The sequence below is a fragment of the Mucilaginibacter rivuli genome, assembly GCF_019391655.1.
Lineage (GTDB): Bacteria > Bacteroidota > Bacteroidia > Sphingobacteriales > Sphingobacteriaceae > Mucilaginibacter > Mucilaginibacter rivuli.
The window spans coordinates 288,358-385,101 of the sequence record NZ_JAHXPQ010000005.1 but is presented as its reverse complement, the minus strand read 5'-3'; the positions used below and the strand labels follow the sequence as shown (position 1 = coordinate 385,101).

General features: G+C 41.8%; 79 protein-coding genes and 5 tRNA genes (1 of these 84 only partly in view). 62 read left to right on the top strand and 22 right to left on the bottom strand.

From position 1 onward, the window contains the following. Nucleotides 1-76: 76 nt before the first annotated feature. Nucleotides 77-1,147: an aminotransferase-like domain-containing protein gene (locus KXQ82_RS14325; RefSeq protein WP_219489076.1), complete on the top strand. Its 1,071-nt coding sequence runs from the start codon at nt 77-79 to the stop codon at nt 1,145-1,147. On the opposite strand, the gene KXQ82_RS14320 is transcribed toward KXQ82_RS14325, so the two are convergent. The 4 genes from KXQ82_RS14320 to KXQ82_RS14305 form a co-directional block, all read right to left on the bottom strand. After that, nucleotides 1,144-2,733, bottom strand: coding sequence for a hypothetical protein (locus tag KXQ82_RS14320; protein WP_219489075.1), 1,590 nt, complete (start codon nt 2,731-2,733; stop codon nt 1,144-1,146). The genes KXQ82_RS14325 and KXQ82_RS14320 overlap by 4 nt on opposite strands. An 8-nt stretch (nt 2,734-2,741) precedes the next feature. After that, the gene (locus KXQ82_RS14315; RefSeq protein ID WP_219489074.1) at nt 2,742-4,625 is read right to left on the bottom strand and encodes a glycosyltransferase family 2 protein; all 1,884 of its coding nucleotides are present in this window, start codon (nt 4,623-4,625) and stop codon (nt 2,742-2,744) included. Between the two features lie 83 nt (nt 4,626-4,708). Further along, nucleotides 4,709-6,790, bottom strand: coding sequence for a cellulose biosynthesis cyclic di-GMP-binding regulatory protein BcsB (locus KXQ82_RS14310; protein WP_219489073.1), 2,082 nt, complete (start codon nt 6,788-6,790; stop codon nt 4,709-4,711). 20 nt (nt 6,791-6,810) lie between these two features. Next, a complete protein-coding gene (locus KXQ82_RS14305) occupies nt 6,811-8,157 on the bottom strand; it encodes a sensor histidine kinase (protein WP_219489072.1) in 1,347 nt (448 codons plus the stop codon). Nucleotides 8,158-8,228: 71 nt separating this feature from the next. Between KXQ82_RS14305 and KXQ82_RS14300 the strand changes: the two genes are divergently transcribed. From KXQ82_RS14300 to KXQ82_RS14290, 3 genes are all read left to right on the top strand, one after another. Next, entirely contained in the window at nt 8,229-9,359 is a 1,131-nt protein-coding gene (locus KXQ82_RS14300; protein WP_219489071.1) for a glycoside hydrolase family 5 protein, read from the top strand. 50 nt (nt 9,360-9,409) lie between these two features. Further along, on the top strand, nt 9,410-10,390 hold the full coding sequence (locus KXQ82_RS14295) for an acyl-ACP desaturase (RefSeq protein ID WP_219489070.1): 981 nt from the start codon (nt 9,410-9,412) through the stop codon (nt 10,388-10,390). A 205-nt stretch (nt 10,391-10,595) separates the two neighbouring features. Beyond that, on the top strand, nt 10,596-13,004 hold the full coding sequence (locus KXQ82_RS14290; protein WP_219489069.1) for a TonB-dependent receptor domain-containing protein: 2,409 nt from the start codon (nt 10,596-10,598) through the stop codon (nt 13,002-13,004). Nucleotides 13,005-13,138: 134 nt separating this feature from the next. Here the strand turns inward: KXQ82_RS14290 and KXQ82_RS14285 are convergent, their stop codons facing one another. Continuing rightward, nucleotides 13,139-16,528 (bottom strand): methylmalonyl-CoA mutase family protein, encoded by a 3,390-nt coding sequence (locus tag KXQ82_RS14285; RefSeq protein ID WP_219489068.1) that lies wholly within the window; start codon nt 16,526-16,528, stop codon nt 13,139-13,141. A gap of 179 nt (nt 16,529-16,707) precedes the next feature. Between KXQ82_RS14285 and mnmL the strand changes: the two genes are divergently transcribed. From mnmL to KXQ82_RS14245, 8 genes are all read left to right on the top strand, one after another. Next, on the top strand, nt 16,708-17,664 hold the full coding sequence (gene mnmL, locus KXQ82_RS14280) for a tRNA modification radical SAM protein MnmL/YtqA (protein WP_219489067.1): 957 nt from the start codon (nt 16,708-16,710) through the stop codon (nt 17,662-17,664). 72 nt (nt 17,665-17,736) lie between these two features. Beyond that, complete coding sequence (locus KXQ82_RS14275; protein WP_219489066.1) at nt 17,737-18,972, top strand: acyltransferase family protein; 1,236 nt, start codon at nt 17,737-17,739, stop codon at nt 18,970-18,972. A gap of 2 nt (nt 18,973-18,974) precedes the next feature. Beyond that, entirely contained in the window at nt 18,975-19,982 is a 1,008-nt protein-coding gene (locus tag KXQ82_RS14270) for a 3-oxoacyl-ACP synthase III family protein (protein ID WP_219489065.1), read from the top strand. Between the two features lie 4 nt (nt 19,983-19,986). Next, the gene (locus KXQ82_RS14265) at nt 19,987-20,676 is read left to right on the top strand and encodes an SDR family NAD(P)-dependent oxidoreductase (RefSeq protein ID WP_219489064.1); all 690 of its coding nucleotides are present in this window, start codon (nt 19,987-19,989) and stop codon (nt 20,674-20,676) included. 20 nt (nt 20,677-20,696) lie between these two features. Beyond that, the gene (locus KXQ82_RS14260; RefSeq protein WP_219489063.1) at nt 20,697-21,953 is read left to right on the top strand and encodes an acyltransferase family protein; all 1,257 of its coding nucleotides are present in this window, start codon (nt 20,697-20,699) and stop codon (nt 21,951-21,953) included. Next, nucleotides 21,943-25,878, top strand: a complete 3,936-nt coding sequence (locus KXQ82_RS14255) for an acetylxylan esterase (RefSeq protein ID WP_219489062.1) — start codon at nt 21,943-21,945, stop codon at nt 25,876-25,878. Before KXQ82_RS14260 ends, KXQ82_RS14255 begins: the two co-directional genes overlap by 11 nt. 16 nt (nt 25,879-25,894) lie before the next feature. Further along, nucleotides 25,895-26,770, top strand: coding sequence for a hypothetical protein (locus KXQ82_RS14250; RefSeq protein WP_219489061.1), 876 nt, complete (start codon nt 25,895-25,897; stop codon nt 26,768-26,770). A 22-nt stretch (nt 26,771-26,792) separates the two neighbouring features. Beyond that, on the top strand, nt 26,793-28,169 hold the full coding sequence (locus tag KXQ82_RS14245) for an acetylxylan esterase (RefSeq protein WP_219489060.1): 1,377 nt from the start codon (nt 26,793-26,795) through the stop codon (nt 28,167-28,169). A gap of 4 nt (nt 28,170-28,173) precedes the next feature. Here KXQ82_RS14245 and KXQ82_RS14240 read toward each other — a convergent pair whose 3' ends face one another. Together KXQ82_RS14240 and KXQ82_RS14235 are read right to left on the bottom strand one after the other, a co-directional pair. Next, nucleotides 28,174-28,650, bottom strand: coding sequence for an SRPBCC family protein (locus tag KXQ82_RS14240; protein ID WP_219489059.1), 477 nt, complete (start codon nt 28,648-28,650; stop codon nt 28,174-28,176). Between the two features lie 162 nt (nt 28,651-28,812). Further along, nucleotides 28,813-29,286 (bottom strand): ribonuclease H-like YkuK family protein, encoded by a 474-nt coding sequence (locus KXQ82_RS14235; protein ID WP_219489058.1) that lies wholly within the window; start codon nt 29,284-29,286, stop codon nt 28,813-28,815. 254 nt (nt 29,287-29,540) lie between these two features. Here KXQ82_RS14235 and KXQ82_RS14230 point away from each other — a divergent pair, with 254 nt between their 5' ends. Genes KXQ82_RS14230 through KXQ82_RS14220 form a run of 3 tightly spaced genes read left to right on the top strand, consistent with a single transcriptional unit; the run spans nt 29,541 to nt 31,679 of the window. Continuing rightward, complete coding sequence (locus tag KXQ82_RS14230; RefSeq protein ID WP_219489057.1) at nt 29,541-30,224, top strand: DUF4397 domain-containing protein; 684 nt, start codon at nt 29,541-29,543, stop codon at nt 30,222-30,224. Nucleotides 30,225-30,234: 10 nt separating this feature from the next. Beyond that, entirely contained in the window at nt 30,235-30,969 is a 735-nt protein-coding gene (locus tag KXQ82_RS14225; RefSeq protein WP_219489056.1) for a DUF4397 domain-containing protein, read from the top strand. A gap of 56 nt (nt 30,970-31,025) precedes the next feature. Further along, nucleotides 31,026-31,679 carry a DedA family protein gene (locus tag KXQ82_RS14220; protein WP_219489055.1) on the top strand — a complete coding sequence of 218 codons (654 nt, stop codon included), beginning with the start codon at nt 31,026-31,028 and terminating at the stop codon, nt 31,677-31,679. On the opposite strand, the gene KXQ82_RS14215 is transcribed toward KXQ82_RS14220, so the two are convergent. Then, entirely contained in the window at nt 31,680-32,402 is a 723-nt protein-coding gene (locus KXQ82_RS14215) for a TMEM175 family protein (RefSeq protein ID WP_219489054.1), read from the bottom strand. Then, nucleotides 32,402-33,358, bottom strand: coding sequence for a zinc dependent phospholipase C family protein (locus tag KXQ82_RS14210; RefSeq protein WP_255563661.1), 957 nt, complete (start codon nt 33,356-33,358; stop codon nt 32,402-32,404). Before KXQ82_RS14210 ends, KXQ82_RS14215 begins: the two co-directional genes overlap by 1 nt. Before the next feature lie 292 nt (nt 33,359-33,650). Between KXQ82_RS14210 and KXQ82_RS14205 the strand changes: the two genes are divergently transcribed. The 8 genes from KXQ82_RS14205 (at nt 33,651) to KXQ82_RS14170 (ending at nt 41,516) form a co-directional block, all read left to right on the top strand. Beyond that, nucleotides 33,651-34,415, top strand: coding sequence for a DUF4397 domain-containing protein (locus KXQ82_RS14205; protein WP_219489053.1), 765 nt, complete (start codon nt 33,651-33,653; stop codon nt 34,413-34,415). A 246-nt stretch (nt 34,416-34,661) separates the two neighbouring features. Next, a complete protein-coding gene (rpsT, locus tag KXQ82_RS14200; protein WP_219489052.1) occupies nt 34,662-34,916 on the top strand; it encodes a 30S ribosomal protein S20 in 255 nt (84 codons plus the stop codon). Nucleotides 34,917-35,134: 218 nt separating this feature from the next. After that, nucleotides 35,135-35,833, top strand: a complete 699-nt coding sequence (gene radC / locus KXQ82_RS14195; RefSeq protein ID WP_219489051.1) for a RadC family protein — start codon at nt 35,135-35,137, stop codon at nt 35,831-35,833. Between the two features lie 123 nt (nt 35,834-35,956). Further along, the gene (gene pheT, locus KXQ82_RS14190; protein WP_219489050.1) at nt 35,957-38,356 is read left to right on the top strand and encodes a phenylalanine--tRNA ligase subunit beta; all 2,400 of its coding nucleotides are present in this window, start codon (nt 35,957-35,959) and stop codon (nt 38,354-38,356) included. Between the two features lie 155 nt (nt 38,357-38,511). Continuing rightward, on the top strand, nt 38,512-38,802 hold the full coding sequence (locus tag KXQ82_RS14185; RefSeq protein WP_219489049.1) for a hypothetical protein: 291 nt from the start codon (nt 38,512-38,514) through the stop codon (nt 38,800-38,802). A 22-nt stretch (nt 38,803-38,824) separates the two neighbouring features. Next, nucleotides 38,825-39,115 carry a cell division protein ZapA gene (locus KXQ82_RS14180; RefSeq protein WP_219489048.1) on the top strand — a complete coding sequence of 97 codons (291 nt, stop codon included), beginning with the start codon at nt 38,825-38,827 and terminating at the stop codon, nt 39,113-39,115. A 231-nt stretch (nt 39,116-39,346) separates the two neighbouring features. Continuing rightward, nucleotides 39,347-40,912, top strand: coding sequence for a ribonuclease Y (gene rny, locus KXQ82_RS14175; protein ID WP_219489047.1), 1,566 nt, complete (start codon nt 39,347-39,349; stop codon nt 40,910-40,912). Nucleotides 40,913-40,979: 67 nt separating this feature from the next. Further along, on the top strand, nt 40,980-41,516 hold the full coding sequence (locus tag KXQ82_RS14170; RefSeq protein WP_219489046.1) for an Mpo1 family 2-hydroxy fatty acid dioxygenase: 537 nt from the start codon (nt 40,980-40,982) through the stop codon (nt 41,514-41,516). A 123-nt stretch (nt 41,517-41,639) separates the two neighbouring features. On the opposite strand, the gene KXQ82_RS14165 is transcribed toward KXQ82_RS14170, so the two are convergent. Next, nucleotides 41,640-43,397, bottom strand: coding sequence for a bifunctional lysophospholipid acyltransferase family protein/GNAT family N-acetyltransferase (locus KXQ82_RS14165; protein ID WP_219489045.1), 1,758 nt, complete (start codon nt 43,395-43,397; stop codon nt 41,640-41,642). 54 nt (nt 43,398-43,451) lie between these two features. Between KXQ82_RS14165 and KXQ82_RS14160 the strand changes: the two genes are divergently transcribed. From KXQ82_RS14160 to KXQ82_RS14150, 3 genes are all read left to right on the top strand, one after another. Continuing rightward, nucleotides 43,452-44,330, top strand: a complete 879-nt coding sequence (locus KXQ82_RS14160) for a helix-hairpin-helix domain-containing protein (RefSeq protein WP_219489044.1) — start codon at nt 43,452-43,454, stop codon at nt 44,328-44,330. After that, the gene (locus KXQ82_RS14155; RefSeq protein WP_219489043.1) at nt 44,327-44,854 is read left to right on the top strand and encodes an adenine phosphoribosyltransferase; all 528 of its coding nucleotides are present in this window, start codon (nt 44,327-44,329) and stop codon (nt 44,852-44,854) included. Before KXQ82_RS14160 ends, KXQ82_RS14155 begins: the two co-directional genes overlap by 4 nt. Nucleotides 44,855-45,025: 171 nt before the next feature. Further along, nucleotides 45,026-46,198 carry an acyl-CoA dehydrogenase family protein gene (locus KXQ82_RS14150; RefSeq protein WP_219489042.1) on the top strand — a complete coding sequence of 391 codons (1,173 nt, stop codon included), beginning with the start codon at nt 45,026-45,028 and terminating at the stop codon, nt 46,196-46,198. Nucleotides 46,199-46,201: 3 nt separating this feature from the next. Here the strand turns inward: KXQ82_RS14150 and KXQ82_RS14145 are convergent, their stop codons facing one another. After that, the gene (locus tag KXQ82_RS14145; protein WP_219489041.1) at nt 46,202-46,684 is read right to left on the bottom strand and encodes a DUF4304 domain-containing protein; all 483 of its coding nucleotides are present in this window, start codon (nt 46,682-46,684) and stop codon (nt 46,202-46,204) included. Nucleotides 46,685-46,813: 129 nt separating this feature from the next. On the opposite strand from KXQ82_RS14145, the gene rpsU reads away from it, so the two are divergent. The 25 genes from rpsU (at nt 46,814) to rfaE2 (ending at nt 68,676) form a co-directional block, all read left to right on the top strand. Next, the gene (rpsU, locus tag KXQ82_RS14140) at nt 46,814-47,008 is read left to right on the top strand and encodes a 30S ribosomal protein S21 (RefSeq protein WP_219489040.1); all 195 of its coding nucleotides are present in this window, start codon (nt 46,814-46,816) and stop codon (nt 47,006-47,008) included. An 89-nt stretch (nt 47,009-47,097) separates the two neighbouring features. Beyond that, on the top strand, nt 47,098-48,033 hold the full coding sequence (locus KXQ82_RS14135; protein WP_219489039.1) for a phage lytic cycle repressor MrpR family protein: 936 nt from the start codon (nt 47,098-47,100) through the stop codon (nt 48,031-48,033). 15 nt (nt 48,034-48,048) lie between these two features. After that, nucleotides 48,049-48,396, top strand: a complete 348-nt coding sequence (locus KXQ82_RS14130; RefSeq protein WP_219489038.1) for an HPF/RaiA family ribosome-associated protein — start codon at nt 48,049-48,051, stop codon at nt 48,394-48,396. Nucleotides 48,397-48,566: 170 nt separating this feature from the next. Beyond that, nucleotides 48,567-48,639 (top strand) — tRNA-Thr (locus KXQ82_RS14125). 93 nt (nt 48,640-48,732) lie between these two features. Further along, nucleotides 48,733-48,813: transfer RNA gene (locus KXQ82_RS14120), tRNA-Tyr, on the top strand. A 136-nt stretch (nt 48,814-48,949) separates the two neighbouring features. Further along, nucleotides 48,950-49,022: transfer RNA gene (locus KXQ82_RS14115), tRNA-Gly, on the top strand. 44 nt (nt 49,023-49,066) lie between these two features. Then, nucleotides 49,067-49,138 (top strand) — tRNA-Thr (locus KXQ82_RS14110). A gap of 61 nt (nt 49,139-49,199) precedes the next feature. Then, nucleotides 49,200-50,387 (top strand): elongation factor Tu, encoded by a 1,188-nt coding sequence (gene tuf, locus KXQ82_RS14105; RefSeq protein ID WP_219489037.1) that lies wholly within the window; start codon nt 49,200-49,202, stop codon nt 50,385-50,387. A 123-nt stretch (nt 50,388-50,510) separates the two neighbouring features. Further along, nucleotides 50,511-50,581, top strand: a tRNA-Trp gene (locus tag KXQ82_RS14100). A 16-nt stretch (nt 50,582-50,597) separates the two neighbouring features. Continuing rightward, nucleotides 50,598-50,792: a preprotein translocase subunit SecE gene (gene secE / locus KXQ82_RS14095; protein WP_219489036.1), complete on the top strand. Its 195-nt coding sequence runs from the start codon at nt 50,598-50,600 to the stop codon at nt 50,790-50,792. Between the two features lie 12 nt (nt 50,793-50,804). Beyond that, nucleotides 50,805-51,347, top strand: coding sequence for a transcription termination/antitermination protein NusG (nusG, locus tag KXQ82_RS14090; RefSeq protein WP_219489035.1), 543 nt, complete (start codon nt 50,805-50,807; stop codon nt 51,345-51,347). Nucleotides 51,348-51,514: 167 nt separating this feature from the next. Further along, entirely contained in the window at nt 51,515-51,958 is a 444-nt protein-coding gene (rplK, locus tag KXQ82_RS14085; protein WP_219489034.1) for a 50S ribosomal protein L11, read from the top strand. 24 nt (nt 51,959-51,982) lie between these two features. Beyond that, nucleotides 51,983-52,681 (top strand): 50S ribosomal protein L1, encoded by a 699-nt coding sequence (rplA, locus tag KXQ82_RS14080; protein WP_219489033.1) that lies wholly within the window; start codon nt 51,983-51,985, stop codon nt 52,679-52,681. Nucleotides 52,682-52,683: 2 nt separating this feature from the next. Next, nucleotides 52,684-53,202 (top strand): 50S ribosomal protein L10, encoded by a 519-nt coding sequence (gene rplJ, locus KXQ82_RS14075; RefSeq protein WP_219489032.1) that lies wholly within the window; start codon nt 52,684-52,686, stop codon nt 53,200-53,202. A 59-nt stretch (nt 53,203-53,261) separates the two neighbouring features. Further along, nucleotides 53,262-53,645, top strand: a complete 384-nt coding sequence (gene rplL, locus KXQ82_RS14070) for a 50S ribosomal protein L7/L12 (RefSeq protein ID WP_219489031.1) — start codon at nt 53,262-53,264, stop codon at nt 53,643-53,645. A gap of 186 nt (nt 53,646-53,831) precedes the next feature. Further along, nucleotides 53,832-57,635: a DNA-directed RNA polymerase subunit beta gene (rpoB, locus tag KXQ82_RS14065; protein WP_219489030.1), complete on the top strand. Its 3,804-nt coding sequence runs from the start codon at nt 53,832-53,834 to the stop codon at nt 57,633-57,635. Nucleotides 57,636-57,717: 82 nt separating this feature from the next. Next, the gene (rpoC, locus tag KXQ82_RS14060; protein WP_219489029.1) at nt 57,718-62,001 is read left to right on the top strand and encodes a DNA-directed RNA polymerase subunit beta'; all 4,284 of its coding nucleotides are present in this window, start codon (nt 57,718-57,720) and stop codon (nt 61,999-62,001) included. 71 nt (nt 62,002-62,072) lie between these two features. Beyond that, nucleotides 62,073-62,387: a DUF3467 domain-containing protein gene (locus KXQ82_RS14055; RefSeq protein ID WP_219489028.1), complete on the top strand. Its 315-nt coding sequence runs from the start codon at nt 62,073-62,075 to the stop codon at nt 62,385-62,387. Nucleotides 62,388-62,508: 121 nt separating this feature from the next. Next, nucleotides 62,509-63,324, top strand: a complete 816-nt coding sequence (locus KXQ82_RS14050; RefSeq protein ID WP_219489027.1) for a 2,3,4,5-tetrahydropyridine-2,6-dicarboxylate N-succinyltransferase — start codon at nt 62,509-62,511, stop codon at nt 63,322-63,324. A gap of 87 nt (nt 63,325-63,411) precedes the next feature. After that, entirely contained in the window at nt 63,412-64,536 is a 1,125-nt protein-coding gene (locus KXQ82_RS14045) for a glycosyltransferase family 4 protein (RefSeq protein WP_219489026.1), read from the top strand. Next, entirely contained in the window at nt 64,529-65,095 is a 567-nt protein-coding gene (locus KXQ82_RS14040; protein WP_219489025.1) for an L-threonylcarbamoyladenylate synthase, read from the top strand. The genes KXQ82_RS14045 and KXQ82_RS14040 overlap by 8 nt, the downstream gene beginning before the upstream one ends. A 61-nt stretch (nt 65,096-65,156) precedes the next feature. Continuing rightward, nucleotides 65,157-66,575 (top strand): CCA tRNA nucleotidyltransferase, encoded by a 1,419-nt coding sequence (locus KXQ82_RS14035; RefSeq protein ID WP_219489024.1) that lies wholly within the window; start codon nt 65,157-65,159, stop codon nt 66,573-66,575. A gap of 36 nt (nt 66,576-66,611) precedes the next feature. Then, the gene (locus KXQ82_RS14030; protein ID WP_219489023.1) at nt 66,612-67,253 is read left to right on the top strand and encodes an IS1096 element passenger TnpR family protein; all 642 of its coding nucleotides are present in this window, start codon (nt 66,612-66,614) and stop codon (nt 67,251-67,253) included. Between the two features lie 15 nt (nt 67,254-67,268). Further along, nucleotides 67,269-68,213 (top strand): tRNA (adenosine(37)-N6)-dimethylallyltransferase MiaA, encoded by a 945-nt coding sequence (miaA, locus tag KXQ82_RS14025; RefSeq protein ID WP_219489022.1) that lies wholly within the window; start codon nt 67,269-67,271, stop codon nt 68,211-68,213. Beyond that, the gene (gene rfaE2 / locus KXQ82_RS14020) at nt 68,182-68,676 is read left to right on the top strand and encodes a D-glycero-beta-D-manno-heptose 1-phosphate adenylyltransferase (protein ID WP_219489021.1); all 495 of its coding nucleotides are present in this window, start codon (nt 68,182-68,184) and stop codon (nt 68,674-68,676) included. Before miaA ends, rfaE2 begins: the two co-directional genes overlap by 32 nt. Nucleotides 68,677-68,722: 46 nt before the next feature. Here rfaE2 and KXQ82_RS14015 read toward each other — a convergent pair whose 3' ends face one another. The 4 genes from KXQ82_RS14015 to KXQ82_RS14000 form a co-directional block, all read right to left on the bottom strand. Further along, a complete protein-coding gene (locus KXQ82_RS14015; protein ID WP_219489020.1) occupies nt 68,723-69,130 on the bottom strand; it encodes a VOC family protein in 408 nt (135 codons plus the stop codon). Nucleotides 69,131-69,245: 115 nt separating this feature from the next. After that, complete coding sequence (rfbD, locus tag KXQ82_RS14010; protein WP_219489019.1) at nt 69,246-70,106, bottom strand: dTDP-4-dehydrorhamnose reductase; 861 nt, start codon at nt 70,104-70,106, stop codon at nt 69,246-69,248. A gap of 18 nt (nt 70,107-70,124) precedes the next feature. Continuing rightward, nucleotides 70,125-70,604 carry a nucleoside deaminase gene (locus KXQ82_RS14005; protein ID WP_219489018.1) on the bottom strand — a complete coding sequence of 160 codons (480 nt, stop codon included), beginning with the start codon at nt 70,602-70,604 and terminating at the stop codon, nt 70,125-70,127. A gap of 65 nt (nt 70,605-70,669) precedes the next feature. Beyond that, a complete protein-coding gene (locus KXQ82_RS14000) occupies nt 70,670-71,260 on the bottom strand; it encodes an OmpH/Skp family outer membrane protein (RefSeq protein WP_219489017.1) in 591 nt (196 codons plus the stop codon). 154 nt (nt 71,261-71,414) lie between these two features. Here KXQ82_RS14000 and gyrB point away from each other — a divergent pair, with 154 nt between their 5' ends. Then, nucleotides 71,415-73,373, top strand: coding sequence for a DNA topoisomerase (ATP-hydrolyzing) subunit B (gyrB, locus tag KXQ82_RS13995; RefSeq protein ID WP_255563660.1), 1,959 nt, complete (start codon nt 71,415-71,417; stop codon nt 73,371-73,373). Between the two features lie 516 nt (nt 73,374-73,889). Here the strand turns inward: gyrB and KXQ82_RS13990 are convergent. Further along, a complete protein-coding gene (locus tag KXQ82_RS13990; protein WP_219489016.1) occupies nt 73,890-75,665 on the bottom strand; it encodes a DUF885 domain-containing protein in 1,776 nt (591 codons plus the stop codon). Nucleotides 75,666-75,780: 115 nt separating this feature from the next. On the opposite strand from KXQ82_RS13990, the gene KXQ82_RS13985 reads away from it, so the two are divergent. Genes KXQ82_RS13985 through KXQ82_RS13960 form a run of 6 tightly spaced genes read left to right on the top strand, consistent with a single transcriptional unit; the run spans nt 75,781 to nt 79,686 of the window. Then, nucleotides 75,781-76,119 carry a PadR family transcriptional regulator gene (locus KXQ82_RS13985; protein WP_219489015.1) on the top strand — a complete coding sequence of 113 codons (339 nt, stop codon included), beginning with the start codon at nt 75,781-75,783 and terminating at the stop codon, nt 76,117-76,119. After that, entirely contained in the window at nt 76,116-76,820 is a 705-nt protein-coding gene (locus KXQ82_RS13980) for a hypothetical protein (RefSeq protein WP_219489014.1), read from the top strand. The genes KXQ82_RS13985 and KXQ82_RS13980 overlap by 4 nt, the downstream gene beginning before the upstream one ends. Beyond that, nucleotides 76,817-77,470: a hypothetical protein gene (locus KXQ82_RS13975; protein WP_219489013.1), complete on the top strand. Its 654-nt coding sequence runs from the start codon at nt 76,817-76,819 to the stop codon at nt 77,468-77,470. The genes KXQ82_RS13980 and KXQ82_RS13975 overlap by 4 nt, the downstream gene beginning before the upstream one ends. Next, a complete protein-coding gene (locus KXQ82_RS13970; RefSeq protein WP_219489012.1) occupies nt 77,467-78,153 on the top strand; it encodes a hypothetical protein in 687 nt (228 codons plus the stop codon). The genes KXQ82_RS13975 and KXQ82_RS13970 overlap by 4 nt, the downstream gene beginning before the upstream one ends. Next, entirely contained in the window at nt 78,131-78,844 is a 714-nt protein-coding gene (locus tag KXQ82_RS13965) for a hypothetical protein (protein WP_219489011.1), read from the top strand. Before KXQ82_RS13970 ends, KXQ82_RS13965 begins: the two co-directional genes overlap by 23 nt. Continuing rightward, nucleotides 78,841-79,686: a hypothetical protein gene (locus KXQ82_RS13960; RefSeq protein ID WP_219489010.1), complete on the top strand. Its 846-nt coding sequence runs from the start codon at nt 78,841-78,843 to the stop codon at nt 79,684-79,686. Before KXQ82_RS13965 ends, KXQ82_RS13960 begins: the two co-directional genes overlap by 4 nt. Here KXQ82_RS13960 and KXQ82_RS13955 read toward each other — a convergent pair. From KXQ82_RS13955 to KXQ82_RS13935, 5 genes are all read right to left on the bottom strand, one after another. Then, on the bottom strand, nt 79,683-80,108 hold the full coding sequence (locus KXQ82_RS13955; protein ID WP_219489009.1) for an aspartyl protease family protein: 426 nt from the start codon (nt 80,106-80,108) through the stop codon (nt 79,683-79,685). The two genes, KXQ82_RS13960 and KXQ82_RS13955, sit on opposite strands and share 4 nt — an antisense overlap. Continuing rightward, a complete protein-coding gene (mdh, locus tag KXQ82_RS13950; RefSeq protein ID WP_219489008.1) occupies nt 80,109-81,047 on the bottom strand; it encodes a malate dehydrogenase in 939 nt (312 codons plus the stop codon). A 118-nt stretch (nt 81,048-81,165) separates the two neighbouring features. Next, nucleotides 81,166-83,454 (bottom strand): translocation and assembly module lipoprotein TamL, encoded by a 2,289-nt coding sequence (gene tamL / locus KXQ82_RS13945; RefSeq protein ID WP_219489007.1) that lies wholly within the window; start codon nt 83,452-83,454, stop codon nt 81,166-81,168. A gap of 3 nt (nt 83,455-83,457) precedes the next feature. Continuing rightward, the gene (locus KXQ82_RS13940; RefSeq protein WP_219489006.1) at nt 83,458-88,530 is read right to left on the bottom strand and encodes a translocation/assembly module TamB domain-containing protein; all 5,073 of its coding nucleotides are present in this window, start codon (nt 88,528-88,530) and stop codon (nt 83,458-83,460) included. Between the two features lie 126 nt (nt 88,531-88,656). Further along, nucleotides 88,657-89,250, bottom strand: a complete 594-nt coding sequence (locus KXQ82_RS13935) for an archaemetzincin (RefSeq protein ID WP_219489005.1) — start codon at nt 89,248-89,250, stop codon at nt 88,657-88,659. A gap of 117 nt (nt 89,251-89,367) precedes the next feature. Between KXQ82_RS13935 and dnaE the strand changes: the two genes are divergently transcribed. The 4 genes from dnaE to KXQ82_RS13915 all read left to right on the top strand — a co-directional run bounded on the left by dnaE (nt 89,368) and on the right by KXQ82_RS13915 (nt 95,237). Further along, nucleotides 89,368-92,955 (top strand): DNA polymerase III subunit alpha, encoded by a 3,588-nt coding sequence (gene dnaE, locus KXQ82_RS13930; protein WP_219489004.1) that lies wholly within the window; start codon nt 89,368-89,370, stop codon nt 92,953-92,955. A gap of 201 nt (nt 92,956-93,156) precedes the next feature. Continuing rightward, nucleotides 93,157-93,639, top strand: a complete 483-nt coding sequence (locus KXQ82_RS13925) for a hypothetical protein (protein WP_219489003.1) — start codon at nt 93,157-93,159, stop codon at nt 93,637-93,639. Between the two features lie 138 nt (nt 93,640-93,777). Next, nucleotides 93,778-94,107 (top strand): thioredoxin, encoded by a 330-nt coding sequence (trxA, locus tag KXQ82_RS13920; protein ID WP_219489002.1) that lies wholly within the window; start codon nt 93,778-93,780, stop codon nt 94,105-94,107. A 209-nt stretch (nt 94,108-94,316) separates the two neighbouring features. After that, nucleotides 94,317-95,237: a DUF58 domain-containing protein gene (locus KXQ82_RS13915; RefSeq protein ID WP_219489001.1), complete on the top strand. Its 921-nt coding sequence runs from the start codon at nt 94,317-94,319 to the stop codon at nt 95,235-95,237. Nucleotides 95,238-95,763: 526 nt separating this feature from the next. On the opposite strand, the gene KXQ82_RS13910 is transcribed toward KXQ82_RS13915, so the two are convergent. Further along, nucleotides 95,764-96,744 carry the 3' portion of an aspartate aminotransferase family protein gene (locus tag KXQ82_RS13910; protein ID WP_219489000.1) on the bottom strand. The gene runs 213 nt beyond the window's last position, so the window shows 981 of its 1,194 coding nt (coding positions 214-1,194); the start codon falls outside the window, past its right edge; its stop codon occupies nt 95,764-95,766.

The following is a 96,744-nucleotide window of genomic DNA, read 5'->3' as shown; positions in this document are numbered from 1 at the left end:
ACCAAATTTTTACCTTCCCTGGTTTATTCAATAATTATTTGGCTGTATCTTGACGCCTTCATCAGATAAATCTATTATGGAGCAATCTATTGACTTACAGCTTAATTATCCGCTAATCAGTAATCAGTCTGATATATTTAAGAATCTATTATTATCAGCTATAGATAAGGCCGATTCCCTGCTAACAGTAATTCCAACAGGTGGCAGATTAAAAGATAAAGAAATTGCCGGGCAGTGGTTATCGCAGGCCGGCTTTACAGTTGATCCGGTTGATGTATATATCGGTTCGGGAGGGCATCATTCAATAATAGTAGCATTATTGGCTGCAAAGCTGCAAAATAAAGCAGTAGTGGTTGAAGAGTTAACCTATTCTAACTTTAAATCAATTGCAAAGCTGTTTAATATTAAGCTTATAGCCTGTAATATTGATGAGCGCGGAATTATACCTTCACATTTGGCAGAGATATGCACGCTGCAAAAACCGGATGCTTTGTTTGTCGCGCCAACGGTTAATAACCCTATGGGCTATGTAATGCCGGTTGATCGCCGTAAGGAGATAGTAAATATTGCCCGGGCTCATAATTTGATCATTATTGAAGATGATGCCTATGGATTTTTGGAAGAAGCTATTTTGCCAAATTTCTTTCACCTGGCTCCCGAACGGAGCTTTTATATCTATAGTTTTTCCAAGCCGCTATCGCAAAGTATTAAGGCGAGTTACTTATTAGCACCAAAGCCATTTTCGAAAGGAGTAATTGATGCATTGAGATCAACAACTTCTAATAATTCGCCCATGCTGATGGAGGTACTGAACGATTATATAACATCGGGAGAGTTGATCAAACTTATTGATGAAAAACGGAGAGAAGGTTTTAAAAGGCAACAAAAGGTAAGGGAGTTATTAGCCGGGTACCAGGTTACGGGCCATAAAAATGGCTGGCATTTATGGCTTAATTTGCCTGATGGAATGTCTTCGGCCGGGTTTAACCAGCAATTGATAGCAGCTGGTGTGAAAATTGTGCCTTCTGTTGCTTATTCATCTATAGATGGGCTACATCAACAAGCTATACGGATAGCATTTGGCGGCGAAAGCGATTTTGATAAAGTGGTTGAAGGAATAGAAATAATTAAAAACCTGCTGGCCTAATTTCGCCCGGGATTTTTCTCACGTAATTTATAAATTATCCAATTATCGCTTTCGTAATTCCTATCCATCATAATGTTGTTTTTTGACTGCATTATAGCCTTATATTTTTCGTTGAGTTGGGTGTATCCGCCCACTTTGTTGGAGTTACTGGCAACTAAAATATAATCAACATAGGTACTTGGATTTTCTATCGCACTTAAAAAAATGTTTTGATAGGGTAGTGTTAGCTTTTGCATATTTTTAACAAAAGCAGCAATGGGGTAAGCATTCGCGTCATCAACCAATATCCTCGAGTTACGGGGCATACTGTTAATAAAGGCGGCCACATCAATATATTCATCGTATCGCGATTGATTTTCTAAGCCGTTATCTGGTTTAGGTTGTGTAGCAATTGCATAAAAGTTCTTTTCACTTTCAAAAAAGGAATTATTTAAATATGAATAGCCCGTAACCAATTCTACAACTATACAAGCGCCTATTGCATATTTGTAAATATTACTTTGCGATACTATATTGCTTTTAAATAATACTGCCATGAATGACATGAAGATAAAAATGAGGTAATATTGCTGAGAAAGAAAGTTATCAGGATATTCGATTTTTAAGAACTCTACTAATGCCAACGGTATCAAAAGTGTTAAAAGGTGCTGAATATTGTGACGTAGTAAAAAACCACCTAAAACTAAAAGCGGGCAATAAATTATAACCCTTACAGAAGTAAGGAAACTCACTTCGGGTAATTTATAATTATCTGTTGATGGCGTAACCGTACTTTCAAGCTTATTTACCAATACATTCCAGGTTGCATACGGATTATCCAAAAAGTAGTTAAAATCGTTGGCGTGTGTTTGGTTAAGTATTTTATAACACAAAATGGCAATTAAGGGAAGAATAAAAATGATAATATATACCGCAAAGGTTTTGTTTACCAGTTTACGCCTTAAAGAAGGGTTGTTGAAACTTAAAAACAACCTGAATATTGATTGCTTTTCGGCCAGGTTTAAACTTTGAAGCGATATGGATATAACCAACGGAACAAAAAATAAGGTCATCCAGATAAAGCGGTAATCGCAAAAAACTAAGGCAACCAGTAAAATACTGGATATGGAAATATGGAAAGTGGTATTTGAGTAGTAAAAACGGAATGTATTGTAAAAGAACAGGAAGAAAAATATGATGATGATGTATATACTTTTGCCACAGCCTGCCATATAAATAATACCCGGATGGAAGATGAAAAGGGCCAGCAAAACAAGCATATAGAACGGATCCTTCGTTGTTTTTAAAGTACATATCCCAATGATGAGGAATAGTACTGCTGTACCTATGGCCGATGCAATATACGGCGCCAGCGAATAGTTAAAAATAAAAGGCATTATACCATAAAAAGGTAGTATTGGTGCTGTTAGGCCAATAACCTTTAACCTGTTACCCATACCCTGGAATACAATGCGGGCTTTTTCTATGTAAAATAACGACTCGTGATTATAATAGCCTTTGCTGTGGATGTTTAAGCCCAGTACAAGGTAATATACCGCGAGTATTACACTCAGAAAAATCAGGTACGTAAGATCATTCTTTTTCATTACACATACTACAGGGTAGTGGTTGGGTTAGCATTGGTTTGACTGGTTTTACTTAAGCCATGGTTAGTTTTTTCCCAAAAGAAAGGATTAACTATAAGCTGGTATAAACCTTTATAAGCCGAAATAGAGTGCAATATCCAATAAACGGGGTTAGCTAATGAAAACAATATCAACTCGTAAAAACGGCGTTTAAATACCGCCATCATGTTAATATAAACCATTAGCACATTGCCAATTAACAGGTTAAATATGGAGATGAATAATACCCAGTTGGGGAATATGGCACTGATAAAAGAAAAATCGAACACCACGTAGGTGAAAAATATAAATAGCAATACGGGGTATATTAAAAAGGTTAAAGGTGTAGCACCGATAAAGAAATTAAAGCCTAAAAAGCCTTTAATACCTACTTTTTTAATGAGTTTTATTGGATTACGCATATGCACCAGGTAGGTTTGCATATAACCCTTTATCCAGCGTGAGCGTTGCCTTATCCAGTTAAAAGGCTCGTTGTTTGCTTCTTCGTAAGTAGTTGAGTTTACAATAGATACCTTGTAACCTTTTGAGTATGCACGCAAACCAAGGTCGGCATCTTCGGTTACGTTAAACGGATCCCAGCCACCTAATTCTATCAATTTATCTAACTTAAAATGGTTACTGGTACCTCCCAAAGGAATCGGTATATCAAGCGTATCCAGGCCGGGTAACATATAATCAAACCAGTAGGAGTACTCCAGCGTAAACATGCGGGTTAAAAAGTTTTCATTACGGTTAAAGTAGTTTAACGCGCACTGAATGCAGATATAGTGGGCCGGCAATTTCTCAAACAGGGTAATTACCTTTTTTAACTGATCGGTATCCGGGATGTCTTCGGCATCGTAAATGGTGAGGTATTTGCCGCGCGAAAAGTACAGGCCGTAGTTACAAGCTTTGGGCTTGGTTTTGGGCATATGGAACGGCACTATCACCACATCAAATATAGCGGGGAAGTTAAGGTCTTTTACGGCGTTGAGTGTTTTACTGTCATCCTCTTCTATCAGTAGTTTGATATCCAGTTTTTCGCGCGGATAATCTAAACTTTGAAGGTTCCATATCAGTTTTTTTATCAGTTTATCTTCTTTATAAACAGGTAACTGTATGGTATAAATGGGGAGATCATCGTCAACAACATTCCTAACCTCTTCGCGTGTTACTGCCTGGTGCATTTCGAAACGGGAGCCGAGTAACGCCAAAAACAACTTAAACACAATACTGATGAGGAAGAAAGAACTAACAACTACGTTTAAAACAATAGATACCGGTATAAAATTATAGAATAAAAAGAACACCGTAAGCGCGAACCCTGCAAACAAAAACACAAGCTGCTGCGTGGTAAAAGTAGTTGAAGCCGAATTTGCAGGGTCACTTTGCCTTAATGCGAAAACGGCCGATTTTACATAATTTTCGCCCAGTAGTTTATGACTGAGCCAGCAGATATCCAGATCAGATGCCAGGATAATGCGTGGTTCCATTTTGTAGGTTTCACGCACAAAATTGATAAACTCCTGGTCGGTAGGGTCGGCCATTAAGGTTACTACCTGGTTATTTTCAATACGTAAAGGCAGCGCAAAAAAGTTACAAACGTATTTCAGATCCAGCTTATTCAGTACTGCTTCATCAAAAGCTTCATCCCTAACTGTAGTATCGGCAAATGTATATCCGGCATTTATTAGCGAACGCTCATAATTTTTGCGGGATATGTAACCAAATGTTAAAGCGATCTTAATAAACGACAATTCAGATCTTTGCGAAAAATCATTTATCTCATCCAGGTTACTCCTGGTAATAAACTGGTCGTTTATCAGGATTTCGCAAACCGGAAGGGTCTCGTACATGGTATTGTTAAACGACATATTACCGATTTTTAGATCTGATTATTTATAAGCGGATGTATTTATTACATACATCCGCCTATGTTGAAGTGCTGCTGGCTTATTTATTCTACAAAAGATTCTTGTGATTTTTGTACCCTTGAACGTACATAAAGGAAGGATATCAATATCAGAACCAATATTACCAATAAAATGTACAGGTTATACGCCTCCCAGAATTTAGCGAACCCGCTTTTTGAGTCGGTGTATTCTAAGTTATCACTGTCTTTACTGATGTTGAACAGGTATTTATTGTTTGCATCGGATATACAGATGTTACTTGACAAGGTTGATAGCTGATCGGTGATAGCCTTGGCTGCTGATAAAAAAGCATCATCAAGGTGGCTGCCTGTACCCGTAATAATTAACGTGCCGTTGTTACCGCGGCCATAAAATATCTGTGCCAAACCGTTTGATACAGTATCATTCAATTCGTAAACAACTTTATTGTTCTCATTATTATAAAGCCTGAACGACCGGTTAAACTTAATAGGTGCATCCGGAAATTCAGACATTAGCTCATCATCTTTTGATAATAGAGCAATGATGTTGTTTTTCTTCAGGATGGATTTATCCAGGCGGTCAGAATAAACAAAGTCAGGATAGTTATCGGCATGCAGGTTATTATTGAGTTCATAGATTATTTCGCCTATGGTAGCAGCTGCGTAAGGAGCTGTTTTTTTACTCAATACAATGGTAGTTTTACCGGTGTTAAAGGCCTCGGGATATTGGTAAAAGCTCAGGTTATTTACAATAAAAGGAACCCTTGTTTGCAGGTATGACTGGCTTACGTTGATCTCGCCAAAGTAATTAATAAAGCTATTTTGGCAATTACCACTGCCTGGGTAAAACCTAAATTCGCACTCCAGTGTATTAAATTTTTGAAGCTCGTAACGGTTAATTAATGCCGTAGTATTTAATTTACCTGATGGGTCGAGTTTTTCTGTGCTAATCAGTATCCCGTTAAGGTAAATGTTAAAGAAACCCCGGTCTGATAGGTTTAAATTGCTATAGTTACCAACTATTTTAACCTCAATTTCTTTTGGTGTAAAGCTAAAATCGCTGTTTTTAAATTGGTAAACGGTTTTAAGCGCGCCAATACCTTCCATAAAGGCAGTTTGCCCACCCATATCTTTCAACGTAAGTTTCGATTTACTTTCGTCGATGGTTTTTACGTTTGTATTTTCAGCTTTATTAATGATGAGGTAATCGCCGTAGCTCGATTTAATAACGTTGCTGTTAGCTAAAGTAGTAATGGTGTTAATATAACCATCCTCGCCCTTTCCTGTTATAAATAGTATTTCTGTTGGTACAGGGCGTACTATCGGCGTTTTTATAAAAACTACCCTGGTACCTACCATTACATCGCGATACATGGTGTCAACCTTTTGTATAACAGATTTGCGCAAGTAAAGCAAGCCTTGTCCATCTTCGGGCGTCACCGCTATCAATTGTTTTCTTGATTCGGGCAGGTTATTGAAATTGCCCACCATTACATAGTTTGTTAAGCTATCGGGCATTTTATCCACCGAGTATACGCTGATAGGTTTTATCTGTGATTTTTTTAAACGCGAGTAAACCCAGCCCACGGCTTTTAAATCTGTTAGCGTAGGGTTTGATGGGTAAACGATAGCCGTTTTGGTATCAAAACAGTTTGATATGTTAACGTTACTGAAAAAATTAGAGTTCGTTTTGATTAAAGACAGGTATGAGTTGGCTTTAATTTTAACCCACATAGCCGGGTTATCAAGGTCTTTACATTTATCATCAGAAACGGATAACAATGTTCTGATCTGGATCTTTAAAAAGCGTTTATCTTCGGATAGGAACTCTTTTGATAAGTTAAGCGTGTAGCGCATTATCGAGTCACCGGTTAAACGGGTACTGTAAACGGGCTTATCACCAACTATAATATTGATAAACGAGCGGTTTCTGATCAGCACCTGCGATGGTTCGATAAATAATACCAGCTTGCTGCCATTAATTTCAACAGTAGGCTCTAACTTTATAAAGTATGATGTTGAGCCACTTACTCCCCCAATTACCTCATCCTCGCGGCCTAATGATTTAAAGGATACAATGCTCTGTGCCGATGATATTTTGGCAAGCAAGAGCAGGGAACACAATATTGTTGTAAATTTCTTCATTTTATTAGTTTGTGAGGGGGTTAGCTTATTACGTTAAATTCTACTCTGAAATAGTTGCCTTCATCATCGCTGCGATAGCTTAATTCGCCGCCCATGTCCTGGGCCATTAGTTTGGCTATTGATAATCCTAAACCCAGGCGGCTTTCAAAGCTGTTTGATGCATCATTAAGTGTTCTTAATTTGTTGAACATCAAGTCAAGCTCTTCCTGGCCAATAGGTATGCCCTTGTCAATAATTTCAAAAACAAACTTTTGGTGCTGCAGTGTGGTAACTACTTTAATATTATTATTGGTTTGCGAAAACTTAATAGCGTTTGACAGCAGGTTTTGAAACACCTGGCCGGCAAATACCTTATCTAAACGTACGTTTAAAGGCAGTTTTAAAATATTATCAACTAATTGAATATTTTTCATTTGTGCCGTTTCTACAAGGCCGCGTAAAACACGGTGTACTTCGGCATTAATGTCAAAAATTTCGAGGCTATATTTTATCTCCGGCGATTCGATCTCTTTTACATCCATCAATTTGGTAAGCATGTACTGCATCTTCTCGGCCGATTGAGAAATATAGTCAACAAACTCGCGCTGATCTGAGCTTAGGCGATAGTCTTCTTCCTTCACCATGTTGTTACTCATAATGATGGAGCCAATCAAATTTTTCAGATCATGACCCGCAATATTGATGAAGCTGTTTTTTTGTTCATCCATTTTGCGCAAACGATCATACTGCTCATCAATAATGCTGTTTTTCTGAATAATATCGCGATACTGATCTTTTAACTGGCTGTTTGATTTTTCTATCAGCAGTTGTGTTTTTACCTCGCGCTCCAATACTTTATAGCGGGCGTTTGGTATAAGGCATGATATTACCGATATGATAACGAAGAACTGCCCGCCGTTGGTAACAAAAATATCGAGCGTGTTATCACTAAATATCCTGAAAAATACGCCTAATAAGATAAGCGATATTAAGGCCTGTATAACCGAGTTAATAGGCTCCCAAAAAACCTGAACGTTAAAAAATAGTACAATTGCTGCGTAACTTAAAAAGAAAATGTTAAGTTGCTGTATATCTATTAGCGTACAAAGCATAGCGCCTATAATAGATATACACAGAAAGGCAAAGTGGAGCAGAATACGATAGTTATAGTTATTGCGTTGAAATAAATTATAGAGCATGTAAATCAACATGATTATAATTATTCTTGCAATAAAAAACTGAACCCAGAATTTGTTCAGGTAAACAAAATCAAGCACACTAAAAATAGGGAAAACGAAAATTATAGTCCAGACAATGTTATTGGTTAAATACCATGCCTTTTTAGAATTTTCGGCTGCCAGCTCTTCTTTATTTAATTGGACAAACATTGGTACAATGGTTTAGATTAATTTTTTTGCCAAATGTGATATAATATTTTGATGTTTAAAACACGACAACAATGAGGCTTTGCAAATACACAATTAAGATACTCATATTCTTAATACTTTTTCAGTTATTGCATATATCGCAACCAATACAGGCAAAAACCAGACCATGGGGTAAAACTTCGCGGGCCTGGTTGTTTAAACGTGCCGCCAGCCTGGATAATGGCATGAATATATCCTGGTTGGAACAAACCTGGAAGCGGGATTTTTTAAATGACAGTACCATAACCGATGCTGATTTTATGCTGTTAAAAAAGCTTGGATTTAAATCGATCAGGCTCCCGGTGGCGTTTAAATATTTCGAAAATAAAGGCATCCCGCTTAATGATGTTTTGTTACGCATTACCGATGTATTAAAGGAGTGCAAAAAATACAACATGACCTTGATAATTGATTACCACGCCGGGGAATTGAAAAATGATAATTACCTTACTGAAACCCCCAAAATCATCAATTTATGGCAAAAAGTGGCAAAAAATTATTTAAATGAAAGCCCTGATAAATTGTTTTTCGAAATATATAATGAGCCAACCATATCAGATGCGATATGGAAAGATGCCGCTTATAACATTGTTGAGGGGATAAGAAAAGTTGATAAAAAACGGACACTTTTAGTAGGTGCTTCAAACTATAATAGTATTTATGAACTGAGCCGTATGGTGCGTTTAGGTGATGAGAATATAATTTATTCCATTCATTTTTATGAGCCTTTTTTTTTCACGCACCAGGGAGCCGAGTGGATAGGCAATCAAGCGTCAACTGTCGGGGTGGCATTTCCATATAGTGTGGAAAATTTTCCAATACTTAATCCCAAAACTAAAAATACATGGGGCGAAACCAACTACTATAAATACCGGAATGACGGTAACGAACAATCACTGACAGATAAACTGAGAAAGTACATTTCTCCGTGGATAGAGAAGTATGATGTGCCTGTTGTTTGTACCGAGTTTGGCGCCTATAATAAATATGCCGACCTGCCCAGCCGGTGCCGCTACATTAAGGCTGCCCGCAAAACGCTTAAAACATTAAAAATACCCGGCATGATATGGGAGTATAATGACAACTTTTCTATTTTTGATGGAAAACCAAGCGAAGTGAACCTGCCCGACTGTATGAAAGAGGCGATAGATTACCACAAATGAAACTGGGTTATTAGGTTTTAATCGTTAACTTTGTTTATTAATATTTTTATATGAAATTTTTTGTAGAACAGCGAAGAGAAGTAATGCAGCACATTGAGCAATATATGCTCGAAAAAATGTTTACGTTTCTGAAACCTGTAGACGAAATTTGGCAGCCATCTGATTTTTTGCCCGACTCAACAAAGGATACTTTTTTTTCGGACGTTAAAGAATTGCGCGAAAGCGCCGGTGGTTTATCATATGACCTGTTGGCGGTTTTAGTTGGCGATACCATTACCGAAGAAGCTTTGCCTACCTATGAATCATGGTTGATGATGGTTGACGGCGTATCGCGCAATGAAGAAGGGGGCTGGATGAAATGGACCCGCCACTGGACAGCCGAAGAAAACCGTCATGGCGATCTGCTAAACAAATACCTTTACCTAACCGGCCGTGTGGATATGCGCGCCATGGAGGTATCAACCCAATACCTTATTGCCGATGGTTTTGATATCGGCACCGGCTCTGATCCTTACCGCAACTTTATATACACCTCGTTCCAGGAATTGGCTACAAATGTAAGTCACCGCCGTGTGGCCAGTTTGGCTAAAAAGGATGGCGATACCTTGCTATCAAAAATGTGCGGTGTTATCGCTGCCGATGAAATGAGGCATGCAAAAGCATACAAACATTTTATCGAAAAAATATTTGAGGTTGACCCAAATGAGGCCATGATAGCTTTTGAGGATATGATGCGCCAAAAAATTGTGATGCCGGCCCACTTCCTGCGCGAAATGGGCACCAAAATAGGCCAAACTTTTGGCCACTTTACTGATGCCGCCCAGCGCCTTGGCGTATATACCGCTATTGACTATGTTGATATTTTGAAGGAACTTATTGTTGACTGGAAGATAGAGCACATAGAAGGCTTGAGCGAAAGCGGCGAAAAGGCGCGTGATTATGTTTTGAAATTACCCGATCGCTTGATACGCATTGCCGAACGCATGAAAAACCCAAGCCTTGAGTATAAGTTTAGCTGGATTAGTATTTAAGCGCTAAATATTTAAAGATATTCTGATATCCCGGTTTGTAAATGCAGGCCGGGATATTTTTTTTTGGCTTATTTTATGAATTATGCAGGCTTAAGTTAAAATAAAGTTAATTATGGTTAAAGAGTGTTAATATTTCTGCAAAAGCTGTAACGTTTAAATATTATTGTCGTCCTATAGGTATAACATTAACGACATAAAAATTCCTGTGAAGAAAACATTACTCATCCTAACCTGTCTTTTTGTGAGCTACCTTTCAAACGCTCAAACATCAAAGCCGTTAACCATTAAAGGTACAGTTGCCGATTCGGTTAAGAAAGAATTGCTCAGCTACGTAACCATTACTTTACAGGATGCTGCAACAAGCCAGCAAATAAAAAGCGTTTTAACAAAAGAAGACGGCTCTTTTCAATTATCCGCTCCCAAAGATAAAGCCTATGCCATAGTTGTAGCTTTTGTAGGCTATCGTAATAAAACAGTAAAGGTTGATAATGAAAACCCTGATCTGGGCAAAATACTGTTATCAGCCACTACCAAACAATTAAGCGAAGTTTCCGTAACAGCGGCTAAACCTATTATTAAGCAAGAGGTTGACCGTATTAGCTATGATGTACAAACCGACCCCGAGAATAAGGTAATGACAGTTTTGGACATGCTGCGCAAAGTACCCATGATATCTGTTGATGCTACCGACAATATTAAACTGAAAGGCAGTGGCGATTATAAAATACTCATTAATGGAAAGGAATCGGCCCTGATAGCTAAAAACCCGTCGGATGTATTTAAGGCTATGCCAGCCAGCAACATTCAGAAAATAGAGGTTATTACCACACCACCTGCAAAATATGATGCCGAAGGTTTGGCGGGCATCATCAATATCATCACCAAAAAGAACGCTGATAACGGGTACAATGGCAGCCTTAACCTGCGTTACAGCGACCCATGGGGGCCAGGCTCAAATTTAAACCTTACATTTAAGCAGGGCAAAATAGGCTTTAATGGTTACGTGGGATACAATCATCAAAAGAATAATACTACAACATCGGGGAATACAAATAATGTGCTGATACCGGCACTAAGCCAATCTCAGGATGCAAGCCGTAGCCGTAACGGAGATAACCTGTATGGCAGTGGCGAGTTAAGCTATGAAATTGATACACTCAATTTAATAACCGCTGCGTTTAGCCAGTATCATGGTTCTAACAACAACATAAATGACCTTTCAGCTTCAGAGGTGAACAGTACAGGTACGCAATCTTACCGTTTAATTAACACGGGCAAGGGGACATATACGGGTTATGATATGGGCCTCAACTATCAAATAGGCTTTAAAAGAAACAAGGACCAACTGTTAACGCTATCTTACAAATACAGCCCATCATCAAATACACAAAATAATGATGCCCTGTATTCGCAAAAGATTAATACAGGGTCGCTCAATAATTTCAGGCAAAACAATAAGTCGGGTTCAAAAGATCAGACCATCCAGGTGGATTACGTGCAACCTTTTAAGGTATGGAGCATTGAAGCCGGTGCAAAAGCTATTTTGCGGAATAGCTATAGCGATTTTGAAAACCTGCAACAACTTACCGGCGCCGATTATACCATTGATACCAAGCAAAGCAATAACCTCGATTACCAACAAGATGTATATAGTATATATAACTCTTACCAGGCTAAATTTACCAATTGGGTATTTAAAGGGGGCCTGCGCATTGAGCACACAAGCATCAATGCTAACTTTGCTTCGGCAACAGGCAATACGCTCGATCAGCGTTATGATAACCTGGTTCCATCATTCTCAATGCAGCGCACGCTTACCAAAAACAGTAACCTCACCATGGGGTACAGCCAGCGCATAAACCGACCAGGTATTTGGCGCTTAAACCCTTTTGCAGATAAATCAAATCCTAAGTTTATTAATGTGGGTAACCCCGACCTGCAACCGGTTAAAAACAATAACATTGAACTGAGTTATAGCAATTTTGCTAAAGGGTCAATTACATTAAGCACTAATTTTGCCTTTGCCAATAATACCGTTCAAAACGTATTTAACTTTAACCCGGCCGATTCTGTAACCACATCAACCTACCAGAACATAGGTAAAAACAGGCGCTGGGGCTTTGACCTGAATGCCAACTATCCACTTACTAAAAAACTGAATGTGAATATCAATGCCGAATTGGTGCATGTATGGCTATCGGGTACGTATGGCGGAGAGTTTTATGATGCCAGCGGCAATCAGGGACACATATTCACCAGCACCAGCTACGCTTTTTTTGATACTTTTAAAATGGGTTTTAATGTTGATTACGATAGCCGCTACGTAATGCTGCAAGGTGTGGATAACGATTGGTTTGGATATTCTTTAAGTGCTAATAAGGACCTGTTCAATAAAAAGGCGACCATATCCGTGTACATAAACAATCCTTTCGAGAAAATTAAGCACTTGGATTACTTTACCTCAAGCAATAATTTTGTACAGAGTAACTATAACGATGTACTATCACGCCAAATATCTGTTAGCTTCCAATACAAATTCGGCAAGCTAAACAGCGAAGTGAAAAAGAACAAACGCGGTATTAATAATGATGATGTGAGTGGGAATAGTCATTAAATAACTCTACCAGTCATGCCGAATTTATTTCGGCACCCCATTATCTATTTCGCTTACAATGCATTGTTCGTTACTTAGCAAGTGGGGTGCTGAAACAAGTTCAGCATGACTTCTTTTTAACTACTCACCCAATATTACATATTCCTCCTATACTGCCCCCCAACCTCATATAGTGCATGAGATATCTGTCCCAGTGAACAATACTTACACGCTTCCATCAAGCTCTCAAAAATGTTCTCACCTGCTACTGCGGTATGTTGCAGGTCTTTTAGCAACTGTGGTGCACGGCTTTCGTTACGGTGCTGGAAGGCCTGCAATGCCGATATCTGGTATTGCTTTTCTTCTTCGGTTGCCCGGATCACTTCGGACGGGATAATGGTTGGCGAACCGTTCTTATTCAAAAAGGTGTTTACACCTACTATCGGGTATTCGCCGGTATGTTTCAGGGTTTCGTAGTACAACGATTCTTCCTGTATCTTGCCACGTTGGTACATAGTTTCCATCGCGCCAAGCACGCCGCCACGGTCGTTAATGCGTTTAAACTCGGTGAGTACGGCATTTTCTACCAGGTCTGTGAGTTCTTCTATAATAAAGGCGCCCTGTATCGGGTTCTCGTTTTTGGCTAAACCTAATTCACGGTTTATAATAAGCTGTATAGCCATTGCCCTGCGTACTGATTCTTCGGTAGGGGTAGTGATGGCTTCATCGTAAGCGTTGGTGTGCAGTGAATTACAATTATCGTAAATAGCGTAAAGTGCCTGCAGCGTGGTGCGGATATCGTTAAAGTCGATCTCCTGCGCGTGCAGCGATCTGCCGCTGGTTTGGATATGGTACTTCAGTTTTTGCGCCCTGTCGTTACCTTTATATTTGTTCTTCATGGCTTTTGCCCAAATGCGGCGTGCCACACGGCCGATCACCGAATATTCCGGATCGATACCATTACTGAAGAAGAAGGATAGGTTAGGAGCAAAGTCGTCAATATTCATCCCTCGGCTCAGGTAGTATTCTACGTAAGTAAAACCGTTGCTTAGGGTAAACGCCAGTTGGGTAATAGGATTAGCCCCAGCCTCGGCAATATGATAACCTGAAATAGATACCGAGTAAAAATTACGCACCTTCTCACTAATAAAATACTGCTGTATATCGCCCATCATCCGCAGCGCGAACTCTGTGGAGAAGATACAGGTGTTTTGCGCCTGGTCTTCTTTTAATATATCAGCCTGTACTGTTCCCCTTACGGTAGCTATGGCATGGGTGCGTATCTTTTGGTAAACCTCGACAGGTAAAACCTGGTCGCCGGTAAGCCCCAGCAACAATAAGCCTAAGCCGCTATTTCCTTCCGGGAGGGTGCCGTCAGTTGCACCATAATGAGGACGAGCCAGTTTCTTGTCATCATATTGGGCTTTAAAAGCAGCCTCGACTAAATGCTCCAGTTTGTTTTCAACAATGTACTTCTCACATTGCTGGTCAATAGCCGCGTTCATAAAAAAGCCAAGCAGCATAGGGGCGGGGCCGTTGATGGTCATGGATACCGAGGTCGCCGCATGGCACAGGTCGAAACCTGAATACAGCTTCTTCGCATCGTCCAACGTAGCAATGCTCACGCCCGAGTTACCTATCTTGCCATAAATATCGGGCCGCACATGCGGGTCTTCCCCGTAAAGGGTAACCGAATCGAAGGCGGTAGAAAGCCTGTGTGCAGGCTGCCCCAGCGACACATAATGGAAACGCTTATTGGTGCGCTCCGGCCCGCCCTCGCCCGCGAACATACGGGTTGGGTCTTCACCTTCGCGCTTCAGCGGGAACACGCCTGCCGCGTAAGGGAACTCGCCAGGTACATTCTCGGTGAGCAGCCAACGCAATACATCTCCCCATGCTTCATACTTTGGCAACGATATCTTAGGGATGCGTAATTGCGATAACGAGGTGTAGTAAAGCTGTTGTTTGATCTCTTTATCTCTAACCTTAAATATAAAGTTGTCAGCCTTGTAGGTTTCAACAGTTTGCGGCCATTCGCGTAACAGTCTGCGGCACTCGCCATCAAGGCTTTCTTCTAAATGTTTGTATATATCTTGTAGCCCTTGTACAAAATAGTTCCCCTCTTGAGAGGTGTTAGGGGTGTGTTTTTCCGAAAGTTCAATAGTTCCCTTTACCTGGAACATCTGCTGCGCTATTTTACACTGTGCATCCACCCACTCATTATATGCCGCGCTGCTCTCGGCAATTTCGGCAAGGTAGCGGGTACGGTCGGGGGGGATAATGTAAGATTTTTCTGCATCCTCATTTACCAACTCGTGTTTTATAGGCAGGTCAATCCCCGTTTTAGCTTTTATAGTTTTGATCAAAGCCGTAAACAGCGCGTTCATGCCCGGGTCGTTAAACTGCGATGCCATGGTGCCAAACACCGGCAAATCTTCATCCTTCGCATCAAAAAGCTGATGGTTGCGTTTGTATTGTTTCTTTACATCGCGCAAAGCATCAAGCGCGCCGCGCTTATCGAACTTGTTCAGCACCACAATATCCGCGAAGTCGAGCATGTCTATCTTTTCCAGCTGCGTGGCCGCGCCAAACTCTGGCGTCATCACATATAACGACAGGTCGCAGTAATCGGTGATCATCGTATCTGATTGCCCGATGCCCGATGTTTCTACGATGATCATATCATAACCTGCCGCTTTGCAAATATCAATAGCTTCCTGCACATATTTGGATAAAGCCAAATTAGCCTGCCTCGTGGCAAGCGAGCGCATGTACACCCGCGGACTATTGATCGAGTTCATCCGGATCCTGTCACCCAACAAAGCACCACCCGTTTTACGTTTAGATGGGTCAACAGAGATAATGGCTAATGTTTTATCCGTCTCCATTAAATACCGGCGCACCAGCTCATCCACCAGTGATGATTTACCCGCGCCACCAGTACCGGTAATCCCCAACACGGGTATATCCTTATCGGTTATCTTTTTTAGTTCGGTGAGGAAGCCCGCGTTAGATGGATAGTTTTCCACCACGCTTATCGCGGTAGCAATGGCTTTATTATCTTTTTTAGGCAAATATTTTATTTCGCCATTCAAATGAGATGTAATGGGCGTATCGCACTTCATCATCATGTCGTTTATCATGCCCTGCAGGCCCATATGCCTGCCGTCGTCGGGCGAGTAAATGCGCGCGATACCGTATTCCTGTAGCTCTTTTATTTCGTGTGGAAGGATAACCCCGCCGCCGCCGCCAAATATTTTGATATGCCCGGCGCCGCGTTCTTTCAACAGGTCGTACATGTATTTAAAATACTCAATGTGCCCGCCCTGGTAACTTGTCAAGGCAATGCCCTGCACATCTTCCTGTATGGCACAGTTCACCACCTCATCCACCGATCGGTTATGCCCCAGGTGTATTACCTCCGCCCCGCTGCTTTGCAAAATACGGCGCATAATATTGATGGTAGCATCATGCCCGTCGAACAACGAAGTTGCGGTTACAAAGCGAATTTTATTCTGCGGTTTATAAACGGAAATGGCATCCATGCTATAATTGGTTATAAATACAAAATTAACCAATTTTTGTGAGATAGGTTAGTAGATAGAAGCAAGAATCAAGATGCAGGAACCAAGACTGAATAATTGGATAGTATTTGAAAGGTCTTGGTTTTCATGTCTTGGCTCTTGATTCTTGCCTCTTGATTCTATTCCGTATCTTTGCGGCAATGCAAGCAGAAGTAACACCGGTAGCCGAGGGTTTTAAATCTTACAATAATTACGGCGCATGGCTACGAAAGAAATACAATGGCCAACGCGTTTTTAAAGTAATTGTAGATGGTAATTTTACCTGCCCCAATCGCGATGGCTCCAAAGGATTTGGTGGTTGTACCTATTGCAATGTCGATTCATTTACGCCTTCAGTCTCCCGCGAAAACCCAAGTATCCGCGAACAGGTGATAAAAGGGATGGAGCGTGCCCGAAAAGGCAATAAGGCCGATAAGTTCATTATCTACTTCCAGCCCAACACCAACACTTATGCCCCCACTCATTATTTAAAAATGTTGTACGATGAGGCGCTGAGCATTGAGCCCGAAAACATAGTTGGCCTATCGGTAGGTACCCGGCCGGATTGTATCGACGCGGAAAAGATAGCCTTGCTGGAGAGTTATACCGACAGGTTTGATGTTGACCTGGAAATGGGTATGGAATCTATTTACGATGAAACCCTTGCCCAGCTTAACCGGGGCTGTACGCACGGCGAGCTGATTAACGCTTTAGAACTGGTTAAAAACTCAAAACTGGATATCTGCGTGCACACCATCTTTGGCCTTCCCGGTGAGAGCCACGAGATGATGCTGAAGTATGCCGACGAGATCAACCGCTTCCCGCAGATAAAGTTCGTTAAGTTTCATCACCTGCATATAGTTGAAGGCTCTATTATGGGCGTTAAATATAAACGCGAACCCTTCAAGTTGTTCAGCCTGCCCGAGTATGCCGATTTTTTATGCGAACTGCTTCCCCTGGTTCGCGAAGACATTGTGATACAGCGTTTATTCGGTCTGTCAGACCGTGATCTGCTCATCGCTCCCAACTGGCAGCTCAAAAAATCAGAAATTCAACATTTTATCGACGAAACTATCCGTAAAAGAGGGATTATTCAAGGTTCTGCATTATCTTTATAGGCGTACATCCAATATTAATGGTATTGGTTTTGCAAAATAACTACCTACTATACTATTAGTAAAAATACAGTTTTGTCTCAAAAACCGCTGCAAAATTACATCCCGGCATTAACAGGCGTAAGGGCACTGGCAGCATACCTTGTATTCATATCTCATTTCCACTATGTTTTTGATGAAAATCTTCCCCATTTTGTGCAACGTTTTTTCCAGGAGTTCCACATCGGGGTAACCATATTTTTTGTACTCTCCGGTTTTTTGATCGCCTTCCGGTATTATGATAATTTTTCTTTAACAACAGATTGGTTTAAACAATACTTGAAAAACAGGGTAGCGCGTATCTATCCTATGTATTTTTTATTAACTATAGGAGCGTTCATTTCTTACTATATTACAAAAGACGGTGCTATTTTAAATGGATTTAACCACCCGGTAGGTGTGTTTTTGATGAATATCACTTTTGTGCGTGGCTTTTTCGACCAGTTTAAATTTACAGGTATAGGGCAAGGCTGGTCGCTCACAGTCGAAGAATGCTTTTATTTTTCGGCCCCGCTCATGTTTTTCGCGGCCAAAAAATGGGGCCGCTTTTACCTGCAGCCCTTTATTATTACAGGTTTTGGCTTTGTTTTGGTATTGATATTCAGGAACGTTAACTGGTATGGTTTCTTTGGCAACTTTACTTTTATGATGTTGAATACCTTTTTAGGGAGGTGTTTTGAGTTCTTTGCAGGGATATTATTGGCACTGTTTGTAAAGCGTAAAGGGTTTGAGCGTAGCAACAAGTTAATGTTTACGTATATCGGCTTTTTTATGATCTTCTTTTGCGTGTGGATCATGTCGGTGCTGCCTGTTTTACCGGGGCAGGAGTACGGTCAGCAAAACCCTTTAGGTATCATTACCAATAACTATTTGCTGGCGGCATCCATTACATTGTTCTTTTACGGCTTGCTAACCGAGCAAAGTGGTTTAAAAAAGGCATTGGCTACTCCCTTTATCGAACTGCTGGGCAAGGCATCGTATATATTTTACCTGGTTCACTTAGGTTACATATATAACATGTTGCTGGCATCAACAAACTGGTTAAACGAAAAGGTTTTTGCCTTATATGATAAATGGAATGTTGATTGGGTATCGCCATTCCAAAATGATGTTTTGAACCTGGTGTTCATATTCATTGCCCTTAATGCTATATCAATAGTACTGTATTTAAATGTTGAAGAAAAGTTAAATCATTATATACGCAGATCGGGATTTTTAATAGCCCCAAAACAACACAAGGCCGAAACTATAATCACAATTAATAACGAATAACAATGGGAGTAGCAATTAAAAGCATTAGTCATTTTATACCGGAAACCCGGGTTACTAACGAAGAGTTGGGTGCCCGTTTAAATATGGACAGCGCAGTCATCGGCGAAAAAACGGGCATATTTGCAAGGCGTATTTTTAACGAGGGCGCTACTTCTGATATGATCGTAAACGCGGCTAAAGTTTGTTTGGCACAGGCCGGTATGGATGTGTTGGATGTAGAGTGTATTATCGTAGCTACCATGACCGCCGATTTCCCCTGCCCTTCAACAGCCGCGGTGGTACACCATAAACTGGGTACAAAAAATGCCTGGGGCTTTGATGCCATGGCGGCCTGCAGCGGTTTCCTTTATGGTTTCGAGATCGGTTCGGCATTATTAAACTCAAAACAATATAAAAATGTATTGCTTTGCGCGGCTGATAAAATGACCAGTATTATCGATCCGATGGATAAAAAGACATCGCTGATATTTGGTGATGGTGCGGGCGTTGTTTTATTGGAATATACTGATGATGAACATAACGAGATCATCGATACCATTTGTAAACTGGATAGCACCGATCTGATGAGTGTATCAGCATCACACGGTGGCAGCAAAAACGCCATGACACAAGAGAGCCTTGAGCATACCGATCACATGATGAAATTTACATCGCGCGGTATCTTCAGTGGTGGTATCGCCTTGTTTAAAGAGGTGATATTAGAAGTAATGGAAAAGAACAACATTACGTTTGATGATATAGATTACTTTGTACCCCACCAGGCTAATAAACGCATGCTCGAAGGTTTGGCAGCCGAGTTGAACCAGCCTATCGAAAAATTTGTGATCAATATCGAAAATATCGGTAATACCAATTCGGGTTCGGTGCCTATCGCATTGTCGGAATCTATAGCCGATGGCCGCATCAAACCGGGCATGAAGATCATTGTTGCCGGTGTTGGCGCGGGTTTTACTTACGGCGCATCTATCATCGAGATAAAAAAACCTATTATTTACACAGAGGTAGTTTAATATAATGTATTTACTAACAGGCGCATCAAAAGGTATTGGCAGGCATTTGCTAGAAAGGTTGGTTGAAACAACCGATGAGCCTATTGTTGCATTTTATAACAGCACCCTGCCTGATCTGCAACACCCTAACGTAGAGTGGTGTAAGGTTGACCTGAGCAGCTTTGAAGAAACCGAGCGCTCATTGGGCGCTATTAAAACACCGCTTGTTAATATCAAATTTATTAACTGCGCGGGTGTTAGCTTTAACGCGGTAATGCATAAATTTCCCGAACTGGAATGGGAGAAATTACTGCACGTTAACTTAACCTCAACGTTTTATATTTGTAAATTGCTGCTGCCCTATATGCGTACCGAAGGTTATGGCCGCATCGTATTCATATCATCAGTAGTGGCGCAAACAGGGGTGGTTGGGGCTTCGGCTTATGCGGCAAGTAAATCGGGCTTGTGGGGATTGATGAAAACTTTGGTGCAGGAAAACGCCAGCAAGGGCATTACCTGTAACACGCTGAACCTGGGTTATTTTAACACAGGTTTGATACGCGAGGTACCCGAAAAGTATTTGGAAGACCTGAAAAACCGCATCCCTAACAAAGCGCTGGGTAACCCCGATGATATTTTTAAAACCATCCAATTGCTGATGGATACAACATACATAAACGGCAGCTGCATTGATATTAACGGCGGCTTATATTAACAATAACACATAGAACAGTAATGTCCGACAAAGGAAAACAAAAATTCTTCCCCGCACTAACAGGTGTTCGCGCGCTCGCAGCTATTTTGGTTTTTGCCACACATGCCGGGTATATTTTGGCGGCTTCGGCAGGGGCAGGGGTACAGCGTTACTTTAACGAGCTGAGTATTGGCTTACCGATGTTTTTTGTGCTGACAGGTTTCCTGATCACCGTGAGGTACTATGATAATTTTGAGTTTACCATGAAATGGGCCAAAAAATACTGGATAAGCCGCGCAGCCAGGCTTTACCCCATGTATTTTATTTTTACTGCAGCCGCGTTTATTTATTGGTACAGCGATAGGGGTAATCAAAGCGCCATTATAGGCGATGCAAATCACCCGTGGTTCACCCTGTTTTTAAACTTTACCTTTTTACGCGGTTTTTTTGACAATCTTAAGTTTACAGGCGTAGGCCAGGGCTGGTCAATAACCGTGGATGTGTTGTTTTATGTAATAACGCCTGTCGTTTTTTGGTTGGTTAAAAAGAAAAAGTTTTTTTACTGGCAGCCGCTGGTATACCTGCCATTAGGTTATCTACTGGTATTTATCTTCAAAAATTTCGATTGGTTTGGCTTTATGGGCAACATCGTGTTTATGTTGTATTACACCTTTTTTGGCCGTTGTTTCGAGATATTTTTTGGGATGTGGCTGGCACTTAATTATCATAAAATAAAGCTGAATCCTAAAATAAAGGTTACCTATATCGGCTTTGTGCTGATGTTTGTTTGTGTATATTTCTTTTCATTAATACCGCTTGGTCCTAACGAAGCCTTCGGCATCAAAACCTATACAGGTATGATATTGGATACCGTTTTATTAACCCCGGCAATTATACTCTTCTTTTTGGGGTTGATACGCGAAGAAACAGTGATGCAAAAAGTGTTATCGAACAAATTTGTAGAGTTGTTGAGTAATGCCTCTTTCTTATTTTACCTGATACATTTAGGCTTCATCAATAACTTTTTGCACGAAGGTATCAACTGGTTAAACGATTGGACATTCGCGTTTTACGATAAACACGGCTTAGACTGGCACTCACCTTTCGAGTATGATCAGTTGAACATATTTTATGTGTTTTTTGGTTTGTTAGCAATATCGGTAGCGATATATAAGTTTATTGAAGAGCCATTGAATAAAAGGATAAAAGACTTTTTGTGGAAAAGATCAGGTGGGGCGCATGCAGTTAAAAAACATGCCGAAGTAGAACAAACGGTAGTTTTGAGTGATGAAAAGTAATTTTAAAGTATTTGTTTTATTGGCGGTATCCTTGCTTGCAGGGATGTGTTTTGGTAATGGCGCATTTGCGCAAACCAGGCCTAAAACCACTGTTAAACCTAAAGTTGTAAAGGCACAGCCCGAAGAAGCGAAGGTTACCGAAGAGGTGATCATCAAAGAACGGGCTGCCGATAAAAATTCTATTTTTAAAAGGGGGGATACCATAAAATACGGTATCGATTTTAAGAACACATACAATATAGACCAGGTTGGGCATATATCATATGCCATTACCGATTTCAAAAACAACCTGATCACAAAAAAGGCATTCCCTATAACTATCCCCGCAAAGGGCAATACCCATGTTCAGTTGGATATGCCATCGCAACCGGCAGGCTTTTATAAGGTGAATTTTATGCTTAACACCAATGATGACGATGATACCGTTCGCCGTGTTTTTGGTGTAGATACGGCCAGGGTAGTATCGCCCTATAAAGTACCCGATGATTTTTGGCCCTTTTGGGACAGGACAAAGGCAGACCTTGCAAAGGTAGCCCCGCAGTTTAAGGTAACGCCAATGCCAGGCCTCTCCAAAGGAAACGATGAGGTATTTTTGGTGGAGATGAAATCGTTGGGTAATTTAACCATCCGCTCCTGGATGACCTTGCCCAAAAACCGTAAACCGGGCCAAAAACTACCGGTGTCTATCGCCTTTCCGGGCTTTAACAGCGAGATGAAACCCACCTATGGCGTATCAGGTATAGCGTATATTGGTATAAATGTGCGTGGATATGGCAACAGCCGTGATGTGATCAATCCCAAAAACCATGACGACCTGATTAATATTGGTGTAGAAGATAAAGAGACTTACGTATTTAAGGGCATCATGATGGATTGCGTGCGGCTTATCGATTTTATCTGCAGCCAGGACTATCTCGATTCTAAAGCGATATTTACTACAGGCGGTAGTTTGGGTGGCTATCTATCGCTGGCTACAGCGGGCCTTGATGACAGGGTGACCATTTGCTCAGGCGATAATCCCGGTTACCCGGATATCAGGGCGATGAGTTCGGAAGTATTTCCTATCAATACCATGAAGTACTATGCCAAAGACAAAGGCATGGACTTTGAAAAATGTTTAAAAACTTGGGATTATTATTGCTTAAAGGGTTTTGCACAACATATAAAATGCCCGGTGGTAATGGGTATTGGTTTACTGGATAACTTTATTGCCCCGGCAGCTTCCATGCATGCCTGGAACAATATCCCATCTAAAGACAAAAAATTGTTCATTTTCCCTAACCTGGCACACGAAGTAGGGCCCGAACAGGGTATATATGTTGGCGGCTGGGTATATCAGAAATTAAAGGTTTATGAAAAGTGGATAGCGTTTAACAAACCCGAAGCCATGCAACCTTTGGCTGTCCCTAAAGTTGACCCCAATGCTGAGGTGATTGACCTTATTGAACATCCATTAACAAAAAGTGCGGTGTATAAAAGCAGTAGCCCTGTAACATATACTGTTGATGTAAAAAGCAATTTTAAAACTACTCAGTCGGGTAAAATATCGTATGCTGTAACCACGCACGATGGTAAACCTGTAGCGCATGGCTCACAACCTGTAACAGTTGAAGCCAAAGCTACTAAAACGGTATCGTTTGAAATACCGGCGCAAAGTACCCCGGGTTATTATAATATCAGCTTCATGATCAATACATCGCGCTATGATGATACCCTGCGCCGTGCTTTTGCTGTTGATACGAATAAGATAATGGCCACCAATACAAAACCTGCAGATTTTGATGCCTTTTGGAACAAGGCTAAAAAAGAGCTGGCCCAGGTAGCGCCTAAATACAAAGTGACAGAAATGCCCGACATGGAACACAACGATAAAGTGTACCAGATAGAGATGCATTCGTTAAACGATATCGTTATCAGGGGCTATATGGCTTTGCCAAAAGAAATACATCCCGGCCAAAAACTGCCTGTAAGTTTATACCTGCCCGGTTATGGCAACGGTGCAAACCCTTTGGTGGCTACCCCCGGTATGGCATTATTAAACCTGAGTGTACGCGGCCAGCCTATGAGCGATGACGTGATAAAACCCGGTCGCGAAGAATACATCAGTACCGATATTGAAGATAAGAACAAGTACATTATGCGTGGTGTGCTGATGGATTGTGTGCGCCTGGTTGATTTTGCATGCAGCAGGCCCGAGATCGACTCGACAGCCATTTATGCTTCGGGTGCAAGTATGGGTGCTTACCTTGCGTTAAGCTTATCCGCTTTAGATAAAAGGGTGACGATAACCACAGCAAGTAACCCGGTGTTTTCTAATTTCAGGGATCTGGCTGTTGAAAGTAAATCTTTCCCGATAGGAGCGGTAAAACTTTATGCCGAGGATAAAGGCTTAAAAATGGGCGATCTTTTAAACACACTTGATTATTTCGACCTTCAAAACTTTGCCGGGAATATTACCGCGCCAACAGTTGTGGGTATTGGTATGCTTGATAACCTGGCTCCGCCAACCCCTACCACCAAAATGTTCAATGCCATTAAGGGTAATAAAAAATTGTTTGTTTTCCCTACGATGGCGCATGAAATTGGAGCTGATATGAATGGCTACGTTGGCAAATGGGTTTACGAAAAGCTGAATATCTGGAACAGGTACCTGGCATTTAACAAGCAGGACGCGGCTGACAAGGTTAAAGAAGCCGAGTCGGGCAGCGAGTCGGTAGTTATTATTGAGCACCCCGGTAATAAGGAAGCTGTGTTTAAAGCGAATAGTATTGTTGATTATAATGTTGACCTGAAAAACAATTTCTTTAAAAAGGTTGACGGCACATTTAGCTATTTTGTTTATACCGATGATGATAAACTGATAAAGAAAGACACTGTAAAAGTTAGTATTGATTCGCGTGGTACAAGGCGTATGCATGTTGAAGTACCGCCGCAAAAAACAGGCTTTTACAAAATAAACTTTGCTATAGATGTTGGCGATTACGATGATACACTAAAACGGGTTTTTGGGGTTAATATAGAAGCTATACGCTCAACTTACCCAAGGCCGGCAGATTTTGATGCTTTTTGGGACAGAACCAAAAAAGAACTTGCTGCTATACCGCCACAATTTAAAATGACGGAGCAACCCCAAATGGAAACCGGGAATGGTAAAATATACCTGGTTGAAATGCAATCGTTGGGTAATATCACCATAAGGGCGTGGTTAACCGTACCGAAAGACAGGAAGCCGAAAGAAAAATTGCCGGTGTTTATACAACTGCCGGGCTATGGTAACGCCATGGTGCCGGCGGCTGAATCGGGTGGGATGGCCTTTTTTGCACTTAATGTGCGTGGGCAGGGTAATAGCCGCGATGTGATACACCCGCAGCGTGAGGAATATATAGGGTATGACCTGGATGATAAAGACAAATATATTTACAGGGGATCTATAATGGATGCTATGCGCCTGATAGATTTTGTGTATGCACATAGCGATATGTTTGATACCGAGTCGATATTTGTAACAGGTGGTAGCCAGGGCGGGTACCTTACACTTTGCTTAGCCAGTCTTGACCATCGCGTTTCATTATGCGAGGCCGAAAATCCGGGTTATATTGATCTGAAAATGCCATATTATAAAGATAAATGGCCCATGACGGTATTTCGCGACGTTGCCGACCAAAAGGCTATTAAAGTAGAAACGCTGTTGGATAATTTTGAATATTTTAACCTCAAGAATTTTGTTCAGAACATTAAATGTAAGGTTATTGTAGGTATTGGTTTATTGGATCCGCTGGTGCCGCCAACAAACGAGATGATTATGTATAACAGCATTACCGCATGGAAAAAACTATTCATTTTCCCTAATCTTACACACGAGGTTGGCCCCGAATTGGGTAGCTATAAAACCAAGTGGATGATAGATGAGCTGGGTGCATTTTAACCCTTATACAAACCCGATGGATATATCTTTTAATAAATCACTTAACAATACAACAAAGCATGTAAAGACGGTGTTTATCACAACAATTACCTTGCTGTTTGTGTTAAGCAGTATGGTAACTTATGCAGGTGGTAGGCCTGTAGGTAAAAGAAGGTTATTTATCAGTTTGGGAACATCGTATTTTTTTAATGATAAATACTCCGATCAAAATAAGGAGGTGCAAAAGTATCTTAACAATGGCCGCAACCAGTCGCTATCGGCATCGTTAAGTGCCGAATATGGGTTTTCGCGGCGTGTATCGCTTATCGCGTCGGTGCCGTTTGTATCCAATACCGTGAAAAGCGATATCTCATCAAATACGATAAACACACTTGGCGACGGGCAGATAGGCATGCGTTACTACATTGCCAATATTAGTTACCGCACTTACTTTTCAATTCAAACCAACCTTATTTTTCCGCTATATGTAAATACCGATGCAGTAAACCGTGGCTACGGCAAATTGGGATCAAGCATTACCCTTGCGGGATCGGGCGATTTTAAGTTGTTTGATAAAGGTTTCTTTTTTGAAACAGACCTGAGCACAAGTAAATATTTTGGTGGCGATGCTCCATTTCAGGCTACTTTAACAAGTTCCATCGGCTTTTCCATAAGCAAGTATTATCAGCTTTCCTTATCCGAGTCATCAGCAATATCATACAGTATCACCAAAGACCTCAACCCGCTGAGCCCATCGCCGGCAAAGGATTTTTCGTCAAACCAGGTAACTGCCGGTCTTTCGAGGGGTTTAGGTAAATCCAGGAGTTTATCGTTGAGTTATACTACCTTTATAAGCGGCCGTAATACAGCCATAGGGCAAAGTATTTCGCTGGGATATGGTTTTAAATACTAATAAAACTTAAACGCGCTACCACGTGAAAATAAGTATTCGGTTTATATTTTCGGTTTCAGTGATGTTGCTATATTACTGCAGCAGCCATGCGCAGTTTATTTTGCCCGAAAATTTTAATGCCATTAAAGAGCAGCCCAAAGTTGATGAAGGTCCGCAGGAAGAGGGCGCTGTTTATATCGCCGTTAATCCAAGGGCAGGTAATGCCATATTTACCGGCGACAGGGCGGTAGGCTATACCCTTAAAGTGATGAATGCTTATGATAAGCCGCAGGATGGCGTATTGAAATGCATAGTAACTACCGAAGAAGGTGTTAAGGTTTACGAAGACTCGTTAAAGGTTAGCATAAAAAAACAGGCTACAAATAAATACAAATTCAATATTCCTTGCAAAAATCCGGGTTTTTATAAGATCAGTTTTGCGCTTGGGCTTACTTTTTATGATGATACCGTTAAAAAAGTATTTGGCTATAATCCCAAGCTTATTCCGCCCATAGCGCATGTGCCCAATGATTTTGATGCTTTCTGGAAAGCATCGCGCGATTCATTAAAGAAAATAGCACCGAAGTACAAGATCACTGAACAACACGCGCTATCTGTTAACGGCCAAAAGGTTTACCTGGTTGAAATGCAATCGTGGGGAAATGTCACCGTGCGCGGTTGGCTTACCATCCCCAATGAGCGCCCTAAAAGGATACCTGTAAAATACCGTTTGCCCGGATACATAGTTAAGCTCGACCCATCATTTGATGATAAAGATTTTGCCGTATTTAACTTTAACGTGAGGGGCGGCGGCAATAGTAAAGATGCGCTTGATACCCACGGTGTTGAGTACAACCTGGTTAACGTAGAAAGCAGGGATGAGTATGTGTACCGGGCCGTATATATGGATTGCATACGCGGCCTTGATTTTATATGTGCCCAGGCAGGTATGGGCCTCGATACTACTAAAATATTGGTAGATGGTGCAAGCCAGGGCGGTGGCCTTGCTTTGGCCTTAGCTGCTATGGATAAACGCGTAAAGCTGGTTACCTGCGAAGTGCCGCTGTATACCAACTTCAGGCGGGCTTATGAGATTACGGCGCTGAACCCCAAATCGCAAACGCCGGTGGGTATGCTTGTGAATTACGTACGCACGCACCCCAATTTTGATAAAGAGAAATTATTCAGGGTATGGGATTATTATGACCCCATTAACTTTGTAGCTAAAATTAAATGCCCGGTTTTAATGGCCATTGGTTTGTTGGATGAGTTTTGTCCGCCCGAATGTAGCTTTGCCACATACAATGCGCTTAATAACAAAAACAAAGAAATTTGGGTAAGCCCGAATAAGACCCACGAGGTTGACGAGATGTACTATACCTACGAGTATTTATGGTACCAGGATTATTTCAGGATGTAGCCCGTTAAACCGCTTTATAAATACCAAACAGTTTTTTTATTTCCCTGTCGCGATAAGCGAATATCATTTTCACCTGTTTTTTAACCAGCAGCCTGTTAGCTAAACGCCCGATAATGCCGTATGGGATAGCGTAAGTTAAAATGTCTGTCATGTGCACACCGCCTTTAACAGGTTTAAAATGGTGCTCGTGGTGCCAAATGGCATAAGGGCCGGTGCGTTGCTCATCAACAAAATATTCCTGGTCTTTAACGTGCGTTATCTCGGTTACCCAATTCATTTTAATGCCGAACAAGGGTGTTATTTTATACCTGATAAACATCCCCGGGTACATTTTTGTATCCGCCTTAAAATCCGACATGATGACGAAGTTCATCTTTTCGGGTGTTATTTTGGTAAGGTTAAGCGGCGAGGAGAAAAAATCCCAGGCTTCCGCTAATGCTATGGGCAGGGTGGTTTCGAACTTAAAATGATATGTTTTCACGTTTTTACAACAGTTTGCTTTGATAAAGGTTTCTAATATACGGCAAAAGTATAGGGGGTAGTTTCCTGTATCCTGTTGAAAAACAGAAATGCGGTAAGGCAAGAAAGTAAATGCCGGTTCCTGTAGCGCGGAATCGGGTACTTACAAAAAGTGTTAAAGTACTTACTGCACCATTTTATTGGCGCAATATGAGCTGGCAAAAGCTTCGGGCTTGGCTTTAAACACAAAGCCCATGCTTAAAATGTAACCCATAGCCTCGTGCAGTGCCTGGTTCGATTTAAACATCGGGTTGGTGTTAATGTCGGCATGTACTTCCAGGTCAACATCGTAAAGGTCAAGCAAAGTGCAAAGCCTGTAGGCAATGTCTATAGATTTTTGCACCTCGTTAAGCATACGCTCTTTGATGGTCATTTTTTGCGAAGTGCGTTCCTGGTGGATAAACATGAATCCGCCACGTTGCTCGCGCAAAAAAACAATAACCGTTGCAAAATCTGTTACGCTGCCTTTAACCTGCGAATCTGTGCCTATACAAACTTTTAGTTTGTTGCCCAGGTTGCTTTCACGCTCGATGGCTTTTTCAACTTCTTCAATAATTGGCGATTGTAGTATTTCGCCGCTAAATTTTCTCCAGGTCATAATATTCTTATTATAAGTTAGATAACCCTGAATTGAGTTTTCACTAATTTAGCAGTATAACAACTCAGATATGTAAACTTCGCGTGATTTATTTGTTAACATGTATTTAGATATCAACAGCTTATGTATCAAAATAGTTTTGTTTGCTAATGATATACCTGCTGTTTATATCGTATACGTGCATTGTGTTATATTGGTTGACTAAACAAATTCGTTTATTAGGCATTATAAATTTATTTTTGATGCCGTTAGCTATGAATATAAAAGGCTTGTATCGTTTGTTTTTATTTTGTGTATTGCCCGTGGCTATAGCTGCCTGCAATAAAATTAACAGCGATACGCCCGATGTTGTTGGCAATAAAGCCCACTTGTCTTTTGTTAATACCATACCCGATGGCGTATCGGCAAACCTGTATTTTAACGGCACCAGGCAAAACGGGTACCGTATAGCTTACCTGGAAGCATCGGGGTACATAAACGTTGCATCGGGGCAGCAAAATGTATCATTTAAAGACACCACTTACGCGCAGCTAATAGAAAGCCCCATTACATTTAAGCCCGATTCAAACTATACCATATATCTAACCGGTAATTATGGTAATGGCGTTAATACCATAAACACAATTTTAACTGTTGATAATGAAGTTTCCGTTGCAGGTAAACCTAAACTGCGGTTTGTTAACGCGTCGCCAACGGCACAGGCTGTAGATGTTTACTTGAACAGCTTACTATTGAGCAACAAGGCATACAAAAGTGTATCGGGCTATGCAAGGCCGGATAGCGGCACCGTAGCGCTAAAAGTAAATATAGCAGGTACGGCAACCACCATATTAAGCAAGAGCATTGTGTTAAAGCCACGCAGTGTATATACCATGTATGCTTACGGCATAGTTAATCAATCGGGTACTAAGGGTTTTAACGTAGCTTTGAATAATTAACTTTGCAGCAATGAATATCAGTTATCAATTATCAGCAACCAAAGGCAAGGGCGGGATATGGCTATTGCTCACACTTATTGCTGTTGTTGTATTATCGTCCTGCAATCCTAATGGCAGCGCTTCGGTTAGCCCGTCATCGGCAACCACTAAAATAGCGGTAATAAATGCCAGCCCTGATATTGGCCCGGTAACTGTAGCTATTGGCGGCGGAGTACAAATAGGTCCTTTTTTCAGGTACCCCGCAGCATCTAATTATTATTCGTTAAGCAGTGGGCCGCAATTTTTCCAGGTACGCAATACAAAATACCTTACCGTACTTACCGGTAATGATACGCTTGCGGTTAATACCAGTTATTCGCTATACGTTTTAGGTATAAATGCAAGTACTGCCAGTTCAGAATCGTTAACGGCCATGCTTGTTGCCGATACATCATCAATACCAACATTGGGCAGCGGCAAAATACGCTTTGTGAACACGTCGCCACGCACAACCGGACTTGATGTAACGGCCAATGGTACAAAGGCATTTTCAGCCATTCCTTTTAAAGGGGTATCTGCTTATCAGCAATTGCCTGCGGGAATATATGATTTTAAGATATTTGCCACCGGAGCATCTACCGGCGTATTGGTTGATGTTCCTTTGATAACCATTCAGGATGGGCGCCTGTACACCCTGTTTACCCACGGCCTTACCGGCCGTACCGATACAGCCGCCATTGGTGCAGCCGTAATGATCAATAAATAAATTAATTATTTGTGTGCCGATATGATTAGTTTTGGCACCATTAAAACAATACGACATTGGAACTTATAAAAAGCCTGATAGATTTTATACTACATATTGATAAAAACCTTGCACACATTATTCACGATTACCAGGCTTGGACATACCTTATCCTGTTTGCCATCATTTTTGCAGAGACAGGCTTTGTGGTAACCCCCTTTTTACCCGGCGACTCGTTACTGTTTGCAGCAGGCGCGTTAATAGCAGGCGGCAACACCGGACTTGATATTTACCTGATGACTGTTATACTGATAGTGGCGGCTTTTACAGGTAATACCGTTAATTACTTTGCAGGAAGTTATTTTGGTGTAAAGGTTTTTAAACCTGAAAACAAAATACTGAAACTGGAGTACTACAACCAAACGCAGGACTTTTTTACCAAACATGGGGGCAAGGCTGTAATATTCAGCAGGTTTGTGCCAATTATCCGCACCGTTGCCCCATTTGTGGCCGGGGTTGGTAAAATGCAGTTTGGCCGTTACAGCAGCTACAACATTATTGGCGGTACCGCGTGGATCATCATTTTCCTGTTTGCCGGTAAATTTTTAGGCGGGCTCGAGTTTTTCCAAAAGCACTTTTCGCTGGTATCATTGGCTATTATATTGATATCGGTTATCCCGGCTGTTTACGCTGCGCTTAAAGGCAAAAAAGCAAATCAGTCGGCTACCTAATCAGTCAGCGAATTGCAGCCTTGATCTTTTGCCCCGGTAACTATAGCAAATGGTATAGGCAGGGCCAATCAAAAAATATATGAAACCGCACATACCTGCCATATGGGCTGGTACAATTAGCGCGGCTATAATTACAGTAGCGCTTATTGCCATATTAATTAGGTTGATATAGCTGGTAGTTCTGGTTTCGTATAATTCCGCCGGTGTAAGCTCCAATTCGGTACTGTGGCGTTCCGCATTTTTATACATCAGGAAGAATAAAAGGTAAATAACAAAATATCCCGCACTATATAAGATCATCAGGTCGGCAATCTGGCCGGTTTTCATCCGTGGTAAAACTTCGCCATGTTCTACATAAGTGCTATCAACAAAAAGTGTGGTTAAAAATTTCATTGGGTATACATATATTAATGATACAAACATGAGTATGCCATTTAAAGTAACCGTGCGCCCATCAGTAAGGCCGAACCGCCTGAAAAAGATGTTTTGCGTGTTCCATATCATAAACAATACTAAAAAGCAAAAGCCAAAACTTAAGGTTCCTTTCATCAGCCCGGCAAGCTCGTCAAAACTCTTGGGCACTTCGATTGAAAGAACGATTAGCGTTAGCGCAAAGGCAAACACTGCATCGCTAAAGGTTTCCAGGCGCGAGGGTTCATGGCTGCGCCACATGATCTTATCGTGGCTTTGTTTTTTTATGATCAGTTTTTCTCTCATCTTCATTAATTAGGTTTAGGTAATACTTTGCCCAGCTTATATAATGATAGCTCGTTGGTGATATCTTTTTTTTGCAGGTTGTTGTCAATCAGTTTATCCAGGTTGGGCTGCCCGGCATCCACCCAAGCCGAAAACCAAAAGCTGCCTATGGCAAGTATTGATGCCCGCATTTGCCGTTCCACCATTCCGTGTAAGCTTTTACTGTAAGCAGTAGCGTATGCCGCCGAATAATCTTTAACATTCCGGCTGCCGCGTTTGGTTATGGTGTATTTTGTGTCGGCAGAAAATGTTTTATCCAGCCTGCGCTCAAATATTAAAACTGAATCTACGCATTTAAACGTGCGGTGGCAAATTTTCCAGGCTTCTTTTAGCGGGTCGTTAATGTAGCGTATTTTGCCAACGTTGTAGTGATAGTTATCGCTTAGTAATTCGGGTACGCGGGTTTCCCAAAGAGCATGTATGCCGTCCTGATGGGTAAACTGTCCGTTGTAATTTTCTGTTAGGTGTAAGGGCACGTGCGCATCGGCAATGTAATGGCCCAGGTTGGCCGAGGTTTTTAAAATAGCGGCGGTATCTTTATCCTTAAAGTTTCTTACAAGGCGATAATAATAGTATTGGATGGTCCAGGGTACGGTACCGTATTTATTTAATGAATCGGCCGAGTATTGCCTTTCGGCCTCTTTCCAGCGTTGCGGCATTTTTTCGAAGGGGTGTTTCCCGTAATGGTCGGCATCAAAAAAGTGTTTGAAACCTTCGGTCGAATCTACATACCTGCGTTTATCCGGATCAACGGCATGGTCGGTAATGTAATCAATATTGGCCCGGTAAAAGGCCGCCATTCCTTTAGGCAACGTAAAAACAGCTACCCGGTTAATACGCTTGTGGCCGAAAAATCCCCATGACGAGCATAGCACCATCACTGTAATACAAAAAAGGAGTATTGTAGCCCTGCATTTCATCATAAACTAATGTAAGGAAAAGAAAAGCTGCTGCATACAACTGTTCTGAAATATAGTCATTTTGAATCCGATAGGGTACGGTTGTTTTTGCTGAAGCAATAAAAATAGAGGGGAGTTTATTTATCCTTATTGAAAAAACAAACATAGTTGAATATTTTACCGGAATAAATTGTATTGAGAAGGGAAAAATTGTATTGTTTTTTACACGAAAAATGAAAATTGATTAACCGGTAAGAATTATTGGTTTAAAAGTTGATTTATATGTAATACTATTAACAAATAAAACAACTATGATATGAAAACGCTAACTAAAACCGCGGGCCTATTTGCCGCTATAACTATAGGATTATTTATTACTTCGTGCTCAAAACAAAGTGCCGATATATCTGATGAAGTATCTGTTGAAGATAGTCTGGTGATCTCATCACCAACAACAGAAACCCCGCCATCATCAACAACCGATACTTATGCCCATGTTCAGTTTATAAATGCTAACCCCAGCCTTGGCCCTTTAACATTATATGTAGCCGGTGTGCAAAACGGGGCCGGCTTGAATTTGTATGGCGAAGAGCGTGGGTACTATAATACCAAACCAAGTTTTATAAGAGAACCGGTTGTAATTAAATCGGCAACGGGCAGCACTGTAAAATCTACATCATCAGGCTTTTATGCCGGCCAGTATTACAGCTTGTTTTATGCAGGAGAAAAAAACAACCAGGAGGCAATATTAGTTGCCGATAATAAACCTGCAAACGCGCCTGCTGCGGGTACAGCCCTCATTAAATTTGTAAACGCTGCACCAGCTTCGCCTTTATTAGATGTTGTGGTAAATAATACTGTAATTTTTGGAAGGCAGGGTTACAAAGCCAATACGCCTTATGTTACTGTTAGTGCAGGTACATATCCAATAAAATTTAACCTGTACAATACATCTACAACAGCTACAAGTATACCTGCTGCCGTTATACAAAGTGGTAAAGTTTATACTGTTTACACCAGGGATGATATCCAGACGGGTAATAAAGTTGTAGTTACCAGCGATATGTTTGCTATAGAATAAGCTTAGGCTATTTATTACAACGGCCCGTTTTCCCTTTCCGGAAAACGGGCCGCTTTTGTTTTAACAAGCGGGGCAAGATAAAAAATGCATTGCTCACCGATGATTTTCTGTTACTCTCCATTCAGGTATTGGCTATATGTGATCGGTAATTAAATCTAAAATATTTTCATTCTACTCTTTGTAAATTAAAAACAAGTTTCTATATTTGCAGTCCTTAAAACAGAACGAAATAATTAGCTATAAGCAATGGCAAATCATAAATCATCAATAAAAAGAATCAGGAGCAACGCTGCGAAGCGTCTGCGTAACAGGTATCAGGCAAAAACCACCAGAAATGCCATCAAAAGATTAAGAGGTACAACTTCTAAAGTTGAAGCTACTCCACTTTTATCTAAAGTGATTTCTATGCTTGACCGTTTAGCTAAAAAGAATGTGATCCACAAAAACAAAGCTTCAAACAATAAGTCGAAACTGACTAAATTTGTTAACGGCTTAGCATAAGCATATAACGCCTTTAATAAGCGTTTAAAATAGCGTCCCGATGTATTCGGGACGCTATTTTTGTTTTAAGGGTTTTTTATTATGTGAAAAATACCTGTTTTTACCTGCTTTTTTGGATGAAGGAACAAGGAGCAAAGAATAAGGATCGGAAGCATGAGTTTTTAAATACCTGTTTTTACCTGCTTTTTCATTTGCACATTAAATTGTAGCTTTAGCTAATGGATAATTACGAAGCAAGCCTCAGTATCAAAGCCTGGGCTGAGGAAGACCGCCCGCGCGAGAAATTAGTAGGGCAGGGCAGGCGCACCTTAACTGATGCGGAGTTGATTGCCATACTGATAGGGTCGGGCAGCCGGAACGAATCGGCGGTGGAGTTGAGCAAGCGTATATTGCATCATTATAAGAACGACCTGAACGCGGTAGGTAAAGCCAGTGTATCCGACCTGTGTAAGTTTAAAGGCATTGGCGAAGCGAAAGCCATATCCATTGTTGCAGCATTGGAGCTTGGCCGCCGCAGGGATGATACGGATGAAAAAGCGGTGGAGCGGATTACCTGCAGCCGTGATGCTTACAAAATATTGTACCCGCTATTGGCCGATTTGAACCACGAGGAGTTCTGGATATTGCTGATGGCGCAATCCAACAAAGTGATAGGTACGCACCTGGTAAGCAAGGGCGGGATGGCTGCCACTATTGCCGACCCGAAAATAATATTCAAAATAGCGATAGAGCATAATGCCTCGTCGATTATACTGGCGCATAACCATCCCTCAGGTAGCTTAAAGCCAAGTCAGCAGGATATTGATCTGACTAAAAAGATAACCGCAGGTGCAAGGCTGCTCGAGATCAAGATATTTGACCATATCATCATTACCGATGATGCTTACTTTAGTTTTGGCGATGAGGATTTGATGTAATGTGCAAATGTGGGTATGTGAAATCAACATACCTGCTTTTTTGATCAGCGCAAAAATCCGAAATCGGACATCCGACATCCGAAATCAAAAACTTATCTTTGCCACTCTATTTTTTAGCACGCAATGAAGATCTCGTACAACTGGTTAAAGCAATTTATACAAACAGATAAAACGCCCGAAGAAATATCCATTATTTTGACAGGCACAGGCCTTGAGGTGGAGAGCCTTGAAAAGGTACAAGCCATTCCCGGTGGATTGGAAGGTTTAGTTATCGGTTATGTAAAGGAGCGCAGCCAGCACCCCAATGCAGATAGGTTAAGCATAACCAAAGTTGACGTAGGCACCGGCGAAGACCTTCAGATAGTTTGCGGCGCGCCAAATGTGGCTGCCGGGCAAACGGTTGTGGTTGCTACGGTTGGTACTACAGTTTACCCATTAAGCGGAGAGCCTTTCAAGATCAATAAATCAAAGATACGGGGCGAAGAGTCGATGGGGATGATATGCGCCGAAGATGAGATTGGTTTGGGCGAATCGCATGATGGTATTATGGTGCTGGATTCGAATGCGCAGATTGGCTCATTGGCTAAAGACTACTTTAAGCTAAACGATGATTATTTATACGAAATAGGCTTAACACCAAACCGGGCAGACGCGGCTTCGCATTTGGGGACGGCGAGGGATATCGCTGCTTTTTTGAAGTTAGCTATCAGTAAACCTGATGTGTCGGCATTTAAGGTGGATAACCATGATTCAAAAATAGAAGTTGTGGTGGAGAATGAAGCAGCCGCGCCAAGGTATTCAGGCCTGTCAATTTCGGGTATTGAAGTGAAAGATTCGCCGAAATGGCTGAAAGAAAAATTGGCAGTTATTGGCATCCGAAGTATCAACAACGTGGTAGATATAACCAACTATGTATTGCATGGCTTGGGCCAGCCGCTGCATGCTTTTGATGCGGATGCGATAACGGGTAATAAAGTGATTGTGAAGAACTGCGCCGAAGGAACGATTTTTAAAACCCTGGATGGCGTAGAGCGTAAGCTACATGCCGACGACCTGATGATATGCAACACTACCGGACCCATGTGTATTGCCGGTGTGTTCGGCGGCGAGGCTTCGGGCGTTACAGAAACCACAAAGAACATATTTTTAGAGAGCGCTTATTTCAATGCGGTATCGGTGCGTAAAACATCCAAACGTTTTGGATTGAAGACAGATGCTTCGTTCCGTTTTGAACGAGGCACTGATCCGGATATGACGGTGTTTGCTTTGAAATATGCTGCCTTATTAATAAAAGAAGTAGCGGGCGGCAGCATTTCATCCGAAATTTATGACAACTACCCTGCACCGGTATCACCTTTCGCAGTGGAGTTGAGTTATGCCAATGTGGATAGGCTGATCGGTAAAGCGATCGGTCATGATACCATAAAATCCATCGTTACAGCTTTGGATATTGAGGTGGTAAACGAAACGGCCGAAGGCTTATCGCTTAAAGTTCCGCCATACCGCGTGGATGTTACCCGCGATGTGGATGTGATAGAAGAGATACTGCGCATTTACGGTTATAACAATATCGAGATACCTACACAGATACGCGCCTCGCTCAATACATCGAACAGGCCCGATAAAGATACGGTGCAGAATAGCATTTCCGACGTGCTTAGCGCGAATGGCTTTAACGAGATATTGTCGAACTCGCTCACCAAATCGGTTTATGCCGAGAGTATTGATGAGGCTGTAAAGATATTGAACCCGCTAAGCAGCGATCTGGATATTATGCGCCAAAGCATGCTCTACTCGGGATTGGAGGCTATTGCTTACAATCAAAACCGAAAAGCAGCTAATTTGAAGTTTTACGAGTTTGGTAAGGTGTACAACGTGCGCGAGGATAAGTATGTAGAGAGCCAAAAGTTCTCGGTATTTATAACAGGCGTGAACGCTGGTGAGAACTGGAATGCAAAATCAAAACCAAGCAGCTTTTACAATTTGAAAGCGGTGGTTGATACTTTGGTTGACCGCCTGAGCATAAAAGACTATATTGTTGAAGACAGTGCGAGCGCAGATTTTGCCTATGGTTTGCAGTATATTAAAAACGGCAAAATATTGGTAAGCTTTGGCGCGGTAGCTAAAACCGCTTTGAAAAAGGCAGATGTAGACAAAGAAGTGTTTTACGCCGACTTTAACTTTGACCTGGTGCTGAACTTAGTGAAGAAGAATAAGATAGTTTACCAGGAGATATCGAAGTTCCCGGCGGTAAACCGCGACCTGTCGATGCTGATAGATAAAAATGTTACTTTCCAGCAGTTAAAACAAATAGCGCAAAAAACCGAGCGTAAGTTGTTAAAGGATGTAAATGTGTTTGATGTTTACGAGGGCGATAAACTACCGGCTGGCAAAAAGAGCTACGCGCTGAGCTTTGTGTTGCAGGATGAAGCCAACACCTTGACAGATAAAGCCATTGACGGCATTATGCAGAAGCTGATATTTAATTTTGGAAAAGAGGTGGGAGCGGAGATTCGTAAATAGTTTTTGCGTTATTAGGTTGTTGGGTTATTTGTTGATTTGACAATTAATTGTGCACTTGAAGCAACTCAATAACTTAACAATAAATAACTAAAATAACCGTAACTTAGTATCCCGTTAACAAACAAGTAAAAAATAAGAATAACGAATAACAAACAATGGCTGTATTAGCTGATCAATTAAGTAAAGTTGTAGAGAAAACAGAACGGTTAATTGAGCTTTGTGCTGCCTTACAGGAAGAAAATGATTTACTAAAGCTGGAGAACGAATCCTTCAAGGTAGCGTTATCAGCCAGTAAAGAAAAGAATAAAGAACTTGATGAAAAGCTTCGTGTATTGAAGTTAGCCAAGTCGTTCTCAGAAACAAATGAGAAAACACTTGACATCAAGCAAAAAATTAACGAATTTGTGCGGGAAATAGATAAGTGTATTGTGTTGCTGAAAAAGTAACACGAAAATGTGAAACAGCTCAATGGGAGAAATCTCCATAAAAATAAATATTGCTGACAGAGTTTACCCTTTAAAGGTAAACATGGAAGAGGAAGAGATAATACGCAGGGCGGCCAAACTGATAAACGACCGGATAAAGGAGTACCAGGAGGGTTACGCTGTTAAGGATAAGCAGGATCTGTTATCGATGTGTGTGTTGCATTACGCTACATCGGCCTTAAAAGCCGAGAAAAGGGTAGTGGTTGAAGACACTGAGGTAGCCGAGAAAGTGTATCAGCTTGACGGATTGCTGAATGATTTTTTTTCGAAGTAATAAACGTTCTTTACATATACAGAGCAATTAAAAATCTAACCGCAGTTAAATTTTTAAGTTTCACTATTTAAAACTTAACACTTCAATATTGGCGAAAGCAAGAGGGTGAACGTTACTTCCATGTATTTAACGATGACCCCGCTTCCAGTCCTCATAAATGGAGTTTATTAATACATGAAGCTTAAAATTTAGTTGCGGTTTTTTTTATTTATACCAATTATATACACAAACATGGACGTACTATTATATTTAATTATCGGGTTATTGGTAGGCGTAGGCGCCGGTGTGCCAATAGGTCGCTTTTTTCTGAGGAAGCTTTTTAAAGACCAGGAGATAGCCGCACAGGCAAAAGTTAAAAAGATTTTAAAAGAAGCCGAAAACGATGCCGAATTGTTGAAGAAAAACAGGATGCTGGAAGCCAAAGAGAAGTTTTTGCAATTAAAAGCGGAACACGAACAAGAGCTAAACGGCAAAAATAATGCTTTTAATCAACGCGAGAACAGCCTGAAGCAAAAGGAACAATCGTTAAATCAAAAGCTCGAGAATGCAACGCGTAAAGACCAGGAGATGGACAACGTGCGTAAAAATTTAGAGCGCCAAACCGAAATTGCTGTTAAGAAACAGGAAGAAGTTGAAGTGTTAAAAAATCAGCACATTCAGCAGTTGGAAACCCTTGCAGGATTATCAGCAGAAGAGGCCCGTAACCAACTGGTTGATAACCTGCGCGAAGAAGCCCGTACCAAAGCCATGATCCATATTAAAGATGTGGTTGATGAAGCTAAACTTACTGCGGTTAAAGAGGCTAAAAAGATTGTTATCCAAACCATACAGCGTACCGCTACCGAGAGCGCTATTGAGAATACGGTTTCCATCTTCAACATCGATAATGATGAGGTGAAGGGCCGTATCATAGGTCGCGAAGGACGTAACATCCGCGCGCTGGAAGCCGCAACAGGTATCGAGATCATTGTTGATGATACTCCTGAAGCTATTATCCTTTCTGGATTTGACCCGGTTCGGCGCGAGATTGCCCGTTTGGCTATGCACCGTTTGGTAACCGACGGGCGTATCCACCCGGCCCGTATTGAGGAAGTGGTGGCTAAAACCAAAAAGCAAATTGAAGAAGAGATTGTTGAGATAGGTGAGCGTACTGTAATTGACCTCGGTATCCACGGTTTACACCCGGAGCTGATCCGTATGGTTGGCCGTATGCGTTACCGCTCAAGTTACGGGCAAAACCTGTTGCAACACAGCCGCGAAGTAGCAAACTTTTGCGCTACTATGGCTGCTGAGTTGGGACTGAACGTAAAATTAGCTAAACGCGCAGGCTTACTGCATGATATTGGTAAAGTGCCTGACGATAACCCTGAACTGCCACACGCTATTTTGGGTATGCAATTAGCTGAAAAGTATAAAGAGAACCCTGAGGTTTGTAACGCTATTGGCGCTCACCATGATGAGATAGAAATGACCTCGATGATATCACCTGTTATACAGGCTTGTGACTCGATATCAGGTGCTCGTCCCGGCGCACGCCGCGAGGTGGTAGAAAGCTACATTAAACGTTTGAAAGAACTGGAAGAGCTGGCTTTATCATATCCTGGTGTTGAGAAAACCTTCGCTATACAAGCCGGCCGCGAATTGCGTGTGGTTGTTGAAAGCGAAAAGATAACCGATGCGCAATCGGAAATACTGGCAGCAGATATTTCAAACCGTATCCAAACCGAGATGACCTACCCGGGGCAGATCAAAGTTACCGTGATCAGGGAAACCCGCTCGGTAGCCTTCGCGAAATAATAAGAAACCAATCAAACCCTCTCCCGAAAAGGAGAGGGTTTATACTTAACACAGCACCCTTAGTGTTATGGCAGCAACAATAAAATCAGGCAAAAGCACCGGTCCCTCAAAGGAACCTAAAAAGCTTGTTGATGTTTATTTTGACAAGTATGCCGAAAGCCATCAAAACTATACCAACGAGATCATCCATTGGATATGCGTTCCGCTGATCGTGTTTAGTTTACTGGGTTTGGTTTGGTCCATACCGTTTCCGTATATCAAATTTTTAGGCAGGTATAATGAAGATTTAAACTGGGCTTCGTTTTTAATCGGGTTCAGTATTTACTATTACTACAAGTTGTCGCCGGTGCTATCCTACTTTATGCTCATTGTAGTGTTTGTATTTACATATGGCGTAATGGAACTGGCTAACTGGAGTGCAGTGGGTGGCCCGCAATTATGGCAATCATGCCTGGTGATATTTGTGCTTGCGTGGATAGGCCAGTTCATAGGCCATAAAATAGAAGGGAAAAAACCTTCGTTTTTAGATGATATCAAATTCCTACTCATAGGCCCGATATGGCTGCTGCACTTTGTGCTGTTGAAGTGGAAGATAAAATATTAGGCGATCTGGTAAAAGAACGCGTCATTGCGAGGTACGAAGCAATCCTATATACATTCACGCCCTGTTTATCGCCGACCTTTCTATCGAAGATTACTTCGTGCCTCGCAATGACGTGGTGGGAATTTACAAATTCTTTCCCAACTTATCTAACATCTCCACCGGTACATTTTGCAGGTCAAGCACTAAAAAGCCGTCCAGGCAATCGGCAAATTTAGGGTCAACATTAAAAGAGATGATCCTGGCGTTAAGCGCGATGTACTGCCTTAACAATACCGGTATTTTGAGGTGGTTATGTTCAATTTCGGATATCAGGCTATCAAGGGCCTTAAAGCTTTCATCGCCATGTAACAGTGAGTCGGTATCTATCTTCGAAAAATCTACCTTAAACTTTTTGCGGGGCTTTACATATCGTGCAAGCTCATCGTCAAAGTGGTTGCGGGTAATATAATCCACAATGAGTGATTTGGAGAATTTAGAGAAGCTATTGCTGATGCTAACTGGCCCGATAAGGTATCGGTAGCGCGGGTTATCTATCAAGTATTTCAAAATGCCTTTCCATAACAGGAATAAGGGTAAAGGTTTTTGCTGGTATTCCTTCCGGATGAAAGAGCGGCCAAGTTCGAGGCTTTGTTTCAGGATAGGGGTGAAGGGGCCTTTGATCTTAAACAGGGTCGAGGTATAAAAGCCTTTCTTTCCCAAACTATAATAGATCTCGTCGCCCAAGCCAATGCGGTAAGCGCCAACAATCATTTTGGCTTTGGTGTCCCAGATAAAAAGCTGGTGGTAGTAAATATCGTATTCATCCAGGTCGATGCTTTTATTACTGCCTTCGCCAACCTCACGGAAAGTGATCTCGCGCAGTCGGCCTATCTCATGAATGATATTGGGAATGGCTGATGTTGGAGCAACATACACCTCGTAATCCTTTTCGGTCCATATCAGGTGTTCATCGCGTAAGCCGGTAACCTCGGTTTCAAGCAGGCTGATAGTGGTTTCAGCAGTAATAGCTTCCGGCCGTTTCTTTATTTTGAACAGGTTACGTGGTTTGAAAAGGCTTTTATGCTCTTCGATACCCGTACCCAGTACATAGGTTTTAGCACGAAGGAAACCAAGCAGCTTTGTAGTGTTTTTACCATAAGCAGCTATCTCCCCTGCATCGATAGGTTTGCCAATACGTACCTTAATGGTATGGCCTTGTTTGTTAAAGAGTTCTGATGGGAGTTTGGCCGTGCGGAGGGTAGGGTGTATCAAACCCAGCAGGTTAAACAGTAAACCGTTATTGCCATGAAAATAGATAGGTATAACAGGCACATTTGCTTTCGCGATGATCTTGCCTACAACCGGGCTCCATAACCTGTCGGTTACCTGTTGGGTTTCTATTTGATAAGTGGATACTTCTCCTGCCGGAAAAATACCAATGGGGGTACCCCCCTGCAAAAGCTCCAACGTATTTTTAATGCCGCTTATACTGGATGAATGGTCAATATTCTCAAAAGGGTTTACCGCTATAAAGTATTCGCTCAGGTTAGGTATCTTCTTTAGTAAAAAGTTGGCCATTAGCTTGGAGTCGGGCCGTACTGTGCATAGTAATCGTAATAAGGCCAGGCCCTCAATACCGCCATAAGGGTGGTTGGCTATCGCGATAAAGCCGCCGTTTGTCGGGATATTTTTGAGTTCCTTTTCGTCAAAATCAATGCTAACGCCGCAGCCATCCAGTATGGCATCAATAAAAGCCGTCCCCTGGTTATGTTCCGATTCCTCAAAAAGCGTGTTTACTTTGTTTATTTTCATCACCTCCATGAGCAGGGCGGCCAGACCGGGCATTTTAAATTTGTCTAATCCGGTAGCTTTGGCAAATTCGGCCCTGGTGATTATCTTCATACGGTTTGTAATAATAACCAAAAATAGCCATAGTTTAGCTAAACATCAGGCAGGATGAAATCAGGACTTAAAAATTATTTCGACATCAGTAAAAAAGAATGGAACGGCATGTTGGTGCTGCTCGTTATTATGGTGCTGATCTGGGGCTCATCATATACCATCGGGTATTTCCGCAAAGAAAAGGTGATGGACCTGACAGAGTTTAACAAAGACATTGCCCTTATTAAAGCAGCTAAACGTATTGATACTGCTTACACAACCGATTATGATGATACAGACCCGGATTGGAACATGAAAAACGAAAAGGCGCAGTTGTTTGTGTTTAATCCTAATAAGCTTCCTGATAGTTTATGGCTAAAATTAGGTTTAAGTAAAAAGCAGATCCACAGCATTAAAAACTACGAGAACAAAGGCGGCCGTTTTGCTACCAAAGCAGATGTGAAGAAAATGTACGCGCTTACCGCTGCAGATTATAAAAGGCTTGAGCCCTACATAAACATCCCGCCAGATGAGTTTAAAGGTAAGGTTGCTGACATTATTGTAGAGATAAACACGGCAGATTCGGTTAAGCTTACACAAATAAAGGGTATAGGCGCATCGTTTGCCCAACGCATTATAAAATACCGGAAAGACCTGGGCGGGTTTGTAAATAAACAACAACTGATGGAAGTGTACGGTATTGATACAGTTAAATATCATGCGATAGAAAAGAACATTACAGTTAATTCAAGGCGCATCAATAAGATAGCGATCAATAAAGTGACCATTGAAGAGTTGCGCCCTTTCCCGTATCTCAATTTTAAACAGATGAATGCCATATTGCAATACCGTACGCAACACGGCAATTATACATCGATGGAAGATGTACAAAATGTGGCTATACTTAATGAAGAAATTTTGCGTAAAATTGCGCCCTATTTAAAATTCAAATGATAGAGCAACAGATCAAGGCCGTTATCCGCGATATTCACGATTTCCCAAAGCCTGGTATAGTTTTTAAAGACATCACCCCGATATTGAAAAGCCCTGAAGTGTGTTCGGGGATTGTTGACGCGTTTATTGAAAGATTGGGCGATACCCGCGTAGACGTGGTTGCAGGAGTAGAGAGCCGAGGTTTTCTTTTTGGTTTGATGCTGGCCATGCGCTTAGGTGTTCCTTTCATTCCCGTAAGGAAAGCAGGCAAGCTGCCATATACCATTAAGCAAAAAGTATATGAGTTGGAATACGGTACAGCCACCATTGAGTTGCATACTGATGCCTTTGAGCCGGGCTCGCACGTGCTGATACATGACGACTTGTTGGCTACAGGCGGTACCGTTACCGCGACAAGCGAACTCATCAACGAAATGGGTGGCATAGTAGCCGGTTTTTCGTTTGTGGTAGGGTTAAGCTTTTTGAAAGGGAGAGAGAAAATAAGCCCGATATCCGACCAGATCATTGTATTGGCAGAATACTAAAAAAATAATTTCAATTATTTTAAGCGGTTAATGCTAATAGCTTCTTAGTTTAAATTAACTAAACCTAATATCTGTACTAAAAACCGTTTTATTATATCATATCGATAGTTTTTAGACTCAACAACCTGTTTTTTTATTTGTTATGTTTGCATAATAACTCAACATTAACAGATGAATTTTAGTGCCGAAGTATCCACAGGATACGACTTTTCGATGGGCGAAAACCAGCGCATGGTTGCCCAAATGGTTAAAGATTTTGCCGAAAAACACATACGCCCCCATGTAATGGAGTGGGATGAAGCCCAAACCTTCCCGATAGAACTATTTAAGCAATTGGGTGGGCTCGGCCTGATGGGGGTATTGGTACCAGAAGAATACGGTGGCTCGGGTTTTAGTTATTTCGAATATGTTTCTGTTATTGTTGAGATAGCCAAAGTTTGCGGCTCGATAGGTTTATCGGTAGCAGCGCATAACTCGCTTTGTACAGGGCATATTTTATACTTCGCTAACGAAGAGCAAAAACGCCGCTGGTTGCCTAAATTAGCTACAGGCGAGTGGATTGGTGCCTGGGGCTTAACCGAAGCCAATACCGGTTCGGATGCGATGGGGATGGCTACAACCGCTGTTTTAGATGGCGACCATTATGTGGTGAATGGTTCAAAAAACTGGATCACACACGGAAAATCGAGCAATGTGGCTGTAGTAATGGTACGCACAGGCGAGAAGGGCGATACCCATGGTATATCTGCACTGGTGATAGAAAAAGGCACGCCCGGTTTTACGCATGGTAAAAAGGAAAATAAACTGGGCATGCGCGCATCAGAAACTACCGAACTGATATTTGATAACTGCCGTGTGCCAAAAGAGAACCTGTTAGGCAAAGAGGGCGAGGGCTTTCAACAAGCAATGAAGGTGTTAGATGGCGGACGCATTTCAATAGCCGCATTATCATTGGGCATTGCCAAAGGGGCTTTTGAAGCCGCCGTTAAATATTCAAAGGAACGCCACCAGTTTGGGCAGCCCATCAGTAACTTCCAGGGAATATCGTTCAAACTGGCCGATATGGCTACGGAAATAGAAGCCGCTGAGTTATTGATACTACAGGCTGCCGACCTGAAGAACCGTGGGCAGCATGTAACCAAGCAATCGGCCATGGCTAAATACTTCGCATCCGAAGTGGCGGTAAAATGCGCTAATGAAGCCGTGCAGATATTCGGCGGTTATGGTTACACCAAAGATTTTCCGGTAGAGAAGTTTTATCGTGATGCTAAATTATGTACCATAGGCGAGGGAACGAGTGAGATACAAAAGATTGTGATTGCAAGGGAAGTGATAAAGGGATAGATTTTAAAAGAACCCAATATATTTCTCCCGAAAGAAACTGATTGTTTTTTCGGTGTTTGATTTTTTCATCAGGTCAACCAAGTCATTGGTTGACCTGATTTCTTTTATTTGAGGTAAAGCTTTTTTTTCGAATAATCTTATAATTTCATCAGCACAAGTATTTGCGGTGTTTTCGTCAGAAACTGTCCACCATCTGTCTTCCGGATTATCTAAATAAAAACCAATCCTTTTTGTAAAATGGCGGCGCTGATCGATCGGCATCCTGTCATCATCAAACGCAGCTAACTTTGCGGAAGCTATTTCTATATTAAGCGTAATTTTTAAAAGTTGATTTGTTGAAGCAGTGCTGCTTTGCAGATTGATGTAATAAGTCAAATCATTATTTGTGGTGGCTGTATACCAATTGCCTTTGTGCTTATAACCAAGCGGCTTTAGGTAATCATTCAGGTTATTTATAATGATTTTTTTTAAAGAGGTAGTATCCATTTTACAAGCGATGAGCAAATATAAAATCTGGGATGCAATTATTAATAGTTTCTTTTTTAATTACCCTTTTGATTTTCAAACTATTGTACTTACCTTTGTAGCCCTTGAAAGGAGGTATTTTTTAGAACTATGATCATTATCAACGTAAAAGACGGCGAATCATTAGATAAAGCATTAAAACGCTTTAAAAAGAAATTTGAAAAAACAGGAGTGTTAAGAGAACTTCGCAGCCGTCAGGCCTTCGAAAAAAAATCTGTAGCTCGTCGTACTGAAATCAAGCACGCCATCTACATTCAAAACATGAACGCAGAAGGAAGTAACTAATTTTTGTTGAAAAGCGAAAATTAATTTTTTCTTTACATCATATTAAAACTATTTGTACATTCATACTATTGAATGTATAAATAGTTTTTATGGTTTTAGAGCGGTTCGTCAAATATCTTCAATACGAAAAACGGTTCTCCACACATACCGTTACTGCTTATCAAAACGATCTTAAGCAATTTTTTTTGCATACGGCCACATCCGGTCAGCACAGTAAACTCACTGCGGCAGAAATAGATACCAAAGTTACTTCGCTTATTGCCGATATTCAATTGATAACCTATAATGATATCCGCGAATGGATAGTGGAGTTGATGAATCACGAGCAAACTGCTAAAACGGTTAATCGTAAAGTGGCATCGTTGCGCACTTTCTTTAAATTTTTACTGCGCGAGGGTTTAATTACGCAGAATCCTGCATCAAAAATACAAGCCCCCAAAATACCTAAACGGCTGCCGGTGGTAGTTGAGGAAGATAAGATCATGGCTCTGCTGTCAAACAATGAAAGCTTTGACGATAGCTTTACCGGCATTCGCGATAAGCTCATCATCGAGATGTTATTCGGTACCGGTATGCGCTTAGCCGAAATGGTAGGGTTAAAGGATGCTGATGTTGATTTATACAGCAATACCATTAAAGTTTTAGGTAAAAGAAATAAAGAGCGTATCATCCCCATTAATAACGAATTGAAGGCCCTGCTGGTAAATTACCTGGCCTTAAAGAAAAGTGAAAATTTTGATAACAATTCTTTAACATTATTCGTTACAAGTAAAGGTGCTAATGCTTATCCAAAAATGATTTACCTGATAGTGCACAAATATCTTTCTCAAATATCAACCCAGGATAAGAAAAGCCCGCATGTGCTGCGGCACTCATTTGCTACAAGCCTATTAAATAACGGAGCCGATCTGAACTCCATAAAAGAGCTTTTGGGCCACGCCAACCTGAGCGCGACCCAAATTTATACACACAATTCAGTTGAGCGATTAAAGTCTATTTACAAACAAGCCCATCCAAAGGCTTAAAAAAAGGAGTACATTATGAAAATCAGAGTCCAGTCAATCCATTTCAATGCCGACAAAAAATTGTTAGATTTTATTCAAAAAAAAGCCGATAAGCTCGATCTTTTTTTCGACCAGATCATTAGCGGCGAGGTTTATTTAAAACTTGAAAATGTTGAAGATGAAGCAAATAAAATAACCGAATTTAAAGTAATGTTACCTGGTAATCAATTGTTTGCCAAGTACCAATGTAAAACCTTCGAAGAAGGAACAGATTTAGCTATCGAATCGCTCACAAAACAGATAGATAAGCATAAACAGAAGAAAGTTAAAGGAGTTGAAACAGTTAACAAAGCCATTTTAGCATCATTGACCGACGATATATAGTCAGAAAAACACCGTTTTTTCTATTAAAATCGACAGGTAAACTACCTGTCGATTTTTTTTGCAAAAAAATTTTGTTGAGGCATTTAATTGTGTAGATTTGCAATCCCTTTTGGAGAGGTACTCAACATACATCTCACAAATAAAAGGGATAGTTCTTAAAATAAATTTTTGCCTCCTTAGCTCAGCTGGTAGAGCGACTGACTTGTAATCAGTAGGTCATTGGTTCGATCCCGATAGGAGGCTCTCTTAATTTCGAATTTCGAATAGGTCGATTTCGAATTTTTTCTCACACGGGTTTAAATTCAAAATTGTAAATCCGAAATCCGAAATCAAGATGGGGGGATACCAGAGCGGTCAAATGGGGCGGACTGTAAATCCGCTGCTTCGGCTACGAAGGTTCGAATCCTTCTCCCCCCACTGGATTAAGTGATTGAATGATAGATTAGCTAAATGATTGAATTTGGCTGTTAATTATAAAAGGTTTGAGTTTTAGACAGGTTGGATTTAATTATTCAATCAATCAATAACTCAATCCTTCAATCATTAAATGAAAGCGGAAGTAGCTCAGTTGGTAGAGCGATAGCCTTCCAAGCTATAGGTCGCGAGTTCGAACCTCGTCTTCCGCTCAGGTTGGTTATTGGTTTATCAGAACTAACAACCGGCAAAACAAGCCGACGTAGCTCAGGGGTAGAGCACTTCCTTGGTAAGGAAGAGGTCATGGGTTCAAATCCCATTGTTGGCTCTATAATATGTATATTATAAAAGTTAGAATATAAAATTAACCTACAAACATTAAATAAATCATGGCAAAAGAAAAGTTTGACCGCAGTAAACCGCACTTAAACATCGGTACAATCGGTCACGTTGACCACGGCAAAACAACCCTTACCGCAGCTATCACAAAAGTATTAGCTGATGCAGGTTTATCAGAAGCACGTTCATTTGATTCAATTGACTCGGCTCCTGAAGAAAAAGAGCGTGGTATTACTATCAATACAGCTCACGTTGAGTATTCAACTGCTAACCGTCACTATGCTCACGTTGACTGTCCAGGTCACGCGGATTATGTGAAAAACATGGTTACAGGTGCTGCTCAGATGGACGGTGCTATCATCGTAGTTGCTGCAACTGATGGTCCGATGCCACAAACCCGCGAACACATCCTGTTGGCTCGTCAGGTAGGTGTACCTGCACTTGTTGTTTTCATGAACAAGGTTGACATGGTTGATGATCCGGAATTATTAGAATTAGTAGAAATGGAAATTCGCGAACTATTATCGTTCTACGAATATCCAGGTGATGATATCCCAGTTATTCAAGGTTCTGCCTTAGGTGGTTTGAACGGCGATCCAAAATGGGTTGGTTTGATCATGGAGTTGATGAATGCTGTAGATAACTACATCCCAATTCCTCCACGTTTAACTGAGTTACCTTTCTTGATGCCTGTTGAAGACGTATTCTCGATCACTGGTCGTGGTACTGTTGCAACCGGTCGTATCGAGCGTGGTATCATTAACTCAGGTGAGCAAGTTGATATCTTAGGTATGGGTGCTGAGAACTTAAAATCAACCGTAACTGGTGTTGAAATGTTCCGCAAGATCCTTGACCGTGGCGAAGCTGGTGATAACGTAGGTTTATTGTTACGTGGTATTGAAAAAGAAGCTATCCGTCGTGGTATGGTTATCTGTAAACCAGGTTCAGTAACTCCACACACTGATTTCAAAGCAGAAGTTTACGTATTATCAAAAGCAGAAGGTGGCCGTCACACTCCATTCTTCAACAAATACCGTCCGCAATTCTATTTCCGTACAACAGACGTAACTGGAGAGATCTCGTTAGCAGAAGGTGTAGAAATGGTTATGCCAGGTGATAACGTTACCATCACTGTAAAGTTGATTAACGCTATTGCAATGGAAAAAGGCTTACGTTTCGCTATCCGTGAAGGTGGCAGAACAGTAGGTGCTGGTCAGGTAACTGAAATATTGAAATAATTCAGCCCTTTAATTAGGGTACTGAGTGGTTAATTTTATTACAAAAAGTACCGGGATATTGTCCCGGTACTTTTGTACTAATATATAAAAACAATAGAGATCCGGTTTAGGATTTTTAGGAATACGGGAATAGTTCAATGGTAGAATAGAGGTCTCCAAAACCTTTGATCAGGGTTCGAATCCTTGTTCCCGTGCAGAATAGAAATAAAAATGGCTAAAGTAACAGAATATATAAAAGAATCATACGAAGAGCTTACCGATAAGGTAACCTGGCCTACATGGAGCGAACTGCAAAGCAGTGCCATGTTGGTGTTGGTAGCTGCTATTATTATCGCTTTAATAATACTGGGCATGGATCAGGCGTTTGGTAACTTGTTACATTATTTTTATAAATCATTAGCGTAATATTTTAATAGGATGAGCGATCAATTGAAATGGTACGTAGTGAGAGCCATTAGTGGTAAAGAAAAAAAGGTTAAACAATATATAGATGCCGAAATTAACCGTTTGGGCATATCACATTTGGTACCACAGGTATTAATACCGATGGAAAAATACTACCAGATGCGCGATGGAAAAAAGATAGCTAAAGAGCGTAATTTTTTTCCGGGTTATGTATTGATGGAAGCCGCTTTAGATGGGGAGCTTGAGCACATTATTAAAAATATTAATAGTGTAATTGGTTTTTTAGGAGATAAAGCAGGTAATGCTATCCCTTTGCGCCAGGCCGAAGTGAACCGTATTTTAGGTAAGGTTGATGAGATGACCGCGCAAGGCGAAACAATGAATGTACCATATTACGTTGGCGAAAACGTTAAAGTAATGGACGGTCCTTTCAATGGTTTTAGCGGAGTTATTGAAGAGGTTAACGAAGAGAAAAAGAAACTGAAAGTAATGGTAAAGATATTCGGCCGCAGAACACCGCTCGAATTGAATTACATGCAGGTAGAAAAAGAATAATTATTGATGGATTGATTTTTGATTTATTGATTAAATCAATCCTTATTTTAACATAGAGCGAACGATTATTTGAAATCAATCATTCAATAAATCAATCACTCACAAAATCTTAAATGTTACTTAGCTTCCACTTACTAACATTGAGTATTAAACAAAAGTAAATTAAAATGGCAAAAGAAGTCGGTGCGTTAGTAAAACTACAGGTAAAAGGCGGCGCGGCAAACCCATCTCCACCAATAGGCCCAGCATTGGGTGCTAAAGGTGTGAACATTATGGAGTTTTGCAAGCAGTTTAATGCCCGTACCCAAGACAAGCCAGGTAAAGTGTTACCAGTAGTAATTACTGTGTATGTTGACAAATCTTTTGATTTTATCATCAAAACACCTCCGGTTGCTATCCAGTTAATGGAAGTAGCGGGTTTAAAAGGTGGTTCGGCCGAGCCAAACCGTAAAAAGGTTGCCAGTGTTAACTGGGGTCAGGTTGAAACTATTGCTAAAGATAAAATGACAGATCTGAACGCATTCACCGTAGAATCAGCCATGAAAATGGTTGCTGGTACAGCACGCAGTATGGGAATTACCGTTTCTGGTACAGCGCCCTGGAATAATTAATTAATTAAAATCAGTTAAAAGACAGTGGCAAGATTAACAAAAAATCAAAAAACGGCACTCTCCAAAATTGAGGTTAATAAAGCGTATTCTTTACAGGATGCATCTTCATTGGTTAAAAATATCACTATCGCCAAATTTGATGCATCTGTTGACATAGATGTTCGTTTAGGTGTAGATCCGCGTAAAGCCAATCAAATGGTGCGTGGTATTGCAACCTTACCTCATGGAACCGGTAAAACTGTACGTGTATTAGTGCTTTGTACTCCTGATAAGGAACAAGAAGCAAAAGATGCAGGTGCGGATTTTGTAGGTTTGGATGAATATATTGCCAAGATTGAAGGCGGATGGACTGATGTTGATATTATCATCACTATGCCAAGTGTGATGGCTAAAGTAGGTCGTTTGGGTCGTGTACTCGGACCACGTAACTTAATGCCTAACCCTAAATCAGGAACAGTAACTACCGAAGTTGGTAAAGCTGTAACTGAGGTAAAAGCAGGTAAAATCGATTTCAAGGTTGATAAAACCGGTATCATCCATGCCTCAATAGGAAAAGTATCTTTCCCTGCTGAGAAGATTTATGAGAACGCTCTGGAGATCCTTCAGATCATTTCAAAATTAAAACCATCAGCAGCAAAAGGAACATATTTTAAGAGCATTCACGTCTCTTCAACTATGTCTCCCGGAATCGAAGTTGAAACTAAAACAGTAGCGGGGATCTAATCATGAATAAAGAAGAAAAACACGACCTTGTTCTTGCCCTTACTGAGCAAATCAAAGAGTACGGTAATTTTTATATTACTGATACTTCTAACTTAACGGTTGCGAAAATCAATGATATTCGCCGTCAATGTTTTGCAAGCGACATCAAAATGCAGGTAACTAAAAATTCATTGATCAAAAAGGCTATGGAAGCTGTTGATGGTGATTTTAGCGAAATGTATGATGTATTAAAAGGCGCTTCATCTATTATGTTCTCTAAATCAGGAACTGCTCCGGCAAAACTGATCAAACAATTACGTAAAAAAGGTGATAAGCCGGTTTTAAAAGCAGCTTACATTGATACCGCGGTATTTATTGGTGATAACCAATTGGACGCTTTAGTTAACCTTAAATCAAAGGAACAACTTATTGGCGAGATCGTTGGCTTATTGCAATCGCCTGCTAAAAATGTTATCGGAGCTCTTCAATCGGGCGGTAACAAATTGGCCGGAATTGTTAAAACATTACAAGAAAGAGGTTAAACGGACTACCTTAAAGTTCGCAGTAAAATTTCAAAGCATTAATATTAAAATTTATTATAATGGCAGATTTAAAATCGTTTGCTGATCAGTTGGTAAACTTAACAGTAAAAGAAGTTAACGAATTAGCTCAGATCCTTAAAGACGAGTATGGTATTGAACCAGCAGCAGCAGCAGTTGCAGTTGCAGCAGCACCAGCAGGTGGTGGCGACGCTCCTGCAGAAGCAGCAGCTCAAACATCTTTTGATGTAATATTGAAAGAAGCTGGTGGCCAGAAATTGGCAGTTGTTAAATTGGTAAAAGACCTTACAGGCTTAGGCTTGAAAGAAGCTAAAGACTTAGTTGACGGCGCACCTAAAGAAGTAAAAGCTGGTGTTTCTAAAGAAGAAGCTGAAAGCTTGAAAAAACAATTAGAAGAAGCAGGAGCTGTTGTTGAGGTTAAGTAATTTAACCATACAGCTAAATTAACAGTAAGACTCCGACCATTTTTTGGTCGGGGTCTATTGTCGTTTATATTGCTATCAGATTTGAGCCTGCCTGGCGGCAGGCAGGTATTGAGGTGTGACTCTCATATCTCAATGCAAATAGCTCACATCTACTTAGGATTATTAATAAACTAAAATTATCATCCCTTGGCAAACAAAATAGATCAAAGAGTAAACTTTGCAACCAGCAGGAAAGTATTGGAATATCCTGATTTTCTGGATGTACAGTTACAATCCTTCCAGGAATTTTTTCAATTACAAACAACTTCGGATAACCGCTACAAAGAGGGGTTATTTAAAGTATTTGCTGAGAACTTTCCTATTTCAGACTCAAGAAACATCTTCGTATTAGAGTTTCTTGATTATTTTATCGACCCGCCACGTTATGATATACAAGAGTGTATTGAGCGCGGGTTAACACACAGTGTGCCATTAAAAGCCAAGCTGCGCTTATCATGTAATGATGAAGAGCACGAAGATTTTGAAACCATTGTTCAGGATGTTTATTTGGGTACCATCCCATATATGACACCTAAAGGAACATTTGTTATCAATGGTGCAGAGCGTGTAATTGTATCACAACTACACCGTTCGCCAGGTGTATTTTTTGGACAGAGCCGTCACACCAACGGTACCAAATTATACTCTGCACGTGTAATTCCTTTTAAAGGATCTTGGATAGAGTTTGCTACTGACGTAAACAACGTTATGTATGCTTACATCGATCGTAAGAAAAAATTCCCGGTTACCACCTTGCTTCGCGCTATTGGTTACGATTCGGATAAAGATATCTTAGAATTGTTTGAACTGGCCGATGAAGTAAAAGTTAGCAAATCAGGCCTGAAGAAATTTATTGGCCGCAAGCTTGCTGCAAGGGTGCTTAAAAAATGGGTTGAAGATTTTGTGGATGAAGATACCGGTGAGGTAGTTTCTATCGACAGGAACGAGATCATTTTAGAGCGCGAAACCGTTTTAGAAGATGACCATATCGATATGATCATTGACGCGGGTGTTAAAACCATCATCCTGAACAAGGAAGATGCTGCCACCAGCGGTGATTATACCATTATATATAATACTTTACAAAAAGATACTTCGAATTCGGAGAAAGAAGCGGTTGAGCACATCTACCGCCAGTTACGTAACGCTGAACCACCTGATGAGGAAACTGCCCGTGGTATCATCGATCGTTTGTTCTTCTCTGATAAACGTTATGATCTGGGTGATGTGGGCCGTTACCGCATCAACCGTAAATTGAAATTGACCACGCCTAACGAGGTTAAAGTTTTAACTAAAGACGATATCATCGCTATTGTTAAATACCTGATCAAACTGATCAACTCTAAGGCCGAGGTGGATGATATTGATCACTTGTCAAACCGTCGTGTTCGTACGGTTGGCGAGCAATTGTTCGCGCAATTCGGTGTTGGTTTGGCCCGTATGGCCCGTACCATCCGCGAGCGTATGAACATACGTGATAACGAGGTATTTACACCAACCGACTTAATTAACGCGCGTACACTATCATCTGTGATCAACTCGTTCTTCGGAACAAACCAGTTATCACAGTTTATGGACCAAACCAATCCACTGGCAGAGATCACGCACAAGCGTCGTCTGTCAGCCTTGGGCCCTGGTGGTTTATCACGTGAGCGTGCAGGTTTCGAGGTTCGTGACGTTCACTATACCCACTACGGTAGGTTGTGTACCATCGAAACTCCGGAAGGACCAAACATTGGTTTGATATCATCATTGTGTATCCACGCTAAAATTAACAACTTAGGTTTCATAGAAACTCCATACAAAAAAGTTGTTGACGGTGTAGTATCAATGGATGAGCCGGTTGTTTACCTGTCTGCAGAAGATGAAGACGGAAAAACCATTGGCCAGGCTAATGCTATTTATGATGATAAAGGAGTTTTTGCTACTCCTAAGGTAAAAGCCCGTTTTGAGGGTGACTTCCCTATCATCGAGCCTGATCGTTTGGATTATATGGATATTGCTCCTAACCAGATCACTTCGATAGCAGCTTCATTAATTCCGTTCCTGGAACATGATGATGCTAACCGTGCGCTGATGGGATCGAACATGCAACGCCAGGCCGTACCATTATTGCGCCCTGAAGCGCCAATAGTAGGTACAGGTTTAGAAGGCCGTGTGGCAAAAGATTCGCGTACGCTTATCAATGCCGAAGGCAATGGTGTTGTTGAATATGTTGACGCTAACGAGATCCGTATTAAATACGATCGTGACGAAGCTGACCGTTTGGTTTCTTTTGATGGTGACAGCAAATCGTACCGTTTGATCAAGTTTAAGAAAACCAACCAAAGTACCACCATGAACCTGAAGCCTATCGTTAAGAAAGGCCAACGTGTTGAAAAAGGACAGGTACTTTGCGAAGGATATGCTACACAAGATGGTGAGCTGGCATTGGGCCGTAACTTAAAGGTTGCTTTCATGCCTTGGCAAGGATTCAACTTTGAGGATGCGATCGTAATATCAGAGCGTGTTGTATCGCAGGATATATTTACATCTATCCACGTAGAAGAGTTTGAACTGGAAGTAAGGGATACAAAACGTGGTGAAGAGGAATTGACACCGGATATCCCTAACGTATCGGAAGAAGCTACTAAAGACCTTGACGAGAACGGTATTATCCGTGTTGGTGCAGAGGTTAAAGAAGGCGATATCCTGATCGGTAAGATCACTCCGAAAGGCGAATCTGACCCATCACCGGAAGAAAAACTGTTACGTGCAATATTTGGTGATAAAGCAGGCGACGTTAAGGATGCATCGTTAAAAACTCCGCCATCTATCAATGGTGTGGTTATCGATACAAAATTATTCTCGCGTGCTAAAAAGACATCGAAGGCTGAAGAAAAAGCAGCTATCGAGAAGCTTGATAACAAACACGACAAAGCGATTAAGGATCTGAAAAATTTATTAGTTGATAAATTATTCGAGATAGTTAATGGTAAAACATCGCAAGGTGTATACAACGTTTACAAAGAGTTATTGGTAGCTAAAGGTGTTAAATTTACTCAAAAGATCCTTTTAGAGATTGAGTTTAGCAACATTAACCCAACCAAATGGACTACTGATGACGATAAGAATGATCAGATCAAATTATTGATCCATAACTACGGCATCAAGGTTAACGAGGAACTGGGTGCTTACCGCCGCGATAAATTCGCGATCAGCGTAGGTGATGAGTTGCCATCGGGTATTGTTCAAATGGCAAAGGTTTACATCGCTAAAAAGCGTAAGCTTAAAGTGGGTGATAAAATGGCCGGTCGCCACGGTAACAAAGGTATTGTTGCACGTATTGTACGTGACGAAGATATGCCTTTCCTTGCCGACGGAACACCGGTTGATATTGTGTTGAACCCGCTGGGTGTACCTTCACGTATGAACTTAGGCCAGATATACGAAACTGTATTAGGTTGGGCAGGTAAAGAGCTTGGTGTAAAATTCGCTACTCCTATTTTTGATGGTGCAAGCCATACAGAAGTAGAAGAATGGGTTACTAAAGCAGGCATACCAGAGTCTGGTCGTACATATTTGTACAATGGTTTAACCGGTGATCGTTTCGATCAGCAAACTACTGTAGGTATCATATACATGCTTAAACTCGGCCACATGGTTGATGATAAGATGCACGCACGTTCTATCGGGCCATACTCATTAATTACACAACAGCCATTGGGTGGTAAAGCTCAGTTTGGTGGTCAGCGTTTTGGTGAGATGGAGGTTTGGGCACTTGAAGCATTCGGTGCTGCAAACATACTACAAGAGATTTTGACTGTTAAGTCGGATGATGTTGTAGGCCGTGCTAAAACTTACGAGGCTATTGTAAAAGGCGAGAACCTGCCTACACCATCGGTTCCTGAATCATTCAACGTATTGGTTCATGAGTTAAGAGGTTTAGGTTTGGATATCACATTGGAATAAGTTTATGAGTTTGAAGTTGAAAGTTCAAAGCGAGAGCAACTTTCAACTTTCAACTTTTTAACTTTTAACTTTAAAAAGAGCTATGTCATACAAAAAGGATAATAAAATAAAAAGCAATTTCACCACCATCACTATCAGTTTAGCCTCTCCGGAGTCTATACTGGAGCGTTCAAGTGGCGAAGTTTTAAAACCAGAGACCATTAACTACAGGACCTACAAACCTGAACGTGATGGTTTGTTCTGCGAGCGTATTTTCGGTCCGGTTAAAGATTACGAGTGCCATTGCGGTAAGTACAAACGTATCCGTTACAAGGGTATCGTTTGTGATCGTTGCGGTGTTGAAGTAACCGAGAAGAAAGTTCGTCGCGAGCGTATGGGCCACATTAACTTAGTTGTTCCTGTTGCGCACATCTGGTATTTCCGTTCGTTACCGAATAAGATTGGTTATTTATTAGGCTTGCCTACTAAAAAGCTGGATCTTATCATCTACTACGAGCGTTATGTAGTAATACAAGCCGGTATTAAAGAGGCTGACGGAATCAATAAAATGGATTTCCTGACAGAAGAAGAATACCTGGACATATTGGATACCCTTCCGAAAGAAAACCAGTACCTTGATGACAAAGACCCTCAAAAGTTTGTTGCCAAAATGGGTGCCGAAGCTTTGGAAGAATTGTTAAAACGCCTTGATCTTGACCAACAGTCGTACGACTTACGTCACCAGGCAGCTAACGAAACCTCGCAACAACGTAAAAACGAAGCTTTAAAACGTTTACAGGTTGTTGAAGCTTTCCGCGATGCAAAAACACGCATTGAGAATAACCCTGAGTGGATGATCGTTAAGATCGTTCCGGTTATACCTCCAGAATTGCGCCCGTTGGTACCATTGGAAGGTGGCCGTTTCGCAACTTCGGATTTGAACGACTTATACCGTCGTGTAATTATCCGTAACAACCGTTTAAAACGTTTGATCGAGATTAAAGCACCGGAAGTAATTTTACGTAACGAAAAACGTATGCTACAGGAAGCTGTGGATTCGTTATTTGATAACTCACGTAAAGTTAACGCCGTTAAAACTGAAGGTAACCGTGCATTGAAATCACTTTCGGATATCCTGAAAGGTAAACAAGGCCGTTTCCGTCAAAACTTATTAGGTAAACGTGTGGATTACTCGGCACGTTCGGTAATTGTTGTAGGCCCAAGCCTTAAATTACACGAGTGCGGTTTACCAAAAGATATGGCTGCTGAGCTGTTTAAACCATTTATCATCCGTAAGATGATTGAGCGTGGTGTTGTAAAAACAGTAAAATCGGCTAAAAAGATAGTTGACCGTAAAGACCCATTAGTTTGGGACATTTTGGAAAACGTATTAAAAGGACACCCTGTATTATTAAACCGTGCGCCTACGCTGCACAGGTTAGGTATCCAGTCGTTCCAGCCAAAACTGATCGAAGGTAAAGCTATCCAGTTGCACCCTTTAACCTGTACTGCATTCAACGCGGATTTTGACGGTGACCAGATGGCTGTTCACGTACCGCTGGGTAATGCTGCAATTTTAGAGGCGCAGATACTGATGCTTGCATCACACAATATTTTGAACCCTGCCAACGGTACACCAATTACTGTACCATCGCAGGATATGGTTTTGGGCTTATATTACATCACTAAAGGACGTAAAACAGAGCCCGGCCACATTGTTAAAGGTTCAGGCTTAAGTTTCTATTCTCCTGAAGAAGTAATTATTGCTTACAACGAGAAGAAAGTTGATCTGCACGCCTTTATCAAAGTTAAAGTTAACGTTAAGCAAAAAGATGGCAGCCTGGTTAATCAGTTAACCGAAACTACGGTTGGCCGTGTATTGTTTAATTTACACGTTCCTACTGAAGTTGGTTACATTAACGAATTGCTGACTAAAAAATCACTGCGTGATATCATCGGTACTGTAGTTAAGGTTACCGGTATGGCACGTGCCGCTCAGTTCCTTGATGATATTAAAGAATTAGGTTTCCAAATGGCATTCCGCGGTGGTTTGTCGTTTAACCTGAAGGATTTGAACATCCCTGCTGAAAAAGTTACCCTGATCGAACAAGCTTCGAAAGAAGTTGAAGACGTAATGGCTAACTACAACATGGGTTTCATTACCAACAACGAGCGTTACAACCAAATTATCGATATCTGGACACGTATCAACAACCGTTTGACAGCAAACGTAATGGAGATACTATCTACAGATAACCAGGGCTTCAACTCGGTTTACATGATGCTTGATTCAGGTGCACGTGGTTCGAAAGAGCAGATCCGTCAGCTGGCAGGTATGAGGGGGTTGATGGCGAAACCGCAAAAATCAGGTTCAGGTGGCGAGATCATCGAGAACCCGATCCTTTCAAACTTTAAAGAAGGTTTGTCGGTATTGGAGTACTTCATCTCAACCCACGGTGCACGTAAAGGTTTGGCGGATACAGCTTTGAAAACGGCTGATGCCGGTTACTTAACCCGTCGTTTACATGATGTTGCCCAGGATATGATAGTTGGTGATACCGATTGCGGTACACTGCGTGGTATATTCACAACTGCATTAAAAGATAATGAGGATATTGTTGAGCCTTTATACGATCGTATTTTAGGTCGTACTTCGCTTCATGATGTTTACGATCCGTTAACTAATGAACTGTTAGTTTCGGCAGGTGAAGATATTGAAGAAGAAATAGCACGTAAAATTCAAAACTCTCCGTTAGAGGGTATCGAGATACGTTCGGTATTAACCTGCGAAAGCAAACGTGGTGTTTGTGCATTATGCTATGGCCGTAACCTTGCAAGCGGTAAACGCGTGCAAATGGGCGAGGCTGTTGGTGTAATTGCAGCACAATCGATCGGTGAGCCGGGTACACAGTTAACGTTACGTACCTTCCACGTGGGTGGTACCGCGTCTAACATCGCGGCAGAATCGCAGATCAACGCTAAATTTGAAGGTGTTATTGAGTTTGAAAACGTACGTACCGTGCCTTTCACAACCGAAGAAGGCCCTGTTGAAGTGGTATTGGGTCGTTCAGGCGAGTTCCGTATTGTTGAGCCGGGTACCAATAAGGTTATTGTAAGTAATAACATCCCTTACGGTGCTTATCTATACATTAAAGACGGAAGCAAAATTTCAAAAGGCGACCGTATCTGTTCATGGGATCCGTATAACGCGGTTATCATCTCTGAGTTTGCAGGTAAAGCGCAATTTGAAGCTATCCAGGAAGGTATTACTTTCCGCGAAGAATCTGATGAGCAAACCGGTCACCGTGAGAAGGTAATTATTGATACACGTGATAAAACCAAAAACCCTGTTATCCAGATCGTAGAAAAAGGTAACGTGGTTAAAGGATACAACATTCCGGTAGGCGCGCACATCGCGGTTGACGAAGGTGAGAAAATTCAAACAGGCCAGGTTATCGCTAAAATACCTCGTTCAACAGGTAAAACGCGAGATATTACAGGTGGTTTACCACGTGTAACCGAGTTGTTTGAAGCACGTAACCCATCGAACCCTGCGGTAGTAACCGAAATTGATGGTGTAGTAACTTTAGGTGGTGTTAAACGTGGTAACCGCGAGATCACCATCGAATCGAAAGACGGTCAGATCAAGAAATACCTGGTTCCATTGTCTAAACACATCCTTGTTCAGGATAACGACTTTGTTAAAGCCGGTATGCCATTGTCTGATGGTTCGATATCACCTGCTGATATATTGGCTATTAAAGGCCCTGCAGCTGTACAAGAGTATCTGGTTAATGGTATACAAGAAGTTTACCGTTTACAAGGTGTGAAGATAAACGATAAACACTTTGAGGTTATCGTTCACCAAATGATGCAGAAAGTAACTATCGAAGATGCGGGCGATACCCGTTTCTTAGAAAAAGAAGCCGTTAACGGTTGGGACTTTATGTTGGAGAACGACGACATATTCGACAAGAAAGTTGTTGTTGATCCGGGAGATTCGCCTAACCTGAAAGCAGGTCAGATCGTTTCGTTAAGGAAATTAAGGGATGAAAATTCTGTTCTGAAACGTAAAGATCTAAAACTTGCCGAAGTTAGAGATGCTATCGCAGCTACATCAAGTGCTATGCTGCAAGGTATAACCCGTGCATCATTGGGTACCAAATCGTTCATGTCTGCAGCATCGTTCCAGGAAACTACCAAGGTGTTGAATGAAGCAGCTATAGCTGGTAAGATTGACAGAATGCTTGGTTTGAAAGAGAACGTTATTGTTGGTCACTTAATTCCATCAGGAACAGGTTTACGCGTTTACGAAAATATCCGTGTAGGTTCTAAAGAAGAATTTGACCGCTTAATGGCATCAAAAACTGAAGAAGTAGAAGCTTAATCAGCATCTTACTAAATAAACTTTTCAAAGTCCTCTCTTTTAAGAGAGGACTTTTTTATTTTTATACCGCAATGGAAGAACAACAAAACGATAACCAGCTAAATATTGAATTGTCAGAAGAGGTAGCCGAAGGCATATACTCAAACCTGGCCATCATTACCCATTCCAACTCCGAGTTTGTGTTAGATTTTATCAGGATAATGCCCGGAGTTCCAAAAGCAAGAGTAAAATCGCGTATCATATTAACACCCGAGCATGCTAAAAGGCTGTTAAGCGCCCTTGCCGATAATGTTGAAAAATTTGAGGCTGCTAACGGCCGTATTAAGATACAGGAAGAACACATTGGTTTCCCTATGAATTTTGGCGGCACTGTAGGGCAGGCGTAATATTTATTACTTTAAGGCGGTATCCGCTAAATCCATAATTTCATTTTTTACTATCTTCGCATCCTTATAAACGGGGGCGAATTAACCCCGGTAAAATTAATATTTGCCAATTTCTAAAAAGATGCAAGAGCTTAAAAAATTAATTGAAGACGCATGGGATGACAGAGCCCTGCTTAGTTTTAAAGAATATACCAATGCTATTGAAATAGTAATTGACCGCCTTGATAAAGGCGAGATACGTGTTGCCGAGCGCATTGGATCACGCTGGCATGTTAACGATTGGGTAAAGAAAGCAGTGATACTGTATTTCCCTACCCGCGAGATGGAAGAGATAAAAACAGGCCCGTTTGTGTTTCACGATAAGATGAAACTGAAAACCAATTACAAAGAATTAGGCGTACGTGTAGTACCTCATGGTATTGCCCGTTACGGTGCGTTTTTGGCTAAAGGTGTTATCATGATGCCATCATACGTAAACATTGGCGCCTATGTTGACGAAGGTACAATGGTTGATACCTGGGCCACTGTAGGTTCATGCGCGCAAATTGGCAAGCATGTGCATTTAAGCGGCGGTGTTGGTATTGGTGGAGTATTAGAGCCTGTACAAGGTGCGCCGGTTATTATTGAAGATAACTGCTTTTTAGGCTCGCGCGCTATTGTTGTTGAAGGTGTTCACCTGGAAGAAGAAGTGGTGTTAGGCGCAAACGTAGTGCTTACGGCTTCAACCAAAATTATTGATGTTACCGGCGATGAGCCTGTTGAATATAAAAGCTTTGTTCCGGCACGCTCAGTAGTAATACCGGGTTCATACACCAAAAAATTCCCTGCCGGCGATTACCAGGTACCCTGCGCTTTGATCATCGGTAAACGTAAAGCTTCGACTGATAAGAAAACGTCGTTGAATGATGCTTTGCGCGAGAATAATGTAGCGGTGTAGTTTTTTGTTGGAAAGTTGTAATGTTGGAAGGTTGAAAAGTTAAAACAACATTCAAACATTACAACTTTTTAACTTTGCAACAACTCGATGAAAATAGGATACGAAGCTAAAAGAGCATTTCTGAACATGACCGGCCTGGGTAACTACAGCCGCGAGGTGATCAGGATGATGGCTTCGAACTATCCGGATAACGAATACCTGCTATATACGCCAAAAGTAAAAACGAATAACCGCCTTGGTTTTTTAAGTGGTTTTGCTCAAATTAAAACCATACTCCCCAAAAGTAAATTATTCACTTCGTGGTGGCGGAGCAGGGGGGTAGTGGCCGACTTAAAACGAGATGGCGTTCAAGTGTATCATGGCTTGAGCCATGAGTTGCCAATTGGCATACATCAAACAAGGATAAGATCGGTAGTTACTATTCATGATCTTATTTTTATGCGTTTTCCGCAGTATTTTGGCTTTGTGAGCCGACAGATATACTACTCCAAAATAAAGTACGCCTGCACTCACACCAATAGCATTATCGCGATAAGCGAAAGAACAAAAACGGATATCATTGAACTGCTGGGGACCGACCCCGCAAAAATAGAAGTGATATACCAGGGTTGTGACGATAGTTTCAAAGTGAAACAATCATTGAAAAGAAAGACCGAGGTAAAACAAAAGTACCACCTGCCCGACCACTTTATATTAAATGTAGGTACCATAGAACCCCGGAAAAATTTATTGGTATTGATAAAAGCATTACCACTTTTGCCGCATGTTAAACTGGTGGTAATAGGCAGGCAATCACCCTATTTTAAACAAGTGAGGCAATATATTGTTGCCAATGGCCTTGAGAAACGTATTATCTTTATAGATAATGTTCAATTTGATGAATTGCCGGCCATTTACCAACTGGCTAATGTATTTGTTTATCCATCGCGGTATGAGGGGTTTGGCATTCCTATTTTAGAAGCCCTGGCATCGGGTACACCGGTTATTGCTGCAACAGGGTCATGCCTGGAAGAAGCGGGAGGGCCCGATAGTTTGTACATTGACCCGGATGACGAAAATGCACTGGCAGAAAAGATCAGTCTGATTATGACCGATTCCGTGGTTAGTCAAACTATGGTTGAAAAAGGTATGCAGTATTCCGCTAAATTTGAAGAGAAAAAGTTAGCCGCCCAAATGATGGGCGTATATCAAAAAGTTTTAAAACATGCTTAAAGACGAAGTTGCAAAGGCCCTGAAAGTATTACAGGACGGTGGAATAATTTTATACCCAACCGATACCATTTGGGGTATAGGCTGCGATGCCACAAATGCCGAAGCCGTTAAAAAAATATACGAACTAAAGCAGCGCGATGAAGCCAAGAGCATGATCATTTTACTGGATACCGATAGTAAACTACAAAGCTATATAAGCGAAGTACCCGATGTAGCCTACCAGCTGATAGAATATGCCGAAAACCCTTTAACATTGGTTATGCCCGGCGCTAAAAACCTGGCGCCAAACCTCATCAGTGCGGATGGTACTGTAGGTATCCGGGTAACCAGTCATGAGTTTTGTAAGCAATTATTGCAGCGTTTCCGCAAACCTATTGTATCAACTTCGGCAAATATCAGCGGGCAACCCTCGCCAAAAAACTTTAACGGAGTTGCCGCAGAAATAATTGAAGGTGTTGATTATGTAGTTGATGTTGATCAGCACGACATGACTGAAAAGAAACCATCTACCATAATGAGTATCGACCCTAGCGGTAAATTCGAGTTTATACGCCGGTAATATTTTAGCCCCAAATGTTAATTATTACCTTTGCCGCATAAGCACGGCCATCCCAAACTACATGAAGCAGCATTTAAAACATCCCGTATTTAAAGTCATTTCGGATATTTCCGGGGAGATGGATGTTGATGCCTATGTAATTGGCGGCTTTGTGCGCGATTTGCACCTTAACCGCGCGTCAAAGGATATTGATGTGGTAGTAATTGGTAACGGTATCGCTTTCGCGGAAAAAGTGGCGGCCAAATTAAAGACAAAATTATCGGTTTTTAAGAATTTTGGTACCGCAATGCTTCATTACCGCGATCTCGAAGTGGAGTTTGTAGGCGCAAGGAAAGAATCGTACAGGTCAGATTCGCGCAAGCCGATCGTAGAGAATGGCACATTGGAAGATGACCAGAAACGCCGCGATTTTACTATAAACGCGTTGGCAATAGCCTTGCACCCGAAGCAATATGGCGAGTTGATAGATCCTTTTGGTGGTATAGCCGATATGGAAAATAAGCTCATCCGTACCCCGCTTGACCCGGTGGAGACATTTAGTGATGACCCTTTGCGTATTATGCGGGCCATTCGTTTTGCAACTCAGCTGGAATTTACCATCGATACTGCAGCTATCGAAGCTATAAAAACTAATACAGAACGTATCAGGATCGTATCGCAGGAACGGATTACCGATGAACTGAACAAGATCATTTTATCGCGTAAGCCATCAATAGGTTTTGAGTTACTGTTTGATACGGGCTTGTTGCATATCATCTTCCCGCAAATGGTAGCCCTGCATGGGGTAGAGTATATTAACGGCAAGGGCCATAAAGATAATTTTTACCATACCCTGCAGGTGTTAGATAATATTTGCGAAACTACCGGCGACCTGTGGTTACGTTGGGCAGCCATATTGCATGATATTGCCAAACCACCCACCAAACGCTTTGAACCGGGCCACGGCTGGACATTTCACGGGCATGAGGATAAAGGCGCGCGTATGGTACCTAAAATTTTCGCGCAATTAAAGTTGCCTTTAAACGAGAAGATGAAATTTGTGCAGAAGTTGGTGCAGCTCCATTTAAGGCCAATTGTGCTGGCGCAGGAAACCATTACCGACTCTGCTTTACGACGCTTGTTATTTGAAGCCGGCGATGATATTGAGGGCCTGATGCTGTTGTGCAAAGCAGACGTTACCACCAAAAACGAATACAAAATAAAAAAGTACCGGGGCAATTTTGAGCTGGTACAACAAAAGTTAAAAGAAGTTGAAGAGCGCGACCGCATACGCAACTGGCAGCCGCCTGTAACAGGGCTTGATATAATGGAGCTTTTTGGCATTAAAGAAGGCCGTGAGGTAGGTATTATTAAGAACCAGATACGCGAGGCGATATTGGAAGGTGATATACAAAACTCCCGCGAAGCAGCAATTGCGTTCACGATACAAAAAGGCGAAGAAATTGGCTTGAAAGTTGTGGAAAGCAGAAAACCGGAATAAAATATTATTTTTGATTATTAAAATTTACGTACACCAATGGCAGTTTATAGGTTTAAAGTTACTTTTGAAGATTATGATGATGTAATGAGGGAGGTTGATATCAAATCGACCCATACGTTTGAGGATCTGCACCGTGCGATACACCTTTCTACAGGTTATAAACCGGAGTATTCTTCATCGTTTTACATCAGTAACGATCAGTGGATAAAAGGACAGGAGATAGCCTATATGCCTTCCCAGCGTAAAATTGATCGTGGTGTAGCTTTAATGGAAAAATCAAAGCTGAGCAGTTTTATTGATGATCCGCACCAAAAGTTTTACTACACATTTAATTTTGACCGCCCGTTTGATTTTCACATCGAACTGATAAAAATACTGGATGATGCTCCGGGCGTTACTTATCCCTTTGTTGCAAAAAGCATTGGCGAAGCACCTAAACAATTTGGTAACGTATTCAATGTAGATTCTCCATCAACCGCTGTTGTTAATGATGATTTTGACTTTTTGAACGAAATGGAGTTAGTAGCCGAAGAAACAGCCGATTTTGAAGAAGTCTCTGATCCGGATGAGGTGCGCCCCGCTGCTGATAGCGATGAGCATGATGAAGAGGAAGATGAATTTGGCAACGAATTTTCGGATAACGACCATTTTGATGAAGGCGAAAAAGACGACTATTAGTCAAACTTTCCCTATATGAATAAGCCATCGGCGCAAAAAACCTTAATTGTGATAGCCGGGCCTACGGCCGTGGGTAAAACAGCGCTGGCCATTGAACTGGCAAAGCATTATCAAACCGAGATCGTATCGGCCGACTCGCGGCAATATTACCGCGAAATGGCTATAGGCACAGCCAAACCCGATGCTGATGAGTTAAGCCAGGCTAAACACCATTTTGTAAACTCGCACTCGGTTACGGATAGTTACAATGTTGGCGATTTTGAAACAGATGGGCTGAAGGTGATCGATCAGATTTTTGAAACGCACGATAAAGCCATTTTAGCGGGAGGCTCCGGCCTGTATATAAAAGCAATATGCGAAGGTTTTGATGCCTTACCACCTGTTGATGTTGAAGTACGTAACGAACTAAATGCTTTGTATGCTGAAAAAGGATTAAAGTATTTGCAGGAGCGTTTAAAAACGGAAGACCCCGGGTACTTTGAGCAGGTAGATGAGCATAACCCGCAACGCATTATAAGGGCGCTGGAGGTAATGAAAACTTCGGGAAAGCTTATGTCTTCATTCCATACAGCTAATGTGAAAGAACGCCCGTTTAAGATTGTTAAGATAGGTTTGAATTTACCACGGGAGCTATTGTATCAGCGCATAAATATGCGGGTTGATGCTATGGTAAGGCAGGGTTTGATAGATGAAGTAAAAGGGCTTTTGCCTTATCGCGATTATAATGCTCTTAACACCGTGGGTTACACCGAGATATTTGACTACTTTGATGGAACAACAAGCCTTGAAGATGCCATCGCGCTGATCAAGCAAAATACCCGGCGTTTTGCGAAACGGCAATTAACCTGGTTTAATAAAGATAAAAGCATGCATTGGTTTGCACCAAACCAGTTGAAAGCGATAATTGAATTGATAGATAAGGAAACAAATGAAAACAGCCGACCAAATACTGAAAAGTAAACTTTATACCCTTGACGCTTTAAAAACCGATGTTAAGCAATGGAAAGCAGAAGGTAAAAAAGTGGTTTTTACAAATGGCGTGTTCGATCTGCTGCACATAGGGCATATATCTTACCTGGCCGCTGCGGCGGGATTGGGGCAAAAATTAATTATCGGCCTCAACTCAGATGCTTCTACCCGACGTTTAAAAGGCCCGACACGGCCGGTTAATGACGAGTACAGCCGCTCCATTATGCTGGCCTCGATATTTTTTATTGATGCCGTTGTGCTGTTTGAGGAAGATACTCCAATTATACCCATCACCACTTTATTGCCTGATATTTTGGTTAAAGGTGGCGATTACAGCATAGATCAAATTGTTGGCGCGCCCGAAGTAATGGCCAATGGCGGCGAAGTGAAAGCTATTGAGTTTGTAGATGGATATTCATCAAGCAATATTATCAGCAAAATAAAAAAGGGCTAAATTATAAGTTTAGCCCTTTGTAAATCTCCTCGTGTTGTTTTACGTTTTACGCAGACGGCGGACCGGCAGGATCTATCCACATCATTTCCCATTGGTGGCCATCCAGGTCCACAAAGCTGCGGCCATACATCCAGCCATATTCAGTAGGTTCCTTTGATGGGCTTGCGCCGCCGGCAATGGCGTTTTCATAAATTTCGTCGGCCTTTTCGCGGCTTTCAACCGATACACAGTTCAAAACCTCAGTAGTTTTTGTCGCGTCGGCAATGGGTTTGTTGGTAAACTGCTGGAAAAATCCTTCTGTTACCATCATAAAATATATGGTATCGCTTACTACCATACAACCCGCCATTTCGTTCGTAAACTGCAGGTTAAAACTATAACCAAGCCCTTCAAAAAAGGTAATGCTTTTACTAAGGTCCTTTACGGGTAGGTTTACAAAAATTTGAGTTGCCATGTTTTTAAGTTTTTAATTGATTCAAAGATAGCGTACCCATGTAGTATTTGTGATGGCTGATTGCGACAATTAAAGGGCAAAATAGACAAAGGTAATTCCCAACCCGGTTAGTAAACTATTCTTTTAATGCCGCTATACATTTTACCAGGCTATCACGCCAGTAAGGTATTTCAATATTTAGTTCCTTTTTTATTTTGGCTTTATCCATTACTGAGAATGCCGGGCGTGTGGCGCGTGTTGGATACTCAGATGTGCGGATAGGGTAGGCCTTAACATCTACTTCGGCAATGTCAAAAATAGCTTTGGCAAAATCATACCATGAGGTTACACCTTCGTTGCTATAATGATAAATACCGTATTTTTGCGCATCATTTTGGATGATATTGAGGATGCATCCCGCAAGGTCAATAGCATAGGTTGGCGTGCCTACCTGGTCGGCAATAATGTTTAGCTGGTCCCTTTCTGTGCCAAGTTTTATCATGGTTTTTACAAAGTTGTTGCCATATTCAGAGTATAGCCAGCTTGTACGCAGGGTATAATAGCGTTTGGTTTGGGCAGTAACTGCAATTTCGCCTTCCAGCTTAGTAAGGCCGTAAATATTGATGGGATCGGCAATATCATCTTCCTGTAGGGGCAGGTTCCCGCTCCCGGCGAACACAAAATCGGTAGAAACGTGGATAAGCGTTGCATTATACTTTTCGCAAAGTTTGGCCAGGTTTTCAGCTCCGTTCTTATTTATTTTGCGGGCAAGGTCAATATCATCTTCGGCTTTATCTACAGCAGTGTAAGCAGCGCAATTGATGGCATATGCAGGTTTGTGTTCTGCAAAAAGTTTATCTAGAGCATCAAGGTCCAACACATTCGCATGGTCTTCAGGCGGGAATATAATGCCCGAAAATCCAATCGACTTTGCTACAACATTAAGGCAATTACCCAATTGGCCCGATCCGCCAAATACTAAAACTGTTTTACTCATATCTTGCAAAGTTAATAACTAATATTCTGTTTTGTTTTCAATTTTGCTCCAAAGCGCGAAGGCTCCCTGTGCCTCATCGCGCATCATTTGTACAATTGGCAACTTACGCTCATGCATTTGTTTGTCCAACTCATCATAAATAAAATGGTCGTCAAAGCCTATCGCGGCAGCATCAACTTTGTTGTTGGCATAGTAAACCTTATCTAAACGGGCCCAGTATATGGCGCTTAAGCACATTGGGCAGGGCTCGCAACTGGTGTATATCACGCAACCTTCAAGGTTAAATGTTTCTAACTCCTGGCAGGCAATGCGTATGGCCATTACCTCGGCGTGGGCAGTAGGGTCGTTTGATGCAACCACCCTATTTGCGCTGCGCGAAATGATCATGCCATCCTTTACCACAACGGCGCCAAAGGGGCCGCCTAAACCTTCCTGTACATTATACTCAGATAGCTCTATGGCTATCTTCATAAACTTCTCGTGCACCTTATCTTCCATTTTTCCTGTCAATAAAAAACCCCAACTGTTGGGTTGAGGTTGGGTTAATCTCGTTTTATAATATTTTATTTTTTGTCTTTAGCGTATAAGTCGTTCAGGCGCTTTACCACATCAGCAGTAACATCTAAACTTGGGTCGCCAAATAATACGGTCGGGTTAGCTTTTGAGTAAGTTAATACCAGTTTATAACCTTTTTCTTTAGCGTATACTTTGGTAAAGTCAGCCACTTTGTTGTAAAGCTTTTCATTTTCACCAGCCTGCTCGTTTTGGAACTGGGCGGTAGCATTTTGCTGGTAAGCTTGCAACTCTTGTTGTTTACGGCCTAAACGTTGCTCGGTGCTTGCACGCTGATCTGCACTTAAGGTAGCTATGTTCTTTTTGTAATCTGCTACATCACGGTCAAACGCCTGACCTTTTGATTGCAGGTCACTTTTAGCGGCATCGCCTTTTTCCTGCAGGCGTTTGGTCATATCTTTAAAGTATTCGTATTTAGTTAATAGCGTATCCTGGTTAACATATACAATTTCGGCTTTTTCGGCTACTGCTGTGGCAGGGGTAGCTGTTTTAGTTTCAGTTTTGTTTTGGCATGCTGCAACAGCGCCTAAAATGCTTACAGCTATGGTTACTTTAGCTATAGTTGAAGTGAATTGTTTCATTGATTTGTAACGTAAAATTTTGACAAAGATAAAGTTTCGGGTTAACTATCCTAATGTTTTGAACGACTGAAATTAACACTCTGCTATTTATCAACAATAGTGCCTATATCGGCCTTTATTCTTATTTTTGAAGGTTGCTGATTTAACATAAAATATGAGCGAAGAAATAGAAGACAAATCCAATTATTCAGCGGATAATATACAGGTTTTAGAAGGTTTAGAGGCGGTTCGTAAGCGCCCGTCGATGTACATTGGCGATACAGGTTCGAAAGGTTTGCACCACCTGGTATATGAAGTTGTAGATAACTCGATAGATGAGGCCTTAGCAGGCCATTGCGATACCATTAATGTTTTCATCCACAAAGGAAACTCCATTACCGTTATTGATAACGGCCGTGGTATCCCGACAGGTATCAACACAAAAGAACAAAAATCGGCACTCGAAATTGTTATGACCGTGCTGCATGCCGGTGGTAAGTTTGATAAGGATACTTACAAGGTTTCGGGTGGTTTGCACGGTGTGGGTGTAAGTTGCGTTAACGCGCTATCAACCCATATGAAAACGCTGGTTTACCGCGAAGGCAAAATATTTACCCAGGAGTACGAAAAAGGTAAACCACTGTTCGAGGTGAAGGAAATTGGTGTATCGGACCATACCGGTACTACCCAAACTTTTCAGCCCGACCCGGAGATTTTTACCCTGACCACAGAGTATAAATACGAAACATTGGCGGGCCGCTTACGCGAGTTGTCATTTTTGAACAAAGGCATTAAGCTTACGCTGACCGACGAACGTGAGCAACTGGAAGACGGCACTTTCCTTACAGATACTTATTACTCTGAAGGTGGTTTACGTGAGTTTGTAGCTTACCTGGATAGCACCCGTACATCAATTATACCCGAGCCAATTTATTTGGATGGCATTAAGAACGGCGTACCCGTTGAGTTGGCTTTCCAGTACAACGATACCTATAGCGAGAATGTATATTCATATGTAAATAACATCAACACCATTGAGGGAGGTACGCACGTATCGGGTTTCCGCCGTGGTTTAACCCGTACTTTAAAGGCTTATGCCGATAAAGAGGGTTTGTTGAAGAATAATAAAATTGAGATAACAGGCGATGACTTCCGCGAGGGGTTAACGGCTATTATATCGGTAAAAGTACAGGAGCCGCAGTTTGAGGGCCAAACCAAAAGCAAGTTAGGTAACAACGAAGTAATTGGCGCGGTTGACTCGGCAGTAGGCGAGATATTAGGCAACTTTTTGGAAGAGAACCCAAGGGAAGCCAAGCTGATCGTTAACAAAGTTGTAATTGCAGCACAGGCCCGTGCAGCGGCCCGTAAGGCCCGCGAAATGGTGCAGCGTAAAAACGTAATGGGCGGCTCGGGATTACCCGGTAAACTGGCCGATTGCGCGAACAGCGATCCTGCGGTTTGTGAGTTATACCTTGTGGAAGGTGACTCGGCGGGTGGTACCGCCAAGCAAGGCCGTAACCGCGACTACCAGGCTATTTTGCCGCTACGTGGTAAGATACTGAACGTAGAGAAAGCCATGGAGCACAAAATTTACGAGAACGAGGAGATAAAGAATATGTTTACCGCCCTGGGCGTAAGTATAGGCACGGCAGATGATGCCAAAGCCTTGAACCTCGATAAACTGCGTTACCACAAAATTGTGATCATGACGGATGCTGACGTGGATGGTTCGCACATTACCACGCTGATATTAACCTTCTTCTTCCGTTATATGAAAGAGTTGGTGGAAAGCGGTTACGTGTACATTGCCGCGCCACCTTTATACTTAGTTAAAAAAGGTAAAGAGCAGGAATATTGCTGGAACGATGTACAGCGCGATATTGCCGTGCAACGCCTAAAAGGTGCCGGTAAAGAAGACAGTGTACACATACAACGTTATAAAGGTTTGGGTGAGATGAACGACCACCAATTGTGGGATACTACCATGAACCCCGACACCCGTACCCTGCGCAAAGTAACCATTGAAAACGCCGCCGAGTGCGATCATACCTTTAGCATGCTGATGGGTGATGATGTTGCCCCACGCCGCGAATTTATTGAGAAGAACGCGCGTTACGCAAGGATTGACACTTAGGATTTAGACGTTAGAATCAAGAATTTTGGATATTGAAAACCCGCTTTAGGCGGGTTTTTTTGTGGGGTTGCGGGTGGGATTTCGTATATTTGTGTAAGTAGTTTTGATTTCATTCGGGATGGTTTTGCGAGACCTATTTGAAATAACACCGACATATACCACCCATGCTGGTGATAACACCAACCATAGCGAGAGCGATATAAAAGTTCTTTAAAATACCCACAAATACCACCGTTTGATTCCGGCGTAGTTGGGTGCAATGCCAAACAACAATGGAAAATCAAGCATGACTTTTTAGTTGGTGAAATTACGAATTTGATAAGGATGGGTATTGATTTTACCTGAAAATACCCAAGAATACCCAAGGAATTGGGTGGATTGATGGGTATGGCATTACGAATATGGCAAAATAAATAAAACCGTCATTGCGAGGAACGAAGCAATCTTCGATAGAAAGGTTTGCGACCTTAACAGTTTAGGATTGCTTCGTTCCTCGCAATGACGTGCCGGGAATGCTTATTTCTGTGATGTTATCCAGGCATCAATCTTACTCTCCAAAACAGCCAGCGGCATTGAGCCATCTTTCAGTATCTGGTTATGGAAAGCGGCGATGCTAAATTTGGTACCCAGTTCTTTTTCGGCCTTGTTGCGTAGCTCGCGGATCTTCAGGGCGCCTATTTTGTACCCTAAAGCCTGGCCGGGTATACCCATATAACGCTCAATTTCGGCAGTGGCTCCTTGTTCACTTATCTGTTCGTTGTCCATCATGTATTTAATGGCTTGCTCGCGGGTCATGCCTTTGGTGTGGATAGCAACATCAACAACCAAACGGATGGCGCGGTGCATCTCATCGCCCAAAGCGCCCATGTGCTGGTAAGGGTCGGCAAAGAGGCCAAGCTCTTTACCTAATGATTCGCAATATAATGCCCAGCCTTCTACATAAGCGTTATCGCCACCAAAACGGCGGAATTTAGGCAGTGTGGTATTCTCTTGCGTAAGCGAGATCTGGTAATGGTGGCCGGGTATAGCTTCGTGTAGGAACAAGGATTCCATGCCCGAAGTGGTATTAAACTTGGTGGCATCCAGTATCGGTACATAAAATATACCCGGACGGCTGCCATCGGCACTGCCCTGGTTGTACTCGGCACTGGCCGAGGCAGCGCGGAATGCTTCGGTCTGGCGGATCTCAAAAGGCGTTTTAGGTACATTGGTAAACATCTTTTTAAGGTTCGGCTCCATGCGATGGTGTATATCTTCAAAAGCTGCCAGCACCTCTTTAGGTGTTTTGTAAGGCATAAACTTCGGGTCGTTTTGCATGTATGCGAAGAAGGCTTTCATATCGCCTTTAAAGCCAACTTTGTTTTTAATGCTGTCCATTTCGCCACGGATACGTGCTACTTCGCTAAGGCCTAACTTATAGATCTCGTCGGGTGTTTTATCGGTAGTGGTTTGCTGTTTTACCAGGTAGGTGTACATAGCCGCGCCATCGGGCATTGCCGAGAAACCGGATGTTGTACGTGCGTGTGGCAGGTATTCATTCTTCAGGTAATCGCCCAGGCCTTTGTAGGTGGGTACAACTGCCGTCATAATAGCTTTTTTGTAATCTTCGGTCAGGCGCTTTTTGTCGGCCTCCGAAAAGTATTTAGGGAAAGTAGTGATGGGGGTGTAGAACAAACTTTTGGCAGGGTCGGTAACCACCATGCTCTCCATTTGCGGTATCATTTTTACCACCAATGCTTTAGGTAATGCATCGCCGGCTTTAATGCCTTTGCTGAAATTGGCTTTGGCGGTATCGGCCCAAAGGGCAAAGGCCGAGAGGCGTTTCAGCCAGTCATCGTAGTCCTTAACAGTTTTAAATGGCTGCGCGCTCGATCCTGAACCAAACTGGCCAATGGTAAGCGGAAGGGCAAACATTTGGTTAAAGGGCAGGTACTCAAAATGGTATTTGAAATAATCGGCATTGATCTTCATTTCGTACACAAAAATATCGTACGAGAGTTTGTCCTGTTCATTTAAATTAATATCTGCGAAGAAATTTATCTTACCCAAATAGTCATTATAAAATTTACTTGCTTCTTTTATATAAGCCTGCGAGCCATCATTAGGCAATTGATCATTGTAGCGCTTATCGCCAATGCTGGTGGCTGTGAGCGGGTTCAATTTAAGGTAGCCTTCAAAATAGCTGTCAAATAGTTTAGCCAATTCTTTATTGGCCGGCGGTGGGGCATCAGCTTTTGGTTTGCAAGCCTGGAATACAGCTACTACGCTGAGAAGTAAAAGTAGTTTACGCATGTTGTTAATGTTTAGAGGTCTTTGATAAAGATAGTTACATAATTGAAATTATTTAATGTATAAAAAATTATATACATAATTTTCTTATGTATATAATTTTTATACCTTTGTTGGTATGAGCACCAATCCACTATTAAAAGGGACACTACAAACCATTATTTTAAAGCTGTTGGAAGATAACAGCCAAATGTATGGTTACGAGATAACGCAAAAGGTAAAAGAGATTACAGCAGGCGAAATTAAGCTGACAGAAGGTGCTTTGTACCCCGCCCTGCACAAGCTGGAGGCTGAAGGCTTGCTGGAAACTTTTACTGAGATAGTAGATAACCGGGTACGGAAATACTATCGCTTAACCGAAGAAGGAGGCAACGGGGTTGCAAGTAAGCTTGACGAAGCACAGGCTTTTATTGATCAACTGCAATTATTGTTGAACCTGAAGCCTACTACAAAATGATACTGACTAAAGAGCAAAAAGCCAATATTGGCGTATTGGTAAGTAATGAGGTTGAATACCATGAAACTTACCAGGAGGTTTACGACCATGTAATCACTTCCTTAGAGGAAAAGCAGGACTTAGCCGATCTGCAACGGGCGTACGGTAATATACTTGAAGACGATTTTGGCGGGCATTACGGAATAAAAATGCTGGAAGAGAACAGGAGGCGGATTGTAAGGAAAGAGACGTTTCAAAAACAAAAGGATCAGCTCTACTGGTTTTTTAAACTGCCGGGATTGTTGGTTTTAATTACATTTTGTAGTATTTACGGTTATTTTTATGAGCACCAATTATTAAATATCAATTCAGTTTTTTCCGGGAGCTTTATCTTACTTACTATTAGTTCTTTTATTATAATGAGCATCAGCAATTTTATACTCAGGAAAAAGAACAGGAATCGAAAACCATCCATTAACAACGCGAGCATAAAGATAATGTGGCGGATTACCTGGAAAGGCTATATTTATTTAGTGCTTTTTAGGGTGTTGTGCAGCTTTCTGTATATCCAAACCAGTTCTATCTTCAAAGCTGATTATCACCGGGTGTTCATAAACATAGCAGCTACGATCATAGACTTCGCTTCCTTTGTATTGGCTTTGTATTTAATTGCGGGGTTGATTGTTTACAAAAACGAGTTTAAAAAACGCCTGGCGATATGACACTAACCGAAGAACAACTACAGGAACTACAGGATGAGTTGAATTTTGTAGTAAAATACCGTGAAACCTATGAAGAGGTTTACGATCATATCGCATCTGCCATTGAGCGACTTGATGATACGGAAATTGACGTAACTGCAACTGCAAAGAAGATCATTAATGAAGAGTTTGGCGGACGTGATGAGTTGAAGGCAATGGAAAAAGATCGCGTTAAGCTGATGAACATAGCCATGCGGAAAAAACATTTTCAGCACATGATGCAGTTCTTTAATTTTCCGGTAGTTGGTTTTACCGTAATTATTACTATTGCGGCATATTTTTTAACAGCCAACCAGGTTAGTCGTGGGTATTTACTGGAGTTTACCACGGCAAGCGCGGTGGTACCCATGTTGTTTATCCTTTACAAAAAGCTCTCGGCTAAGTACAAACAATGGGATTTTGCTGAATATAAAAAGCAATCGGTAAAGGATAACTATATTTTTATCGCAGCCCTTTTGTCGAACAGTACATTTAACTTATTGAACATTGCCAATCATCGTATACAAATGAACGGTGGGGTATGTATATTCATTTTTGTGTTTTATATGGTGTATGTGCTGTCGTTTTTTAAGTTGTACAGGGATGAGTTTAAATTAAATATGGCACGATGAACTTAACAACTCTGGATGAACTATTACTGAAAAAACTCCTGACGGATGTGGTTTTGTACCAGGAAACATTCGAGGAAGTTTACGACCATGTAGTGACAGCATTACAGGAGCGGGTTGTTGATGGTAATTTGTATACCGAAGCCTATAAAATTTTGGAAGAAGACTTTGGCGGATATCATGGCGTGGCGCAGATGGAAAGGTGCCGCAAAAGCTATATTAAAAAAGACCTGAATATTAAGTATATGGCTTGCCTTAAAGCATACCTGCGTAACCCCCTTGTACTGTTATGCATGCTGCTTTTACCTGTGGCGGTTTATTATGTGTGCAATGTATATCAACTTAGTTTTGTTATGCCGCTTGTACTTGTTTGTATTTTCGCCTGTGTGCCATGGTGTTATGTTATGGTACAAAAGTATCGTACCAACATACATGAGAAGAATTATAAGGACCGCATTTTAACAGAAACGGCTATAGATAAAATACAAATGCCGTTTTCGTTATCCTTAGGCGTGCTGTTTTTTGGTTATATGTTCAGTTTTAGCAGTGATAATTTTGGATGGTTACATAAGCTTGCTTTAGTGCTATGCGGTATTGCGGTTGCTGTAATCATGTTAAATTTCGCCATTTTTTTCAGGGTTTACTTTACTGAATTTAAAAACAATGCCGCTTATGATATTGAGTAACGATCAATTGGAAACCATAAGGGTGTATGTTGCGCAGGATTGTAAATACCCCGATTTGCAGCTGGAAATAATCGAACACATTAAATATCCCATACAGGATATGATGACGGCCGATGACAGGTTGGCCCTGGAAGACGCTTACATTATGGTACGGATGGAGTTTGGCGATAACAGCTTTAAGATATTTGAAGAAAGCAAAAAAGCATCGCTGGTAAACAAATACCGTAACATGTTTTTAAAAACGCTGATGGCGCAACTGAACCTTAAATATGCCGTGGCTTGTACTACAATTGTGTTATGGCTTTATCTTTTTTATACCGAAGTACGGCTGCCGGAAATCCCAGGGACATTTAGTGGAGCAATTTTTCAAGGTTTTTTGCCCTTTGTACCCATATACCTCATTACCATGACAATGAGGTTTGGCCAGGCAAGGAAATACAAAAACTATTATACTTTGGCGATGAGTAATATAGTGCTGTTTAAATGGATATACTTAGAAATGTTTGCTTATTTGTTGTGGTTTGCTACACAGATTTTAGCAGGTGAAGGAAAATTTGCAACCGCATCTGTTACAGGCAGTATTGCGATAATGTTAACCATTGTGTTTTTCAGGGCAGGCTATGTGGTACGAAGCGCGGCAATTGCTGATTGCCGTGACATGGAACCGGATTTTAAATTGGCAACAGCATGAGGTATTGTTTAACCGGTTTGTTTGTAGCACTGTCGGCTTTGGTATTTGCAAATACAGTGCCTGCCGACACCATGGGTGTGAGGGATATCCTGCTTAAAACACAGGAACATTATGCAGGTTTACCGGGTTATGTTGATTCGGGAAAGGTTGAGGAAAGCTATGGTGAGAATCAAAAATATAACTTTACCTACTTTTTTAAAACCGCTTACCACAAAACCGGGCAATTTGCTTTTGAATATTACGAGGACGGCAAAGAAAACTCGCTGTATACTTATACCCGCCTTTCGGATAGTTTAGTAAGAACATGGTATGCATATACCAATAGAACTAAAGATTATAAAAGCCTGGTTTGGGTTTTACACGATACAGAACACGTTTTTCCGAATGGGGCACCATTGATACCGGGATTGCTGTTAAAAGAGTTTTATGGGAAGGATAATATTCTGAATACCATAAAAAATCCTGTATTGAATGTAAGCGAAGTGATAGGTAATACCAGTTGCTATAAAATTACAGGGACGAGGCCGGATAGTGATAAAATAACCGTCTGGATAGAAAAGAGAAGCCTGATGATACTACTGGTTGAAACCCTAAAACAGTCTAAAGACCGCAGGTCGGGTGATGAGGATGAGTTAAGGCGTATTTACCATATTTATCCCTTGCCACCCGGTAAAATAACCGCAGCCAGTTTCGCATTCAGGCCTAACCGGTATATCGATGTTTGGAGCGGTGTATTGCACAGGGCTGTCTTTTCGAGGTTTGGTATGCTGACCGGCCTGATCATATTATATGCTGCCTTTTACTTTGCAGGGAAGTACAGAAAGCGAACTATTGTGGCCTAATTGTCTTTTAATAAAAGTACACGTTTGCCGTAATCAATTACAGCTTCGTATTTCATCAGTACATCGCCACCTAAAACACCTAAAATAAGTGGCAGGTTTAATTGCCTGTAGGCTACGTTGATGGTGGATAGGTCGAGCACGGCAACTTCAAAATCTGGGATGTGCAAGGTGCCGATGTGCAGATCGTGCAGGAGCAGGGTAGCCGAGGTCATGGTGTTGGTGCCTAAGCCTGTAGATAGTTTTTCGCTGTCGCGGAAGGCGGCCTCGTTATTGGCTTCGAACAGAATACTTTTATCGAACGCGGTGCGCGATGCCCCGGTATCTAAAACCACGGTATGGGTCTTGCCAAAAACAACAACTTCCACCAATGGGTGGAAGCCGTCGTCTTCAAGATCTATTATCTGGAGGGGTATTTCTGTCAATTATATAAAGTTTGAATCAGCTAAAACCTGGTTCATATTACGTACCGCGTCGGCGCTTTTGTTAAACTCGGCTTGTTCGGCATCGCTTAGTTTAAAATCAACGATCTTTTCCCATCCGCTTTTGCCCAATACAACAGGCACAACCAGGGAAATGTCTTTCTGGCCGTATTCGCCATCTAAAGCAACGCCGCACGAGATCAGTTTTTTCTCATCGCGCACAATGCTCTCTACCATAGCGGCAGTACCCGCACCCGGCGCGTACCATGCCGATGTGCCTATCAGTTTGGTTAGTGTTGCACCGCCAACCATTGTAGCGGCAACAATTTTATCCTGCTGTTCCTGGCTTAAAAACTGGGTAACCGGGATGCTATTCCAGGTAGCGTGTTTGATCAACGGGATCATAGTAGTATCGCCATGGCCACCGATAACTACAGCGTTCAGGTCGGCTGGTGAGCAGCCTAATTCCTGGCTCAGGTAATATTTAAAACGAGCCGAATCCAAAGCGCCACCCATACCTATGATCTTGTTTTTAGGCAAGCCTGATGTTTTAAAGGTAAGGTAATTCATGGTATCCATCGGGTTTGAAACCACGATGATGATGGTATTTGGCGAGTATTTAACAATGTTTTCGGTAACGCTTTTTACAATGCCTGCATTGGTGCCAATCAGTTCTTCGCGGGTCATGCCTGGTTTACGTGGTAAACCCGACGTGATCACTACCACTTCTGAACCGGCAGTTGCAGCGTAATCGTTGGTTACACCGGTAATTTTAGTATCAAAACCCAGGTACGATGCAGTTTGCATCATATCTATAGCCTTGCCTTCGGCAAAACCTTCGCGAATGTCTAATAAAATTAATTCTTCAGCTAATTCTCTGCGGGCAATATTGTCGGCACAGGTTGCACCTACAGCACCGGCACCAATTACGGTTATTTTCATTTGGTTATAATTTATATTGGATTAGTGCCCTAAGATAGTAAAAGGGAGCTTATTTGGAAATGAAAACAATAAGTTATTCTTTTTTTTACCCTTTCTTCAGCCTAAGGTTGTGTAAGGTTTAAAACGGATACCCAATGGCCAAATTAAACACAAGGTTTTGACTGCGCCAGCCGCCATCCAAAAAGTTCACTTTGTTTATCACCCAGCGTTGGCCCTCGGGTAAATAAGGTTTGCGGATGGGGAAGCCCAGATCAGTACGGAGTACTAAAACGGTTACGTCGAAACGTAGGCCAAAACCGGCATCGGCGGCTATCTGGCTTAAAAAGTTTTTACCGAAAGCAGCACCATCTAAACCGTTATGTGATCTTAGGTTCCATATATTACCTGCATCAATAAACAAAGCACCATAAACTATACTAAACAGTTTGGGGCGGTACTCCAAATTCGCCTCCAGTTTAATATCGCCCGACTCATCGGGCAAGAAACCTATGCCACTTGTATTTGTAGGGGTGTAAGAGCCCGGACCAACCGATCGCGCCCTGAAACCACGCAAACTATTTGAGCCACCAATAAAAAACTGCTGGCTGTAAGGCATCAGGGTAGAGTTACCGTATGATAACCCGGCACCGGCATAAAAGCGTGCTGCAAACTTACTGGTGCTGTTAATGTTGTGATAAAACCTCAATTCGCTTTCCAGTTTTACATACTGGTTATAATTTGTGCCGAATATTTTTTTATCCCTCCCGCCAAGGGTATCTGCTCCGCTAATCAAACCCAATAAATTTGCCGATAAACCAACCTTTCCATTAAAGAAATACGTGTTTGTTTTATAATCTTCGGCGGTGTTGGTATAGGTATAGCTATACGTTGGCCCAAAAGTTAGTTGGTTATCAATAACGTGTTTTAAGGTTGGGTTTTGAGTTTTATTTATGCTGTCGGTATATTGCTTGGTAACGTTAGTGGCGCTAACGTAGGTAATACTTGTTAGTTCCAGGTCATGACTGATGTGTTTATCCTGCCTCCATTGATAACCAAATTGTGCTTTAAAGGCGTTTAGGTTGTAGAGGTTGGTGCGTGTGGTCAAGTCGTACTCCAATTGCAAATTGGTGCGTGGCAAATAATCGCTGTTTGAATTTACCCGCATAGGCGTAATAAAGCGTGGCCATGTAAGGCTGGTTTGGATACCGGTTTGATACACATTATACCCACTGTTTTGCCCCGAGGCCTGAATATCCGAACTAGCCAGTAATGATACCGTTAATAACTCGGCACCAAAAAAAGCGTTGCGGTTTTTCCAACTTAGTGTGGCCTGCGTACCTGTAAAATTAGCGGATGTTGTTCGGCCCAATAATTCAAAGCGCAACGATTTTTTACGATATGGCGTTAAGTAATAAAACGCGTTCAGTTTTGGCGAACCCGGATCTGATGCATCCACAAAATTATTCTTTACAAATTTGTATGGTCCTAAATCGATAAAGCGACTCAATGCCTGGTTATGATCGGCACGGTTATAAGGTTCGCCGGGGTGGAACGACATTACATTACGGAACACATAAGGATGAATGGTATTTCTCGGGTCGATAACGAAATAATCGTCATACCTTTTCGCAGAATCCAGTTTAACGGAAGTATCCCTGAGCGAATAGCGCGGATAGATATATATGTTCTTAATAGTGTAAATATCCCAGGCCTTGTCATTGGTTTCTTGTTTAATGGTTACATATTCATTCACCATGTTTTTACCCGCGTTGGTACTATCTATCTGCACCAGTATATCATCGGCATTAAAATAATAAAATCCTTCTTCTTTTAAACGGGCATCTATGCGCACACGCTCGGCCTTAATTACATCAAGGTTATATTTATCGCCAACCTTTAGCAAACTTCTGCTCCGTGTTCCCGCTACAGCGGTATCCAAACTACCTGTATCTGTAGGGAAATGCAGTTCGTTGATATGATAAGCCGGACCGGTTTGTACCGTATAGTTTACCGAAACACGTCGCCCTTTTACTACGCTATCGCCTTCGGCCTGCGCCTGGAAATAGCTTTCGTTTTGCAACCTGTTTTGAAATATCTTGCTGTTTTGGTCAATATCTACCGCGCTGAAAAGCACAGGCGGCTCGCCGCGTTTATTAATAAAGCGGGAGATGAAATTCTTTTTACCCTTGCTGATGTTGTGCAGCCAAAGCTTGAACCGAAGGCCCAATATCTTTGCATTTGGCTGTGGCCTTATTAGTGAAGATAGCTCTGTTTTTATGGCCTTTTGCTCTTTCTTATTAACGCTCTTATCTTTAATGGTAATATTTGCACCCGTATACAATTTTTGCCCATCGGGCAGGTATTTTATATTACTGCATGACGATGCAATTATTGCAAGGAGAATAAGATATGATAAACGTTTGGCCATGTTTTAATTTTGAGACTGTTTTTGTTCGTTGGCAACTTGTTTTTGCTCTTCTTTTTGCTTCTTATCTTCTTCCTTTTGCTTCGCCTTCATTTCCTTAACCGCTTTTGAGCGTGTAAATATCTGGCTTATGCGGTTGTAATCAACAGTTAATGAAAAGCCTACGCCGGTTTCAATTACCTGCCCCTGTATTACAATAAACTGGTCGCGACGGTAGGCGCGTATCATATACCGGCCATCTGCAGTCAACTTATAACCTACTGATATGTCGCCGGCAATGTTTGTAGCTTTTTCATTAGCCTGCTGCCCTTCAAGGTTAAAGTTATTACCTACAGTAACGGTCAGCCTGTCGTTCAAAAAGCGTTTGGACAAACCCACGTTCAGGTCTGTACGGTTGGTGCTGGTGCCACTGGAGTAATCGGCACCCGACTGCAATGCGAAGTTAACATCTACGCCCTCAATTAAGTTGCCGGCAAGGTTATTCAACTGATCGGACAGCAGCGAGCTTACACTGCTGCGTACGGTGCCTGCCAAACCTTCGCTGCCGCCCTGGCTTTGGAAAGGGTTTTCGCCAACAAAATGGTTTAGCAACAATACCGCGAATACTTGTTTGTTCAACTCATTAGGATCTTGTCTTAACTGGTCCAACTTAGCGTTAACAGTGCTTATTACATCGCTTGTTACGGTGTATGTACTATCCGGAAGTGTGATGCCGAAGGAAATGTCGGGTTTCATCAGCTCGTTTTGCAAGCGCAGGTTTACGTTGAACGGAAGCTTTGTTTTGTACATGGTCCGCTCAGTTTCTGATGCCAGCTGGTTGGCTACCAGATCTATCGGCGGAACTTTGGCTACATATATCGCTGTAACATCCAAGCGGGCCATGGTAGGGTCGCCCTCCCAGGTAACAGTACTGCCCTGTTTGATGAGAAACTTGCGGTTAACCGTAGCGTAAGCAAGGTCGTACGAACCGGAATTAACAGTATAGGTGCCTGTAAGGCTCGTTTTACCGCTGATGTCGATACCTAAATTCAATTGTGCATCACCTTTTAAGTGAACAATGTCTCCATTGCGCTCATCAACAACAATGGTAAATGCGGCGTTCTTATCCACCGTGATATTGGCTGAAATATCCATGCCCACTAAGCTAGATTTCTTTAACGAATCCAGCTGTTGTTTCATAATACTGTCCAGTTTTGGAGCCTTTTTATTAACAAACTCTACCACGCCTTTACGGTCCTGCATGGCCGGGTCATCCTGCGGTATCACAATGGTGAGGTCGGTTTTATCATTAATTTTTAATGTGGCATCAACAATTGGCCTATCCATATCGCCACGTATTTTAATCTGGCTATCCAGGTATATCTGCCCGTAATATAACTTGCTTTCCGATTGCACGGCATTAAATACCCTGAAGTTGCTGGTATTGATATCCAAGCCAAATTTATAGCTGGTATAATTGGTGGTATACACGTTGCCTGTAACCACAGCCTTATTTCCTGCCGAATCGATCAACGTAAAATCATTAAATAAAATACCATCGGAATTAAAGGTGACCTTCTCTTTAGGAGCACGGTAGTACGTGTTTATTTTGGTTATGTTAAACGCCGCGTTATTAAAATTAAGATCGCCACGTATAACGGGGATATCGGTGGTGCCTGTAATTTTTAACTTTCCGTTTATAGCGCCACTTGAACGGCGAAGGTTACCGAAGCTAAAACCTTCTATACTTTTCAGGTTCAGGTTAACAATATCCAGGTTCAGGTCAAAACTGCTTTTATCGGTATAATAAAAGCCATCTAAATTTACCTGGTTGCCCTTGCCTGTAATTGCCATATTGGCGGCCAGGGTATTGGCGGTTTGGTTGTTTACTTTTAACGCGATATTTCCCACGGTATCACCTTTAAAGTTAAAATCATTAATATTCAAGTCTGATGTAAATTCCGCTGTTTTATCCAGGTTCTTTACATCGGCAGTACCGTTAATTACACCACCTACCAGCAGCGAGTTTTGTTGCGCCAGCTTGGTCAATGTTTCTATCCTGAAGTTAGTGAAAGCGATATGCAATGGTGCGTTCAGTTGGGGTGGGTTACTGGTTATGCTAAGTGTTTGGCCAGAATTGGATATATTAAAGTTGCGCGCCAAAACGCCGTTACTGCCAAATTCTATGGCGTTATCGGCGTTAACTGTCCATGCGGTATAATCCAATAGCAAGCCTGTTGGCAACAGGCTAAAACGGTAATCGGTACCCGCCTGGTCAAATACGCCTGCAATGCGGTAGCGTTCTTTATTCTTAGCATCACGAACCTGGATACTGGTATTTAGCTTATTGTTTTGTGCATTCCCGCTAATGCTGGTATTAATTAGGTCTATTTGAGATGCTTTAATTTCGGCCAGGGTAATGTTGTAGTTTAACGCGTTGTTATTGGTATTGATATTCAGGTTGAGCGCGTTAATTGTGTTGGTGCCATACACGATGCGCGGGGCTGAACCGTTAACGATCAGCTTGCCGCTCTCGCTGTCAAAGCTGCCGCTTAAGCGTACCGGGTCGAGGTGTTTCAGGTCGGGCACAAATTGTATCATTACAGGTGTTTTTGATATCACCGCGCTGAAATTTACCGATGTAGGCGAATACTTCGGCTTTGGCTGCTTGCTGCCCGCGTTCATGTTAAAATACTTGTTGATATCGTCCTGCAAAGCAACGCCAAGTTCGGTAAGCTTGTACTTCCCGCCAAGATGAGCGGTAATGAGCTGCGATTTAAGGTTTAGCGTACTGCTATCCGGCGTAGCCGTGGCCACCACGCTTACACTATCCATACGGATGCGATGGTCTTTATTAATGAACAGGATATCTGTCATGGCGATATTGCCATTCAGGTAATCAGGGTCGGCAGTGGGTACATCGGCAACTACCTTTCCGTGGAAACGCATCGGGTCTTTAGAGAAACCAAGGCGTTGGATATTGGCGCTATCCACTACCAAATTCATATTTACCGATGGATATTTCTTGCTCATGTCCGCTTTCAAATCCAATGCGAAGTTCAGGTTAGGGTCTTTCATATTAGCAACCGTTGCAATAGCGCCATGGTTTGCCGAACCTTTAAAAGTTAAGTCTTGGTAGCCATACCCACGGATACTTGCACGCACCATATTACCGCTGAAAGTAGCGTTAGCGGTTTTTAGATCGGTGCCGGAGCCTTTTACTTTTGCGGCTAAGGTAACTACGCCTACATTTTTACTTTGGCCGATGAGTTTACCTACATTGAGGTTATACGCTTTTACATCAGCATCATAAACCATATTATTTTTACCAGGGCCCATTTTTAGGGCTACCTTACCATCCACCGAACCATCAGTAGAATGTAGCTTTAAGTTGGTGTTAAAATTGGTCATCCCGCCTTTAAAAGTCCCGCTGGCGCTTAAGGCATTGGGGATATTGATGTTGGATGGGATAGAACCTGCAGGTGCAAGACGGTTAATATCCGCTTTATTGGTGGTCAGGTCGGCAATGCGCAGGTCAAAGTATGCCTTGTTCATATCAGGCAGACCTTTGATTGTTCCTGATGCTTTAACGTGGGTGTGGCTCAGGCCGGTTACATCCATACTCGGTATACTCAGGTTATTCAAATTGCCGATAACACTTGTACTCAACCTGAATACCGCGTTAGGTGAATGTTTGAACGGCTCCATCGATGACATGTTGGGCATAATAAGCAACACATCTTTCAAACTCACTTTGCTACCCACCACATTGGCGTTGATGTGCAGCAGACCCAAATTATCTGCGATGGCAGAGATAGAGGGATAACTGATCTGCACCTGGTTCTGTAGCACCGAATTGGGGGTTTCCAAATACAGATCGTTCAGGTACGATTGCTTATCGCCGTAAAGGAAAGAGGTATGGAATTGTTTAACAGCCAACCCACTCTTATCGCTAAAGCTGAAGGAATTGATGCGCCCGGTAATATCTTTTGAATACACAAAATTTTCGAACTCGGCATTCAGGTTGCGCACGTTCATGTGCATGTAGTCAAAGCCTTTCATCGGTGCCTGGGCATCGTTGTCAAACTTCACATCGTTATTTTTCAGGCTCAGTTTACCCAATTTTAGCGCCCATGGTTTGCCGCTTGTGGGGGCGGCCATAATGGTATCTAACTTTTTAACAGCTTTAACGATAGCTTTTTTTACGGTTTCGGGTTTTAGCAAGGTCACCATCGATCGCGTGTCTGCCAATTCAATGCTTTTCAGGTTTACATCCTGGTTCTTCAGGTCTATCTTATCAACGTTAACTAAAAACTTGCCGAGGGTAACGTTGGTTTTCATCTCCTTGCCGGTGTAATCCACATGGATCTTTGAAAGGTCGATCACATCGAGTTTGAGGTCGAGGTTGATTGGTGTTGAGGCGGTATCCGGACCAGTGGGTGCGAGTGTACCCGATGGTGTCTGAACTATCTTCGCATCAAATCCCGCCAAGGTGATCTTAGGGATATTGAACTTCATTTTGTCCATATCAAAATCCTTAACGCGGGTATCAAAGTGGGTCAACAAAAAGCGGATATCGTTGCCGCTTATCGCATCGGAATAACGGATATGGATATTGTCGAGGATAACTTTATCAAGCGAAAATTTAAGGGTAGAAGAGGTATCTGTTTTTTGCGGTTCCTTTTTCTGCTCGCTCATAAAAGCTTTGCTGATGTAATCGTAGTTGAAAACACTATCGGGTGTGCGGATCACGTTGGCGGTAATGCCCTGAAAGTTGATCTCATTTACCTCAACCTTGCTGTGCAGCAGTTGGAACATGGAAATATCCACCTTCATTTTATTGCCGGCTATCAGCGTATCGCCTTTTTGATCGGCAAAATAAACACCCTCTAAAACGATCAACTTTGGGAACTCAACGCTGAGGCGGTTGATCTGTACTTTAGTTTTGATCTTCTCCTGCAAGTAATTTACCACTTTGTTTTTAGCGAAGTTTTGAACGGACGGCACCTGGATGAGTATCACCACTAATACCACCAGGAATATCACAATACCCAATATCCATAATAAGGTTTTAAGCGCTATGCGTCCGGCTCTGTTCAATGGTTGTATAGAATTATTTGCGATATGATGATGTTTTCAGTACTTAGTACAAATAATATGGGGTATAGTTTTGGTGGTGGACTATTTTTAGTGCAATTTCTTACTAATTAAATTTTTTAGATGTGTTTAGTCTAAGTTCCATCCCTTGCCTTTTAAATAAGCTTTGCAGTTGGGGCAAAACCCAATCTCATCATCAAGGTGGTTGCCGCCTCCTGCATCGCACATAAAGCAGGTTTTATTGGGGCAATGTGGCAAGCCTTGTGTGTGACCAAGTTCGTGCAAGACGACCTTGGAAAACTGGTTTTGGGTATTGGTTTTTGATAGTCGGAAAGTTGATACTACGCAAGCGTTGCCGGGCTCATAACCTAAACCCATAATACCCCAATCATGCATGTTGCCTTTGGTGGTGCTGATGTCTTTGGATGTTAACCCGATTACAACTGTATCGGCACTGCCAAAATGATCTAGGTATTTAATAATGCTATCGGCACGGTAGCGGTTACGCGATGCGTAGTAAGTCGATGTTGGTAAGGGAATTGCTTTTCTGAGAATGGTTTTTGGGATGGTTTCCTGTATCTTTTTATATGCTGTTGCGATAAGCGAAGGGGAAATATAAGTAAAAGGTTGGATGATGACAACGCGGTTGGCGTGCGGGTGATGGCAGGAAAATGACACCATCAGCATCAGTAAAATAAAGGAAATCCTTAAAGCGTTTTTCATCAATCAAATAAAAGTAAACATATTTCCTTTTTTTCAACATCCAACTTTCAACCATCCTTTTTTGATAAATTTGTTTCTCCCGTAAAGATATTAGTGTAACAGATTTTTTCATTTGCCATGCCCGATTTTTCGCACCTCCACGTACATACCCAGTTCTCGCTTTTAGATGGCGCTGCCGACATTAGCAAGCTTTATAAAAAAGCCGCTGCCGATGGCATGAAGGCATTGGCCATTACCGACCACGGTAACATGTTCGGGGTGTTCAAGTTTGTGGCCGAGGCAAGTAAACATGGCGTTAAACCCATTGTAGGCTGCGAGTTTTATTTGGTGGACGACAGGCATAAAAAGCAGTTTACCAAAGAGAAAAAGGATGTGCGCCGCCACCAGCTGTTTTTGGCTAAGAATGCCGAAGGCTATAAAAATTTGGTAAAGCTGTGCTCGCTGGGTTATATGGAGGGCCTGTACAGCAAATGGCCGCGTATTGATAAGGAGTTGGTGCTTAAATATCACAAGGGTTTAATTGCTACCACCTGCTGTATTGGCGCATCGGTACCACAAACCATATTAAAGGGTACGCCCGAGGAAGCGGAGGCTGAATTTAAATGGTGGCTGGATATTTTTGGTGAGGATTACTACATCGAGCTGCAGCGCCACGAGATACCCGAACAACAGATCATTAACGATACGCTGGTTAAATACGCCAAAAAGTATAATGTGAAGATGATCTGTTCGAATGATTCACACTACGTAGATCAGGTAGACAGTAACGCGCACGATATTTTGCTTTGTGTAAATACCGGCGATATGCAGAGTACCCCCATAGCTACCGATGAGGAAGGCGGCAAAGGTTACCGCTTTGGTTTCCCTAATGATCAGTTTTATTTTAAGACACAAAAGGAAATGGGCCAACTGTTCCATGACCTGCCCGAATCATTAGACAATACCAACGAGATAGTGGATAAGGTGGACGTGCTGAAACTGAAGCGCGATATTATGCTCCCCAATTTCCCTATACCGCCCGAGTTTAAGATACACGACGGGCCGGAGAGCGATGTATTAAACCAGTGGGAGTATCTTAAACACTTAACTTTTACCGGCGCTAAGGCGCGATATATAGATATATCCCCGGAAGCGGAAGAACGTATCAACTTTGAGCTGTTCACCATCCGTACCATGGGTTTTGCGGGTTACTTTCTCATCGTTGCCGATTTTATTAAGCATGGGCGCGATATCGGTGTGTTTATTGGCCCGGGTCGTGGCTCGGCGGCGGGTAGCGTAGTGGCCTATTGTACAGGCATCACCAATATCGACCCGTTAAAGTACAACCTGCTTTTCGAAAGGTTTTTGAACCCCGACCGTAAGAGCATGCCCGATATTGATACTGATTTTGATGATGAGGGCAGGCAAAAGGTGATAGATTACGTGGTGGATAAATATGGCAAGAACCAGGTGGCGCAAATTATCACCTATGGCTCCATGGCAGCTCGTACCAGTATACAGGACGTTGGTCGGGTATTGGATATGCCATTGAGCGAGGTTAACGCCATGAAAAAGCTGGTGCCCGATACTTTGGGTATTACGCTGAAAGAAGCTATTGAACAAGTGCCCGAATTGAAAGCCATTTTGGATGGTAACGACCTGCGCAGCCAGGTATTAAAAGCTGCCGAAAAACTGGAAGGTTCTGTACGTAATACCGGTGTACATGCTGCGGGGGTTATCATCGCGCCGGACGATCTGACCAATATTGTTCCCGTGGCAACGGCTAAAGACTCTGACTTGCTGGTTACCCAGTATGATGGCCGCGTGATAGAAGACGCAGGCGTTATTAAGATGGACTTTTTGGGCCTTAAAACCCTCACCATTATTAAGGGCGCATTGCAAATGATAAAGCAAAACCATGGTGTGAGCATCGATATAGATTATATCGCGCTTGACGACCAAAAGACTTATGAGCTTTACCAGCGTGGTGATACCAACGGCACCTTTCAGTTTGAAAGTGATGGTATGCAAATGTACCTGCGCGATTTGAAGCCCGATAAGTTTGAGGATCTGATCGCTATGAACGCCCTGTACCGCCCGGGCCCAATAGAGTATATTCCTGCATTTATCAAGCGTAAGCATGGTTTAGAGCCTGTTGTGTACGATTTGCCCGATATGGAAGAATACCTTGCTGAAACTTATGGCATTACCGTATACCAGGAGCAGGTGATGCTTTTATCGCAAAAGCTGGCGGGCTTTAGTAAAGGCGATGCCGATGTGCTGCGTAAAGCAATGGGTAAAAAGCAGATAGAGGTACTAAATAAAATGGAAAGCCAGTTTGTGGAAGGTGCCACTGCCAAGGGCCACCCTAAAGATAAACTGACCAAAGTTTGGAATGACTGGAAGGCCTTCGCGCAATACGCTTTTAATAAATCGCACTCTACTTGCTACGCGTTGGTGGCTTATCAAACGGCTTTTTTGAAGGCTCACTATCCGGCAGAATACATGGCCGCGGTATTGAACAATCAGAACAACATGGAAAAGATATCCTTTTTTATGGAAGAGTGCCGCCGCATGGGTACGCTGGTTTTGGGTCCGGATGTTAATGAGTCGTCGGTATTGTTTACGGCTACCAGCAACGGTAATATCCGTTTTGGCCTTTCGGGGATAAAAGGTGTGGGCAATAACGCGGTGGAAGCCATTATTGAAGAGCGTGAGGCCAACGGGGCTTATAAAACGGTATATGATTTCGCGCAGCGATCTAACACCAGGGCGGTAAACAAAAAATCGTTAGAGAATATGGTGTACAGCGGTGCGTTTGACAGCTTTGGCTTTAAGCGTGCGCAATTCTTCGCTAAAACAGAGAATGGTATTTTGAACGGGATAGAACGTCTGAGCAAATACGCTAATGATTATCAGAATACACAAAATAGCTCACAATCATCGCTATTCGGTGGTTCGGTAGCATCATATATCCCTGAACCTACGTTGCCTGAATCGGAAGAATTTCCGCTGATAGAGAAATTGAAGTACGAGAAGGAGGTTATCGGTATTTATTTGACCGGACACCCGCTGGATAATTATAAAGTAGAGTTGGAGCGTTTCTGTAAGCATACGGTATCCGACCTGAAACTCCTCCAAAAAATGAAGAACCGCGAAGGCGGCGAAGAAACCGAAATGGCCTTTAATAACCTGCGCAAAGGTGGGGCTGAAATGAATATTGGCGGCATTATGACAAAAGTGCAGCATAAAACCACCAAAACCGGCAAACCTTTCGGGACGTTCGTCCTCGAAGATTACCTGGACAATTATGAGTTTGCCCTTTTTGGGGATGAATACATTAAATTCCGTAACCTGCTGATGGAAGATTGCTTTATCCATATTAAAGGAAACATCGAAGAAAAATTCCGTCAGGAAGGTAACTGGGACCTGCGCATTACCGCCATGGGATTGTTATCTGAGATGCGGGATAAGTTTACAAAATCACTTACGGTGCTGCTTAATTTGAACGATCTGAATACTGAGTTGCTGAATGGGTTGCAGGAAGTAATCAACGTGAACAACGAAAAGTACCCGGTAAAGAATTGTACCCTTCGGTTTAAGATACAGGATAAAGAGGACGCGATATTGATGGACATGCCATCGAAGTCATTTAAGGTTAATCCGAGTGATGAATTGATGGAGGAGATAAAAGCATTGACAAAGGTGCAGCCGGTGCTGGCATAAGCCCTCTAACCCCTAAGGAGGGAAGAATGTAAGATGTAATTAAACCTATTTGCGTTAGCGATAGTAGTGAAAACCCCGCAGCCACTTCTATCAGTGGCGAGGAGTTGTAACGGATAGCGCGGGCCGCAGGCAACGCCCTATTTAAAATTTCTGTATGTCAATTTGGTTGACTTTTTTTATCTTGTGTTATAAACCGTAATCATGCGTACCCGGCTTTCTGTAAATGACGCGATATCTTCAAGTTTGGTTATTGCCATATTAGCATGGTGTTTTGTTTCGCTACCAATTTTTGATAGCTATGGATTAACTAACCACATTATTTATCATTCGGATTTGTGGTGGATGGTTGTTAATCAGCGTTTGGTGCACTTGATTGTTCTGTTTTTTGTGATTTATAATTTCAATAAAGGCAAGATAGTGTTTTGGTATGATGACGAAAACTTATACATAGATGACAGGAGTTTAAAGGAAGAACAAGTTGTTCCTTTAAAAAGCATTTCAAGTCTTGTTTTGCAACCTGTTTTATTAAAAGTGGGTAGAAAGAAGTTTTTGTATGAGATAAAAACTACAGGCAGTGAAGAGTTTTGTGTTGAAGTTAGTCCTGGAAAAAAAGTTGCCGGGTTTTTGAAGGCGGTTAAAATTGAGAACCCCGGCGTAGTAACCACCGATGTTACTTTTAATTGATCGGGTAATCTCTAATATCATCCCAAAACAATATTTCCCTTCACTCGTCTGATAAATGTCAACTTGTCATTAAACTATTTGCGGCAAGAGATTTGAATAGTATATATTTGTTAAACAAAAATTAAAACAAGGAATATCATGGCTTTAGAAATAACCGATGCTAACTTTGATGAGTTGGTATTAAAATCAGACAAACCGGTATTGATCGACTTTTGGGCAGAGTGGTGTGGCCCTTGTAGAATGGTTGGCCCGGTTGTAGAAGAAATTGCAAAAGACTATGCCGACACTGCTGTTGTAGGTAAAGTAAACGTAGATAACAATCCTGGTATATCAATGAAATACGGTATCCGTAACATCCCTGCGTTGTTATACTTTAAAAACGGCGAAATTGTTGATAAGCAAATTGGCGCTGTACCAAAATCGGTATTGGCGCAAAAGCTGGATAAGCAATTGTTGAGTTTCGGATAAACGCGCATTCAGCCGTCGCTAAAGCTATGGCTCGTGAAAAGCGTAAGAATATATTGAAAGCGTTTCGGGTTTCCGGGACGCTTTTGTTGATTTTGGAGGTATATAAAATTTGTATTATACCCAAGTTTTCCCAAGTGATGGTTTAGTCGTCATCGTAAAAATAACGCTATGCGCTTTGCGCCATGCCTGAAAACGCTTAAATTCGTTTTATGCCACAACTCAGTAATAACCGCGAAGTACAACAGTTAGCTAATCTTGAGTTATTGGCGCGGCAGGTTGTTGAGGGCTTTATTACGGGTTTGCACCAAAGTCCTTTTCATGGCTTTTCGGTAGAGTTTGCTGAGCACAGACTTTACAACAGCGGCGAATCGGTAAAGAATGTGGATTGGAAACTGCTTGCGCGAACAGAGAAAATGTTTGTGAAGCAGTTTGAGGAAGAAACTAACCTCCGCAGCTATTTGCTGTTGGATACCTCGTCATCCATGAACTATCCTGATAAGGGGCAAAGTAAACTCCAGTTTTCGGTATATGCCATTGCGGCATTGATGTACCTGTTCAAAAAACAGCGCGATGCCTTTGGACTTTGCCTGTTTTCGGATAGGGTAGATTGGCTGAGCAGGGCGCGGTCAACAAGTACACACTTGTTTTATTTGTTTGCCGAGTTGGAGAAAATGTACAACCAGCCAAGGGTGAATACGCAAACTGATATTGCCGGTGTATTGCACCACATTGCCGAAGATATCCATCAACGCAGTATGGTGATCCTGTTTAGCGATATGCTGGAGAATGGGATGGATGACACAAAGGCAGATGCTTTGTTTGCTGCCCTGCAGCACCTGAAACACAATAAGCATGAGATAGTCATTTTTAATGTTACCGATAAAAAGAAAGAACTTGATTTTGATTTTGATAACCGACCATATCATTTTGTGGATTTGGAGAGCGGGCAGGAGATGCGTGTGCATCCCAACGAAATAAAGGCAGGTTACTTAGTAGCCTTAAACTCATGGCGCCAAAAACTGCAATTAAAGTGCGCCCAATACCATATCGACCTCATTGATGCTAACATTCACGCCGGCTTCGATAAAATTTTGAAGGCTTATTTAATTAAGCGGAATAAAATGGCTTAACCTAAGCCAATAAAAAATGCGCTATGTTAGCATAGCGCATTAGACTCTTTAACCTGCAACCTGGTTAGGGTTGATCAGGCTTCGTTACGGCTCAAAGACTCGGTTTGTTTTCTCTCTTTTGGCAGTAACTGCACTGCAAATAAGGTAATCAATACGCTCATTGCAATAATGGGGGAAACAATAAGGATCAGGTGCATTGGCTTAATTTGGCTTTTAAATAATTAGTATCTCATCTACATCTAAAACATCTCCTTTTAACGTTAATTATACGGAGAATGTTGTAACTGTTAAACCAAATTTATACGATAATTTAATACATAGTTAACATGTTGAACAATTTAGCAGTATGTTAAACGGAGCGTTTATTTGTTGTGAAATTTAAAACAGAATGTTTACAGAATTATTGATTTAAACTTAAAAGTGTAAGTTTAACACTATTGCAAGCGGCTGATTAACTGTAACTAAGTTATTACAGAGGCATAAAAGCATCATATAAATGTAGAATTGATAATTATTATAAAGAAAATTATTTACCCTCAAAGTGGTTGATAGCCTCGAGGATAACGTTACAAGCAGTAACAATCTCATCTGTACTGATAATTAGCGGTGGGGCTATGCGCATGGAATTACTGCAATGTAAAAACCAGTCTGTTATAATGCCGTTCTCAATACACCGGTCTATTACCTTTTTATTGGTATCAAAGTCTTTTAGCTCAACGGCTAACAATAAGCCTTTGCCACGTACCTCGCGAATGGCCGGGTGAACTAATAACTTACGGAAAAGTAGTTCCTTTTCGGTTACTGCATCAACCAGGTTTTCATCCAATAATACATTTAAGGCAGCCATACCTGCAGCGCATGATACCGGGTGCCCGCCAAATGTAGTAATATGCCCCAGTATAGGGTTTTCGGTTAATGAAGCCATAATATCATTTGATGATATGAAAGCACCAACAGGCATGCCGCCACCCAACGCCTTTGCCAGTAACAATATATCGGGCACAATATCAAAATGCTGAAAACCAAACAGCTTGCCTGTACGGCCAAATGCAGCCTGTATTTCATCAAATATCAGCAATGTGCCGGTTGCAGTGCATCGTTGGCGCAGGGCTTGCATGTAAGCTATATCAGGCACCCTTATACCCGCTTCTCCCTGTATCGGTTCTATCAATAAACATGCGGTTTGTGTGGTGATGTTTTCCAGATCGGCCGGCTCGTTAAAACGGATAAATTGTATGCCCGGGAGGAGCGGGCGAAACGCTTGCTTATATTCTTCATTCCCCATTACACTTAAAGCGCCGTGTGTACTGCCATGATATGAGTTTTTAAATGCAATGATCTCGCTGCGGCCGGTATAGCGCTTAGCTAATTTTAATGCGCCCTCAACAGCCTCGGCCCCTGAGTTTACAAAGTAGGTTGATTGTAAAGATGGTGGCAGGAGTGAAGCTAATTTCTCGGCAAAAAGTACTTGTGGTGCCTGTACATATTCGCCGTAAACCATTAGGTG

Coding starts and splice junctions, on each gene's coding strand:
- KXQ82_RS14325 (WP_219489076.1), top strand. CDS start 77: ATGGAGCAATCTATTGACTTACAGCTTAATTATCCGCTAATCAGTAAT.
- KXQ82_RS14320 (WP_219489075.1), bottom strand. CDS start 2,733: ATGAAAAAGAATGATCTTACGTACCTGATTTTTCTGAGTGTAATACTC.
- KXQ82_RS14315 (WP_219489074.1), bottom strand. CDS start 4,625: ATGTCGTTTAACAATACCATGTACGAGACCCTTCCGGTTTGCGAAATC.
- KXQ82_RS14310 (WP_219489073.1), bottom strand. CDS start 6,790: ATGAAGAAATTTACAACAATATTGTGTTCCCTGCTCTTGCTTGCCAAA.
- KXQ82_RS14305 (WP_219489072.1), bottom strand. CDS start 8,157: ATGTTTGTCCAATTAAATAAAGAAGAGCTGGCAGCCGAAAATTCTAAA.
- KXQ82_RS14300 (WP_219489071.1), top strand. CDS start 8,229: ATGAGGCTTTGCAAATACACAATTAAGATACTCATATTCTTAATACTT.
- KXQ82_RS14295 (WP_219489070.1), top strand. CDS start 9,410: ATGAAATTTTTTGTAGAACAGCGAAGAGAAGTAATGCAGCACATTGAG.
- KXQ82_RS14285 (WP_219489068.1), bottom strand. CDS start 16,528: ATGGATGCCATTTCCGTTTATAAACCGCAGAATAAAATTCGCTTTGTA.
- mnmL (WP_219489067.1), top strand. CDS start 16,708: ATGCAAGCAGAAGTAACACCGGTAGCCGAGGGTTTTAAATCTTACAAT.
- KXQ82_RS14270 (WP_219489065.1), top strand. CDS start 18,975: ATGGGAGTAGCAATTAAAAGCATTAGTCATTTTATACCGGAAACCCGG.
- KXQ82_RS14265 (WP_219489064.1), top strand. CDS start 19,987: ATGTATTTACTAACAGGCGCATCAAAAGGTATTGGCAGGCATTTGCTA.
- KXQ82_RS14260 (WP_219489063.1), top strand. CDS start 20,697: ATGTCCGACAAAGGAAAACAAAAATTCTTCCCCGCACTAACAGGTGTT.
- KXQ82_RS14255 (WP_219489062.1), top strand. CDS start 21,943: ATGAAAAGTAATTTTAAAGTATTTGTTTTATTGGCGGTATCCTTGCTT.
- KXQ82_RS14250 (WP_219489061.1), top strand. CDS start 25,895: ATGGATATATCTTTTAATAAATCACTTAACAATACAACAAAGCATGTA.
- KXQ82_RS14235 (WP_219489058.1), bottom strand. CDS start 29,286: ATGACCTGGAGAAAATTTAGCGGCGAAATACTACAATCGCCAATTATT.
- KXQ82_RS14230 (WP_219489057.1), top strand. CDS start 29,541: ATGAATATAAAAGGCTTGTATCGTTTGTTTTTATTTTGTGTATTGCCC.
- KXQ82_RS14225 (WP_219489056.1), top strand. CDS start 30,235: ATGAATATCAGTTATCAATTATCAGCAACCAAAGGCAAGGGCGGGATA.
- KXQ82_RS14215 (WP_219489054.1), bottom strand. CDS start 32,402: ATGAAGATGAGAGAAAAACTGATCATAAAAAAACAAAGCCACGATAAG.
- KXQ82_RS14210 (WP_255563661.1), bottom strand. CDS start 33,358: ATGATGAAATGCAGGGCTACAATACTCCTTTTTTGTATTACAGTGATG.
- KXQ82_RS14205 (WP_219489053.1), top strand. CDS start 33,651: ATGAAAACGCTAACTAAAACCGCGGGCCTATTTGCCGCTATAACTATA.
- rpsT (WP_219489052.1), top strand. CDS start 34,662: ATGGCAAATCATAAATCATCAATAAAAAGAATCAGGAGCAACGCTGCG.
- radC (WP_219489051.1), top strand. CDS start 35,135: ATGGATAATTACGAAGCAAGCCTCAGTATCAAAGCCTGGGCTGAGGAA.
- pheT (WP_219489050.1), top strand. CDS start 35,957: ATGAAGATCTCGTACAACTGGTTAAAGCAATTTATACAAACAGATAAA.
- KXQ82_RS14185 (WP_219489049.1), top strand. CDS start 38,512: ATGGCTGTATTAGCTGATCAATTAAGTAAAGTTGTAGAGAAAACAGAA.
- KXQ82_RS14180 (WP_219489048.1), top strand. CDS start 38,825: ATGGGAGAAATCTCCATAAAAATAAATATTGCTGACAGAGTTTACCCT.
- rny (WP_219489047.1), top strand. CDS start 39,347: ATGGACGTACTATTATATTTAATTATCGGGTTATTGGTAGGCGTAGGC.
- KXQ82_RS14170 (WP_219489046.1), top strand. CDS start 40,980: ATGGCAGCAACAATAAAATCAGGCAAAAGCACCGGTCCCTCAAAGGAA.
- KXQ82_RS14165 (WP_219489045.1), bottom strand. CDS start 43,397: ATGAAGATAATCACCAGGGCCGAATTTGCCAAAGCTACCGGATTAGAC.
- KXQ82_RS14160 (WP_219489044.1), top strand. CDS start 43,452: ATGAAATCAGGACTTAAAAATTATTTCGACATCAGTAAAAAAGAATGG.
- KXQ82_RS14155 (WP_219489043.1), top strand. CDS start 44,327: ATGATAGAGCAACAGATCAAGGCCGTTATCCGCGATATTCACGATTTC.
- KXQ82_RS14150 (WP_219489042.1), top strand. CDS start 45,026: ATGAATTTTAGTGCCGAAGTATCCACAGGATACGACTTTTCGATGGGC.
- KXQ82_RS14145 (WP_219489041.1), bottom strand. CDS start 46,684: ATGGATACTACCTCTTTAAAAAAAATCATTATAAATAACCTGAATGAT.
- rpsU (WP_219489040.1), top strand. CDS start 46,814: ATGATCATTATCAACGTAAAAGACGGCGAATCATTAGATAAAGCATTA.
- KXQ82_RS14135 (WP_219489039.1), top strand. CDS start 47,098: ATGGTTTTAGAGCGGTTCGTCAAATATCTTCAATACGAAAAACGGTTC.
- KXQ82_RS14130 (WP_219489038.1), top strand. CDS start 48,049: ATGAAAATCAGAGTCCAGTCAATCCATTTCAATGCCGACAAAAAATTG.
- tuf (WP_219489037.1), top strand. CDS start 49,200: ATGGCAAAAGAAAAGTTTGACCGCAGTAAACCGCACTTAAACATCGGT.
- secE (WP_219489036.1), top strand. CDS start 50,598: ATGGCTAAAGTAACAGAATATATAAAAGAATCATACGAAGAGCTTACC.
- nusG (WP_219489035.1), top strand. CDS start 50,805: ATGAGCGATCAATTGAAATGGTACGTAGTGAGAGCCATTAGTGGTAAA.
- rplK (WP_219489034.1), top strand. CDS start 51,515: ATGGCAAAAGAAGTCGGTGCGTTAGTAAAACTACAGGTAAAAGGCGGC.
- rplJ (WP_219489032.1), top strand. CDS start 52,684: ATGAATAAAGAAGAAAAACACGACCTTGTTCTTGCCCTTACTGAGCAA.
- rplL (WP_219489031.1), top strand. CDS start 53,262: ATGGCAGATTTAAAATCGTTTGCTGATCAGTTGGTAAACTTAACAGTA.
- rpoC (WP_219489029.1), top strand. CDS start 57,718: ATGTCATACAAAAAGGATAATAAAATAAAAAGCAATTTCACCACCATC.
- KXQ82_RS14055 (WP_219489028.1), top strand. CDS start 62,073: ATGGAAGAACAACAAAACGATAACCAGCTAAATATTGAATTGTCAGAA.
- KXQ82_RS14050 (WP_219489027.1), top strand. CDS start 62,509: ATGCAAGAGCTTAAAAAATTAATTGAAGACGCATGGGATGACAGAGCC.
- KXQ82_RS14045 (WP_219489026.1), top strand. CDS start 63,412: ATGAAAATAGGATACGAAGCTAAAAGAGCATTTCTGAACATGACCGGC.
- KXQ82_RS14040 (WP_219489025.1), top strand. CDS start 64,529: ATGCTTAAAGACGAAGTTGCAAAGGCCCTGAAAGTATTACAGGACGGT.
- KXQ82_RS14035 (WP_219489024.1), top strand. CDS start 65,157: ATGAAGCAGCATTTAAAACATCCCGTATTTAAAGTCATTTCGGATATT.
- KXQ82_RS14030 (WP_219489023.1), top strand. CDS start 66,612: ATGGCAGTTTATAGGTTTAAAGTTACTTTTGAAGATTATGATGATGTA.
- miaA (WP_219489022.1), top strand. CDS start 67,269: ATGAATAAGCCATCGGCGCAAAAAACCTTAATTGTGATAGCCGGGCCT.
- rfaE2 (WP_219489021.1), top strand. CDS start 68,182: ATGAAAACAGCCGACCAAATACTGAAAAGTAAACTTTATACCCTTGAC.
- KXQ82_RS14015 (WP_219489020.1), bottom strand. CDS start 69,130: ATGGCAACTCAAATTTTTGTAAACCTACCCGTAAAGGACCTTAGTAAA.
- rfbD (WP_219489019.1), bottom strand. CDS start 70,106: ATGAGTAAAACAGTTTTAGTATTTGGCGGATCGGGCCAATTGGGTAAT.
- KXQ82_RS14005 (WP_219489018.1), bottom strand. CDS start 70,604: ATGGAAGATAAGGTGCACGAGAAGTTTATGAAGATAGCCATAGAGCTA.
- KXQ82_RS14000 (WP_219489017.1), bottom strand. CDS start 71,260: ATGAAACAATTCACTTCAACTATAGCTAAAGTAACCATAGCTGTAAGC.
- gyrB (WP_255563660.1), top strand. CDS start 71,415: ATGAGCGAAGAAATAGAAGACAAATCCAATTATTCAGCGGATAATATA.
- KXQ82_RS13990 (WP_219489016.1), bottom strand. CDS start 75,665: ATGCGTAAACTACTTTTACTTCTCAGCGTAGTAGCTGTATTCCAGGCT.
- KXQ82_RS13985 (WP_219489015.1), top strand. CDS start 75,781: ATGAGCACCAATCCACTATTAAAAGGGACACTACAAACCATTATTTTA.
- KXQ82_RS13980 (WP_219489014.1), top strand. CDS start 76,116: ATGATACTGACTAAAGAGCAAAAAGCCAATATTGGCGTATTGGTAAGT.
- KXQ82_RS13975 (WP_219489013.1), top strand. CDS start 76,817: ATGACACTAACCGAAGAACAACTACAGGAACTACAGGATGAGTTGAAT.
- KXQ82_RS13970 (WP_219489012.1), top strand. CDS start 77,467: ATGAACTTAACAACTCTGGATGAACTATTACTGAAAAAACTCCTGACG.
- KXQ82_RS13965 (WP_219489011.1), top strand. CDS start 78,131: ATGCCGCTTATGATATTGAGTAACGATCAATTGGAAACCATAAGGGTG.
- KXQ82_RS13960 (WP_219489010.1), top strand. CDS start 78,841: ATGAGGTATTGTTTAACCGGTTTGTTTGTAGCACTGTCGGCTTTGGTA.
- mdh (WP_219489008.1), bottom strand. CDS start 81,047: ATGAAAATAACCGTAATTGGTGCCGGTGCTGTAGGTGCAACCTGTGCC.
- tamL (WP_219489007.1), bottom strand. CDS start 83,454: ATGGCCAAACGTTTATCATATCTTATTCTCCTTGCAATAATTGCATCG.
- KXQ82_RS13935 (WP_219489005.1), bottom strand. CDS start 89,250: ATGAAAAACGCTTTAAGGATTTCCTTTATTTTACTGATGCTGATGGTG.
- dnaE (WP_219489004.1), top strand. CDS start 89,368: ATGCCCGATTTTTCGCACCTCCACGTACATACCCAGTTCTCGCTTTTA.
- KXQ82_RS13925 (WP_219489003.1), top strand. CDS start 93,157: ATGCGTACCCGGCTTTCTGTAAATGACGCGATATCTTCAAGTTTGGTT.
- trxA (WP_219489002.1), top strand. CDS start 93,778: ATGGCTTTAGAAATAACCGATGCTAACTTTGATGAGTTGGTATTAAAA.
- KXQ82_RS13915 (WP_219489001.1), top strand. CDS start 94,317: ATGCCACAACTCAGTAATAACCGCGAAGTACAACAGTTAGCTAATCTT.